The sequence below is a fragment of the Polyangium jinanense genome (genome assembly GCF_028435365.1).
This window is the reverse complement of the sequence record NZ_JAGTJJ010000001.1, coordinates 745,559-858,866: the sequence shown is the minus strand read 5'-3', so window position 1 is coordinate 858,866 and position 113,308 is coordinate 745,559. Positions and strand designations below refer to the sequence as shown.

General features: G+C 68.2%; 101 protein-coding genes (2 of these 101 cut by a window edge). 45 read left to right on the top strand and 56 right to left on the bottom strand.

All coding sequences use genetic code 11. From position 1 onward, the window contains the following. The 3 genes in view from KEG57_RS03560 to KEG57_RS03550 are tightly spaced (at most 60 nt apart) and all read right to left on the bottom strand, a layout consistent with a single transcriptional unit that may run on beyond the window. Positions 1 to 1,702: the 5' portion of an acyltransferase family protein gene (locus KEG57_RS03560; RefSeq protein WP_272418007.1), read on the bottom strand. Its footprint begins 176 nt before the window's first position; 1,702 of the gene's 1,878 nt are visible here — the first part of the coding sequence; its start codon is at positions 1,700 to 1,702; its stop codon lies beyond the left edge, outside the window. A 60-nt stretch (positions 1,703 to 1,762) separates the two neighbouring features. After that, positions 1,763 to 2,815, bottom strand: a complete 1,053-nt coding sequence (locus tag KEG57_RS55435) for a Rieske 2Fe-2S domain-containing protein (RefSeq protein WP_272418008.1) — start codon at positions 2,813 to 2,815, stop codon at positions 1,763 to 1,765. A 17-nt stretch (positions 2,816 to 2,832) separates the two neighbouring features. Further along, a complete protein-coding gene (locus KEG57_RS03550; protein WP_272458122.1) occupies positions 2,833 to 3,558 on the bottom strand; it encodes a Rieske (2Fe-2S) protein in 726 nt (241 codons plus the stop codon). A gap of 81 nt (positions 3,559 to 3,639) precedes the next feature. Here KEG57_RS03550 and KEG57_RS03545 point away from each other — a divergent pair, with 81 nt between their 5' ends. Beyond that, positions 3,640 to 4,350 carry a TetR/AcrR family transcriptional regulator gene (locus KEG57_RS03545; protein ID WP_272458121.1) on the top strand — a complete coding sequence of 237 codons (711 nt, stop codon included), beginning with the start codon at positions 3,640 to 3,642 and terminating at the stop codon, positions 4,348 to 4,350. Positions 4,351 to 4,354: 4 nt separating this feature from the next. Here KEG57_RS03545 and KEG57_RS03540 read toward each other — a convergent pair whose 3' ends face one another. From KEG57_RS03540 to KEG57_RS03530, 3 genes are read right to left on the bottom strand one after another with little or no spacing between them, the layout of a single operon-like run. Continuing rightward, the gene (locus KEG57_RS03540) at positions 4,355 to 7,837 is read right to left on the bottom strand and encodes a WD40 repeat domain-containing serine/threonine protein kinase (RefSeq protein WP_272458120.1); all 3,483 of its coding nucleotides are present in this window, start codon (positions 7,835 to 7,837) and stop codon (positions 4,355 to 4,357) included. After that, positions 7,834 to 8,202 (bottom strand): hypothetical protein, encoded by a 369-nt coding sequence (locus KEG57_RS03535; protein WP_272418012.1) that lies wholly within the window; start codon positions 8,200 to 8,202, stop codon positions 7,834 to 7,836. The genes KEG57_RS03540 and KEG57_RS03535 overlap by 4 nt, the downstream gene beginning before the upstream one ends. Before the next feature lie 3 nt (positions 8,203 to 8,205). Next, positions 8,206 to 8,679: a hypothetical protein gene (locus KEG57_RS03530; RefSeq protein ID WP_272418013.1), complete on the bottom strand. Its 474-nt coding sequence runs from the start codon at positions 8,677 to 8,679 to the stop codon at positions 8,206 to 8,208. A 150-nt stretch (positions 8,680 to 8,829) separates the two neighbouring features. Here KEG57_RS03530 and KEG57_RS03525 point away from each other — a divergent pair, with 150 nt between their 5' ends. The 3 genes from KEG57_RS03525 to KEG57_RS03515 all read left to right on the top strand — a co-directional run bounded on the left by KEG57_RS03525 (position 8,830) and on the right by KEG57_RS03515 (position 10,960). Continuing rightward, on the top strand, positions 8,830 to 9,141 hold the full coding sequence (locus tag KEG57_RS03525) for a hypothetical protein (RefSeq protein WP_272418014.1): 312 nt from the start codon (positions 8,830 to 8,832) through the stop codon (positions 9,139 to 9,141). A gap of 6 nt (positions 9,142 to 9,147) precedes the next feature. Continuing rightward, a complete protein-coding gene (locus KEG57_RS03520) occupies positions 9,148 to 9,642 on the top strand; it encodes an MmcQ/YjbR family DNA-binding protein (RefSeq protein WP_272418015.1) in 495 nt (164 codons plus the stop codon). Between the two features lie 148 nt (positions 9,643 to 9,790). Continuing rightward, the gene (locus KEG57_RS03515) at positions 9,791 to 10,960 is read left to right on the top strand and encodes an STAS domain-containing protein (protein WP_272418016.1); all 1,170 of its coding nucleotides are present in this window, start codon (positions 9,791 to 9,793) and stop codon (positions 10,958 to 10,960) included. On the opposite strand, the gene KEG57_RS03510 is transcribed toward KEG57_RS03515, so the two are convergent. The 5 genes from KEG57_RS03510 to KEG57_RS03490 are packed head-to-tail and all read right to left on the bottom strand — an operon-like array spanning position 10,954 to position 16,129. Next, entirely contained in the window at positions 10,954 to 11,973 is a 1,020-nt protein-coding gene (locus KEG57_RS03510; protein ID WP_272418017.1) for a DUF1152 domain-containing protein, read from the bottom strand. The genes KEG57_RS03515 and KEG57_RS03510 overlap by 7 nt on opposite strands. 53 nt (positions 11,974 to 12,026) lie before the next feature. Beyond that, positions 12,027 to 12,824: a succinate dehydrogenase/fumarate reductase iron-sulfur subunit gene (locus KEG57_RS03505; RefSeq protein WP_272418018.1), complete on the bottom strand. Its 798-nt coding sequence runs from the start codon at positions 12,822 to 12,824 to the stop codon at positions 12,027 to 12,029. After that, positions 12,824 to 14,737 (bottom strand): fumarate reductase/succinate dehydrogenase flavoprotein subunit, encoded by a 1,914-nt coding sequence (locus tag KEG57_RS03500; protein ID WP_272458119.1) that lies wholly within the window; start codon positions 14,735 to 14,737, stop codon positions 12,824 to 12,826. Before KEG57_RS03500 ends, KEG57_RS03505 begins: the two co-directional genes overlap by 1 nt. Before the next feature lie 9 nt (positions 14,738 to 14,746). Next, positions 14,747 to 15,415, bottom strand: a complete 669-nt coding sequence (locus KEG57_RS03495; protein WP_272458117.1) for a succinate dehydrogenase cytochrome b subunit — start codon at positions 15,413 to 15,415, stop codon at positions 14,747 to 14,749. 36 nt (positions 15,416 to 15,451) lie between these two features. Beyond that, entirely contained in the window at positions 15,452 to 16,129 is a 678-nt protein-coding gene (locus tag KEG57_RS03490; protein WP_272418021.1) for a hypothetical protein, read from the bottom strand. Positions 16,130 to 16,317: 188 nt separating this feature from the next. Between KEG57_RS03490 and KEG57_RS56430 the strand changes: the two genes are divergently transcribed. The 4 genes from KEG57_RS56430 (at position 16,318) to KEG57_RS03470 (ending at position 19,584) form a co-directional block, all read left to right on the top strand. After that, positions 16,318 to 17,079, top strand: coding sequence for an Hsp20/alpha crystallin family protein (locus KEG57_RS56430; RefSeq protein ID WP_272458115.1), 762 nt, complete (start codon positions 16,318 to 16,320; stop codon positions 17,077 to 17,079). 45 nt (positions 17,080 to 17,124) lie between these two features. Then, the gene (locus KEG57_RS03480; protein WP_272418023.1) at positions 17,125 to 18,027 is read left to right on the top strand and encodes an undecaprenyl-diphosphate phosphatase; all 903 of its coding nucleotides are present in this window, start codon (positions 17,125 to 17,127) and stop codon (positions 18,025 to 18,027) included. Further along, positions 17,997 to 19,094 (top strand): mannose-1-phosphate guanylyltransferase, encoded by a 1,098-nt coding sequence (locus KEG57_RS03475; RefSeq protein WP_272458114.1) that lies wholly within the window; start codon positions 17,997 to 17,999, stop codon positions 19,092 to 19,094. Before KEG57_RS03480 ends, KEG57_RS03475 begins: the two co-directional genes overlap by 31 nt. Positions 19,095 to 19,179: 85 nt before the next feature. Further along, positions 19,180 to 19,584 (top strand): CBS domain-containing protein, encoded by a 405-nt coding sequence (locus KEG57_RS03470; protein ID WP_272418025.1) that lies wholly within the window; start codon positions 19,180 to 19,182, stop codon positions 19,582 to 19,584. Positions 19,585 to 19,681: 97 nt separating this feature from the next. Here KEG57_RS03470 and KEG57_RS03465 read toward each other — a convergent pair whose 3' ends face one another. Genes KEG57_RS03465 through gshB form a run of 4 tightly spaced genes read right to left on the bottom strand, consistent with a single transcriptional unit; the run spans position 19,682 to position 22,212 of the window. Beyond that, positions 19,682 to 20,326 (bottom strand): hypothetical protein, encoded by a 645-nt coding sequence (locus KEG57_RS03465; protein WP_272418026.1) that lies wholly within the window; start codon positions 20,324 to 20,326, stop codon positions 19,682 to 19,684. A 56-nt stretch (positions 20,327 to 20,382) separates the two neighbouring features. Then, complete coding sequence (gene folK / locus KEG57_RS03460; RefSeq protein ID WP_272418028.1) at positions 20,383 to 20,901, bottom strand: 2-amino-4-hydroxy-6-hydroxymethyldihydropteridine diphosphokinase; 519 nt, start codon at positions 20,899 to 20,901, stop codon at positions 20,383 to 20,385. Next, positions 20,894 to 21,208: a hypothetical protein gene (locus tag KEG57_RS03455; protein WP_272418029.1), complete on the bottom strand. Its 315-nt coding sequence runs from the start codon at positions 21,206 to 21,208 to the stop codon at positions 20,894 to 20,896. Before KEG57_RS03455 ends, folK begins: the two co-directional genes overlap by 8 nt. 53 nt (positions 21,209 to 21,261) lie before the next feature. Beyond that, positions 21,262 to 22,212 (bottom strand): glutathione synthase, encoded by a 951-nt coding sequence (gene gshB / locus KEG57_RS03450; protein ID WP_272418030.1) that lies wholly within the window; start codon positions 22,210 to 22,212, stop codon positions 21,262 to 21,264. A gap of 113 nt (positions 22,213 to 22,325) precedes the next feature. Here gshB and ggt point away from each other — a divergent pair, with 113 nt between their 5' ends. Next, the gene (gene ggt / locus KEG57_RS03445; protein WP_272418031.1) at positions 22,326 to 24,119 is read left to right on the top strand and encodes a gamma-glutamyltransferase; all 1,794 of its coding nucleotides are present in this window, start codon (positions 22,326 to 22,328) and stop codon (positions 24,117 to 24,119) included. A gap of 107 nt (positions 24,120 to 24,226) precedes the next feature. Here ggt and KEG57_RS03440 read toward each other — a convergent pair whose 3' ends face one another. The 3 genes from KEG57_RS03440 to KEG57_RS03430 are packed head-to-tail and all read right to left on the bottom strand — an operon-like array spanning position 24,227 to position 26,535. Then, positions 24,227 to 25,093 carry an anti-sigma factor family protein gene (locus KEG57_RS03440; RefSeq protein WP_272418032.1) on the bottom strand — a complete coding sequence of 289 codons (867 nt, stop codon included), beginning with the start codon at positions 25,091 to 25,093 and terminating at the stop codon, positions 24,227 to 24,229. Further along, positions 25,090 to 25,794, bottom strand: coding sequence for a sigma-70 family RNA polymerase sigma factor (locus tag KEG57_RS03435; RefSeq protein ID WP_272418033.1), 705 nt, complete (start codon positions 25,792 to 25,794; stop codon positions 25,090 to 25,092). The genes KEG57_RS03440 and KEG57_RS03435 overlap by 4 nt, the downstream gene beginning before the upstream one ends. A gap of 30 nt (positions 25,795 to 25,824) precedes the next feature. Beyond that, positions 25,825 to 26,535 (bottom strand): polyhydroxyalkanoate synthesis regulator DNA-binding domain-containing protein, encoded by a 711-nt coding sequence (locus tag KEG57_RS03430; protein WP_272418034.1) that lies wholly within the window; start codon positions 26,533 to 26,535, stop codon positions 25,825 to 25,827. A gap of 102 nt (positions 26,536 to 26,637) precedes the next feature. On the opposite strand from KEG57_RS03430, the gene KEG57_RS03425 reads away from it, so the two are divergent. The 4 genes from KEG57_RS03425 to KEG57_RS03410 all read left to right on the top strand — a co-directional run bounded on the left by KEG57_RS03425 (position 26,638) and on the right by KEG57_RS03410 (position 32,410). Further along, a complete protein-coding gene (locus KEG57_RS03425; protein WP_272418035.1) occupies positions 26,638 to 27,450 on the top strand; it encodes an ABC transporter ATP-binding protein in 813 nt (270 codons plus the stop codon). Between the two features lie 8 nt (positions 27,451 to 27,458). Beyond that, positions 27,459 to 29,417 carry an NADH-quinone oxidoreductase subunit H gene (locus KEG57_RS03420; protein ID WP_272458113.1) on the top strand — a complete coding sequence of 653 codons (1,959 nt, stop codon included), beginning with the start codon at positions 27,459 to 27,461 and terminating at the stop codon, positions 29,415 to 29,417. 207 nt (positions 29,418 to 29,624) lie between these two features. After that, positions 29,625 to 31,238, top strand: a complete 1,614-nt coding sequence (locus KEG57_RS03415; protein WP_272418037.1) for a hypothetical protein — start codon at positions 29,625 to 29,627, stop codon at positions 31,236 to 31,238. Continuing rightward, positions 31,235 to 32,410 carry a serine protease gene (locus KEG57_RS03410; RefSeq protein WP_272418039.1) on the top strand — a complete coding sequence of 392 codons (1,176 nt, stop codon included), beginning with the start codon at positions 31,235 to 31,237 and terminating at the stop codon, positions 32,408 to 32,410. Before KEG57_RS03415 ends, KEG57_RS03410 begins: the two co-directional genes overlap by 4 nt. A 79-nt stretch (positions 32,411 to 32,489) precedes the next feature. Here KEG57_RS03410 and KEG57_RS03405 read toward each other — a convergent pair whose 3' ends face one another. Beyond that, the gene (locus KEG57_RS03405; protein WP_272418040.1) at positions 32,490 to 33,434 is read right to left on the bottom strand and encodes a hypothetical protein; all 945 of its coding nucleotides are present in this window, start codon (positions 33,432 to 33,434) and stop codon (positions 32,490 to 32,492) included. 412 nt (positions 33,435 to 33,846) lie between these two features. Continuing rightward, positions 33,847 to 34,017: a hypothetical protein gene (locus KEG57_RS03400; RefSeq protein ID WP_272418041.1), complete on the bottom strand. Its 171-nt coding sequence runs from the start codon at positions 34,015 to 34,017 to the stop codon at positions 33,847 to 33,849. A gap of 74 nt (positions 34,018 to 34,091) precedes the next feature. Between KEG57_RS03400 and KEG57_RS03395 the strand changes: the two genes are divergently transcribed. Beyond that, positions 34,092 to 34,967 (top strand): alpha/beta fold hydrolase, encoded by an 876-nt coding sequence (locus KEG57_RS03395; RefSeq protein WP_272418042.1) that lies wholly within the window; start codon positions 34,092 to 34,094, stop codon positions 34,965 to 34,967. A gap of 132 nt (positions 34,968 to 35,099) precedes the next feature. Here KEG57_RS03395 and KEG57_RS03390 read toward each other — a convergent pair whose 3' ends face one another. Further along, entirely contained in the window at positions 35,100 to 35,816 is a 717-nt protein-coding gene (locus KEG57_RS03390) for a hypothetical protein (RefSeq protein ID WP_272418043.1), read from the bottom strand. A gap of 139 nt (positions 35,817 to 35,955) precedes the next feature. On the opposite strand from KEG57_RS03390, the gene KEG57_RS03385 reads away from it, so the two are divergent. The 4 genes from KEG57_RS03385 (at position 35,956) to KEG57_RS03370 (ending at position 39,481) form a co-directional block, all read left to right on the top strand. Further along, a complete protein-coding gene (locus KEG57_RS03385) occupies positions 35,956 to 36,498 on the top strand; it encodes a hypothetical protein (RefSeq protein ID WP_272418044.1) in 543 nt (180 codons plus the stop codon). After that, the gene (locus tag KEG57_RS03380; protein ID WP_272418045.1) at positions 36,495 to 36,908 is read left to right on the top strand and encodes a hypothetical protein; all 414 of its coding nucleotides are present in this window, start codon (positions 36,495 to 36,497) and stop codon (positions 36,906 to 36,908) included. The genes KEG57_RS03385 and KEG57_RS03380 overlap by 4 nt, the downstream gene beginning before the upstream one ends. 82 nt (positions 36,909 to 36,990) lie before the next feature. After that, complete coding sequence (gene ffh, locus KEG57_RS03375) at positions 36,991 to 38,646, top strand: signal recognition particle protein (protein WP_272418046.1); 1,656 nt, start codon at positions 36,991 to 36,993, stop codon at positions 38,644 to 38,646. A gap of 13 nt (positions 38,647 to 38,659) precedes the next feature. Then, positions 38,660 to 39,481 (top strand): carbohydrate-binding family 9-like protein, encoded by an 822-nt coding sequence (locus KEG57_RS03370; RefSeq protein ID WP_272458111.1) that lies wholly within the window; start codon positions 38,660 to 38,662, stop codon positions 39,479 to 39,481. 7 nt (positions 39,482 to 39,488) lie between these two features. On the opposite strand, the gene KEG57_RS03365 is transcribed toward KEG57_RS03370, so the two are convergent. Beyond that, on the bottom strand, positions 39,489 to 40,766 hold the full coding sequence (locus tag KEG57_RS03365; protein WP_272458110.1) for an agmatine deiminase family protein: 1,278 nt from the start codon (positions 40,764 to 40,766) through the stop codon (positions 39,489 to 39,491). A gap of 622 nt (positions 40,767 to 41,388) precedes the next feature. Here KEG57_RS03365 and KEG57_RS03360 point away from each other — a divergent pair. Continuing rightward, positions 41,389 to 42,009, top strand: a complete 621-nt coding sequence (locus tag KEG57_RS03360; RefSeq protein ID WP_272418049.1) for a hypothetical protein — start codon at positions 41,389 to 41,391, stop codon at positions 42,007 to 42,009. Between the two features lie 67 nt (positions 42,010 to 42,076). On the opposite strand, the gene KEG57_RS55430 is transcribed toward KEG57_RS03360, so the two are convergent. The 3 genes from KEG57_RS55430 to KEG57_RS03345 form a co-directional block, all read right to left on the bottom strand. Next, complete coding sequence (locus tag KEG57_RS55430) at positions 42,077 to 43,630, bottom strand: protein kinase domain-containing protein (protein ID WP_272458105.1); 1,554 nt, start codon at positions 43,628 to 43,630, stop codon at positions 42,077 to 42,079. 134 nt (positions 43,631 to 43,764) lie between these two features. Beyond that, on the bottom strand, positions 43,765 to 44,250 hold the full coding sequence (locus tag KEG57_RS03350) for a hypothetical protein (protein ID WP_272458104.1): 486 nt from the start codon (positions 44,248 to 44,250) through the stop codon (positions 43,765 to 43,767). A gap of 27 nt (positions 44,251 to 44,277) precedes the next feature. Further along, positions 44,278 to 44,613 (bottom strand): hypothetical protein, encoded by a 336-nt coding sequence (locus KEG57_RS03345; RefSeq protein WP_272458103.1) that lies wholly within the window; start codon positions 44,611 to 44,613, stop codon positions 44,278 to 44,280. Positions 44,614 to 44,811: 198 nt separating this feature from the next. Between KEG57_RS03345 and argC the strand changes: the two genes are divergently transcribed. From argC to KEG57_RS03330, 3 genes are all read left to right on the top strand, one after another. Beyond that, on the top strand, positions 44,812 to 45,858 hold the full coding sequence (argC, locus tag KEG57_RS03340) for an N-acetyl-gamma-glutamyl-phosphate reductase (protein ID WP_272418055.1): 1,047 nt from the start codon (positions 44,812 to 44,814) through the stop codon (positions 45,856 to 45,858). Positions 45,859 to 45,925: 67 nt separating this feature from the next. Beyond that, a complete protein-coding gene (argJ, locus tag KEG57_RS03335; RefSeq protein ID WP_272418056.1) occupies positions 45,926 to 48,052 on the top strand; it encodes a bifunctional glutamate N-acetyltransferase/amino-acid acetyltransferase ArgJ in 2,127 nt (708 codons plus the stop codon). Between the two features lie 14 nt (positions 48,053 to 48,066). Continuing rightward, entirely contained in the window at positions 48,067 to 49,305 is a 1,239-nt protein-coding gene (locus KEG57_RS03330) for an NAD(P)/FAD-dependent oxidoreductase (RefSeq protein ID WP_272418057.1), read from the top strand. Here the strand turns inward: KEG57_RS03330 and KEG57_RS03325 are convergent. Continuing rightward, entirely contained in the window at positions 49,271 to 50,005 is a 735-nt protein-coding gene (locus KEG57_RS03325; protein ID WP_272418059.1) for a hypothetical protein, read from the bottom strand. The two genes, KEG57_RS03330 and KEG57_RS03325, sit on opposite strands and share 35 nt — an antisense overlap. A 101-nt stretch (positions 50,006 to 50,106) precedes the next feature. Between KEG57_RS03325 and KEG57_RS03320 the strand changes: the two genes are divergently transcribed. From KEG57_RS03320 to KEG57_RS55425, 3 genes are all read left to right on the top strand, one after another. Beyond that, positions 50,107 to 52,101: a hypothetical protein gene (locus tag KEG57_RS03320; RefSeq protein WP_272418062.1), complete on the top strand. Its 1,995-nt coding sequence runs from the start codon at positions 50,107 to 50,109 to the stop codon at positions 52,099 to 52,101. Positions 52,102 to 52,209: 108 nt separating this feature from the next. Then, positions 52,210 to 52,689 (top strand): TraR/DksA family transcriptional regulator, encoded by a 480-nt coding sequence (locus KEG57_RS03315; RefSeq protein ID WP_272418063.1) that lies wholly within the window; start codon positions 52,210 to 52,212, stop codon positions 52,687 to 52,689. An 84-nt stretch (positions 52,690 to 52,773) separates the two neighbouring features. Further along, positions 52,774 to 53,643 (top strand): thioredoxin-like domain-containing protein, encoded by an 870-nt coding sequence (locus KEG57_RS55425; protein ID WP_272418064.1) that lies wholly within the window; start codon positions 52,774 to 52,776, stop codon positions 53,641 to 53,643. 12 nt (positions 53,644 to 53,655) lie between these two features. Here the strand turns inward: KEG57_RS55425 and KEG57_RS03305 are convergent, their stop codons facing one another. From KEG57_RS03305 to KEG57_RS03280, 6 genes are all read right to left on the bottom strand, one after another. After that, the gene (locus KEG57_RS03305; protein ID WP_272418066.1) at positions 53,656 to 55,116 is read right to left on the bottom strand and encodes a DUF1552 domain-containing protein; all 1,461 of its coding nucleotides are present in this window, start codon (positions 55,114 to 55,116) and stop codon (positions 53,656 to 53,658) included. 7 nt (positions 55,117 to 55,123) lie between these two features. After that, positions 55,124 to 56,830, bottom strand: a complete 1,707-nt coding sequence (locus tag KEG57_RS03300; RefSeq protein WP_272418067.1) for a DUF1592 domain-containing protein — start codon at positions 56,828 to 56,830, stop codon at positions 55,124 to 55,126. Between the two features lie 301 nt (positions 56,831 to 57,131). Further along, positions 57,132 to 57,743 (bottom strand): TetR/AcrR family transcriptional regulator, encoded by a 612-nt coding sequence (locus tag KEG57_RS03295; protein WP_272418068.1) that lies wholly within the window; start codon positions 57,741 to 57,743, stop codon positions 57,132 to 57,134. Between the two features lie 171 nt (positions 57,744 to 57,914). Continuing rightward, positions 57,915 to 59,090 carry a hypothetical protein gene (locus KEG57_RS03290; protein WP_272418069.1) on the bottom strand — a complete coding sequence of 392 codons (1,176 nt, stop codon included), beginning with the start codon at positions 59,088 to 59,090 and terminating at the stop codon, positions 57,915 to 57,917. 48 nt (positions 59,091 to 59,138) lie between these two features. Further along, the gene (locus tag KEG57_RS03285) at positions 59,139 to 59,852 is read right to left on the bottom strand and encodes a hypothetical protein (protein WP_272418070.1); all 714 of its coding nucleotides are present in this window, start codon (positions 59,850 to 59,852) and stop codon (positions 59,139 to 59,141) included. Continuing rightward, a complete protein-coding gene (locus KEG57_RS03280; protein ID WP_272418071.1) occupies positions 59,849 to 60,370 on the bottom strand; it encodes a hypothetical protein in 522 nt (173 codons plus the stop codon). The genes KEG57_RS03285 and KEG57_RS03280 overlap by 4 nt, the downstream gene beginning before the upstream one ends. Positions 60,371 to 60,654: 284 nt before the next feature. Between KEG57_RS03280 and KEG57_RS03275 the strand changes: the two genes are divergently transcribed. Together KEG57_RS03275 and KEG57_RS03270 are read left to right on the top strand one after the other, a co-directional pair. After that, the gene (locus tag KEG57_RS03275) at positions 60,655 to 60,879 is read left to right on the top strand and encodes a hypothetical protein (RefSeq protein ID WP_272418073.1); all 225 of its coding nucleotides are present in this window, start codon (positions 60,655 to 60,657) and stop codon (positions 60,877 to 60,879) included. A 50-nt stretch (positions 60,880 to 60,929) separates the two neighbouring features. Further along, positions 60,930 to 62,201, top strand: coding sequence for a vWA domain-containing protein (locus KEG57_RS03270; RefSeq protein ID WP_272418075.1), 1,272 nt, complete (start codon positions 60,930 to 60,932; stop codon positions 62,199 to 62,201). A 28-nt stretch (positions 62,202 to 62,229) separates the two neighbouring features. Here KEG57_RS03270 and def read toward each other — a convergent pair whose 3' ends face one another. Next, positions 62,230 to 62,805, bottom strand: coding sequence for a peptide deformylase (def, locus tag KEG57_RS03265; RefSeq protein WP_272418077.1), 576 nt, complete (start codon positions 62,803 to 62,805; stop codon positions 62,230 to 62,232). A gap of 76 nt (positions 62,806 to 62,881) precedes the next feature. Here def and KEG57_RS03260 point away from each other — a divergent pair, with 76 nt between their 5' ends. Then, positions 62,882 to 63,628 carry a DUF2383 domain-containing protein gene (locus KEG57_RS03260; protein WP_272418078.1) on the top strand — a complete coding sequence of 249 codons (747 nt, stop codon included), beginning with the start codon at positions 62,882 to 62,884 and terminating at the stop codon, positions 63,626 to 63,628. Positions 63,629 to 63,661: 33 nt separating this feature from the next. Here the strand turns inward: KEG57_RS03260 and KEG57_RS03255 are convergent, their stop codons facing one another. The 7 genes from KEG57_RS03255 to KEG57_RS03225 all read right to left on the bottom strand — a co-directional run bounded on the left by KEG57_RS03255 (position 63,662) and on the right by KEG57_RS03225 (position 71,178). Continuing rightward, positions 63,662 to 64,759: a serine/threonine-protein kinase gene (locus KEG57_RS03255; RefSeq protein ID WP_272418079.1), complete on the bottom strand. Its 1,098-nt coding sequence runs from the start codon at positions 64,757 to 64,759 to the stop codon at positions 63,662 to 63,664. 8 nt (positions 64,760 to 64,767) lie between these two features. Further along, positions 64,768 to 65,412 carry a PE-PGRS family protein gene (locus tag KEG57_RS03250; protein ID WP_272458102.1) on the bottom strand — a complete coding sequence of 215 codons (645 nt, stop codon included), beginning with the start codon at positions 65,410 to 65,412 and terminating at the stop codon, positions 64,768 to 64,770. A 45-nt stretch (positions 65,413 to 65,457) separates the two neighbouring features. Then, positions 65,458 to 66,135, bottom strand: a complete 678-nt coding sequence (locus KEG57_RS03245) for a dienelactone hydrolase family protein (protein WP_272418083.1) — start codon at positions 66,133 to 66,135, stop codon at positions 65,458 to 65,460. A 125-nt stretch (positions 66,136 to 66,260) separates the two neighbouring features. After that, complete coding sequence (locus tag KEG57_RS03240; protein ID WP_272458101.1) at positions 66,261 to 68,921, bottom strand: serine/threonine-protein kinase; 2,661 nt, start codon at positions 68,919 to 68,921, stop codon at positions 66,261 to 66,263. A 16-nt stretch (positions 68,922 to 68,937) separates the two neighbouring features. Beyond that, a complete protein-coding gene (locus KEG57_RS03235; RefSeq protein WP_272418086.1) occupies positions 68,938 to 69,567 on the bottom strand; it encodes a hypothetical protein in 630 nt (209 codons plus the stop codon). A gap of 98 nt (positions 69,568 to 69,665) precedes the next feature. Then, positions 69,666 to 70,598, bottom strand: coding sequence for a sigma factor-like helix-turn-helix DNA-binding protein (locus KEG57_RS03230; RefSeq protein ID WP_272418087.1), 933 nt, complete (start codon positions 70,596 to 70,598; stop codon positions 69,666 to 69,668). A 10-nt stretch (positions 70,599 to 70,608) separates the two neighbouring features. Further along, complete coding sequence (locus tag KEG57_RS03225; protein WP_272418088.1) at positions 70,609 to 71,178, bottom strand: O-acetyl-ADP-ribose deacetylase; 570 nt, start codon at positions 71,176 to 71,178, stop codon at positions 70,609 to 70,611. A 118-nt stretch (positions 71,179 to 71,296) separates the two neighbouring features. On the opposite strand from KEG57_RS03225, the gene KEG57_RS03220 reads away from it, so the two are divergent. The 3 genes from KEG57_RS03220 (at position 71,297) to KEG57_RS03210 (ending at position 77,282) form a co-directional block, all read left to right on the top strand. Next, a complete protein-coding gene (locus tag KEG57_RS03220; RefSeq protein ID WP_272418090.1) occupies positions 71,297 to 72,127 on the top strand; it encodes a formylglycine-generating enzyme family protein in 831 nt (276 codons plus the stop codon). A 311-nt stretch (positions 72,128 to 72,438) separates the two neighbouring features. Further along, positions 72,439 to 75,279: a hypothetical protein gene (locus tag KEG57_RS03215; RefSeq protein WP_272458099.1), complete on the top strand. Its 2,841-nt coding sequence runs from the start codon at positions 72,439 to 72,441 to the stop codon at positions 75,277 to 75,279. Positions 75,280 to 75,374: 95 nt separating this feature from the next. After that, positions 75,375 to 77,282: a bifunctional homocysteine S-methyltransferase/methylenetetrahydrofolate reductase gene (locus tag KEG57_RS03210; protein WP_272418092.1), complete on the top strand. Its 1,908-nt coding sequence runs from the start codon at positions 75,375 to 75,377 to the stop codon at positions 77,280 to 77,282. Between the two features lie 114 nt (positions 77,283 to 77,396). Here KEG57_RS03210 and KEG57_RS03205 read toward each other — a convergent pair whose 3' ends face one another. Next, on the bottom strand, positions 77,397 to 78,251 hold the full coding sequence (locus KEG57_RS03205; RefSeq protein WP_272458097.1) for a hypothetical protein: 855 nt from the start codon (positions 78,249 to 78,251) through the stop codon (positions 77,397 to 77,399). A gap of 617 nt (positions 78,252 to 78,868) precedes the next feature. On the opposite strand from KEG57_RS03205, the gene KEG57_RS03200 reads away from it, so the two are divergent. The 3 genes from KEG57_RS03200 to KEG57_RS03190 all read left to right on the top strand — a co-directional run bounded on the left by KEG57_RS03200 (position 78,869) and on the right by KEG57_RS03190 (position 83,893). After that, positions 78,869 to 80,380 (top strand): hypothetical protein, encoded by a 1,512-nt coding sequence (locus KEG57_RS03200; RefSeq protein WP_272458096.1) that lies wholly within the window; start codon positions 78,869 to 78,871, stop codon positions 80,378 to 80,380. 73 nt (positions 80,381 to 80,453) lie between these two features. After that, positions 80,454 to 81,266, top strand: a complete 813-nt coding sequence (locus KEG57_RS03195) for a hypothetical protein (protein ID WP_272458095.1) — start codon at positions 80,454 to 80,456, stop codon at positions 81,264 to 81,266. A 38-nt stretch (positions 81,267 to 81,304) separates the two neighbouring features. Continuing rightward, positions 81,305 to 83,893: a DUF2169 family type VI secretion system accessory protein gene (locus KEG57_RS03190; RefSeq protein WP_272458094.1), complete on the top strand. Its 2,589-nt coding sequence runs from the start codon at positions 81,305 to 81,307 to the stop codon at positions 83,891 to 83,893. 16 nt (positions 83,894 to 83,909) lie between these two features. On the opposite strand, the gene KEG57_RS03185 is transcribed toward KEG57_RS03190, so the two are convergent. From KEG57_RS03185 to KEG57_RS03130, 12 genes are all read right to left on the bottom strand, one after another. Continuing rightward, positions 83,910 to 84,338: an META domain-containing protein gene (locus KEG57_RS03185; protein ID WP_272418098.1), complete on the bottom strand. Its 429-nt coding sequence runs from the start codon at positions 84,336 to 84,338 to the stop codon at positions 83,910 to 83,912. 108 nt (positions 84,339 to 84,446) lie between these two features. Continuing rightward, a complete protein-coding gene (locus KEG57_RS03180) occupies positions 84,447 to 85,133 on the bottom strand; it encodes a penicillin-insensitive murein endopeptidase (RefSeq protein WP_272418099.1) in 687 nt (228 codons plus the stop codon). An 18-nt stretch (positions 85,134 to 85,151) separates the two neighbouring features. Then, a complete protein-coding gene (locus KEG57_RS03175; RefSeq protein ID WP_272418100.1) occupies positions 85,152 to 85,766 on the bottom strand; it encodes a HEAT repeat domain-containing protein in 615 nt (204 codons plus the stop codon). Continuing rightward, on the bottom strand, positions 85,763 to 88,591 hold the full coding sequence (tssI, locus tag KEG57_RS03170; protein ID WP_272458092.1) for a type VI secretion system tip protein TssI/VgrG: 2,829 nt from the start codon (positions 88,589 to 88,591) through the stop codon (positions 85,763 to 85,765). The genes KEG57_RS03175 and tssI overlap by 4 nt, the downstream gene beginning before the upstream one ends. Positions 88,592 to 88,603: 12 nt before the next feature. Beyond that, positions 88,604 to 90,247: a T6SS phospholipase effector Tle1-like catalytic domain-containing protein gene (locus tag KEG57_RS03165; RefSeq protein ID WP_272418102.1), complete on the bottom strand. Its 1,644-nt coding sequence runs from the start codon at positions 90,245 to 90,247 to the stop codon at positions 88,604 to 88,606. Beyond that, complete coding sequence (locus tag KEG57_RS03160; RefSeq protein WP_272418103.1) at positions 90,244 to 90,663, bottom strand: hypothetical protein; 420 nt, start codon at positions 90,661 to 90,663, stop codon at positions 90,244 to 90,246. The genes KEG57_RS03165 and KEG57_RS03160 overlap by 4 nt, the downstream gene beginning before the upstream one ends. After that, positions 90,663 to 91,580, bottom strand: a complete 918-nt coding sequence (locus tag KEG57_RS03155; protein ID WP_272418104.1) for a DUF4123 domain-containing protein — start codon at positions 91,578 to 91,580, stop codon at positions 90,663 to 90,665. Before KEG57_RS03155 ends, KEG57_RS03160 begins: the two co-directional genes overlap by 1 nt. A 3-nt stretch (positions 91,581 to 91,583) precedes the next feature. After that, complete coding sequence (locus KEG57_RS03150) at positions 91,584 to 91,985, bottom strand: PAAR domain-containing protein (RefSeq protein WP_272418105.1); 402 nt, start codon at positions 91,983 to 91,985, stop codon at positions 91,584 to 91,586. Positions 91,986 to 92,002: 17 nt separating this feature from the next. After that, positions 92,003 to 94,225 carry a type VI secretion system Vgr family protein gene (locus tag KEG57_RS03145; RefSeq protein WP_272418106.1) on the bottom strand — a complete coding sequence of 741 codons (2,223 nt, stop codon included), beginning with the start codon at positions 94,223 to 94,225 and terminating at the stop codon, positions 92,003 to 92,005. A gap of 123 nt (positions 94,226 to 94,348) precedes the next feature. After that, positions 94,349 to 94,714, bottom strand: a complete 366-nt coding sequence (locus tag KEG57_RS03140; protein WP_272418107.1) for a DUF2752 domain-containing protein — start codon at positions 94,712 to 94,714, stop codon at positions 94,349 to 94,351. A gap of 13 nt (positions 94,715 to 94,727) precedes the next feature. Beyond that, the gene (locus KEG57_RS03135; protein ID WP_272418108.1) at positions 94,728 to 95,756 is read right to left on the bottom strand and encodes a DUF898 family protein; all 1,029 of its coding nucleotides are present in this window, start codon (positions 95,754 to 95,756) and stop codon (positions 94,728 to 94,730) included. Between the two features lie 245 nt (positions 95,757 to 96,001). Further along, on the bottom strand, positions 96,002 to 98,257 hold the full coding sequence (locus KEG57_RS03130) for a DUF4139 domain-containing protein (RefSeq protein ID WP_272418109.1): 2,256 nt from the start codon (positions 98,255 to 98,257) through the stop codon (positions 96,002 to 96,004). 233 nt (positions 98,258 to 98,490) lie between these two features. Here KEG57_RS03130 and KEG57_RS03125 point away from each other — a divergent pair, with 233 nt between their 5' ends. Next, positions 98,491 to 98,937: a Fur family transcriptional regulator gene (locus KEG57_RS03125; RefSeq protein WP_272418110.1), complete on the top strand. Its 447-nt coding sequence runs from the start codon at positions 98,491 to 98,493 to the stop codon at positions 98,935 to 98,937. A 19-nt stretch (positions 98,938 to 98,956) separates the two neighbouring features. On the opposite strand, the gene KEG57_RS03120 is transcribed toward KEG57_RS03125, so the two are convergent. Continuing rightward, the gene (locus KEG57_RS03120) at positions 98,957 to 99,343 is read right to left on the bottom strand and encodes a hypothetical protein (RefSeq protein WP_272418111.1); all 387 of its coding nucleotides are present in this window, start codon (positions 99,341 to 99,343) and stop codon (positions 98,957 to 98,959) included. A 409-nt stretch (positions 99,344 to 99,752) separates the two neighbouring features. Here KEG57_RS03120 and KEG57_RS03115 point away from each other — a divergent pair, with 409 nt between their 5' ends. From KEG57_RS03115 to KEG57_RS03085, 7 genes are all read left to right on the top strand, one after another. Further along, complete coding sequence (locus KEG57_RS03115; protein ID WP_272418112.1) at positions 99,753 to 100,058, top strand: hypothetical protein; 306 nt, start codon at positions 99,753 to 99,755, stop codon at positions 100,056 to 100,058. A 471-nt stretch (positions 100,059 to 100,529) separates the two neighbouring features. Next, the gene (locus KEG57_RS03110) at positions 100,530 to 101,165 is read left to right on the top strand and encodes a hypothetical protein (RefSeq protein WP_272418113.1); all 636 of its coding nucleotides are present in this window, start codon (positions 100,530 to 100,532) and stop codon (positions 101,163 to 101,165) included. Positions 101,166 to 101,271: 106 nt separating this feature from the next. Further along, positions 101,272 to 102,438, top strand: coding sequence for an AAA family ATPase (locus KEG57_RS03105; RefSeq protein WP_272418114.1), 1,167 nt, complete (start codon positions 101,272 to 101,274; stop codon positions 102,436 to 102,438). Then, positions 102,435 to 102,935, top strand: a complete 501-nt coding sequence (locus KEG57_RS03100) for a hypothetical protein (RefSeq protein ID WP_272418115.1) — start codon at positions 102,435 to 102,437, stop codon at positions 102,933 to 102,935. Before KEG57_RS03105 ends, KEG57_RS03100 begins: the two co-directional genes overlap by 4 nt. 239 nt (positions 102,936 to 103,174) lie before the next feature. Beyond that, positions 103,175 to 103,750, top strand: coding sequence for a DUF2760 domain-containing protein (locus KEG57_RS03095; RefSeq protein WP_272418116.1), 576 nt, complete (start codon positions 103,175 to 103,177; stop codon positions 103,748 to 103,750). After that, positions 103,747 to 105,594 (top strand): Hsp70 family protein, encoded by a 1,848-nt coding sequence (locus KEG57_RS03090; RefSeq protein ID WP_272418117.1) that lies wholly within the window; start codon positions 103,747 to 103,749, stop codon positions 105,592 to 105,594. The genes KEG57_RS03095 and KEG57_RS03090 overlap by 4 nt, the downstream gene beginning before the upstream one ends. A gap of 9 nt (positions 105,595 to 105,603) precedes the next feature. Then, positions 105,604 to 108,363 (top strand): hsp70 family protein, encoded by a 2,760-nt coding sequence (locus KEG57_RS03085; RefSeq protein WP_272418118.1) that lies wholly within the window; start codon positions 105,604 to 105,606, stop codon positions 108,361 to 108,363. 6 nt (positions 108,364 to 108,369) lie between these two features. On the opposite strand, the gene KEG57_RS03080 is transcribed toward KEG57_RS03085, so the two are convergent. Next, the gene (locus tag KEG57_RS03080) at positions 108,370 to 109,368 is read right to left on the bottom strand and encodes an RNA ligase (ATP) (protein WP_272418119.1); all 999 of its coding nucleotides are present in this window, start codon (positions 109,366 to 109,368) and stop codon (positions 108,370 to 108,372) included. Between the two features lie 166 nt (positions 109,369 to 109,534). Here KEG57_RS03080 and KEG57_RS03075 point away from each other — a divergent pair, with 166 nt between their 5' ends. Then, on the top strand, positions 109,535 to 111,553 hold the full coding sequence (locus tag KEG57_RS03075; RefSeq protein ID WP_272418120.1) for a hypothetical protein: 2,019 nt from the start codon (positions 109,535 to 109,537) through the stop codon (positions 111,551 to 111,553). A 14-nt stretch (positions 111,554 to 111,567) separates the two neighbouring features. Here KEG57_RS03075 and KEG57_RS03070 read toward each other — a convergent pair whose 3' ends face one another. Then, a complete protein-coding gene (locus KEG57_RS03070) occupies positions 111,568 to 112,104 on the bottom strand; it encodes a pyridoxamine 5'-phosphate oxidase family protein (protein ID WP_272418121.1) in 537 nt (178 codons plus the stop codon). A 140-nt stretch (positions 112,105 to 112,244) separates the two neighbouring features. Here KEG57_RS03070 and KEG57_RS03065 point away from each other — a divergent pair, with 140 nt between their 5' ends. Both KEG57_RS03065 and KEG57_RS03060 read left to right on the top strand, forming a co-directional pair. After that, complete coding sequence (locus KEG57_RS03065; protein WP_272418122.1) at positions 112,245 to 113,087, top strand: nuclear transport factor 2 family protein; 843 nt, start codon at positions 112,245 to 112,247, stop codon at positions 113,085 to 113,087. Between the two features lie 90 nt (positions 113,088 to 113,177). After that, positions 113,178 to 113,308, top strand: the start of a protein-coding gene (locus KEG57_RS03060; protein WP_272418123.1) for a hypothetical protein. 427 nt of this gene lie beyond the right edge of the window; only the first 131 of its 558 coding nucleotides appear in the window; its start codon is at positions 113,178 to 113,180; the stop codon falls past the right edge of the window.

Below are 113,308 nucleotides of genomic sequence, written 5' to 3'. Positions count from 1 at the left end.
TCGCCGTCCGCTCCAGCAGCGTATTGTAGCAATCGACCTGCGCGTTCAGCCCCGGCCTCTGCCACCCGCCCACCGGATACGGCACGCGCGCCAGATACACCCGCCCGCTCTTGTCCGCGAGGATCTTCAGCTTGCGCTCGAGCTCGTCCGCGTACGCATCGTCCCATTCCGCCTCGCACACGTGCTGCCAGCGCCCGTCGATCTCCACCGGCGCGAAATAGCCCCCGCCGAGCACCACGAGCGTCACGTCGGGGCGTAGCTCCTCCACGTCGCTCGCCCAGCGCTTGCCGCAATCGCCGCCGGCGTGCGGCTCGTTCGTCAGCGAGCGCGTCGGCAGCTTTCCCTCCATGATGCTGCAATTCGGCGTGCCTCGCTGGCTCACGATCGTCCCCGTGCCCGCCTGCACCGATTGCATGCGCTCGCCGAGCGACTCCGCCACCGAATCGCCGATGATCAGAATCTTCACCGCGTTCGGAGCCGCCGGCCACGGCAAGAGCTGCAGCCCCACCCGCATCACCGCCCGATGCTGCGTGCCGACGAGCAGCGCGCCGAGGCAGAGCGCCACCGACGACGAGAGCATGACCGCCGGACGCCCGAACGGCGCGCCGCGCTTGCGGATCGGCTGCTCCAGGAAATGATAGGAGATCAGCGCCACCCCGAACGTCGTCGCGTACCTCAGCGCCGAGAGCCCGAGCCCGGACAAACCAATTCGTTCCGGCCGCAGCACCACGTAGATCGGCCAGTGCCAGAGGTAGAGCCCGTAACTCACGAGCCCCACCCACGCCACCGGGCGGAACGCGAGCGCGCGCGCCACGAGGCTCTGCTCGCCGTGCGCCGCGCACATGATGAGCACGAGCACGCAGAGCTCCGTCCCGAAAAATCCTCCGCGGTAGAGCAGCGGGTTCTGCCCGTCGAGCTTCACCCACGCCACCCCGAGCCCGATCGCCGCGACGAGCCCGAGCCCATCGAGCGCCCGCACCACCGACTTGTTCTTCGACGTCCCGCGCTCGGCCATCAAACACGCGAGCGAGGCGCCGAGGAGGATCGCCACGCCGCGCGTATCCGTGCCCATGTAGGCCCGCGACGTATCCACCCGATTGCCCAGCCAAACCATCACCGCGCCCGACACCACGGCGAGCGCGAGCGACACGCCGAGCATCACCCGCCGCGAGCCCCGCGAGAGGTAGAGCACGCCGAACGCGAGCAGCGGCCAGACAACGTAAAATTGCTCCTCGATCGCGAGGCTCCAGGTGTGCTCGAGCGGCGAGGGCACCTGGAACATGTCCCAGTAGCTCCGCCCCGAGAAAATCGCGCGCCAGTTCGCCACGTACGCCAGCGTGGCGAGCCCGTCCTTGCGGATCCGAGCGAGCTCTTCGGGTTTCGCGAGGTGATGCGCATACGCCGCGACCACCGGCAGGAGCGCGAGGAGCGCCGGGAAGAGGCGGCGCGCGCGGCGAATCCAGAAAGCCTTGAGATCGATCGTCCCGGCCTTGTTCCACTCCGCGAGCAAGAGCGAGTGGATGAGGTATCCGGACAGCACGAAGAACAGGTCGACGCCGAGATACCCGCCGTCGAGCCTTCCATCGTGGAACAAGAGCACGCCGAGCACGGCGAGGCCCCGCAACCCATCGAGCGCGGGCAAATGCGGGATGGTGGCGCGGCGGAGGGGATTGTGCGGTTGGTCGAGGGCAGGCGGGCTCACGGGCAGCCCGGGAGATAGCGCATTCCGGGCGCCCGGGACATGAAGAATGTGCGGCCGATGTCAGTGGACGATGGCGGCGCCGTCGGGCATGCCCGCTTCTTCGGCTTCCGGCTGGGCGGCGCCAGGCCTGCGGACGAGCCGACCCGTGGGCACGAGCGACGAGGTGGAGCCGCGCAGCTCACGGAAGTAATACTTTCGGAAAAACAGCGTCGGCGCGTCGGTCGCGACGGACGGCTCCTCGCCCGGCGGCGGCACCTCGGGCGGGTTCGACGTTTCGAGCACCTCCCGATCCTCGGCGAGGATGTTGTTGAACTTCGTGGCGATCCACGTGAGCACCTCCGAGCCGAAGAACGTCCGCGCCGAGGCGAGCATCATCTTCGTGTGACCCTCGTCGACCGGAATGCAATAGACGGCCAGGGACATCCGGCGCTTCGGATCGTCCATGATCTGGAGCTCCATCGCGTTCGGCTTGCGCCACTTCAAGAACTGCTTTTCGGCCTCCTCGTAGTCCCATTTCGAGTAAATGAGGCCGCCGAAGGGAGCGGGCTCGATGCGCATCTCGAGCGTCGTGTCCGGCCGGAGCTTTTTCCGGGCCTCGCGGCCGATGCTCTTGCGATGGATGAAAGGCAGGTGGGGCGTGTCGAGCATGTTTTCCATGGCCCGCGTCCAGTGCGTCTTCCAGATCTCCTGGGTGAAGCCGACGTGCCACCCCTTCTCGACCAGCACGGGTGGCGGCTCGGGCTCCGTGCCGGCGGGATCGGGGCCTGTGAAGATCCAGATAAGCCTCCCGACCTCGCGCACCGGCACGGCCGTCGCGCCATAACGAGCGCGTTTCTCCGGCGGGACTTGGTTCAGCGGGATCTTCGCGCAGGCGCCGTCCTTCTGGAACGCCCAGCCGTGAAAAGGACACGCGAGACAGCCGTCCTCGTCGATCTGGCCGAGCGAGAGCGCGACGCCGCGGTGCGGACATCGATCGAGGAGCGCGCCGACGCCGCCTTTTCCATCCCGGAAGAGGGCGATCGTCTCGCCGGCGACCTTCACCGAAAGCGGCTTCTTCCCGAGCTCTTTGGCCAGGATGACCGGGGTCCAGACGTTCGCGAAGCTCTCGAACACGTTTGCCTCCCGTTTTGTTACACCATGTGTTCTAATAAATCGCGGGTCGTTGTCAAGCCCTCGTCCGCGCCGATCGCGGCGGCCTTGGAGGCGCGCTCTCGGGCGAGGTCCGTGGCCGCGAAATACTCGGTGATCCAGGAGGTCATGTCGTCCTCGCCCGGCGCGCGCGTGGCGCAGAAGAGGACACGCGTCGTCGCTCCGGTTTCGGGGAAGCAGTAGAGCAGCGTGCGCTTTTCGGGGACGTTCGTCGGCAAAAAAAGCTCGACGCAGCCGGGCGCGCGAAACGCGAGCATGGGCTCTTCGGGCGCGCCTTGGGCCCACGTGAAGGGCAGGTTCGCCGGATCGAGCAGCGCCTCGAGCACGCGCGCAAACGGCGCGGACCAGGTCTCTCCGTGGACCACGAGAGGCCGCACCGGATCGATCGCAGGCAACGCCGGACCCTCGGCCGGGGTCTCGCGGCCCGTGAAGATCCAGATGAGCCCGAGGGCCTCGCGCGCGGGCAGGCGAGCCTCCAGCGTGATCACCTCGGGCGGCGAAGACGACGAACGATCGAGACACGCGCCGGGATCTCCGCGCCCGTCGCGGAAGAGCAAGATCGGCTCCCCGGCGACCCGCACCCGCCGCGCCTCGTCCCGCAGATCCCGCGCAGACAAGACCGGCGTCCAGACGTTCGCGAAGCCATCGAACATGGAAGCCTCCGTTTTATAGAACGCTAGAGTTACGAAAAAATCGAGCGTCGTCAAGGTGGCCGAGCCTGGCCCGCGAAGAGGCCGCGCCCGACGCTTGAACTGGAGGACGGATGATCTAGAGTACCGACCGAAGAGATGGGCAGGCCCGCAGGTTCACGCAATCCGGACTTCGAGGCGACGCGCGCGTCGCTCGTCGCGGCCGTGCAAAAGCGGCTCTCGGAGCCCGACGGGCCACGAGCGAGCTTCCGCGAAATGGCGGCGGCCGCGGGGGTCAGCGTGGCGACGCTCCGGCATTATTTCGGCTCGCGCGAGGGCGTGGTCTCGGCGGTGCTCTCGCTGTGGCACGAGCGCGGGCAGCGGTACTTGCTGGAGGTCGCCACGGGCCCGCTCCTGCCCGTGCGCGCGTCGCTGCGGGGGTTTTTGTTTTATCTGGAGCTCGGCTTCCGGAACGGCGTCGGGGAGGTGCACGCGATTGGCCTCGCCTGCGGCCTGCGCGAGCCCACGCTCGGCCCGAAATACCTCTGCGAGGTGCTCGATCCGACGCTCGAATGCGTGGAGGCGCGCCTCGCGCGGCACATGGCGCGGGGCGAGATCCGCACGGGGGACGTGCGGCAGATGGCCCTCGCGCTGGTCGCGCCGCCCTTCGTCGTCCTCCTGCATCAAGGCTCGCTGGGCGGGGCGAAGACTCGCCCGCTCGAATGGGACAAATTCGCCGACGAGCACATCGACGCATTCCTGCGCGCGTACGGCACGGGCCACGAGGCGCCGCCCGAGCCGGGCGCCGAAGCCTCGTTCGGCGGCGGGCCGCCGCGAAAACGGCCACGCGGCGGGCAAAACGAGGCCTGAACGATCAGCGTTTGTCCGGGTGAAGGCCGAGCGACGTGACCGTCTCCGGCGTCGCGGCCTCGACGAAGGCGCGGATGCTCGTCGCTTCCATGGGCAGATCGTCCATCCAGCGCCGCACGGTCCGGTCTTTTCCGGCCGTGACGAGGGATCGGCCTCCCTCGGCGAACGCGACGGCGAAGACGTTGCCCTCGTGCCCTTCGAGCAGCCGGCTCTCGCCCGCTTCGAGGTCCCATGACCGCACGACGCCGTCCGCGCCCGCCGCCGCGAGCCGGCTGCCCTCGGGCGAGACGTCGAGCCCCGCGACGACGCCTCGATATCCTCGCAGGACATCGAGCAATCGGCCGTCGGCCGTGCTCCACAGTTTTACGTTGGCCTCGCCGCCGAGCGTCGCGAATCGTTTGCCGTCCGGGAAAAACACGAGCCGCGTGAGCCCTGTCCCTGCCGCGTCGAGGACGTGGCGCGGGGCGCCTGTGGTCACGTCCCAGAGCCGCACGGAATGGTCCATGCCGCCCGACGCGAGCAGGCCGCCGTCCGGGGAAAACACGAGCACGTGCACCGCGTCGTGGTGGCCGGCGAGAATCGTTTCTCGGCCCGTGACGACCTCACGCAAGACGACCCGCCCATCGGCGAACGAATACGCGATGCGCGTGCCGTCCGGGGAAAACGCAAGCGCGGTCGCGGCCGCCGAATGCCGCGCGAGGATCTGCCCCTCGCCGCCCTTCGCGGGAAACATTCGAATGGCCCCGTCCTCGCCCGCGGAGACGATGCGCGCGCCGTCCGGCGAAAACAGGACGACATTCGCGGCGCCGGCGTGGGCCTCGAACGAGAGCGCCGCGCCCTGCGTGCTGAAGACACGCACGCGTCCGTCCGCGCCCGCGGAGGCGATCGCCGCGCCATCGCCGGAAAACGCGACGCCCCGCACCTCGCCCGCGTGCTGGCCCAGCGTCCGTGTCGTCCCGTCCGCGAGGTTCGTCCAGACGACCGCCCCGTCGGCGCTGCCCGAGGCGACACACGTCCCGTCGGGCGAGACGGCGATCACGCCCGCCTCGCGCTCGTGCACGGCCACGACGCGGTCGCGGAGGGCTTCGAGCGAATAGACGCGCAGGCTGTTGTCGTAACTCGCGACGAGCGCGCGCTTGCCGTCGCGGGAAAAGTCGACATCCGACAAGGAATCGTTCGGGCCGCGGAACACCCGCGATGTCCCGGAGGCCACGTCCCAAAGGCGCGCGGTCTGGTCCGCGGAGCCGGTCAACAAGTGCTTGCCGTCCGGCGACAGGGCGAGCGTGTAAATCGTCCCCTCGTGCCCCTTCAGCACGCGCGCTTCCCCCGTGCGGACGTCCCAGATGCGCACGGCGCGGTCGTTGCCCGCGGAGACGAAGCGCGAGCCGTCCGGAAGAAACACGATCGCGCGCACCATTGCGGTGTGGCCTTCGAGCCGCTTCGATTCACCCGTCGAGACGTCCCACAATCGAACGTCTCCTTTCCGGTCGCCCGTGGCCACGAGGGATCCATCGGGCGAGAATGCAATGGCCTGCGTCTCCTGCGCCTCGCCCTCGAAGCGGCGCTCGGACCCGGTGTCGGCGTCGTAAAGAACGAGCGAACCTGCCCCCACGAACGCGAGGGTGCGCCCGTCCGGCGAAATGACGAGCTGTCGCTCCGTGCCGGTTTTCGACCAGGCACGCTTGCACTCCCTCGCAGCGAGGTCCCACACGCATACGGATCCATCACGACCCCGGGAGGCGAGGCGCCGCCCGTCTGGGAAGAATTGAATCGCGCCGAGCGGCGCCGCGTGTCCCGCGAGGACCGTGGTTTCGCTCGTCTGCATGCTCCAGAGCCGGACCGTGGTGTCCTTGCTGCGGCTGGCGAGCCAGGAGCCATCGGGAGAGAAGGCCGCGTCCCAGACCTCGTCGGTATGTCCTTCGAGCACGCGTGCCTTTGCCGTCGTCACGTCCCAGAGTCGGAGCGTCCGGTCGTCGCTCGCCGTGGCCACGAACCGGCCATCCGGCGAAAAGGCCCCGCGATTGATGCCCGCCATATGGCCCCGGAGGAGCAGCGGGACGCCTCTCGAAATTGCATCCGCCGCCACGAGCCGCTCGCGCCGATGCCCGCGGAACGACGCCGAGAGGGTCTTGAGCCAGGCGAGCGCTGCGAGCGGATCCCGCGAGGCCGCCGCGCGCGCCTCGACGAGCGTGAGCGTATCGGCGCGCTCCGATTCCCGCCGCTCGGCCTCCGCGGCCCTGTCGCGCTCGCGCCGCGCCTCGTCGCGTGCGTCGAGGACGCGTCCGACCGCGAGCGCGCCCGTGACCGCGAGCGCGAGGGCCGCGGCAAATGCCATGAGCAACGTCGCGCGATGGCGCCGGCCGAACCGCAGGAGCCGCTCGCGGGCCGAATAATGGTGTGCCTGGACAATCTGCCCCGTCTGGAAGCAGCGCAAGTCCGCGGCGAGCTCACCGGCCGTCCGGTATCGGTCGGCCTTGGACCGTGCCATGGCCTTTTGCACGATCGTCACGAGATCACGCGGCACGCCTGGCTGGAGCTTTTCGATGGGCGCCGGCGGCTCGCGCAGCACGCGCCGGACGATATCCATCGGGTAGTTGCCCTCGTAGGAGGGTTTGCCCGCGAGCAGGTGGTACAGAATCGCGCCGATCGCATACACGTCGGCGCGCTCGTCCACGCTGCGCCCCGCGGCCTGCTCGGGCGGCATGTACGCGGGCGTGCCCATGACCACGCCGAGCACGGTGAGCGCCATCGATCCCGACGAGGACGGCGAAGACAATCTCTTCGACGGCAGCTTCGACGAAGGTGGCGGCTCGGAGGATTCCTCGTCGAGATCCTTCGCGAGGCCCCAATCGATGACCACGGTCTCGCCGAACGGACCGAGCAAGATGTTTTGCGGCTTGAGGTCGCGATGAATGACGCGCTCGTTATGCGCATACGCCATCGCCTCGGCGACCGCGAGCACGTGGGGGAGCAGGGCGAGGCGTTGATCGAGCGTGCTCGCCTCCGCGATGAAGTGGTCGAGCGAGCGGCCGGAGACGAGCTTCATCGCGAAAAACGGCTCGCCCGAGGGCCAGACGCCTGCCTCGTAGAGCGGCACGATCGAGGGGTGCTGCAGGCGCGCCGTGATCCGCGCCTCGCGGATGAACCGCTCCTCGGCCTGCGGGTCGCGCGTGATGAGCTCCTTCAGCGCGACGGGGCGATCGAGGTGCGTGTCGTGCGCCCGCAGGATCCGACCGATGCCGCCCTTCGCGACCTCCGATTCCACCGCATACGTCTCCGGATCGACCACGCGCATGCGCCGCATGGCCGCGCTCTCCTCGGCATTCTCGTCCTCGCCGTCGTCCTTGCCGGTGCGGGCGATGAGCGTGTTCATCGGGGGCGCGGGCAGCGTCGCCTCGCCGAGCGTGCCGGGCCGAACGCCTCTCCCCTCCGCGGGATCGAGCGTCGCGGCCTCGAGCGGGGAGGGGAGCGTGCGTCCGGCGGTCACGGCCAATCGAAGAGCGCGCGGCTCGCAAAACCCAGGGTGACGCTCGCCATGTTCGCGGCGAACGCCCACCCGAGTGTTTTTTTCTTACCGATGAAACGAAAATACCCCGCCTCGGCGGTCACGGCGAACGTCTCGGCGATGACCACCATGATCCAGTATCGCGGGACAGCCGAGATCCATAACGAGGGATGAGGCGCGAACACGGCGAGGTAGATGCGCTCCCAGAGGTTCGGAATGACGAACCAGACGATCGGGTGCGTCAGCGCGCTCGCGCCAAATGCCTCGTACACGCGGACGCGGAGCCCATAGACGTAGATGGGGATCTCGACGACCTGCGTGAAGACGAATGCCCAGAACCAGTCCACCCCTCACCCCGCGGGCTGCGCGCGGCGTTTCACTCGGTAGAGGGCGAGCGCGGCCAGGGCGACGGTGATCACGAGCGGCGCCCCTTCGTTCGAGCTCCCGACGGCCGACACGGAGCAGCCCTTTTTCTCGGCCACGGACACGGTCGCGGCGGACGGCGTCGGGCTCGGGGTCTTTGCCTCGGTCGGCTGCGGGGTCTGGGTCTTCGTGTCGGCCGGCTGCGTGGCCGGAGCTTTGGCGCCCGCCAAGCAGCGGAGTAGCTCGCGACCTCGCAAGTCTTTCACGCCGGTGCACGTGCCGGCGGCGCCCGCGGGATCGGCGCATGCATCGCCGGACTTCTTGTTGTAACAGCTCTCTTCGAGCGGCCCGACCTCGTCCGCGGCCGCTGAGGCGGGGCCGACGAGCGCGGCGATCGCGAGGAGGACGCCGGAAAGCCGACGCGAGAAGGAGGGTTTGTCGTGGGAAATGGGGGCGCGCATCAAGCACACCTCGCTCCTTCGCCCGGCGAAGTCAAGGGCGACGGGCGCGTCAAGGTGCGGCGGGGGCGGGGTGGCGGCGTCCGGGGCCGGATCGAGCGCGTGATTCTACCCCTCGACATCCGGCGGGAGGGGGCGGCAGAATGGCGGTCCATGTCTCGATGGGTCGCTTGCGCCGCGCTCGTCCTCGGCCTTGCTTCGGGTCCGCTCGCGCGCGCTGGCGAGCCGGAGAACGTCGCCGTCGTGACGGGCGCGGCGACCGAGGAGGTGAAGGCGACGGTTGACGGCAAACCGCTCGCGCTCGGGACCGGCATGGCCACGCGCCCCGTACGCGACGGGAAGGAGGACGCCCGCCGTTCGGTCTCGGCCTTGGCCGCGCGCGGGCCTCTGCCCGCGACCGACGCGAAGACCGCCAAACCATTGCCTTCCACGACGACGAAAAAGATGCGTGACCTCGGGTACTGAGGGACCATGGCGAGCACGAAAGCCAGCACGACGAAATTGACGAAAACCACCAAAAAGGCGGCCGCGAAGACGGCCAAAACGACGGCGAAGAAGGCCGCTCCCCCGGCGAAAAAGGCGGTCCGTGGGGCGAGCAAGATGGAGGGACCCGGCGGGATACTCGATCGGTTCCGCGCCATTTGCATGAGTTTTCCCGAGGCGACCGAGGTCGAGGCCTGGGGACATCCGACGTTCCGGGTGCGCGATAAAATCTTCGCGGGGATCGGCGGGGAGAACGGCGTGTGGTCGTTCGGGGTGAAGACCACGTTCGAGATGCAAGCCGGGCTCGTGGCCACCGATCCGCGATTCACGATCGCGAAATACGTGGGCAAGCACGGGTGGGTCGACGTGCGACTCGATGAGCAGGACGATGATCCGCTCGACTGGAACGAGGTGCGGGCCCTCGTCGCGGGGAGCTACAAAATGATCGCCCCGAAAGCCCTCGCCGCACGCGTGGACGACTGAGCCGCGCCGCCTCCCCACGTCACATCGTTGACGTATCCGCGGGAAATTCCTTCCGAGGTGTAATCGATTTTGCAGATTTCCCGCTCGACGCTGCCACGAGCGACGTGATAGTCCATTCGTTGGACTGCATAGGTTCGTGGAGAGTGTAATGGATTCGGCTTGGTTCCAGCATTGCCCTGGTATCCTCGTGGCCACGAGCCAGGAGGGCGCGATTTCCGGCTTCAATCCTGAGGCCGAGCGTGTCCTTGGAGCTGAGCGCGTGCGAGGCGGATCCTTGTTCGAGTCCCTTCACCCCGATTACAGGGACACGGTCGCGTCGGCGTGGGCGACGATGAGCGAGGGCGAAGACTGGAATGCCCTCTGCCAAATGCGTGACGCCGAGGGGCTCTATCGCTCGTTCTCCTTGCACGCGCGGCGTGCGCCGGGTCGCTCCGAGATCTACGTCACCATTGTCCCGACGCCGCGCGTCTCCTCGGGTCGGCTCGCCGTGCCGCCTGCCGAAGACCTCGCATTGCTGCCCCCGACCGCGCCCGAGCGTGTCCTTCGCGCGATCCTCGATAGCCTGGATCTATCGGCATACGTGATCGATCAAGAGGGCACGTACCTGCTGCATGACGGCAAAGGATGCAGGACCGGTGGCAACGAGCCCGGGACGCTCATCGGACAGAACCTCTTCGAGCTTTACAAGGACGTGACCGATGGAGTGGCCGCCATCCGTCGCGCGCTCGAGGGAGAGTTCATCAATTCAACGAATGATGCCCTCGACATCCTGTGGGAGAGCTGGTTCGTCCCGATACGCAACAAGGAGGGCGAGACCACGCACATGCTGGGCCTGACGCTCGCCAAGAGGGACATGCGAAAAGCAATGCTCGAGCTCCGGGCGAAGATGGAGCTCATCGAGCGGCAAGAGGAGGTCATCCGGAACCTGGAGACACCCGTGATTCAGGTCTGGGAGAACGTGGTCACGCTCCCGATGATGGGCGTCGTCGATAGCCGGCGCGTGGCGCGCGTGATGGATGACCTGCTTTCGGCCGTGGTGCGCACGTCGGCGCGGTTCGCGATCCTCGATCTGACCGGCGTCGATATGGTCGACACGATGACGGCGAGCCACCTCTTCAGCCTCATTCGCGCGATCCGGCTGCTCGGCGCGGAGGGCATCGTCACGGGGATCCGGCCAACGGTGGCGCAGACGATGGTGACGCTCGGGCTCGATCTGTCGAGCCTGACGACCTGCGCGAACCTGCGGGAGGGGCTAAGGCTCTGCATTCGGCGGATGGCAGACGAGACGCGTGTTCGTCGGGCCGAACCGGCTCAATAACCGACCATGTCCTCCTGCCGCGGCAGGTTCTCCACCTCGCGCGGGCCCTCCGCGAGCAAGGTGCGGCCGCGGCGGAGCGCGAGGTGGCAATCCCGCACTGTGGTGCAATCGCGGATCCAGCCGACGATTTTCGACCGGCCCGCCACGACCTCGACGTCGAACGCCCAGACCATGGCCATGAGCGGCCAGACGAAGAAGCGGCCGGGGCTCACCCGGCTGCGCAGGGCCGGCGGGACTTCTTCGCCGCCGAAATGGCCCTCGGCCGCAGAGAGAATGAATCCGGTGAGCGCCGAGCGGAACGTCTGGTTCGCATAGACGTGCTCGATGCAGCGTTTGTAAAAGCGATACCCGGGGCTCGTCGGTTCGAGGCTCACGGCGCCGAGGAACCCGCCCGCCTCGGTGAGCTCGGCGATGGCGCGCAAGCTGGCGGCGTCCGAGACGCCATTGAAGCGGTCAGCGCCGAGGCCGATCGAGCAGAGCAGCTTGAGCTTCACGCCTTCGAGCGAGGCGACTGCGCCGACGGAAACCGCGTCCTCGATCGGATCGCCGAGCCCCTCTTCGTCGCCGCGCATCAGCGAATCCGAGCCGCCGTCGACGAGGACCACCGCGTCGACGGCGTGCCGGCGGACGAGCTCGGCATAAAAAGCGCGGAGGGCGGGCACGGTGAAGGCCCGTGCATAATAAGCGTAGACGAAATGCGGCGCGCCCTCGGGGCGCTCTTGATCGAGGAAGCTCGCGAGGTGCACCTCGGGGCCGTAATCGGGCGGGGGGCTCGAATGCCCGAGGACCCGCTTGACGACGGCGCCGGTCTCGGCCGTGTACACGACGGGCGCGTCGTCGATGCGCTCGGGCTCCCCGAACGAATAACTACCGAGGATCACGCGCTTGCCGAGGCGCTCGAGCTCGGGCAGGAGCGTCGCGCCTTGCAAGAAATCGAAGCCTCCCCCGCAGCCGCAGAGGAGGACGGTCTCGATGGCGGGGTCGGCGAGGCGCGCGAGGAAGGTCGGGAGCATGGCGCGGTGCCGAGGTTACCACGGCGGCGGTCGAGGCGCGTAGCGCGAGCGCGTCAGCGGCGTCGTTTCGGCGTGCCGGGCTCGATGTGCCTTGGTTGCGCGCGTCCCTCGCCGCGGAGCCGGGCCGCGAGGTAGTCGTGGTTCATTTGCGTGATGACCTGGAGGGGGATGCTTTTCGGGCATGCGGTCTCGCATTCACCCGCGAATGTGCAATGGCCGAATCCCTCGACCGCCGCGGCCCGGACCATGCGCAGCGCGCGCCGCCCTCGCTCGGGCTGGCCCTCCGGGAGTTTTCCGAGGTGCGTGATCTTGGCGCCCGTGAAGAGCGCGGCCGAGGTATTCGGGCAAGCCGCGATGCAGGCGCCGCACGCGATGCACGCCGCGGCATCCATGGCTTGCTCGGCAAGGTCCTTGGGGATCGTCGAGGTGTTCGCCTCCGGCGCATTGCCCGTGTTCACCGTAACGTAACCACCCGCGGCGATGATTCGATCGAGCGCGCTGCGGTTGATGACGAGGTCCTTGATGAGAGGAAATGCTTTCGCCCGGAAAGGCTCGATCCAGAGCGTCTCTCCATCGCGGAAGTTGCGGAGATAGACCTGGCACGCGGCCGCGCCCTGGAGCGGGCCGTGCGCGAGGCCGTTGACCATGAATCCGCAGGTGCCGCAAATGCCTTCGCGGCAATCGCTGTCGAATGCGATCGGTTCCTCGCCGTTTTGCACGAGGCCCTCGTTGACGACGTCGAGCAGCTCGAGCAGCGACATGTCGGGCGAGGCCTCCGCGGTCTCGTACCGGACGAACCGGCCGGGCTCCTCGGGGCTTCGCTGACGCCAGACCTCGAGCGCGATCCGCATCACTTGTAGCTCCTTTGCATGGGCGGGGCCGCCTCGAAGACGAGCGGCTCCTTGTGCAGGACGTGGGGTTCACCCTCGCCGCGCCATTCCCATGCGGCGACGTAGCCGAAATGCTCGTCGTCGCGCAGGGCCTCGCCGTCCGGCGTCTGGTACTCCTCTCGGAAATGGCCGCCGCAGGACTCCTCGCGGCGGAGGGCGTCGCGGCAGATGAGCTCGGCGAGCTCGAAATAATCGGCGACACGGCCGGCGGTTTCGAGCTCCCGGTTCAAGGATTCGCCCTGGCCGGGGATGAGGATTTCCCGGTAAAACCTCTCGCGCATCTCGGGGATCTGGGCGAGTGCGCTTTCGAGGCCTGCGCGGTTCCGCGACATGCCGCATTGGTCCCAGAGCAGCTTGCCGAGCTCGCGGTGGAACGAGGCGGCGGTGCGCTTGCCGTGCACCGAGAGCAGCCGCTCGATGCGGGATGCCGTATCCTTGCGCGCCTCTCCGAACGCGGGGTGAGAATCGTCGATGGACGGCGGCTTCGCGCGCGCGAGGTAGCTGCCGACGGCGAGCGGCGCGATGAAATAGCCGTCCGCGAGGCCCTGCATGAGCGCGCTCGCGCCGAGCCGGTTTGCCCCGTGGTCGGAGAAGTTCGCCTCGCCGATGACGAAGAGGCCGTCGATCGTGCTCATGAGATCATAATCGACCCAGAGGCCGCCCATCGTGTAATGAATGGCCGGGTAGATGCGCATCGGGGTGCGGTAGGGGTCCTCGCCGGTGATTTCGGCGTACATGGCGAAGAGGTTTCCATACCGCTCGCCGATGACGCTCGCGCCGAGGCGGCGAATGGCGTCCGCGAAATCGAGGTAGACGCCAAGGCCACTCTTGCCGACGCCGCGGCCCTCGTCGCAAACAGCCTTGGCCGCGCGGGAGGCGACGTCGCGCGGCGTGAGGTTTCCATAACTCGGGTAGCGGCGCTCGAGGTAATAGTCGCGCTCGGCCTCGGGGATCTGCTCGGGCGTTCGTTCGTCCCCGGCGCGGAGCGGGACCCAGATGCGGCCGTCGTTGCGGAGCGATTCGCTCATGAGCGTGAGCTTCGATTGGTGCTCGCCGCTGACGGGGATGCACGTGGGGTGGATCTGCGTGAAGCAGGGGTTCGCGAAGTACGCGCCGCGGCGATGGGCGCGCCAGATCGCGGTCGCATTCGAGTTGCGCGCGTACGTCGAGAGGTAATAGGCATTGCCGTACCCGCCCGTGGCGAGGACGACGGCGTCGGCGACGAACGTGCGGATCTCGCCGGTCACGAGGTCACGCGCGACGATGCCGCGGGCTTTGCCGTTGGCGACGACGAGGTCGAGCATCTCCGTGCGCGGCGAGATGCGCACCGTGCCCGCCTGGACCTGGCGGAGCAGGGCCTGGTAGGCGCCGAGGAGGAGCTGCTGGCCCGTCTGGCCGCGCGCATAAAACGTGCGGGAGACCTGGGCGCCGCCGAAGGAGCGGTTCGCGAGTTTTCCGCCGTATTCACGGGCGAACGGGACGCCCTGCGCGACGCATTGATCGATGATGCGCAGGCTCACCTCGGCGAGTCGGTAGACGTTGCCCTCGCGGGCCCGGTAATCGCCGCCCTTGATCGTGTCCTGGAAGAGGCGCTGCACGCTGTCGCCGTCGTTCTGGTAGTTCTTCGCGGCATTGATACCGCCTTGGGCCGCGATGCTGTGCGCGCGGCGGGGGCTGTCGTGGAAGAAGACGCATTCGACGCGGTAGCCGAGCTCGCCGAGCGTGGCGGCGCACGAGGCGCCCGCGAGGCCCGTGCCGACGACGAGCACACGGTATTTGCGGCGGTTCGCCGGGCTCACGAGCGCGTATTCGAGCTTGCGGCGCTCCCATTTCTGCGGAAGAGGACCGCCGGGGATCTTGCCGTCGAGGTGCATGAATTTCCCCTACCGCCCCCTCGTGAAAGAGAGCGCGAGCGCGGTGATCGGAATGGCGGCGAGGCCCAGGGCGACGATCAGCGCGAGGACGACGGACAGCCGCCGGAGCGCGCGCAGCCGGTCACGATGCAGGGTGAGCCCCAGCGATTGCGTCATCGCGAGCACGCCGTGCGAGACGTGCAAGCCGAGCGCGATCATGCTGACCACGTAAATCACCGTGGGCACGACCGAGGCGAACGCGACCGAGACATTGGAATACACGCGCCCTGGGGCGTACGCGGGGTGCGCGAGACCGAGGGTCAAATGGAGGACGTGATAGACGACGAAGCCGAGGAGGACGAGGCCGGTCCAGAGCATCGAGCGCGCGCCGAGGCTGCTCGCCGCGCGTTCGTAGCGGCCATACGAGATCGGACGCGCGACCTGCTTGCGCATGTAGAGGTCGAGCGCGACGACCACGTGTACGCCGAACGACGCGAAGAGGACGGCGCGGGCCGACCAGAGCAGGGCGGCATTTTGGTGGAGGAGAGCGCCATACGCGTCGAGCGCCTCGGGGCCGGCGAAATAAAGCAGGTTGCCCGCGAGGTGCAGGACGACGTACACCGTGAGCACGATCCCGCTCACCGCCATGAGCGCCTTCTTGGCGACGCTCGTCGTTCCGAATTCCACGCTCGTCGCCATCGCGGGCCCTCCTCCCTGTACGACGATCCGGAGTTCTCAGCGGGGATATCCGTAGTAATAAACGCGCGGCTGCGCAGGGCCTCGCTGGATGACCACCGAGCGTGGATAAAAGAACGGATCGTACCACCAGTACGGATACGCCCCGCCGCCCCAGCCATAACCATACCCGTACGTCACCGTGGACGGAGGAGGCTCGATGGTGCGCCGCTCGAACGGGGTCCGCTGCGTGACGACACGATCGTCGGTGTGCACGCGCCAGACGATGTCGAATTGCGGCAGGTCGCGGGCGCCCCGGAGCGACTCCGGGAGCGGGAAGTAGGCGTCGATCGTCGTCGATTCGCCGCGCGGGACCACGACGACGGGCATCCCCTCGTGGGTCGCATTCGCGAGCGCAGGCGCGGTCTCGCCCGCCATGTCGGCGAACTGCACGCGGAGCTCGCGTGTATCGACGGTCCACGGTTCGGTGCCGTCCTCGTTCGCCACGACGAAGCGGACGTGCAGCGCGCGGACCGGTTTCTCGTCCTCGGAGAGACGCACGTCCGTCACGCCAAACGAGCTCACCCGCACGTCCCCTTTGCCAGAGCCCGGCGGGATGTCGTACCGCGCCGCGGGATATCCTGATACCGACGCGTTGGCTTGTTCGGCGGGCTGATAATAATACGAGCTGCCGCATCCGGTCACGGCGAGCGCGAGGGCGAGGAGCAAACGGCGCATGTCCTCCGATCCGTGCAACCTTCATGCGCAGGGGGAGCGCGACCGTCTTTCCAGGACGCCCGTTCGCGGGCCCTCCGAGGCGGACTCCTCCGTGGCACTGTGCAATCGTCACCGTGCCCGCCTTGCGCACGGAACGTGCATGAAGTGCAAAGTCAATCGAATAGGAGGGGGTCATCATGGCTGGATTCATGCGCAGACGAGAAGGCCGAGAAGGACAGGGGCAATCGCGCGAGATGACGCAGGCAGGCGCCCGGGAGCCGGGTCGGGAGCAGCGGCTCGCGACCGTGGATCCGTTCCGCGCGCTCGGTTACGGAGATCCATTCCGGCGCATGCGCGAGATGCTCTCCTGGGATCCGTTCGCCGAAATGGAGTCCTTCCTGCCGCAAGGCCGGGCCTTCATGCCCGACATGGAGGTGCGCGAGACGAAGGATGGATACATGATCCGCGCGGATCTGCCGGGGCTGAAGGAGGACGACGTCTCGATCGACGTCTCCGGCCGGCGGCTCACGATCAGCGGCAGGCGCGAGGAGGAGCAGCGCGACGAGGGCGACCGATACTGGGCCTACGAGCGCTCGTACGGGAGTTTTACCCGGTCGTTCACGCTGCCCGAGGGGATCGATCCGGAGCGGATCGAAGCAAACCTGAACAGCGGCGTGCTGGAGGTGGTCATCCCGAAATCGAAGGCAGAAGAGCCGAAGCGCATCAGCGTGAAGCGGGGTGAAGGCCGCGCAGAGGAGCAAGCCGTGCAATCGGGCGTGCGTCCGCAAACCTCGGCGAGCGGCGCGTCGGGCACGGGCGCGAGCACGACCGCGGGACAAACATCCGCGACAGGCACGACAGGCGCGACGAGCACGGCTGGCGGGACGCACGGGACCTCGCAAGCCACGACGGGCGCGGGAAGCAGTGAACAGGGCATGACGCAGGGCGGCTCACGGGAGAAGGCGGCCTAGCAGCCCGATTTACAAGGGCGCCGCGGCGCTGCTATCACTGCCCGCGTGCTGCCGCTCGCGGAGGTCGTGCTGCTCGCCGGGATTCAGGGCCTCGCCGAGGCGCTGCCGATCTCGCGTTCGGGGCACGACGCAGTCGCTCGTCTCTGGCTCGATCCGGGGCGAAGCGCCGCGGCGCTCGAGTCGATCCTGCACGTCGCGACGGCCTCCGCGTTGCTCGTCGGCGCCCGGCGGAGCCTCGTCGCCGCGGTCTCCGAGGGCCTCAGGGCTGTCGCGCGTCCTTCGCTCGTGCGTTCGTCGCCGGGCGCGCACGACGCGGCCGTGCTCGTGGTCGCCGCGGGCACGAGCTTGCTCGCGCGCGCGCTCGCGGCGCCCTACGTCGAGCTCTGGAGCGGCGCGCCGATCGCGGTGGGCTTCGGCCTCGTCTGGACGGGGCTCGTCGTGGCCACGATGAGCCTCGCCCCGGCCGGGCGCGAGGAGGCGCCGCCGCTCTCGCTCGCCGCGCTGCTCGGCCTCGTGCACGGGACGGGCGCACTGCCCGGCGGCTCGGACGTGGGCGCGGCGCTCGTGATCACGATGTGGATGGGCACGAAGCCCGAGCGCGCGCTCGATCTTGCGTTCGCGCTCACGGGCATCACGCTGCTTGCGTCGTTCGTCTCGGGCCTGTTCGGGATGCCGGAGGTCCCGGAGATGGGCGCGCCGGCGATCGGCTTCGGCCTTTTGACGGCTTTCCTCGGCGCGACGGTCGCGATCGGCCTCGCGCGCAGCTTGCTCGAAAAACACGCCCTTGCGCGGCTTGCGTTCTGGATCCTCCCCTTGGGCTTCGCCACGGTCTCGTACGGCCGTTCGTTCGGCGAGGTTTCGGCAGGGGAGGCACCGGCGTCGCCCGTGATGGCCGTTATGTCCATGGATGACAAACCATGCAATCCGCTCCTTCCGTCTACGCCCTGATCCTCGCCGGCGGCGCCGGCACGCGTTTCTGGCCGGCCTCGCGCGCCGCGCGGCCGAAGCAGCTCTTGCCCCTCGTCGGGAAGTCCCCGCTCATCCGGCAGACGGCGGAGCGGATCACGCCGCTCGTCGGCTGGGATCGGCTCTTCGTGGCGACGGGCAAGCACCTCGTGGAGCAGACGGCCGAGGCATTGCCGGAATTGCTCGCCGAGAACACGCTCGTCGAGCCCGCCGCGCGGAACACGGCGCCTTGCATTGGTTGGGCGGTCTTTCACATTGCCCGGACGGACCCGGACGCCGTGTTGATGGTCCTGCCGAGTGATCACCACGTGCGCGACGTCCCGGGTTTTCGGCGCGCGCTCGAGCGCGCGGTGGCGTCGGCCGCGAGCGGGACGATCACGACGATCGGAATCAAGCCCACGCACCCGGAGACGGGGTATGGGTACATCGAGCTCGAAGGAGAAGCGCGCGGCGTCGAGGCGCTTCTGGCGAAGCGGTTCGTGGAGAAGCCGGACGCGGCGCGCGCGGAAAGCTTCGTGGCCGGCGGCAAGCATCTCTGGAATGCGGGGATGTTCTTTTTCCGGGTACGCGACATGGTGGAGGCGATCCGCGCGCACATGCCCGCCCTCGCCGAGGGGCTCGACGCGATCGACCGCGCCGCCGAGGAGGGCGAGGAGCAAGCCGCGCTCGAACGAATCTTCCCGACATTGCCGTCGATCAGCATCGATCACGGCGTGATGGACCACGTCGACCATTTCGCCGTCGTCCCCGGCGATTTCGGCTGGAGCGACGTGGGGAGTTTTCAGACGGCATTCGATCTCGCCGAGAAGGACGCGCAGCAGAATGCGGCGCCCCCGAGCGCGCTGTTCGTCGACGCGCGGCGGAACCTGGTGCTCGATCTGCGCGCAGGGGCCGAGGAGGGAAAACGCGTGATTGCGCTCGTCGGCGTGGAGGATCTCGTGGTGGTGGAGACCGACGACGCTTTGCTCGTGGTGCCGCGGGCGCGGGCGCAGGACGTGAAAGAGGTGGTCGCGGCGCTCAAGGCGCGCGGACGAACCCGCCTCGTTTGATACGGAAGTCCGTTCCGCTCATGTGGGGACGGACGCTCGCGAGGGGTGGACAGGCCGGTCGCGAGGCTCCATTCTTCCCCCGGCCATGAAGGGACACGCGCGCCACATCATGACGCATCACGCCGACGCCGTCTCGCTCGGGACGCCGCTCGAGGAGATCGCACGGCTGCTCGTGGACGCGCGGATCGGCGGCGTCCCGGTCGTCGACGAGCACGAGCGCGTGGTCGGATTCGTGAGCGAGACGGATCTGATGGCGACGCTCTTGCAAGGGCAGACGCCCGGAGCCGCGGCGCGCGACGTGATGAGCCACCCGCCGATCGTCGTGGACGAGTTCGCCACGACGGACGAGGTGATGACCATTCTCCGCACGGGCCAGATTCACCATTTGCCGGTGGTGCGGAGCGGACGGCTCGTCGGGATCATCACCCCGCTCGACGTGCTCAGGTATTTCGTGGAAAAAGTGATGCCGCCCGAGCCCGAAGTGGGCTGACGGTCAGCAGGTTGTCGAGAAACGCCGCGAGCGCCCTGGAGCTAGGGAGGACGACGACCGACGATCCAGGGCGTGCAGCAAGTTTATCGACAATCTGCTAGAGATTGAAGAATTGCGCGCAGCAGCTCGTGTCGACGCCGCAGCCCTGGGCGTCGGTGTTCGTGCAGGTGCCGACGACCATGTCGCCCTGCGTGCACGTACACGTCGTCATTCCGCCGCCGGCGGGGGTATCGCAGACCGTCGAATAAACAACGCCCTTGCAGGTGGTGTCGCAGCCGCAGCTCGTCGCGCCATCCGGCCCGCCGCTCTCGAAGCATCCGCTGTCGACGCAACCGTTCGCCTCCTGGCAGGCCTCCACGGCTTCCGCCTCGTCGTTGCACTCGGGCGGCGGGTCGTCCGGACAGTCCTTCGCGGCGGGGATGTAACACGCGAAGAGCGTGCCCACTTCGTCCTCGCATTCGGCGCCGGCGTCGGCGAAAACCTTATCGCAGAACTCGCTGCAATTGTCGATCTCCATGCCGCAGTTGTTGACCTCGCCGATGTGGCAGAAATCCATGCAAGCCTGCTTGGCGTCGCCCGGCGATGCGCCGCCGCTACCGCCCGCGCCGCCGCTGCCGCCCGCGCCGCCGCTGCCGGCCGAGCCGCCCTGCCCGTTATTCGTGACGTCGCCGCCACACGCCGCGAGGGTTTGCGCGGCACCCAAAAGGAAAAGCCCAACCAAGGAAAGACGAAGCATTCGCATGCCGCGACGATACCCGGTCCGCGTGGCTATGTCGAGGACGCTTCCGTGCGCGTGCCTTATGCGCGCGTGATCGGGAGGTGCGCCGCAGGTAACTCATCGTAACGTTTGCCTGTGCGCGGATGCGCCGCGTCCGGGGCGACGTCGAGCAGCGGGCGGAGCGCAAAGACGCGGCCTTCGAGGCGCGGATGCGGGACTTCGAGGCCGGGCTCGTCGATGCATTCACCCTCGATCCAGAGGATGTCGATGTCGATCGTGCGCGGCCCCCAGCGGACGGGATCCGGCCTTACGCGGCCGAGCGCGCGCTCGATCGCCTGCGTCCGTGCGAGGACGTCACGCGCCGGCAAAGCCGTGGAGACGAGGACGGCGCCATTCAAATAATCCCCCTGGGGCGGCCCGCCGGCCGGCGGCGTGACGTAGAGCGGCGAGCAGTCGACCACGACAAACCCCGGCGTGGCGCCGAGCTCGGCGATGGCGCGCTCGATCGTGGCGGCACGGTCGCCGAGGTTCGAGCCGAGGGCGAGGGCGATGCGCCGGGCTTGCTGCATGCGTGTCGTGTAGGGCGCGGGCTCAGTCATGAGGATCGGTGGAGCGGCGGCCGTTCGCGACGCGGCGGCCTTCGGGGCGGGGCGGGAAGGCGCGTCGATCCTCGCCCCAGCGGCGCGGAATGGGCGACCTGCGTTCGACGCCGCTGCCCGTGCGTACGGTGACGCCGACGAAGAGCGCGCGGAGCTCTTCGAACGTCTCCGGGCGCGCGGCGACGACGGTGGCCGCGTGGTTGCGGCAGAGGTGGAGTGTGCGTCCCTCGACGTAAACGCGGACGAGCGAGGTCGTCGCCGAGGCCTCGGCGGCGCAGACGGCGCAAGCGTGGGCGGGCGGGGCCATGCGCGAACCCTCGTCGAGAGGGGCCGCGCGGGCCAAGTTTTTGCGGGTCGAAATCAACGCGAGCGGGCGGTCTTTTCGGCCCACTCGATGACGCTGGCCGCCTGGTCCTTGCCGGTGAAGCGGCTGAGCTCCTGGATGCCGGTCGGGCTCGTGACGTTCACCTCGGTGAGGTGCTCGCCGATGACGTCGAGGCCAACGAAGTAGAGGCCGTCAGCCTTGAGGCGCGCGCCGACGGAGCGGACGAGCTCGCGCTCGCGCGGCGTGAGGTCGGTCGGGACGACGCGGCCGCCGACGTGGATGTTCGAGCGGATCTCGTCGCCGCGCGGCACGCGCAGGATCGCGCCGAGGGGTTCGCCGTCGAGCAGGAGGATGCGTTTGTCGCCCTCGGACACAGCCGGGAGAAACTCCTGCACCATCGCGAGCCGCTGTCCTTCGCCGGTGAGCATGTCGGCGATGGCGCGGGCGTTCTTGTCGTCCGAGCGGAGCATCATGACGCCCCAGCCGCCGGCGCCGTCGAGCGGCTTGATGACGGCGCTTCCGCCGACGTCGCGGACGAAGTCGTGGATCATGTCGCGATCGGCCGTGACGAGGGTCTTCGGCGTCCACTCGGAGAAGCCGAGTGCGTAGAGTTTTTCGTTCGCGTCGCGAAGGCCCCGCGGGTCGTTGACGATGAGCGTTTTGCCGCGCGCGGGTTCGAGCATGAGCGTCGCGTAGAGGTAGGCCTGGTCGAAGGGCGGGTCCTTGCGGATGAAGACGGCCTCGACGTCGTGCAGCGGCAGGCGCTGCGCGCCTTCGTCCCGACGGAGCGTGATGTACGGCGGATCGGAGAGGATCTCGACACGGTGCGCCGTGGCAAACGGAAATCCCTGCGAGACGTAGAGGTCCTGCGGCAAGCAGTGGAAGCTCTGATGACCTCGCGCCTGCGCCGCGCGGATGAACGCGAAGGTGGTGTCCTTGTCGTGCGTCACGCGGGTCAGGGGGTCCATCACGAACACGAAGCGCATGGTTTGGCTCTCCCGTCGGGGATCGAATGCTCTCTCCGGCCACGGTTGATCCCCGCGGCACGGCCGGGGCATCCTAGCGCACGCGCGGGGCGCCCGCGCAGAGGAGCTACTTCATGCGAACTCTCCGTGCCCTCTCGACGGCATCGTTTGCCGCCGCCCTCGCGCTGCTCGTCGCCCTGCCCGGTTCGGGCTGCAGCGCACCGGCCGCACGCTCGCCGGACGAGGCCACGGCGAAGGCCCCGCCGCCCGCGCCCACGCCCGCCGCGCCCGCCGCGAACCTGATCCCCCAAGGCTCCGCGCAAGCGCCCGCGCCGGCCGCGCCCGCGGCGAAGGCGAAGCACAAGTACGCCGTGGCGACGGAGAACGCGACGGCGTCGGCGATCGCGATGGACGTGCTCGCCCGCGGCGGGAGCGCGGTCGACGCGGCGATCGCGGGGGCTTTCGCGATCGGCGTGGTGCATCCGGTGTCGAGCGGGATCGGGGGCGGCGGGTTCGCGACGGTGTACGACGCGAAAACGAAGGAGATCCGGATCCTCGATTTCCGGGAGACCGCGCCGCAGGACCTCGTGCCGACGGAGCTCGCGAAGCGGCCGGTGCCCGAGGACAAACGCGGCGTGATGACGGGCGTGCCGGGGGAAGTCGCGGGCATCGCGGAGCTGCATGCGCGCTGGGGCAAGCTCGCGATGACGGATCTCGTGCGCGGCGCGGCGGACGCGGCGGAGAAGGGTTTTCCCGTGAGCGCGCACATGGTGCGGGCGCTCAAGTGGAACGAGAAGTGGCTGCTTTCGACGCCGCGGTACGGGCTCTTCGCGAAGGCCGGCGCGATCGTGCCGGTGGGCGAGATGGTGAAGAACCCGGCGCTCGCCGCGACGCTGCGGAAGATCGCGGCCGAGGGGAAGAAGGCGTTTTACGAAGGGTCGATCGCGGCCGACATCCTTTCGACGGCGCGCGCCGGCAAGTGCCGCATGACGAAGAAGGATCTCGAGGAGTACAAGGTGCTCGAGCGAGAGCCGCTGCGCACGCAGTGGGAAGGCTACGAGGTCGTCACGATGCCGCCGCCCTCGGCGGGTGGGGTGATGATGCTCGAGACGCTCCACATGCACTCGAAGGCGGATCTCGCGGCGCTCGGGCACAACACGGGCGCGTACACGCACCTGCTCGCCGAGACGATGCGCGGCGCGGTGGCGGATCGCGTGCGGCTGCTCGGCGATCCGAAATTCGTGAAGATGGATCTGGCGAAGATCGTGAGCCCCGAGCGGATGAAGGCGCGGCGCGCGAAGATCTCGATGACGTCGACGACGAAGGCCGAGAACTTCCCCGTGAACGACGCGGGCACGACGCACATCGTGACGGTGGACGCGGAGGGGAACGTCGCGTCGATCACGACGACGGTGAACAACATGTTCGGCGCGCAGCTCGCGACGGAAGCCGGGTTCTTGCTGAACGACGAGCTCGGGGACTTCACGGCCGAGCGCGTGGAGAAGCTGTTCGGCATGTCGAACGGGCCGAACTATCCACGCGGCGGCGCGCGGCCGGCCTCGAGCATGACGCCGACGATCGTGCTGAAGGATGGAAAGCCCGTGCTCGCGCTCGGCGGGTCGGGCGGGACGCGCATCGCGACGGGGACGACGCAGGTGCTCCTGTCGCACCTCGTGTTCGGGATGCCGGTGGACAAGGCCGTGGCCGCGCCGCGCTTCGAGACGCCGCCGACGGGCGGGCTGTTCATCGACGCGGCGATCGGGACCGAGGTGCTGCAAGACCTGGAGAAGCGCGGCGAGGTCGTGGACACGAGCAAGCCGAACTTCTCTGCGGTGCAGGCCGTGTCGATCGCGGAGGGCCCGGACGGCGCGCGGGCGCTTCTGGTCGGCGCCGATCCGCGCAAGGGCGGCGCCGGGCTCGTGCAGTAGGGAAGGTTTGTCGGGGAGGAAGAGGGGTTTGCCGGGTTTGTCCCCGCGAACCCCTCGTGGGGGTTTGGGGGCGTAGCTCGGCTTGTCCGAGCGTAGCCCCCAAGCGGTTATTGCTGCGTGGCGGCGAGGACGAGCTGCGCGCTGCGTTCGTCGTCGAAGTCCGTCGCGAGCGCGTAACCGACGCCGCTCTTCTCGACCGCAGCGACCGAGTAGCCGCGGAGTTTGCCCACGTAGACGGGACGCTCGCGCACGACGCGCGGCTCGAGCCGCGTCACGCGCATCATCGGCACGGCGCGCGGATCGAAGACGTACACCGTGACGCGGTGTTTGCCCTCGACGGTGTATTGCAGGAGCGCGGCGCGTTGATCACGCATCGCGTGCACGCGCGCGCCGTTGAAGCTCGCCACGAACGGCTGGAACGCAGGCCGACGAACGGGCACGCCGACGAGCGGATCAAAACGGACGAGCTCCTCGGGGTTCGTCGTCTCGGGCGGCAAGGGATGCGCGTGAAGCGCGACGAGATCGTCGAGCAGCGAGTCCATGCCAGCCGCAGCCATCTCCGTCGTCGCGCCGCTTCGCGCGAGCTCCGGCGTGACCGCCACGTCCTTCTGGTTCTTCGCGGCCGCCACCGTGAGCGCGACACCGGCCGCAGCCGCGAGCGTCGCAGCGTATTTCCAGCTCACGAGCTTCGCGGAATGGACCTCGCGATCGGCGTCCTTCACGCGGCGCTTCTCGGCGAGCATCGCGGCGTGGAGGCGCGCGCGCATCGCGTCGGGGACACGCTTTTCAGCCGTGCGCTTCATGCTCGCGCGCATCGCGCGAAGGAACGTGACGCGCTCGGAGCACGTGCCGCAATGAAGGACGTGCGCCTCCATGTCGACCGCGTGTCCTGGATCGAGTTCTCCGTCCACGTACGCCGACATGCAACGCGCGAACAACGAGCACTCGTCGGTCATCACCTTGAGCCCATTCATACCGCAGCACTCCGCTTCCGCTTCCGGTACGCCGCGAGGTCCGTCGGAGCCTGGTCGGCCTTGTTCGAGGACCCCTCGCTCACGATGCCCATGGCGACCGCATGGTCGCGCAACGTCTTCTGCAAGAGCTTCCGGCCGCGATGCAGCCGCGACATCACCGTTCCGATCGGCGTGCCCATCGCCTCGGCGATCTCCTTGTAGGAGAGCTCTTCGATGTCGGAGAGCACGACAGCGACGCGGAACTCCGGCGGCAGATCGTCGAGCGCGCGCTGGACCTCGGCCTCGACGAGCGGTGCGAGGGCCGCCGTCTCGGGATCCCGCATGCCACGCATCGTCGTCGCGCCGATCCATCCGTCGGTCAGCGACTCGACGTCCGGACCTTCGAGGATGTCGCGCTCGAGTCCGCCGCGGCGGTAGCGGTTGATGAAGGTGTTCGTGAGGATGCGAAGGAGCCAGGCCTTGAGGTTCGTGCCCGGCTCGAACTGGTCGCGGGCGCGCATGGCCTTCACGACCGTGTCCTGGACGAGATCCTCGGCCTCGGTCGTGCTTCGCGTCATGCGGCAGCTCACCGCATAAAGCGTGTCGAGGTGGCCAAGCAGCTCCACCTCGAACGTGTCGAGCCCCGACGTACCGTCCCCAGCGCCGGAGATGCTCAGGTCCTGGGCGACCGAAGCTGGCTTTTTACTGAAGAAAAACGCCATCGCGGTCTCCCAACAGGAGCACCCCTCGGACTATTCCTCGGCCGAGGTCTCAGGTTGCGCAGGCGTCTCGGACGTGTTGCCTGGATCACCGCCGAGCTTGCGGACGAGGGCTTCGAGCTCCTCGACGCGCTGCGAAAGGCGCTGGACGTCGGTCTGGAGGTCGCGGAAGAGGCCAACGCCGGGCAGGATGTGGCGGATCCGCTCGTCCACGGCGTGTTGCCACTGGTCGAGGGTCTGCTTCGAGCTCTCGACGATCTCGGACAAACGCCCCTTCGCGCCCTGGGCGGCGGCGGGTTTGTCCGCCTCGGCCGGAGCGGCCGCGACAGGCGCGGGCGGCGGCTGCGTGGGCGGTTTCTCCGCGGGGGCGGCCGGCGCCGCTTCCGCGGGGGCGTCTTCTTGTCCGCCGCCCGGGATGAGCCGACCGATCGGGCCTTCGCGGAGCGTGTTGAGCAGGCGCTCGCCGCGCTCCTGGATCAGATCACGCAGCGTCCCGAGAGGCACGCTGCGCGGCTGGGACTTGAGGTCCTCCGAGATGATGAGCGCCAGCGTGACCTCGGTTTTATCCTCCTTGGTCGCGTTGTCGATGATCTGGACCTCTTCGCCGGCACGGACCATCTCCCCGATCTGCTGGAGGGTCACGTAGCGGCTGTCCTTCGTATCGTACAACTTACGGTTGGAGTACCGCTTGATGACGCGTCGCGGCGTCGCACTGGCCCCCGAGGTCTCCTTCACCGTATCCATGATCTCCCCTTCGCGCTGCGATCGAATTGGACCACCTGTAACGCATATGTGCAAGGTGATGACAGCGTGAATCGTCCGAGGGCCTGAAATGTCGCGGTTGCCATGAATGCCATCGAACTATCCGGGGTCTCGGTTCGCTACGCGGCAGGAGGCGTGGCGCTCGAGAACATCGACCTTTCCGTGCGGAAAGGCGAGATTTGCGCGGTCCTCGGGCCGAACGGCGCCGGAAAGTCGACGCTCGTGAAGGTGATCTCGGGCGCGCTCCCGCCCCAGCGTGGCGAGGTACAGGTGCTCGGCGAGTCCCTCGCGCGCATGGAGCGTAGGGAGATCGCGAAGAGGATCGCGCTCGTGCCGCAGTCGTCGGAGCCGGTGGTGGGCTTTTCGGTGCGCGAGATCGTGATGATGGGGCGCGCGCCGTACCAGGGCGCATGGATGCGCGCGTCGAAGCACGATGAAGAGGCGGTGGAGAGGGCGATCGCCGCGTGCGAGCTCGAAACGCTCGCGGATCGGCGCGTGTCAGAGCTGTCGGGCGGCGAGCAGCAGAGGGTCGCGATCGCGCGGGCGCTCGCGCAGGAGGCGCCGGTGCTCTTGCTCGACGAGGCGACGGCGCACCTCGATGTGCGGCACTTCCTCGCGTTGTCGGAGCTCGTGTGGCGCGAGGTGCGGGAGCGTGGGCTCGCGTGCCTGATGGTGCTGCACGATCTGAACGCGGCGGCGCAGTACGCGGATCGGATCGCGCTCTTGAAGGCGGGGAGGCTCGTGGCGCACGGGTCGATCGAGGAGGTGATGACGTACCGGCGCCTCAAAGAGGTGTTCGAGGTGGAGCTCTTCGTGGGGGTGAACGAGCTCGACCACGCCCGGTATTTCCTGCCGGTTCGCCCTCAACTTGGCCCTTTGCCGCGGCGCGATGGATAAGCCGGGCCATGCCCGGTCATGGAAGGATCACGCTCGCCCTCGCCTGTCTCCTGGCGAGCGGCTGTAACGTGAACGACAGCGCGCCCGATCTCCTGCGGGTGGTCGACGTGGCGCCGCGCGAGCTCGAGTCGGGCGATCGGCTGGAGGTGCTCGGGACGAACCTGCCGACCGGAGAGGCGCGCGAGGCGACGATCACGTTCCGCGGGACGCTGAAGCGGCCCGGAGAAGCGCCGATCGAAGGGCAAACGATCGTCGTCGACAAGGCGAGGATCTCGACCGACAAGGTGAGCGCCGCAGTGAGCGAGGCGCTCGTGGCGCGGTTCTGCGGGCAAGGCGATGAGTCGGCGCACACGACGTTCCACGGCGACGTGACGGTCACGCTGGAGACGAAGGCCGAGGGCGCGCTGCCCGTGACGGGATCGGTCAAGGAGGTGACGATCGACGTGCGGCCGAAGGCGCCGCGGCGCGCGATCGCGCTGGCACGGGAGCGCGACGGGCAGCGGGCGCTCGACTTCCTGGGGATCACGGTTTCACCGGACGCACCCACGTCGAACGGGCTCGTGGTGGCGGCGGTTCGTCCGGACAGCCCCGCAGCCGCGGCGCGGATCGAGGGCGGCGACGTGATCACGAGCTTCGAGGGCGTGAAGGTGACGAGCGTGGCCGACGTGATTCCGAGCGGCGAGGAGCGCGCGCCACTCGTGGCCGTGCAGCGCGGCGCGGAGGAGCCGCGGATCGTCCCGATCTCGATCGAGGGGTTCCACGCGAGCGCGCCTTCGGACCTGCTCGGCGCGGCGATCGTGCTGGGTTTGTCCGCGGCGACGCTGCTCGTGTTCGCGACGCCGCTCGGCGCGCTCGTGGCGTGGCTCGTGCGGCGCGTGGCGTCGCGACTCGCAGGGCAGCGGAGCGGGAAGAAGACGCTCGTGCGCTCGCCGGTCGCGCGGCTCGCCGCGGAGGTGCATCGCGAGGTGGCCTCGGCGATCGCGCCGCCGGACGCGGATCCGATCCTGTCGAAGCTCGCGCCGGTGCTCGCGTTCGCGGCGATCTCGGCGACGTTCGTGGTGATGCCGTTCTCGCAAAGGTTCGTGGGCGCGGACCTCGATGTCGGGATGCTGTTTCTGCTCGCGCTCGTGGCGCTGCTCGGGCTCGGGTTCGTGACGGGTGGGTCGCTCGCGGGGGAGCGCTGGTCCGTGCTGCGAGGTCTGCGCGGCGCAGGGCGGGTGCTTCTGCAGGAGCTACCGGCCGTGGTGGCGATCGTGTGCGTCGTGTCGAGCACGGGGTCGCTCCGGCTCGAGGACATCGTGGCGGCGCAAGGTGGGCAGGGGGGATCGCCGCTCGACGCGGGCGGGTGGCCCTGGCACTGGTTCGTGTTCCGGAACCCGGCGACGTTCGTGCTGTTCCTCGCGTACGTGACGTCGATGATCACGGCCGACGGGCGTGCGCCGGGCGCGCTGCGGGAGGCGGAAGCGAGCGGGGAGGAGCTCGCGCCACCCGCAAAGGTCGGCGCGCGGCAGCTTCTGTTCTACTTCGGGGAGTGGGCGCACGTGTTCGTGGCCTGCGGGATCGCGAGCGCGATCTTCCTCGGCGGCTGGCAGCTCCCGGGCGTGGCAGGCGCGACGCAGGAGAGCGCGGGCGCGCTGAAGATCGTGGGCGCGCTGCTCTTCTTGCTGAAGAGCTGGGGCCTCGTGCTGACGGTGGTGTGGCTGCGCTGGGCGCTGCCGCGGCTCTGCGCGGAGGAGCGGTCGCGGATCGCGCTGCGATGGTTCTTGCCGCTCGCGATCGTGGCCTCGGCGTTCGTTCTGCTCGGCGCCCTTGCGACGACGGTGATCAGCTTCGGCCGGAACGCCGGGCTCGTGAGCGGAGTGGTCACGTTCGTGACCTGGGCCGCCTTCGCCGCCCATTTCGTGCGCCGGATCCAGGTGGACCTGCGAGAAACGCGAACCCCGCTGCACCTGAACCCCCTGATCTGATCGGGGCGAACGGGCCGGAAAAGGCGGCGCGGATCACGGCGCACGCACATTGTGCCCGCGGCGGGCCGTGTTCGCTTTATCCTCTGCGCGGTGGGAGCCGCGAGCCGAACGGCCCGGGAGTTCTGCACGGTGTGCGGATGGCCCGTCCACGGGCCACGCTGCGACGCCTGCGGGGAATACCGCGCGCCGCTGGCGCTTGAAGATTCGATGCGGAGGTTCGTGCCGCGCGGGCACGCGTCGCTCGATCCTTCCGGGCTGGAGAGGGCGACGGAAGCGTTCCGGCGTGGCGAGTATGCGCGCGCGCTCGGCATCGTCGCCTCTGCCGAGTCGAACCTGACGGCGCGCGCGGTGAACCTGCCCGAGGGGCCGGGCTGGGCGCTCATCGGCAAGGAGTCGAGCGTGTTCCTGTCGCTCGACATGCAGTCGATGCACCTCATCGTGGAGTCGCCGGTGGCGCGCCTGCCGCGCAGCCAGCGCGTCCCCGCGATGCGGCTGTCGCTCGAGCTCTGCGACGAGGAGGCGATCACGTCACGCGTGTGCCTGCGGGACGATCTGCTCCTTCTGCGCTTCGTCACGCAGCTCGGCGCCGCGTCGCCGCCGCTCGTGCGGCACGTGATCCGCGAGATGATGGCGACGTCGGAGCGGTACGCGGAGATCTTCGTGGCGTCGTTTGATGCGCGCACCGCGGCACACGGAGATGCGCGCGGAGGCGGTGGATGGGAGTCGCTCGGGAGGAAGCGGACGCTCTCGACGTTGCAGCCGGCGCCGCAGCGACGATCAGTCGTGCCGCCGCCGCCCTCGACGCTCAGGCCCGCGGACAACGCGACGCCGCCGGATGACGATCTGCCGCCGATCCTCGCGCCGGCCTTCGCGAACGATGCGTCGCGGCCTCCCGTCGCGGAGGAGGAGCTGCCGCCGGTGCTCGCGCCGTTCCGCCTCTCGGATACGTGGCGCGGCGAGGACGGCGTGCCGCCGGTGCTCGCGCCTCCCGAGAACGTGCCGCAGACGGCGCGGCTCGGTGTTCCGCAGACGTCCGCGTTCGCTGCGCCGCCTGGGCCCGACCGCGAGCCGCCGCCGGAGACCGCGCGCCTCGGGGCGATCCCGTCGCTCACGACGCCGATGCCGTTCGCCGCGCCCGGCGCGCGTCGACGCACGGTGCCCGGGATGCCCGCGGTCGAAGGCGCGACGCGCCCCGGCTCGCCAGACCTCGACGATGCTGCGGCGCGCCGCGCGCTCACGCCCGCGGACAAACTCTGCGAGCTCTTGCATCAGGCGCAGGCGCTCGCGACGGCGCTGAGCTACGAGGAGCGGCCCGCGACGATGCTCCTGCTCGTGCGCGCCGCGGTGTATCGCGCGATCTACGAGTTCGGCGAGCACGTGCCCGACGCGGTCTCGTACCTCTACCGGAACGCGTCGGGCGTGACGCGTGCGATCTGGCCGAGCGCGTCGCCCGGCGGCAAGCGTCCGTCGTCGCCGATCCCGATGGCCGAGCCGGCGCTGCTCGCGATGGAGCGGATCGTCGCGGCGCGCGCGCTTCTCCCGAAGGAGAGGGCGTTCATCGTCGAGCCGCTCGCGACGGCGGCGCAGGCGCGTGAGCACCTGGCGAAGTACGTCGAGGAGATCGAGCTCGCGCCGCAGGACGCGACGCTCCGCCACTTCCTCGCGCTCGGCGCGCTGACGGAGTTGCTCACACGGACGCGTTTGCCACAGCAGACGTCGCAACGCTTGAAGGACATCGTGGCGCACGCGCATCGCGACGTGCCCAAGCAGGCGGCGCTCGATCTGATGATGACGGCGCTGAAGAGGATCGCGTCCGGATGAGCTCGCGTATCGCCTCGTCGCTCGCGGATTTCATGCAACACGGCAACCCGGGAGAGAGCGTGCTCGGCGTCGCGCGGCGATCGGTCGTGACGGTGACGTCGGGGACGTCGAGCGGCACGGGCTGGGTCGCGCTCGGCAACGGCGTGGTCGTGACGAGCTGGCGCACCGTGGGCTTCCAGTCCGAGGTGGTGCTCTCGACCGAGGAAGGCAGGCGCGCGGCGGGTCGCGTCGTCGCCGTGGACGCGGAACGGGATCTCGCGTTCGTGCTCCCACTCGAAGCGATCGGCGCAGCGCCGCTGCCCTTGCGCGCGGATCCGTTGCCGCGGCTCGGCGAGCCCGTCACCACGCTGATCGCGGCGCCAGGCGATACCTTCGTGACGGCGATGGCCGTGGTGTGCGCCGAGGGGCGCGGCGGCGAGCTCGCGGCGCTCGATCCGGATCTCGGCGCGCGCGCCGGGCGCGGCGGCTCTCCCGTGATCGATGCGGCCGGGCGTGTGATCGGTGTGATCACCACGGCGCGGCGCATCGGCCGGGATGCGCTCGATCGCGCTCGGTGCATCCTGCCCGTCGGTCTCCTCGCGCGGGACCTCCGCGCGCTCGACGTGCCTGCGTCGGAGCTCGGCGAGCGCACCCTCATTCACCGCTGCCCTGGCTGCACGGAGGCGTTCTCCGCGGACAACGATCGTTGCGAGTCGTGCGGGATCCTCTTGCCGCATGCGTTCGAGACCGAGTCGGCCGGGGCCGAGCGCGTGGTGCGCGACGCGCTCACCGCGCTCGGGATCGTCGCGAACAAGGCACGCACCGGGCCGCGATCGTGGCGCATTCATCATCGCGCGCTCGGCGGAGACGCGACACCTTCCGAGGTGACGATCCGCCTCGACAGCGCGGGCTTGCAGGTGATCTTGCGCGTGCCGCTCGTGCGTGTGCCTTCGGCGAACCACGAACCGTTCTACCGGCTCCTGCTCACGGCGAACGATCAGACCTCGGGCGTGTGTCGCCTCTCGCTCGCGGGGGATGTCGTCGTGCTCTCCTTCTCCGAGCCCGTCTCCGCGTTCGCGAGCGAGCACGACATCGCCGCGGTCTTCCACGACCTCGTGCGGCTCGCCGATCAGTACCGCAAGGTGCTTGCCGAGCTCTTCGGCGCCGAGCCGCTCCGCGACGGCTCGTGGTGATCACGGGTTCGGAAAGAAAAAACCGATCCCGGGCGAACCGAAGCCCGGGATCGGGAGGAGGAGTCGACGACCGCGACGCTCAGTAGGCCTTGTTGATGTCGCCCTTGCCGCCGCTGTACTGAACGTCGCCCTTGCTCGGGGCGTACTGGCTGTCGCCGCCGCTGTACTGGATGTCGCCCTTGCTGGGGCCGTACTGGACATCGCCCTTGCTAGGGCCGTACTGGACATCGCCCTTGCCGGGGCCGTACTGCACGTCGCCCTTGCCGGGGCCGTACTGCACGTCGCCCTTGCCGGGGCCGTACTGCACGTCGCCCTTGCCGGGGCCGTACTGCACGTCGCCGCCGTACTGCGTGTCGCCCGGGCCGATGTCGAACTGATCGTCGGCGCCGCCGTACTGGCCCTCGTCGCCGTAGTACTCGTCGCCCTTGCCGGGGCCGTACTGGATGTCGCCCTTGCCGGGGCCGTACTGGATGTCGCCCTTGCCCGGGCCGTACTGCGTGTCGTCGTAGCCGTAGGCGCCGCGCGCGTCGCACGTGATGCGCTCGCGCGCGTACGGCAGGTTGTGTGTCTCGTCGAGCAGGCGCACGTTCACGATCGTGACCCGCATGAGCACCGGCTGTTGGTAGCTGCCACGGCAAGCGCCCGCGCCGCGGAACCGATCCCGCGGCATGAGAAACTCGCCGTAGACGCGGCCCTGCCGGGACGCTTGGAAGCTCTTCGCGTCGTTCCACGAATCGCGGAGGACGATCGGCTCGCCGGCGAAGTTTCCGCGCTGATCCTGGCAACGGTACGTCGCCTGGAGGTCGGCGTTGATCGAGTACCGGGCGAACTGCCGGCGGATGTTCATCTGCTCGAAGCCGAACCGCAGGTCGCCGTTGTCGAGGAAGCGGGCGTCGACCTGACCGAAGCGCGGGTTGTAGTCGTAGCCGCCGTAGCCGCCGTCCGCCGACGCGTCGCCGATGCTCAGGAAGGGTGCGCTCGTGGCGATCGCCGCCGCCATGAGGAGTTGGATCGACTTCTTCATCGAGATACCTCTCCTTGTCTCGCGTGGTGCCCTGCGCGTGGCGTGCGCCGCGTGCAGGGGACGACGCCTTGCGACCAGCAGCGGGTGCTCGTCGTCGAGGCGCGCGCTCACCTCGCAATGCAAGGCGGCGGCCGTCGGCCGATCCGGCCCCGTGCATCCAGCCTGCGTGAACGCGCGGCGGCGCATGCGGGGAATTCGCGGACCACGTGGCGCTCGTTCTCCACGGATCGCCGCGCTTTTTTGCCACGTCTGCCCCGAGGCGATCGGCGCCGTCTGCGGCGGTTCGCAGCGCGTTCGTCCGGCGCGTTCGGACGTGCGTCGATTTTGCCCCCGTCTATTCGCCCACGACCCGAGCGTGCGCACACGCGCCGGACACGTCGACACGAGCCGATCGGGACGTACGCGTCCGTCGTCAGTCCTTCTGCGACTTCTTCGAAACGACAGCCGCGAAGACGAGGCCAATCGGGCCGAGCACCGCGCACGTGAGGAACCAGAAGCAGCCGCCGCGGCCCTTCGTCGTGGCGATCCAGGCGCCGAGGATGCCGCAGAGCAACCAGACCGGAATCCCGAGCTCGAGCTTCATCACCGCTGACGCTAGCACGCGGACGCACGTCGCGCGGGTCGCCGGCTCTCACGCGCCTCGTGTAGCCTCGCGGCATGGCTGAGACGAAGACGCTCGAGACGAAGACGCTCGACCTCGGCGATGTCGAGCTCTCCTGCACCGTGCACGGCGACGGTCCCCTCGTCCTCTGCGCGCACGGCTTCCCCGACGACGCGCGCTCGTTCCGCGCCCAGATCGATCCCCTCGTCGCGCGAGGCTTCCGCGTCGCGTGCCCGACGATGCGCGGCTACGCGCCGAGCGGCATCCCGAAGAGCCGTCGTTACGACGCCGAAGCACTCGGCCGTGACCTCGTCGCGCTCGCGGATCGACTCTCGCCCGGCTCGCCCGTGCGCCTCGTCGGTCACGACTGGGGCGCCATCGCGGCGTATGCGGCGACCGCGCTCGCGCCCGCGCGCTTCTCCCACCTCGTCACGATCGCCGTGCCGCACCTCCGCGCCACGCTCCCGAAGCTCGCGCTTCCCGCGCAGCTCCGCCGCTCCTGGTACACCGCGTACTTCCAGCTCCGCGGCATCGCCGAGCGTGGCCTCGCGAAGAACGACTTCGCGCTCATCGATCGTCTCTGGCGCGACTGGTCCCCCGGCTACACGGCATCCCGCGAGGACCTCGATCGCATCAAGGCCGGCATCGCCCCGCGCGTGACCGAGGTCATCGCCTACTACCGCGCGTTCTTCACGCCGAGCGCGCTCTTCGGGGAGGCGCGGCGTCTGCTCCTCGAGAAGACGACCGTCCCTGCGATTCACATCCACGGCGAGGACGACGGCTGCGTCGGCGTCGAGCTCACGCGCGACATCGAGCGACATTTCCTCGCGGGCATCCGCGTGCACACCATCCCGCGCGCGGGCCACTTCGTGCACCTCGAGCGGCCCGAGATCGTGAACCCGATCCTGCTCGATTTTCTCGGCGCGCCCTGAGAGGGTGCTCCACAGGCTGCTGCGCGGCTCGATGCGTCGGTCGGCCTCGCTCGACGTACGGTGTACGCCTCGCTCGGCCTCCCTAGCCTCGAGCCGCTCGCGACGCCTGTGGCAGCACCCTCTGATGCGCGACTAGCGCGCTTCGCCGTCTCGTACGCGCGCGAGCACGCGCACGATGCCCGCGAAGTTCCACGCCGCGAAGCCGAGGAAGAGCGCCACCAGCGCGACGGCCCATCGCGACGCGCGCGGCGAGCTCCCGTCGATCAGCACCCATGCGTCGTCGGGCACGACCTTGCTCGTCTGCGCGTGCACCGCTTCGGGCAGGCGCGCGTGGCGCAGACCTGCTTTGCGGAACGGAACGAGCCGGCCGGCGAAGCTCGTCGGCGGCACGAAGCGTGGACCCTCGAAGCCCTCGGGCACGCGGATCTCCACCCAGATCTTCTCGTTGCCCGCGACGGGCGCGAGCCGGAACGAATCTCCCTCCGCCGCGCGTCCGTACCGGATCGCCCCCGTCGTGCCGAGCAGGCCCGACGTGCGCACGTAGCGGTTCTCCACATCCGCGCTGGGCGTGAGCGTCGCGAGATCCGGCACCTCCACGAGCTGGCCCTGCGTGAGCGCGTAACGCGCTTCTCCGGAGAGCACGAAGGCCATCCAGGCGGCCGCGAGCGCCGTGATCCCCATCAGCACCACCGTCGCCGTGCGCTCGCGTTTCGGCGGCGCGGGCAGCGCGACGAGCTCGGGATCCGACCCCGCGGCGTCGAGGGACGGCGGGCGGGGCGCGGTCAGGGTGGGCGACGGATCGCGGGGCACGAGCAGGGCGGTGGGGGTCGGGTAGCGGTTTCCGGTCACGAGTATAACCGACGGACATCGCCGGGCGGGCCCGGTTCCTTCGGCCTCGCGTCGGATTTCCGCCGCCTGCCCGTCCGGTTCCTCGGGGCCGGGCGGGGGATCTCTTGCCCTCGTGGCCTCGCTTTTCTAGCCTACGCGCGTGGCAACGTCCGCGAAGAAGGTTTCCTCCGTCGCCTGCCCCTCCTGCGGCGTGACGAACTCGCCCGTCCCGCCGAGCGGCCGGTGCGTCTCGTGCGGCGCGTCGATGGAGCTCGGCCGGAGCCGCGACGAAGGCGAAGGGCGGCGCGGCCCTGACGGCTTCAGCGTTGCCTGGGCCGGCATCGCGCTGCTCGTGCAGGCCGTGCTCACGGCGGCGATCGTCGTCGGCTTGCCGATGGTCGTCAGCGCCTTCGACTTCGAGGGCCGCTACGGCATGATGATCGCGGTGCCCGTGTGGTTCGTCGGGGGCATCCTGCTCGGCATGATCTCGCCTGGAAAGACGGTGGCTGAGCCCGTCGTCGCCACGATGCTCGTCGCGATCCCCACGGTCTTTCAGCTCATGAAGTCGCAGACCGTGCGGACACTGCCGCTCTTCATGTACGTCATCCTCGCGGTGATCGGCGTGCTCTTCACGATGGTCGGCTCCTACATCGGCGAGCGCATCCAGATGGGCCCGGCGCCGAAGCGCGCGGGCGCGGATTGACCTTCCGAACCACGCTCCTCCTCGCGTTGGGCCTCGGCTCTGCCCTCGGCTGCACGTCGGCCGAGGCTGAGGAGGAGCGCGCGCTCCTCGCGGCGATCGAGGCGCTCCGCAACGCGCCCGCGGAGGACCTCGGCGGGCGGAAGAACCTCCTTTCGGCGCTCGAAAAGAAGCCGGCCCGAAGCCCCGAGGCCCAGCGCGCCCGGGACGGTTGCGCCGAGGCGTACCGGCTCCTCCTCGAAGGCAAGGAGGGCACCGAGGGCGTCAAGCGCGCGCTCGGTGGCGGGGGGCCCGTGCCGACAACCCTGCTCGCCGACCTCGCCGCGGCCGAGGAGAAGATCAAGAAAAGCAGCGAGCAGGCCATGCCGGCCTGTGAGAAGGCGGCGGCCGAGCTGCGCCTTCGCCGCCGCTGACGGAGTATTCGGAACCAGGCAAGGGAAAACGCGCCCTGGGGGGTACGGGACGCGCGCGCCTCGTGCTAAAGAGCGCCCCCGTATGTTCGACACGCTCGCCCGAGGTTTTCGTCAGGCCCGCAACCGCCTCGCGGGGCTCACGGAGCTCACCGAGTCCAATATCGAGCCCGCGCTCCGCGAGGTGAGGCTCAGCTTGCTCGAAGCCGACGTCGAGATCGGCGTCGTGAAGGCCTTCTTGAGCCGCGTGAAGGCGAAGGCCGTCGGCCGCACGCTCGAAGCGAAGGTCAAGCACGAGGGCGAGACGATGCAGGTCTCGGCGAGTGATCACTTCGTCAAGATCTGCCACGACGAGCTCGAGGCCATGATGTCGCACGAGGGCGAGCCCATCGTGTGGGCGTCGGGTCGCCCGACCGGCCTCATGATGGTTGGTCTCCAGGGCTCCGGTAAGACCACGACGTGTGCCAAGCTCGCTCGGTACATCTCGAAGCAGGGCAAGAAGCCCATGCTCGTCGCGGCCGACATGCAGCGCCCGGCGGCCGTCGAGCAGCTCAAGGTGCTCGGCAACCAGATCAAGATCCCGGTCTTCAACATCGCGGGCAAGTCGCCCGTCGAGATCTGCGCGGCCGCTGAGGCCGAGGCGAAGAAGCTCGGCCGCGACGTCATCATCTACGACACCGCGGGCCGCCTCGCGATCGACGAGAAGCTCATGCAGGAGCTCGCGGAGATCAAATCGCGCGTCGCGCCGGACAACATCTTCCTCGTGGTCGACGCGATGATCGGCCAGGACTCGGTGAAGACGGCGCGCTCCTTCCACGAGCGTCTCGGCATCAGCGGCGTCGTGCTCACGAAGCTCGACGGTGACGCGCGCGGCGGCGCGGCGATCAGCATCAAGGAGGTCACGGGCGCGCCCGTCCTCTTCAGCGGCATCGGCGAGACGACGGACAAGTTCGAGGAGTTCCGCGCCGACGGCATGGCGAGCCGCATCCTCGGCATGGGCGACGTCGTCGGCCTCATGCAGGACTTCGAGCAGGTCGTCGATCAGAAGAAGGCAGAGAAGGACGCCGAGCGTTTGCTCCAGGGCGACTTCTCGCTCGACGACTTCCTCGAGCAGGTCCGCATGATCCAGAAGATGGGGTCGCTCAAGGACCTCGTCGACAAGCTCCCGCTCGGCGGCATGTTCCCCGGGGGTTTGCCGAAGGACGTGAACCTCGATGACCGCGAGCTCGTGCGGATCGAGGCGATCATCCAGTCGATGACGAAGTTCGAGAAGCGCGACCCGTACGCGCTCATCCGCGAGCCGAAGCGGGCCGAGCGTATCGCGAAGGGCTCGGGCTCGAACCCCGAGGCCGTCGCGGAGCTCGTGCAGAAGTTCCTGTTCATGAAGCAGATGATGTCGGGGCTCGGCCAGAACCTCGGCATGATGGGCAAGATCCCCGGCCTGAAGCAGATGGCCCAGATGCGGAACATGCAGAAGGCCATGGCCGGCGGCGGCGGCATGCCTGGTTTCCCGGGCATGGGCATGCCGGGCATGGGCATGCCGGGCATGGGGATGCCGGGCTTCCCGGGCATGGGCATGCCAGGCTTCCCCGGGATGGGCATGCCGGGCATGGGCATGCCGGGCGGCGGCGCCGAGGGGCCGAGCATGACGAAGATGCGCACGCTCAGTCAGGCCGAGAAGAACGCGAAAAAGGCGCAACGCAAGCGCGAGCGCGACGCGCGGAAGAAGGGCCGGAAGTAGGAGGCACGCGCGCATGCGTCGAGCTCTCTTCGTCGCGTGCGCGCTTGCCATCGCCGCGTGCTCGCGGGATTCGGTCGCGCCGCCGGAAAAACAGGTTGGCGGGACGAACACGCAGGGGGCGTCGACCGAGGATCCGCGGCGCGTGATCAAGGAGATCGCCGTGAAGGCGCTGGCGCCCGGCGACGCGATCACGATCGACGGCAAGCTCGACGAGCCGGCGTGGGCGAAGGCCGCGGACACGGGTCCGTTCGTCGACGTTTCGTCTGGCGCGCCAAACCCGCGGATCCCGGTGCAGGGCAGCGCGCGGCTCCTCTGGGACGACCAGTTCCTTTACGTCGGCTTCGACGTCAAAGACACCACGATCCGCGGCGGTTTTCCCACGGACGCGCCCGATCCGCACCTCTGGGAGCGCGACACCGTCGAGTTGATGATCGATCCCGACGGCGACGGCGACAACAAGGACTATTACGAGATCCAGATCAATCCGCAGAACCTCGTCTTCGACTCGCAGTTCGACGATTACAATCGTCCTCGAGGCGGAAACGCCGGGCCGTTCGGGCACCAGGAATGGAGTGCGGGGTTCGAAAGTGCGGTCGTTCTGCGCGGCACGATCGACGACGACAAGGACAAAGACGAGGGATACACCGTCGAGGCGAAGATTCCCTGGAAATCATTCGCAAAAGCGAAAGCGTCGCCCCCCGCGCCCGGGGACACCTGGCGGATGAATTTGTATGCGATGCAGAACAACGGCGGCGTCGCCTGGTCGCCGATCCTCGGGATGGGGAATTTTCACAAGGCGGCGCGGTTCGGCCGGGTGAAGTGGGTGCGCGAGTAGGCGGCCCTCAGAGCGGTTCCTGCTGCGTGATGCAATGAACGCCGCCGCCGCCGAGGTTCACGGCCTCGGCGTCGATCGGGACGACTCTCCGCCCCGGAAACACCTCGCCGAGGATCCGCAGCGCGGCATCGTCCTTTTCTTTCACGCGCGGCGGTCGCCCCTCCTTGAAATAGACCTGCGCGAGGACCACGCCGTTCGTGACCAGGAAATTCAGGTAACTCGTCGACACGATGATCCGCACCGGCTTGCCCTTCGGAAAAGGCACGCCGCTCGTATATCGCATCCCCTTCATCGAGGCGTAGACGCCGTCTCCGGGCCTGAGCGTGTCGTAGAGCGGCTCGGGCATCGGGACCCGCACGATCCGGAAAGGACGCCCGTCCTGATCGCCCGCCGCTTCGATCGCCGCGCGCGCCTTTTCGAGCCGCTCGCGCGTCATCGCCCGGATCGGGTCTTCTTGCGCCTCGGCCTCCGTCACCTCGCCGAGCAGGATCGTGTGGGCATCGGCGAACCGCGCATACTCGTCGATGTGTCCTCCCGGCGTGAGCGGCGTATAAATGCCGCCCGGGAGCGGCCCTTCCCAGGTCGCATCGTCCTCCGCGATTCCTTGCGGCAGCCACACGAAATGCGTTGCGCCGAGCGTCCGCCGGAACTCCGCCTCGATCTGCTCGCGCGAGAGCCCCGGGTTTCGTTGCCGCTCCACCTGCTCGGTGAGCATCAACGTCCCCGCGCCGTTCGACTCCCGATTGCCGCCTTCGCTCGACAGGCTCGATCGCACGACGGGCAGGCCTCGTAGCGCCGCCACCTTTCGATCGACGGCATCCTCGATCAACCCCGTCCGGCTCGAACGATCGAAGCCGGGATATCCCCAGGCATTGAACGCGTAATCGACGACCGCGCGCCCGCCGCCGCTCGTCTTCACGAAGATCGGCCCCATGTCCCGCAGCCAGATGTCTGCGTGCGGAACGGCGTGGATTCGTACGTGATCCGACGGCACGGCGTCGCGGGCGAGCCGCTCCCGGATCATGCCCGCCTCCGCCTCGTCCTGGGCGAGCAGGTCGACCGACACGTGGCCGTGGAGCGCGCGGAGGATGTCCTCCAGGACGGGCTCCGTCGGGTGCCCCGCCTTGTTTTCGTACGTCGGCCAGGCGACCCAGATCGACGCGTGCGGCTCGAACTCCGCCGGGAACGAATACGCCTCTCGGGCGTCGGCCTTCCGTACGGGCGCTTCCGGTGCCTTCGTGCACGCGGCGAGAAAGAGGCCGAGGAAGGCGAAGGCAATACGCATCGAAGCGCGACTCGTATCACGAATCGCAGAGCAAGGGTTCTTCGTCCCGTCGACGTCGAGACGCCGCGGTCCTCTGCGCGGGAGGGCTCGGACGCGTCGGCGACGGCTTGCCGGGGCGTTCGAGGTGGCTGAAGTGGCATTGCAACGCGTTGCGGGGGCGCTCGGGGCGCCGGAAGTGGGGTTGCAACGTCGACGGGCGGGACGTGGCAGGACGCGCAGGGGCGTGCGCGGTTGCGCCGGGAGGAGCGGCGCCCGAGGCGCGCGGTGCGAACGTCGGCCCCGTCGGCGGAGGACGCTCGAACCTGCATGCCAACGCGTCGACGGAGCGGTTTGGGCGAAGCGCGCGGGGTGGCGACGCGTCGACGTTCGGCTTTCGGCCCCCGAGAGGACCTGCGGAACTCTCCCTGTGCAGAAGGGCGGGCGGAGGCGGGGGCGGCGCTCCGTGGCGAACGCGGTTCGAACGTTTCAAGTGGAATGTCGAGCCGTTGCGGAACGACTTTCCGCGTCAGGCCCACGTGTGAAACTGGCGAGTTCGTTTTCCTGAGCGCTCGCCCTAGGCGATGAGCGCAGCGCACGCGTCTCGAGCGATCACATTGCGCGAAGTTGAGCTATCGTCGCAAGCATGCGAATGTTTTCGGCACTCTTGGGGATGGTCCTTCTGGGCGCGGCGAGCTTGCTCTCCGCGTGCGAAGGCGACTCGACGAACAACGATTCGGGGGGCGCGGGCGGCACCGGTCCGACAGGAAGGCAGGCCTGTTACGATTACTGTCACGCGCTCGAGGTGAACAGCTGCCCGAAGGCGTCGGACACGTGCACGAAGCAGTGCGACGGTCTCATCGACTTGTACACCACCGAATGCGAGGACGAATTGGGTGCGGCCTACGCCTGCCGTCTGCCATTCACGTCGACTTGCGCGGACGAGGAGGGCGCGTGCAAGGACGAGTGGGACACGTTCGAGATGTGCGGGGGGATGCACGGGTGTCTCATCTTGGGCTCGGACTCGTGCCCGGGAGGCGCGGACATGAACGGCGACGTGAGCTGCGGCTGCGGCGACCTCTGCTTTGGCAAGACCTACCAGACCGACTGCTCGACGCCTGCCGGCGGCACGATGACCTGCAAATGCCTCATCGACGGCGTCGAGGTGGGCACGTGTGACGATGGAGACCAGCTGTATTGCAAGTCTGCTACAAGGGGCTGCTGCCAGGCCGAATATTTCAAGATTCCCCCGCCGTGGGGGCTCTGATTCCGAAGGCCAACCTGGTTGCGGTTCTCCCAGCGAAAAGCGAGCGACAAGATGAAGGGCTTATCTGTCAGGCGTCGCTTTGCAATGCCGCCCGCGTCGCCCGCTCGATCAAATCGATCGCCGACTTCTCCAGCGGATCGACCCGCTCTGCGCCCACGCGTAGCCGCACCGTGAGCCGCCGCGTCTCCTTGCGCTTGCCGAACTCCTCGCGGAGCTTCTCGCTGAGCGCCTTCGCGAGCGCGCGCGAGAAGTTGCTGCCCGCGTCCGGCACGATCAGCACGAGGCTCGACGGACCATACCGGCCGAGGAAACTCTTTCGACCGTAGAGCCCGTGCAGCGTGGTCACGAGCTCGCGCAGGTCGGCCTCGATCGTTGCCTTGTCCCGCGTCGGATCGAGGCCCCGGAGCGGCAGCTCGAAGACGACGATCGAGAACTTCGTGCCCTTCATCTTCGCCTTCGCGATCGCCTCGTCGAGCGTCAGGCGCAGGTAACGCTCGCTGTAGGCGCCCGTCGCCGGATCCCGGAACAGCGGGACGTTGTCCTCCCACGACTCGTGGACCGGCTTCGCCTTGCTCTTCGGCGGCTTCGACGGGACCGAGGCCGGAGCATGTGCGTCGGCGTAGAGGAGAGGTTTGTCCGCGTAGAAGAGCGGTTTTTCAGGGGCCGGCGCCGGCCGCGCGGGCATGGGCGAGCTGAGACGCGGGGTCGACGGCGGGGGCAGGGCGACCGCGATCGTGGCGTTCGAGGTCACGACGCCGAGGGCCTCGCAGAGCTCGGCGATCGCGTGCGTCGCGCGCTCGGGGCGCCTCTGCGGTTCGATGTTCGTGGTGCGCGAGAACCAGGCGTCGAACGGGGGCGTGATCCGCACACCACGCCGCGCCGCGCGGGTCGTCGCCGGTTCGGGCGGGCCCGCCATGATCCGCTTGAAGAGCACGAACAACGAGAGCGAGCTCTTCGCCTCGCTCATCCAGTACGCCTCGCCGGAGAGCAGTGTGTAGGCGAGGTGGCCGAGCGCGTAGACGTCGGCGCGCGGGCCGATCGCGCCGTCGCCCTGCACCTGCTCGGGCGCCATGTAGAGCGGCGTGCCGACGATCGCCGTGCGCCTTTGGAACGTCGTCTCCACCATCACCTTGGCGACGCCGTAATCCAGGATCTTCAAGCACGGGCTTCCGTCGTCGCGCGTCGTGATGAACAGGTTCTCGGGCTTGAGATCCCTGTGCACGATGTTCGCCGCGTGTGTCTTGTCGAGCGCGATCGCCGCCTGTCCCAGATAGAGCACGACCTCGGCCGGCGGCAGCGCGCCGCGCCGCGCGATCATGCTGCCGAGCTCTTCGCCCGAGAGCAGGTCCATCACGAGGAACGGCATGCTCGTGCTCTCGTCGATGCCCGCGTCGGAGACCTGGACGATGTGGTCGCTCTCGATGCCGCCCGTGATCGTGGCCTCCTGCGCGAACCGCTCGCGCAGGATCGGGTCCTCGATGGTGCCCGGCAGCATCACCTTGAGCGCGCGCCTTCGCCGCGTCGCCTCGTCGGCGACCTCGTACACGGCGCCCATGCCGCCCGCCTTGATGCAGCGGATGACGCGATATCGGCCGTGAAAAAGCGCGTCGGGTACGAGCACGTGGGGCGCGGCGCCGCCTTGCCGGAACGAAGGAGGCGAGCGCGGAGAGCATGGATGAAGATGGGGACGTAGATCAAGGCCGACGCGTCGGCCTCCGCACGCGTCTCACGTCCCCCGGTCGTGTGTCCCCTGGATCAGGGAGCTTCGTCGTCGACCTCCGCGCTCGCGGCGACCGCGTCCACCGAGAGCACCGTCAGCATCGACGACGTCGGGAAGTCGGTGTCGACGGGCGTATCGGTGTTCGAGAGGATGCGGAACGGCAGCAGCTCGAGCGTGGTGCTCACCTCCGAGCCGTCGCGGGCGATGAGCGTCGCGTCGCCCTTGTACGTCCCTTCGGGCAGCTTCACGCTCATCTGCATCTCCCTGCAGGGCTGATATGCGCGCGCCACGGTGCGGTCGGACATGTCGCGGATGACGAGCTCCATGCGATCGGCGCCGTAGGTCCGGCAGAGGCTCGGGTCGAAGCGGCCTCCGATGGACCAGGTTTGCGTCACCGTCCCCGTATCGCGGCCGATGGGCACGTACACGACGGACCCCTCGGCCAGGCACCCCATCGCGGTGGGGGCGAGCGAAAGCACAAAGGCCGCGGAGCCTGCCCATTTCATGATCGAATCGCGCATGGAAAACCTCCCCCTGTCTGTCATCGGTCAACGAGGCCGGTACTCGCGATGGATCTCGCGTGGTTTCGTGGGACGAACCGGCGGGTAGCCGTACTCGACCGCGGGCGGCGGCACGGCGCGCGGCGCGGTCTGGACGTTCGTGCGGTAACGCGCGAGCTCAGGCGGCTCCTCGAGGAACACGACCCAGCCATTGTCCGTCGGCCAGTACCAGCGTCCCTCGACGAGGTAAGCGAGCCGGCCCCGATAGGCGACGGCCGGGTACGTATTCACATCGATGGGAACCGCCTCCGCATACGCCACGTCGTACCCGCCCACGTTCGGGGTCCCGGCCGACAGCGTCGCGGTACAGCCCGCGGCCAGCATCGACAATGCGATGACGGGCGCGAATATCCACGCGCCGCGATTCGTTCGACGATATCGTCCGTCCGGGGCGCCAACGTTGCTTCTGATCCGCACAGGTCACCTCGCTTTCGACTCGGACGAGCAACCGAGGTGCCATCACGCAGCGAGCATGCACAACCGTTTGACAAGGGCGTCATCGCTCAGTAGGGAAGCGCGCCCGTGAGCGCCTCCAAAGTCCCCGTCTCGATCCTCGGCGTCAGTGGCTTCGCCGGCAGCGAGCTCGCGCGGCTCGTCGCCGAACATGCGTCCCTCTCGCTCGCGGGTGTCGCCGCGGATCGATGGCAGGGATCGAAGCTCGGTGATCGCGTGCGTGTGCCCGCGAGCGTCGGAAAGCTCCCTGTCGCGCCGATGAGCGACGCCGTCGCCGTGGCCCGGCAGAGCGAGGTCGCGCTGCTCGCGACGCCCGCCGAGGTCTCGGCCAAGCTCGCGCCGGAGCTCCTTTCGCACGGCGTGCGCGTCGTTGATCTCTCGGGCGCGTTTCGCCTGGAGGATCCGGCCGCGTATCCGCGCTGGTACGGCTTCGAGCATCCCGCGCCCGAGCTCCTCGCCGAGGCGCACTACGGTTTGCCCGAGGTCGCCTCCGCCTCGACGCGCACGGGCGGCGCGAAGGACGCGCGCCTCATCGCGAACCCCGGTTGTTATGCGACGGCCGCGATCCTCGCGCTCGCGCCGCTCGTCGAGGCGGGCGCGATCGACCCGGCTTCGATGTACGTCGACGGCAAGAGCGGCGTATCGGGCGCGGGTCGCAAAGTTGAAGAGCGCCTCCTGTTCATGGAGGTCGACGAGAACCTCTCGGCGTACCGCGTGGGCAACCACCAGCACACGCCCGAGATCGAGCAAGCGCTCTCCCGCGCGGGCCGCGTGCGCGCCTCCGTGACGTTCGTCCCGCATCTCCTGCCCGTTCGTCGAGGCCTGCTCGTCACGGCCTTCGCGCGCCTCTCCGGCGCGGTCCCGCACGACCAGATCGAAGCGCTCTTCCGGCGCGCGTACGCCCCTGCCGACCTCGTCGAGGTGCGCGCGCCGGAGGACGTCACGCTCGCGCAGGTCGCGTACACCCCGTACGCGCGCCTCGGCGTTCGTGCCGACGCCGAGCGAGGCTCGGTCGTCGTCACGTCGGCGCTCGACAACCTGCTGAAGGGAGCCGCCTCCCAGGCGCTCCAGAACCTCTGCGCCATGATCGGCGCGCCGCCGCTTTCGCCGCATTGACAGACAAAAAGAAGGGCTCCCCCGCGTCGTGATTCGCGCCGCGGCTCCCCCTACCCCGAGGTGGCCCGTGAAGATACCGCTTGGATTCTCGTTCGCCGGGGCCTCTGCCGGCATCAAGGTCAAACGCCCCGATCTCGCGCTCGTGCTCTCGGAGGTTCCCGCCGTCGCGGCCGGATGCTTCACGCGCTCGAAGTCGCGCGCGGCGTGTGTCGACTGGAACGTCGCGCGGCTGCCTCGCAAGGACGCGCGCGCGATCGTGGCGAACAGCGGCAACGCGAACTGCCTCGCGGGCGACGAGGGCGTCCAGGCGAACCAGCGCATGGCCGCGTCCGTCGCCGACGCGCTCGGCGTCCCCGTCGACGCGGTCCTCACGTGCTCGACCGGCGTCATCGGCGTGCCTCTGCCGCATGGAAAAGTCTCCGCTGCGGTCCCCGGCCTCATCGCCAAGCTCAGCCAGGATCCCACGCCTGCGGCCGAGGCGATCCTCACGACGGACACGTGCACGAAGCTCGCCTCGCGCGAGATCTTCCTCGGCGGTGATCGCGTGCGTATCGCGGGCATCGCCAAGGGCTCGGGCATGATTCACCCGAACATGGCCACGATGCTCGCGTTCCTCGTGACCGACGTGGCCATCGACGTCTCCGTGCTCGACGCGATCCTGCATGCGGCCGTCGACGAGACGTTCAACATGGTCAGCGTCGATCGCGACACGTCGACGAACGATCAGGTCCTCGTGCTCGCGAACGGCATGGCGGAGAACGATCCGATCACGCGCCGCGACTCGCCCGAAGCGCAGAGCTTCGCCGCTGCGCTCATCGACATCTGCCGCGAGCTCGCGCGCACGATCGCCGCCGACGGCGAGGGCGCGCAGCACCTCATCACGGTCACCGTGCGTGGCGCCGAGGACCTCACGTCCGCGCGCGCGCTCGCTCGCGCCGTCACGGAATCGAACCTCGCGAAGGCGGCGTTTTTCGGGACGGACCCGAACTGGGGCCGTGTCCTCGCGGCGGTCGGCTCGCGCGCGGCCGAGCAGCACATTCGTTTCGATCCGACCGTGGCGAGCGTGCGCCTGCAGAACGTCCTCGTCTACGCGCAGGGCAAACCGCAGGCCTTCGACGCCGACGCGCTCCGCGCGCTTCTTCGCGGTGAAGAGGTCTTCGTCGACATCGAGGTCGGCACGGGCGTGGGTGAGGCGACGGCCTGGGGCTGCGACCTTTCCTACGATTACGTACGAATCAACGCCGACTACGCGGCCGTCCTCGTCGACCCCGCGGGCGGCCCGGTGCGCCGTGATCCGAGCCTCGACCACAAGACGCCGGAGCTCAAGGCCGACACGCTCGTGCAGGCGCTCCGCTACATCGAGCGCTTCGCCGGCACGCGCGCGGTCATCAAGTACGGCGGCGCCGCGATGGTGCGCGCCGACCTCAAGGATCGCTTCGCCGAGGACGTGCGCCTGCTCCAGGCCGTGGGTTTGCGCCCGATCATCGTGCACGGCGGTGGCCCCGAGATCTCGCGCACGCTCGAGCAGATGGGGCAGGCGACCGAGTTCGTCGACGGCCTGCGCGTCACGGACGCCGCGAGCTTGCGTATCGTCGAGATGGTCCTCACGGGCCAGATCAACAAGGAGGTCGTCGCCTCGCTCGCGCGCGCGGGCACGAAGGCCGTGGGGTTGTCCGGAAAGGACGGCGGCTTGATCGAGGCGCGCAAGATGAACATGCCGCCGGGCAAGGACCTCGGCTACGTCGGCGAGGTTGCGCGGATCGATCCCGACGTGCTCGAGCTTTTGCTCGGCAAGGGGTACATCCCCGTCATCTCGCCCATCGGCCTCGGCAAGGATGGGAACACGTACAACATCAACGCCGACACCGTCGCCGCGGAGGTCGCGGTCGCGTGCGGCGCGCGCAAGCTCATCTACCTGACCGACGTCGCGGGCATCCTCTCGAATGGCCTGCTCGTGTCGGAGATGAGCGCGGAGGAGCTCGACGCGCGCATGCGTGACGGCACGGTCACGGGCGGCATGCTCCCGAAGGCGGCGTCGATCCTGCGCGCGCTCGAGGGCGGCGTGGAGACGGTGCACATCATCGACGGCCGCGTCCCGCACAACGTGGTGGCGGAGCTCTTCACCTCGCGTGGCGTCGGCACGATGATCCGCGCAGGCGCGCCCAAAGAGGGCGAAGAATTCCCCATGGGCTGAGCCCCCTCGACACCATGCTCGACGCGGAGATCGTGATCGTCGGCGGAGGCCCCGCCGGCATCTCGACGGCGCTCTTCTTCGCGCACGCCGCACCTCGACTCGCCGAGCGGATCGTCGTGCTCGAACGAGCGACGTATCCGCGCGAAAAGATCTGCGCGGGTGCGATCGGCGCGCGCGCGGATCGGCTGCTCGCGTCCATCGGCGTGCGTGTCTTCGTCCCGTCGGTCCCGATCCACGGTTTGTCTGTGGATGCTTCGGGCCGAAGGCTCGCCGCGCGCGCCGAGGGACCGCCGATCGGCCGTGTCGTCCGCCGCTTCGAGTTCGATCACGCCTTCGCGCGCGAGGCCATGGCGCGTGGCATACGCGTGCGCGACGGCGTGAAGGTCACGGGCCTCGTGATCGGCGAACACGACGCGCGGATCGAGAGCTCGATCGGCGAGATTCGCGCACGCGCCGTCATCGGCGCCGACGGCGTCGGCAGCGTCGTGCGGCGCGCGCTCGGCTTGCCACGCGGCGCGTTCATGGCCCAGGCCGTGGAAGTCGACACCCCCGAAGCTCGCGGCGACGGCCCGCGCGACGTCCTCCATTTCGACATGGCCGCACGGGGTTTGCCCGGGTACGCGTGGGACTTTCCGACGCTCGTCCACGGACGGCCCATGGTTTGTCGTGGCATCTACGAGCTCCGCGCCGAGGGCGTACCCGAGCGCGCCGCGACCGAGCCTGCGCCGGCCGAGCGGCTCCTCGCTCGTGCGAACGACCAGGGCGTGGCCGTGCCCGCGTCCTCGCTGCGACGCTTCGCCGAGCGAGGCCTCTCCTTGCATGAGCCCTTCGCCCAGCCACGTGTGCTCCTCGTGGGGGAGGCGGCGGGCATCGATCCGGCGCTTGGCGAGGGCATCGCGCAGGCGATCCAGTACGGCTCCGTCGCGGGCCCGTTCCTCGCGCGCGCGCTCGAAGCGGGCGACCTCTCGTTCGCCTCGTTTCCTTCGGTGCTCCGCGAGAGCCGCCTCGGTTTGGATCTCCGCCTGCGCGCGCGCGCGGCGCGCTTCGTGTACGGCGGCGCGCGCCCCGTGATCGAGCGATGGGTCACGCGCTCGCACGCGCTCGCGCGGGCGGGGATGGATTATTTCGCGGGTGAACGAGTTGATCGGCGCGCGCTCGGCAGGAGTGCGCTCGATCTCGGAGGGGCGTTGTTCGGCTGGGCGCTCGATCAGGCGCGTTTCACTTGGGCGCCTCGGTCGGGGCCTTCGCCGTGACGTGCATGAAGTAGTTTCCGATCGCCTTGATCTTGAAGAACGCCGTCCCCGTCGCGTCGTCGATCTTCTCGGGCGCGACCACCGTCCACGTGATCTTCTCGCGGCCCTTGTCGTCGACCTTCAGCTCGCCGATCGCGAGGTTCGCGTCCTTCTTGTTGCCCGCGGGGAAGCTGAACTCGAAGGGTTTGTCCAGGGACTCGAGCGTGGGCAGATCCGGCGAGTTCTCGATCTGCACGAGCAGCCGGTAGATCTTCCCGATCGGCACGCCCGTCGACTTGCCCTTCGGATCGAGCTTGAACGTGATGATGTGCGGCGAGCCCAGCGAGCCTTCGCGAATGCGGAAGACGGCGCGGCCCGAATCGTCGCCGAGCTCGAGCTTCGCGCCCGGGCTCGTGGTGAAGATCGATTGCAGCTCCTTGTCGGAGCTCATCAGCACCGGCGGCCGCTCCTCCGCGGCGGACTTCGGCGGCGGCGGCGCTTCGGCGGACGCCGACGCCGTAGGCTTGGGCGGAGGCGTCTCGGGCGCGGCCGTTGGAGTCTCCGTCGGCGTGGGCGCAGGTGTCGCCGCGGGGGGCGGCTCGGGATTGGCCGGGGGCGGGGTCGGCTCGCCGCCGCACGCCACGGCAAAGGCGGCGATGAGCGCCGGCAATCCGAGGATCGAGGTGCGGAGCAGCTTGTCGAAGCGGGTCCGTAGACGCATGAAGCTCGGCGTAGGACGAGGTCGCGCGGAAGGCAAGTCCGAGCCCGCGCGTGAATCTGGCTCTCTCGACGTCCGCTTCCGCCCGCCGTATAAGGCGGCCCATGCGTACGTCGCTCCTCCCGGCCTTTGCCCTCCTCGCACTCGCGTGTGGCCCGTCGCCCGCGACCGTCGAACCCACGAAGACGCCGGCCGATGCTTCGAAGGAAAAAGGCGCCGCGCAAGTCGCCGCCCCTCAGCCGACCGAGACGGCCTACGACCTCTCGCCGGTGCCGGAGCCCGAGGACGTCGTCGCATTCTTCGGCTGGAAGAGCCCCGCGGCCACGCTGACGAGCTTCGGGACCTGCGCGGCCATCCCGCCCGAACCGCTCATGGGCGGCGTCGAAGGCCAGCTCCGTGCGCTCCTCCGCGACGTCGTGTCGAGCAACGTCGACGTGCGTAGTCTCGCGGCCGCCGTCTCCCTCGACGCGCCCGTCTTCGCCGTGGCCTCACTCGAAACGCAATCGAAGCGCGCTGGCGCCTTCGTCGCGTTCTCGCTCGGCCTCACGTCCCTCGAAAAGGCGAAGATGGCCGTCGAGGGCGCGGGTCCCGTCACGGAGCTCGGCCCGGGCATGTTCCGCATCGGCGGCAGGTCGGGCTCGACGTGCGTGATCGCGGCGTCCGCGGGCGCGACGCCCGCGCGGCTCGTGTGCGGGCCGAAGGAGAAGGACGTCACCACGCTCGCGCCGTACCTCACGCGCACCTTGCCGACGAAGGCCGGCGCGGCCTCGGACATGCACCTCGAGGTGCGCTTCGCCCCGGCCGAGGCCCGGTATGGCTCGCTTTTGCGCACGCAGGTGCAGGGTTTGCCCGTGATCGCGCAGGCCGAGCTCGCCATTGGCGAGCCCAAGTTCGACCGTGCGATCGTCGACGCGGCCACGGGCCTCGCGGACGAGATCGTCGCCTTCGCGCAGGACGCGGACAAACTCACGCTCGACGTCTCCATGGATCCGGCCACGTGCCTGCGCGCGAGCGCCTCGCTCGCGATGCGCGGGAAAAACTCCTGGGTGAGCGGCCTCATGGGCGAGCGCCCGGAGCGAGCCGGCCCGCCGCCCGCGATCTTCTGGCGCGCGCCCAAGGACAGCGCGTCCGTCTTCTACGGCCGCGGCTCCGACCCGAAGCGCTTCCAGCCGATCCTGCGCACGGCGCGCCTCCTCGTCGAAGGCATCCTCGCGAAGGTGAACGTCGGCTCCGAGGCCGATCATCGCGCGGTCGGCGAGCTCTTCGACTGGCCCATGGGCAAGGACGTCGAGACGGTCACGGCGAGCGGCCGCGTGGAGGTCGCGGAGGTCAAGGGCACGCGCACCCCGCAGCAAGAGGCCGAGGCCCTCGTGAACGGCTGGATCGGCTGGGGCCTCGCCGGTTACGAGGAGGGCTCGGCGAACCTCGCAAAGCAGCTCCGCAAGATCGCGGACGTCTACAACCGCAAGGGTTTTCAGGATCCGCTGCGCAAGGAGCTCGGGCCGGAGCTCTCGAAGGCGCTCCCCAAGGTGAAGGTCGGCCCGGGCCCCGCGGCCCTCGGGCCCGACTCGCTGGATCTGTCGATCAAGATCGAGAACGTCCCGGCGGCGTTGCTCGACAAGAGCGCCCCGCAGAAGGCTCTCGTCAGCGTCGAGGTGCACGTCCTGCTCATGACCGACGGCAAGTCGCGCACGTGGCTCGCCGTCGGGGGCGGTAAGCCCGACGGGCTCGTCAAGCGCCTGCTCGCGGTGAAAACCGGCGCGCCCGACGCGGGGACGATCGCGTCGCGCACGGATCTCGAGCCGCTCCGTCGCGGCACCCACATGGGCTCCGGCTTCCTCTCGATGGGCCCGCTGGTCAAGAGCCTGGACCGCATGAAGGACGTGTTCGGCCCGCGCGAGGATGCTCGCGTCCAGCAGCTGATTCGCGCCGTCTCGACGATGCCGCACCAGGGCGAAACGCCCATCTTCGTCACGTCGAGCTCGACGGGCACCGTGGACGCACCGCGCGGTGAGCTTGCTGTCACGGCTTCGAAGGCGGCCTTCGAGGACATCGGCTGGCTCATCAAGACGCTCGGTGTGAGCGGCGCGCGCCGCTGAGCCTGCTAGGCTCTCGGTCTTCGGCGTGACGTGCGATTCGTGCGCAGGGCGAGGGGCATGTCCCTTGCCGTTCGTCCGGAAAACATTCGCCGAACGACAAAGGGGACCATGGACGCTCGAAAGGGAGTAGGGATCGGGAGCATCGCGCCGCGGGGACCCGCTGCGAGGCCTGCGACGCGCGCGGGCGCGCTGAACCCCGAGTCGATCGACGAAGAGCCGGAGCTCACGCCCGAGCAGCGCGACGAGCTGCGCACCTTGCTCGAGACGAAGCGCGCGGAGATCCTGGCGAGCATCGAGACGCGCCAGGAGCAAGAACGCGACACCGGGCGCGAGGTCGGCGACGAGATGGACGAGGCGAACATCGAGGGCGCGACGGCGATGGCCTCGCGCCTGCTCGAACGCGACGTGCAGCTCCTCTCGGAGATCGATCGCGCGCTCGCGAAGTTCAGGGACGGCACGTACGGCCTGTGCGAGGGCACGGGCGAGCCGATTGGCTTCCCGCGGCTGCGCTCGCGGCCATGGGCGCGCTTCAGCGTGGAGTACCAGGAGCAGCTCGAGCGCGAGGCGCGTACGCGCGGCGGCGTCTGAAAACCGGCCCGACGGGGGCGCCTGCCTGATAAAGTCTCGGCGGTGATTCGCCGCCGAGACCGCTCATTTTTGTGGAGCGCGGGGGTGCTTTTTGCGCTCGCGCTCCCGGCCCTTGGGTTCGCGTGCTCGCCGGTCGAGACGGTGTCGCCTGCGCCGGTGGACGCCGGTGCGGATGGGTCGTTTGTCTCGTCGTCGTCGTCGTCCTCTGCCTCGTCCAGCGGCGCGGGAGGGCAGGGGGGCGTTGGCGGAAGCGGCGGCGTCGGAAGCGGTGGCGTTGGCGGCACCGGCGGCGGAAGCGGCGGCGCTGGCGGAGGCGGTGGCGCAGGCGGCAGCGGCGGCGCAGGCGGAAGCGGAGGCGGCGGCGGCGGCGCGGGTGGCGCAGGCGGCAACGAGCCCGACGCCGGGCCGAGTGATGCCGGCGCCTGCCCCGTCACCACGATGGCCGTGCCCATCCTTCCTTCCCCGCACGTCGCGATGTGCTCCCCTGTCGTGTACCCGACAAACCCTCCGACCTCGGGCCCGCACTATCCCTCGTGGGCCGCATTCAAATGGTACGACGCGCCCGTCCCGCGAGGCTTCCTCGTCCATTCGATGGAGCACGGCGCGGTCGTCATCTCGTACCATTGCGATGGCGGCTGCGAATCCGAGCTCGCGACCCTCGCGGCATTCCTCGACGCGCGCCCGGCCGATCCGCTCTGCGTCGCGCCATTGAAGGCGCGCATCATCGTCGTGCCCGATCCCGAGCTCGACGTCCGTTTCGCCGCGGCCGCGTGGGGCGGGCTCCTCCGCGCCGATTGCCTCGACACCGCCGCGCTCGGCGCTTTCCTCGACACGTATTATGCGAAGGGGCCGGAAAACTTCTGCTACGACGGCATCGACGTCCTCGCGCCGGGCAGCGGCGTTCCGGCTGATTGCGGCGCCCCGACGATGGATGCGGGCGTCGATGCCCCGTGACCTGACGAGCGCTCAGCCCATCGCTTCGCCGGTGTACAGGAAGGGCACCGGCGACCGGCGACCGGCCGTGGTGTCCCAGAAGGCGCCATTCGGCTTTTTCGCGAGGGCGTTCGGAGGATAGCTCCCATAGCCCTTCCCGGGCGTCGCCTCGTAGTCCGACGACGACAGGCCCATGCAGTTCATGAACGTCACGAGGAGGTTGTTCATCGGGATCCCGCGCCGGCTGTCATCATGGAGCGTCTCGCTCGCCGGCTCCCGAAAGTCGATGTAATGGCCTTGCTTCAGCTTGCCGCCTGCGCCGCCGGCGACCATCACAGGCATACCATTGGCGCTGTGCTCGCCTCCGATCACGACGCAGCCGTATTGCATGGACCAGTAGACGAGCGAATTGTCGAGCAATGTGCCCGAAGGCTCCACCACCGCGTCGAGGATGCCGAGCAGCTTCGCCACGCGGGCTCCGGTGAGCTTCAGGTCGACGGCCAGCTCCGACGCGGTCGCACCCGACAAGGTTTTCCCATAGATCTTGTGATGCTGTTCGTGACGTGGGTAGGTGCCCATGGACATGCCGAGCGTGATGCTGGCGACGCGCGTCAAGTCACAGACCATGGCCGCTGCGAGGATGCGGAACTGATTGGCGATCACGGCCTCGATGTCGACCTCGTCCTCCTGCATGGCAGGGGAGCACGTGCCGGCTCCCTTCTGGATGTCGGCGACGAGCGACATGTACGATTCGAGCTTCTGCTTGTCGGCAGCCGAGATGCGGCTACTGTCACGCACCTTCTTGTAGTCGGCGTGCACGGCCTGCAAGAGGGCCGTTTCGCGCGGGTCGCCATCGCCCACCGCACCGAAGCCCGAAGCGAATGCATCGAAGAAGGCCTGGGTCTGCTTCACGGGCCTTACCATCTCGAGCTTCGCGTTCGTCGAACGCCACGAGAACGAGCGATTCTTGCTGTAGTCGTCGGTAATGACCGGGTTGAGGACCACCGAGCGCCGCACCGCAGGCACCTCGGGCCCGTACATCTTGGCCGAATTCGACAGCAGCACATCAATCGACTCCTGGCCGCTGGTCGGTGGCGCCTCGTCATTGTCGAGGCCCGCCGCGTACGAGGAGGCGCAGGTGGGGAAGCAGTACTGATGGTTCCAGTTCTCGGCCAGCACGTCAATCCCGCGCAGGACCGAGAGCTTGTTCGTGAACGGCGTGAACGCGTCCCCGAGGATGGGCGACATGGCGCCCTCGAGCTCGCTCAGGGCCTTCACGTTGACGTACGGCTCGATATTCTGGTTTGCCTTCAGTGCGCCATAGTAGAGCGAGGCGCTCGGACCGTAGGGGTTCAAGACCTGGATGTACCGAGGCGGCGTGGTCTCGGGCCCCGCGTACGCCTCCCTCGGCATCAACGAACGCAGCGCAGGCAGCACCAGGGCCGCCCCCGCGCCGCACAGGAACAATCGTCGGCTCTTCGGGTTGTATTTCATGGCGTCCTCAGGGCTCCTGCTTCCAGAAAATGTCTTCGTTGGCGATGGTGGCGAGCAGCACGGATTGGAGCGTGCCGCTTTGACTTCGAGCCTCTCCCTCGCTGAGGATGCAGCTGTCGCTTTCGATGTCGACGGTGCTCGCGTGGTAGTACTCGAAGAGTCGACGCGAGATGCAGGCCCGGGCTTTGTAGCTCTCGGACATGGCGAGCGCGAGCTCCACCGAGTCGCTCAAGTTCTCCGGCCCCCCGGGCTCGAGCTCCGGGTCCTGTGCCGTGGTATCGATGGGCCAGGTGGCTCCGGGCTCGCCCTGTTCATTGAACACGAGCTCCACGCTCCGCTTCGCGCCGAGCTGATCGAACCCCTCGAAGGCGAACCCGATCCCGTTGACTCTCGCGTGGCAGGCAATGCAAGCGGGGGCGTCGGTGAGCTTCGTCGTTTTGTCGCGGTTGCTCATGTTTTCGATGTCGCCGACCTCATTCTTGCGCTCCGCGACCGCCGCCGGGTCCGGCATTCCCATCTCGTCGCAAAGGAACGCTTTACGCAAGCGCGCGCCGCGCACGATGGGGCTCGTGCGCCCGCCAGCGTTCGTCAGCAGCGCGGGGCGGTGCAGCAGCCCTGGGTGCGACGATGCGCTGGCGACCGGCTCCTCGCTCGACACCACCTCCGTATCGAAGATTCGGGCCATCGCCTCGGACCGCGGGAAGGCCGCGCTCGAGGTCATCAGCTCGTTGAACGTGCCCTCTTCCGACCAGAAGACGTGCTCGAAGAAGTCGAACGCCTCCTGCCTCATCTCGTCCCCGAGCCCCGAGGTATCGGGGATGCCGATCTGCGCGCCCACCGCGGGCATCGGATCGGGCACCGTGCCCAGGCGCGCGTAATAGCGGAAGAAGTCGCGCACCTTGATGTGCGCCTTCTCCCCGGCGAGCAGCCGCTCCACGTGAGCTTGCACGCCCTCGAGGGACTGAAGCTCTCCGCTGCGCGCCGCTTTCATGAGCGCGTCGTCGGGCATGGTGTTCTGCGTGAGGTACGAGATGCGCGAGGCCACCTCGAAATCGGTGAGGCGAATTCGGCCGTTCTTGATCTCGGCGCCTTCCTCGATGTGGAACACCAGAGAGGGCGACTGCAGCAGTCGACGCAAGAGGTACGAGAGCCCCCCCATATCCGCGCCGGCTTCGTGATAGTAACTCAGGTACGACTGCACCTCGTCGGGGCTGAGATCGCGGCGCCAGACCTGGCCGCCGAATTGCTCCACGACCTCCTCCACACAAGCGTCGGTGAGCGGGCTCGTGCCGGCGCAGCTCGGCAGGTGATCGGTTTTCCACGTGGGGCTCGCCATCGCGAGCTCGACGGCGCGCTTCGACACCTGGGAAAGCGCGAGCGCCGTGCCCACCGGTGGGTTGTCCGTGAAGTCACCGGCGATCACCATCTCGTCGACCGGCAACCCGGACAATTTCGTCTGAATCTCGGCGTCTCCGATGATGGACTCGCCCAGCAGCGCACCCAGCGTATGGACCAGCTCGGCGTGCGACAGTCGACGCATGTGGTCGAAGGTGACGCCGCGCGAGAGCTTCCGCTGCTCGGTGCAGGCATACGTGAGCCGAGTCCTTTCGTTTTCCGAAGGATCGGGGCCACCAATTGTACCCACGCAGCTCACAGCCGTGCAGGCGAGGACGGCGAGCCATCCGCCGGCATGAGCTTTCGCCAGCTTTTTCATGCGCATCTCCTCGGCGGTTGCAACGGATGGCGCTGCTCCGCCCGTCCCCAATGAAAAGCCATGCTCCGCCATCTCGGCGCGACGACACGCTGCCAAGCTTCCATGCGCGAAGGGCAACCTCGACGGCGAGACGACTGCGCACTCAAATACGGGACGAAGCCCGCACCTGTCAATGCACGTGCTCTCCGGCGCGGGTCGCGTTCGACTTCGCGCGCACGACGAATCCGCTGTGATTTTCGGATGTTTCAGCGTGCCACGTGGATCGGGTGTTCGATTTCGATCGGGGCATGCCGGAGGGCCGTCATCGCTCGTCGATGTCGGCGAGGAGGTACCGCAGGATCATATCGCTCAGCTCGCGCTGGAATTCACCGCTCTTCACGCGATCGTGATGCCGATGCGCCGCGGCCCACGACATGAGCGCGAGGGTCTCCGTTGCCATGAGCAGGCTCGCCCGGAGGTCCGGTCTGCGAAAGCGCGGGGCGATCACGGCCAGCGTTTGAGCCAGAAAATCTGCGGTCTTTTCATACCTCTCGTACATCACGGTGCGCATGTCGGCGTCGTCCATCGAGATGCCGTGCCGGTCGACGCGCTGGAGGACTCTCTCGACGGTGAATCCGATCAGCTGCGACGCGACCATCTCGACCGTGGCCGGGTCGATCGTGGTCGGGTCGATCTCGGTCAAGCGCCCGAGGAGCACCGCGTACTCCGCCTCCCACGCGCGCCGCTCCGCCTCGCGCAGGAGTGCCACGCGATCGGCGAAGTGGTGGTAGACGGTCCCGACGCCGACGCCGGCCTCGCGAGCGACGCGCTTGGTCGTCACGGCAGAGGGCCCCTCGCGCGCGAGAATCCGATCCGTCGCCTCGAGGATGAAGCGGACCGTATCCTCGCTTCGCTTCTGACGCGCAGCTTTCATGAGTCGACGCAGGATCCTACGCGAAACGACCGCATGCGCGAGGGGCATGTTCGGCGACCTGATACGCCGTTGTAGCTTTGCGGTAGGATTGCTGCGGGGGCGTCGCCCCGGGGAGAGTTCCGGCCGATGGCGGCGCCCAGCCGAGGGACGCGGGCACGGATTCGCGCGAATTCAGCGATATCGATCGGAGCAGACGCCGAGCCCCACCCCCGTCGTCTGCAAGCACTTGCCGAGCTCGGCGCACGAGGCCAGCGGTTCTCGGTAGCTGCATTGCCGCGCCACGTCGTAGCAGCGTATGCAGGCCGCCTCGTTGAACTTTTCGGCGGAGAGCTTGCGCTCGTAGACCACGAACTCCGAGGTGCCTCGCCCGGGCTCGAATTTGGGCGGGTTTTTCAGCATGGTGCCGTCGAAGGTCGTGAACGAGAGCTGCGCTGGCTGGGTCCGATAGACGGGGCAGGCGATCTCCCCGGCTCCCGTGCGAGACCAGATCCCGTCGAGGTGGTGCAACGAGCGAAACATGCTCTTATCCCCGTCGCGCCGCTCGCTGAAGCCGCCGGCAGCGGCGTTGTTGTGCGGGATGCCGGGGAATACCTCCGGATTGGGGACCTTGTACGTGAAATTGATCGAGGTGACCTTTCCGCGCGGTCGATCGATGGGCTCGGGGTGGAAGGCGATGGCCAGCGTGTAGCAATGGCCGCGCTTGAGCTGGATGGTCTCGGGCGCCCGGTCGGGGAGCTCCTCGAGCTTCGCGGTGAACCGTTTGACCTCGTGGTAGCCGTCCTTTTTGAGCTCCAGCCGCCCGAGGAGCGTCTCGACGTCGGGATACCGAGGTGGGTCGGGCGAGAGGTAGACGGCCAGATAGGTGCGCTTCCGCTCGGGCATTCGAGCGAAGCGATCGGTCGAACTGAAAATCAAATAGAGGGCGTTCGCGCCATGGCGCGCCGCCTCCGCGGCGAGCAGTTTTTCCCGGCGCGCGCGCAGGGCCTCGTTTTTCCACGCGGCCGTGAGCTTCTCTTCGTTGTACCCCGAGACATCGACGCGCTCCTTCAGCCTGATCGTGCCGAGGACACGATGGGGCCGCTCCTCGCTCGGATACCCCGGCGCGACCGTGAACCTCTTCTCCGGCGTCCCGGCATACTCGTCGTAGTAGAAGGCGTCCGGCAGCTCGCTGCGCGAATCGTGGATCTCGACGCGCGACGCTTCGGCGGAGGGTGCGTCCTCGGCGAGGGGCTCGTAGGCGAGGTCGTGGTGGTGCTCGAAGTTGATCCCGTCCGCCCCGTGCCTGCGGCAACCCGAGGCCGAGGCGATGGACAGGACGAGCGCGAGGAGGAGGGAGGTGCGCTTCACGGATGAGCTCGCTCGTGGGAGAGGCGGCCCGTATACCCCGTCAAGCCCTCAGGTCGCGAGCCAGAAATCCTTGCCGAGCAAGCTCTTTGCCGTCTCGATCGTGCTGAACGCGCGCTTCAGGTCCGTCTTCGCCTGGTGCTCGGAGAGCTGCACGATGTACGGGATCCACAGCGGCCGGCACACGAGCAGCGCCGCGTAGTACCCCTCGACCTCCTCGTTCCAGCCCTGCGCCGCGGCGATCCGGGCGAGCAGGTAGTTCACCGGCACGGGCGATCCGACCTGCCCGATCTCCGACGCGCGCGCCATCACGTCGCGAGCGAGCTCCGCACGCGCGGCCTCGTCCGTCACGTTCTTCGTGCCGCGGAACTTCTGGAAGGCGATCTCCAGCCGTTGCTCGTTGTCGACCTGCTCCTGCAGCCGATCCCGCACGATCACGCTCCAGGCCTCCACGAACGGCCGCCCGTCGAGGTCCGGCGCCGCCTCGCAGTGCGCGAGGAGCAGCTCCGCTTCCTTCCAGTCGCCCGCGTCGCGCGCGAGCTCGAGGCCCGACAGCACGCGCTCTTCCCCGCAGCGGCCCGGGTCCTTCTCGAGCAGCCAGCGCTCCCAGTAGAGCGCGCCGCGCGACAGCGTCCGGAAGACCATCGCCGGCTGCGTGAGCCGTGCGTACATCGCCTGCTGGATCAGGAGGCTCTTGTGGCGCTCGACGTCCGACACCGTGAGGCTCTTCGGCCAGGCCTCGGCCCCGAAGGCGAAGGTGATCATGACAGGACCCGGATCGCGGCCTTTCCTCCGCCGAAGGCCACGGCGCCGGCGATCTTTCGCCCACCCGGCGCGCCGTGCACGTGTTTCACCACGTCCGCGAGCACGGAGTCCGTATCCGCGCCCTGGGTCCCGAACGCGACGAGCACGCGGTCATCGCGGCCGTCGAGCTTCTGGAGATGCAGATCCAGCCACGGACCCCGCTTCGACACGCGCACCACGCGCAGTTCGTCCCGCGCCCGCAGGATTGCCGTGATCACGCCGGCCGCGGCCACGTGCAGCACGTCTTCGCGTCCGGCCGAGCGCAGCGCCTCGACGTCGGCCGTGGAGATGTCGGTCGCGTGCACGAGCGAGAAACGTTCGATCGTCGGATCCTCCGAGCCCGGCTTGAAGTAGGCGAGCTCGAAGGGGCTCGTCGTCCCGGGCGCGGCCTCGCAGGCGAGCAGACACGCAGGCAGCACGAGCGGCGGCCACAGGTTCGGCTGATCCGCCCTCAGTTTCGCGAGGTTATAAGTCTGCATCGACGAGATCCGCGAGCAGGGTACCACGCCACGAACGGGCTCAAAAGACCCATGGCGCGCCTTCGTCCCGGATCGTCACGGCCGCGCCGCGGTGGGCTGCTCCACGCTGGAAAGGACAAACATGGTCGCTCGCGCAGGGCCGTCCGCCGTCACGGTGATCACCAGCCGCCCCCGTTTTTCGATGTATGATGGGCGGGCGTCCGCCCATGCGTCCCGAACCGGCACCGATCGAACCATGCCCGCTCTGTGAACGGCCGAATCTGAACCCTTCGGACCATCACCTCGTGCCGCGGAGCCGCGGGGGCAAGGAGACGCTCGCGATTTGCCGCGATTGCCATCACGCCGTCCACGCGGTGCTCACGAACAAGGAGCTCGAGGCCCGGTATCACACCGTCGCCGAGCTACTCGCGCATCCCGAGCTCGCGAAGATGATCGCGTTCATCGCGCGGCAAGATCCCGGCGGGCGCGTGCGCGTGCGGAGGACGAACACACGCCCGAAGCGGCCTTGAACAGCGTGCCGCGCTACACTTCGAGAACCTACGAACACAGGAGCTTACGCATGCATTTTGCCCGTTCTCCACGTCCTCGAAAGCCCTCGTGGTTCCGCCGTCTCTTGGCGCCCGCGCTCGCGATGGGGCTCGCGTCCATGGTCACGGCGCTCGCTTCGAGCTGCGGTTCGACGAGCACCGGCACGCCTCCGTGCGACTCGGTCTACGCCGGCAAGTGCGGCGGCTTCTGCGCCAACGACTTCGCGTGCGCGGACGGCCTGTATTGCGGCAACAGCGCCACCTGCACGGCGGACTGCGCCCCCGGCGCGGCCGGTTGCCCCACGGGGCAAACCTGCAACGTCAAGGGCCGGTGTATCCCCACGGGCGGCGAGGGCGGGTCCGGCGGCGGCGGCGGCATCGATTTTGTGACGTCGAACACCGGCACCGGCAGCGGCGCCGACGCCTGCGCCGACGTGAACGTCAATTTCGAGAAGCAGATCCCGACCGTGATGCTGCTCATCGATCAATCGGGCAGCATGACCGCGAGCTTCGGAAATGGCGATCGCTGGAACGTCCTTTACGACACGCTCATGGATCCCAATGACGGGATCGTGAAGAAGCTCGAAAAGGACGTGCGGTTCGGGCTCGCGCTCTACACGAGCAACGGCGGCAATGCGGGCGGCACGTGCCCCATGCTCGCGAAGGTGCCGCTCGCATTGAACAACCATGCGGCCATCGACGCGGTTTATGCCCCGCAGGACCCCGCGGGCGACACGCCGACGGGCGAGAGCATCACGGCCGTGACCGCGGATCTCGTCGCCTACCAGGAGCCGGGGCCGAAGATCATCGTGCTCGCGACCGACGGCGAGCCCGATACCTGCGCCGAGCCGAATCCACAAAATGGCCAGGACGAGTCGATCGCCGCCGCGCAGGCCTCGTTTGGCAAGGACGTCCGCACGTTCGTGATCAGCGTCGGCGCCGAGGTGAGCCTCGGCCATTTGCAGGACCTGGCGAACGCGGGCGCGGGCCTGCCCATCGGCGGCGCCGAGAAGGCCACGTACTACCAGGCGCTCAATCCGCAAACGCTGATCGACGCCTTCGACAAGATCATCAACGGCGTCCGCTCCTGCGTGCTCAAATTGAACGGCATCGTCGACGAGACCGCGGCCGCCGAGGGCCAGGTCTCCCTCGACGGCAAGGCGCTGCCCTACAACGACATGAACGGCTGGCGGCTCAACGGCCCCGACGAGATCGAGCTGCTCGGTACCGCGTGCGATACGATCAAGCAGGGCGACCACTCCATTTCGGTCCAGTTCCCCTGCGGGATCGTCATTCCGAAGTGATCCGCTGAGCGCCGAACGGTTCGGCGCTCTAGCCCCCCATTCGCTTCACGAACGGCACGATCCGCTCCACGAACGCCTGCTTGTGGAACCGATCGAACTCGGCCCACGTGCAGAGCGTCGAGGTATCGGTCACCCGATCCACGAAGAGCTTGCCGTCGAGGTGGTCCACCTCGTGCTGGAACGTCCCCGCCGTCAAGCCCCGCGCGACGCGCTCGAACGGCGCGCCATGCCGATCCCAGCCGGTCACGCGCACCTCGGCGAACCGCGACACCACGCCGCGCAGGTTCGGCACCGAGAGGCAGCCCTCGAAATTGTCGAATCGCTCCTCCGTGAGCGGCTCGATCACCGGATTGACCACGATCGTGAGCGGGATGTTCGGCTTGTACGGATAACGCGGGTTGTCCTTGACCTCGATCGCCACGATCCGCTTCGGCACGTGCACCTGCGTCGCGGCGAGCCCGGCGCCGTTCGCGTCGTGCATGGTCTCGACGAGGTCGTCGATGAACGTCTGCACCTCGGCCGTGGCAAGCTCGTCCCGCTCGACCTCGCGCGCCCGGTTTCGGAGCACAGGATGTCCAATATGAGCAATTTTCAGGAGCGTCACGGAGGCGAGCCTACCACGAGACGTCGGGGACGACGCGCGCTCGACGAAAGTGCGTGGGCGCCCCAGGGATCGGCGCATGAACCAGGACAAGCGCCAGCCCGACTTTTCCACGAACGTCCCCCAAGGCAGTGACACCGAGTCAAGCGGACGAACGGACGTCGAGCACGAGGTGCAGGGCGAGGAGGAGAACGCCCCGATCGAGCGCAGCAGCGTCGATCAGCGCGAAAGCGGCTCGATCGAGCGCGCCAAGGCCCACCTCGAGCACGCGGGCCGGGACCTCGCCGCCGCGGCGAGCGAGGTAGCCACCGTCGCGCGCGCAGCAGCCGAGTCCGCCAAGGATGCGTTCAAGGACGAAGTTCCCTCGACCCGGCGGACGGGCGAGCCCTCGAAGGAGAGCACGCTCGACCGGCTGAACGACCTCCTGCGCGGCGAGCTCGCCAGCGTCGAGACGTACGAGCTCGCCCTGCGCAGCGTGCGCGACGCGGACCTCACGAGCTCGCTACGTCAGCTCTTGGAGAGCCACGAGCGGCGCGTCGACAAGCTCCGCAACAAGGTCAGCGAGTTCGGCGGCGAGCCCGCGCAGAGCTCGGGCGTGTGGGGCGCGTTCGCGCGGATCGTGCAACGCGGCGCGGATCTGCTCGGCCACCGCGCCGCGCTCGCCGCATTGGAAGAGGGCGAGGATCAAGGCAAGAAGCGGTACGCCCGGGATCTCGACGAGCTCGAGCCGCCCGTGCGTGATTTCGTCCTCCAGGAGCTCGCACCCGAGCAACAACGCACGCACGACCTCGCGCAATCGCTGCAGAAGTTCGTGAAGGCGGCGTGACGCGGAAAAACGACCCCGGGGCGCCGCCCGCCTTCACTTCCAAGCAGGCGGCGTCATCCCGAGCTTGTTGTAAAAAAACTTCGCCGCCGTCCGCGAGAGCTGATCCTTCGGCTCGTACACGTCCGGCCCGCGCGGCAAGAGCCCCGCCGACAGCGACCCGAGCCGCTTGCCCATGAGCCGCTCGAGGTCGTCGCAGAACGCCTCCATCGTCGAATACCGATCCTCGGGCTTCTTGCGCAATGCCTTCAGGATCACGCCTTCCGTGGCCCGATCGATCCCCGGCTGCGCTTCCGACGGCTCGCGCGGCGGCGCGATGAGCTGCCTCGCCAGGAGGACCGCATAATCGTCTGCGCGGAACGGCAGCTCTCCGACGAGCATGCGATACATCATCACCCCGAGCGCATACACGTCCGACCGCGAATCCGACTTGTCCCCCACCACCTGCTCGGGCGGCATGTATTCGGGCGTCCCCACGGCCACCCCGGCCTGCGTGACCGCCTTGGCCGCCTCGAGCTTGGACAAACCAAAATCCAGCACCTTCGTGTTGTAAGGCTCGCCCGGCTCGCCGACCAGGAACAGATTGTCCGGCTTCACGTCCCGATGCACGATCCCCGCGCGGTGCGCCGCTCCGAGCGCCGAGGCCGTCTGCGAGAGCACCGGGAGCGCGAGGTGGAGTGGCATCGTCGTCTCGCGACGTAGCCAGTCTCCGAGCGTCTCGCCGAAGAGATATTCCATCACGAGGAAAGGCACGCCGTCCGGCCGCTCCCCCGTATCGAGCACCTTGACGATGTTTGGATGCGCGAGCGCGTTTGCTGCCTTCGCCTCGCGGTCGAAGCGAGCGCGTGCGCCGGGCGCGCGGAGGTGCAGCGAGTCGAGCATCTTGATGGCGACCGGCTCGCTCGTGTTCCGATCCAGCGCCAGGTAAATGCGGGCCATGCCCCCCCGACCGATGAGCCCCCGCACCTCGTAGCGTCCGCCGAGCACCACGCCCGTCTCGGGTGTGGGTTTGGCGCGGAGCGACGAGACATCCGGCGTCGCGACGAGCTTCGTGCCGTCGTACGGACAGAAGCGGTGCTCTTCATCCTCGAAACGCCTGAGACAACGCGAGCAATACATCGGTCCCCGTCCCATTCAATCCATCACGGCATCGCGCCGCCGCAGATCCAGTCCGAGATCGTCTGAATCTTGTCCTCCGAGAGCGCGATCGCCGGCGGCATCTTGTTTCCGGAGCACTTGTCGACGTTCATGATCTTGTCGATGAGGTAGCTCTCCGAAGGATCGCCCGCCTTGACGCGCATCCGCGTCCCGCCCGCGCATTGCTCCGCCGGAACGTCCACGAGCTCGGCGTGCGCGTTCGCGTTCGTCAGATCGAGCCCTTGCTTCGCTCCCGCGCCCGAATGGCAGCCGCCGATCGCGCAGCTCGCCGACAGGATCGCCTGCACGTCCGCGAACGCGACGCTCGCCGATCCGCAGGTGCAAACGCCGCCCGCGCACGTCTGCCCCGGCGCGCATTGGTTGTCGCAGGCGCCGCAGTTCAGCGGGTCCGTCATGGTATCGCCGCAGCCGCCGCCCGCGCCGCCTTGTCCGCCCGCGCCGCCTTGTCCGCCCGTGCCGCCGGTCCCGGAGCTCGAGCTCGAGCTGCTCGCCGGCGATCCACCCGCGCCACCTTCGCCGCCCGCGCCGCCCGAGCCGTCCGAGCCGTCCGAGCAGCCCGTGCCCGCGAAGCCGAGCACGGCCGCGCAAGGCACGGCAAAAAGCCAAACCCTCATCCAACGATTCGACATCGACCGACCTCCAACCAAGTCATCCTGAAAAAGCGGCCTCCCGGATCAGCCGAGGTGCCGGTGCAAGAAAGCAATGGTGCGGCTCCAGGCGAGCGCGGCCGCCTCCGGGACGTACACGTCCTTGCGCGACTCGTGCGCGAACGCGTGCCCGGCCTCGTACACGTGGAGCTCCATGGATTGTCCACGCGAATGCATCTGTTCCATGACCGCCCGCGCGTTATCCGCCCGGGCCCAATCGTCCTGGCTCGCGAAATGCGCGAGGACAGGCGCCTTCACCTTCGAGAAATCGAACTTGTCCGCGGGGGGGAGACCGTAAAACGGCACGACGGCCTCGAACTCGGGCACGAGGGTGGCCGAGGCAAACGAGAGCGCGCCGCCGAGGCAGAAGCCGACCACGCCGACGTGCCCGTTGCTCCGCGGATGCTTCTTCAGGAAGGCTGCCGCGCTGCCGATCTCGTCGAGCGCGCGGGGCCACTCGAGGCCTTCCATCAGCTTCTGGGCCTCGGCGGGATCGACGGTCCAGCGCCCGTGATAGAGGTCGGGGATCGCCACGAGGAACCCTTCCCGCGCGAGGCGGGCGGCGACGTGACGGATCTGCCCGTTGAGCCCCCACCACTCCTGGATCAGCACCACCGCGGGCGCCCGCTCCACACCCTCCGGCGCCACGAGCTCCCCCTGTGCCTCCGCCCCACTTTTCGTCGGAAATTTGATCGGTTCGTACATGGTGCTCGCCTCCGTGCATCCTCGCGCAGCCGCGCGGGCGGGCGGAGCATAGCCTAGTTCGTCGTGGCGGGGGCGGCTGTCGAGGCGGGGGTTCGATACGACGGCGAAGCAACCTCGCACTCACTTCACCGGAGCCACGCTTCGATCTCTGCGATCTCCTCCTCGGTGCCGGGGCCGAGGGAGCGGAAGAGCTCGACAGCACGGCGGGCGTGCGGGAGGGCCTGGGCCTTCGCGTGGCCTGCGCAGACCCACGCCTTCGCGTGCAGGAACGCGAGGGCCGCTGCGTTGTTGGGCTCGCACGCGGACTTCGCGCAGATGTCGAGCGCCCGCTGCGTCTCGCCGAGGCCCTCGGCGCACGCGCCCTCCGCGACGTACACCTGACCGAGGCCCGTGAGCGCGAGCGCGCGGTCCGGCGTGTCGGCCCCGAGGGCCCGCTCGAAGGCCGCCGCAGATTCGAGGTAACGAGCGCGCGCGTCTGGATATCGCTTCAAGCGGTAGAGCGCCTCGGCGAGGTTCGAGGCCGCACGGCCAATCCGTGGATGGTTCGCGCCGAGCGTGCGCTTGTACCCGGCGAGCGCCGCCTCGAACACCGGGACCGCCTCCGTGAAGCGGCCGGCGTTGCCGAGCGCCGCGCCGTAGGCATTGAGCGCCTGGAACGCGTCGGGGTGATCGGCGCCGAGCGCCGCGACGAAGAGGTCGTACGACTCCTTCAGCAGCGGAAGCGCGTCGTCGAAGCGACCCTGGTGCAAGATCGTGCTCGCCAGATTGGTGAGCACGCGGGCGCGGCTCGGGTGCGCCGCGCCGAGCCGCTTGCGGACGCGCTCCTCCACGCGGCGAAAATGCTCCTCGGCCAGCCGAAGGTTGCCGCGGCGCGTCTCGATGACCCCGCGCACCATGGCGACGCGATCGAGGATCGGCGCATCGTCGGGGCCGAGCAGCGCGTCCGCTTGGAGCGCCCATCGTTCGCCGTCGTCGGGACGCGCGCGCAGGTACCCGACGACGTAGGCGAGCTCCGCGAACGCCTCGGCGGCGAGGGCGCGGCTTCCCACCCGGTGCGCGGCCAGCGCCGCGTCGAATATCTCGCGCTCGGCCTCGTCGAGGCGGCCGAGCGGTTCGAGCGTGCGCGCGTGCTCGACGAGGAGCGCGGCCCGCGCGGCGGCGGCGTTTGGTGGAGCCTCGCGTGCGAGCGCGTCCTTGGTCACACGCTCGGCCTCGGCGAACTTTCCGAGCTGCTGCAGCGTCCTCCCGCGCTGCACATCGGCGCGGATCACCACGCACGCCTCGCAGGGTTCTGCGTCGGCAGGTCGGACGTCGACCGCCACGCAGGCCTCGAGCGGCGCCATCTTCTCGACGACGGACGTCGCGCGGTTGACCGCGTCGTTCCCGCCGAGCGAAAGCACCTCGACGGCGGCATCGAGCTCTGCCAGGCGCTCGTCCAGGCAGGCGACACGCGCGCGGAAGAGGGGATCGGGCTGCGCCGCTTCGACGAGCGCCTCGCACGCCTCGACGCGCTCGGCCCGCCAGGCGGACGCGCGCGCCGAGACCGCGCCGTCGACGGCACCAAAGGCCTTCGCGGCATACGAGAGGCCCGTGCGGTCGAAGGCTTCACGCACCACGGCGCGGCGCGCCTCGTCCCACCCGGCCCGGTGCCGCTCCTCGGCGAGCACGCACGTCGGGTGACGGCGAACGGTCTCGGTCGGCCGCGCGACGAGGACGACGCCGAGGGCCAGCGCGGCCGCGCCGATCAGCATGGGAATGCCGAAGCGACGAGGCTTCTCCGTCGCGCGCTCGAGCGCGTCGACGAGCGCGGCAACCGAAGGATAGCGCTCGCGTGGATCGGGATGGAGCCCGCGTTGCAGCAGGCGGCGCACGGCTTGTGGCACCGGCGACGATGCCGGCGCGCGTGGTGTTTCCTCCCGCGCGGCGCGCGCGAGCTCGGCGACCGTGCGACCGACGAAGGGACGCTCGCCATGCAGCGCTTCCCATAACGACACGCAGAACGCGAACTGATCGGAGGCCTCGGTGGCCGGCGCGCCTTCGAGCTGATCCGGCGCCATGTAGACCGGCGTCCCGAGGAGCGCGCCCGTCTCCGTGAGGGCCATCTCGGTCGGAGCGGCTGCCACGTCGCGGGGCCGTGTATCGGCGGCCAGACCAAAATCGGTCACCTGCGCGCGGCCATCGGCGCGCACGAGGACGTTGTCGGGCTTCAGGTCCCGGTGCACGACCCCGGCTGCGTGCGCGGCGGCGAGACCACGCCCGACCTGCATCCATAGCTGCACGATCTCGCGCCACGCGCGCGGCTCTCGCGTGGCCCATGCGCGGGCCGACCCTCCGGGGACGAACTCGAGCGCCACGAAAAACTGCGTCTCCCACGTCCCCACGTCGAACACGGTCACGACGTTCGGGTGCGATAGCCGCGCCAGCGTCTGCGCCTCGCGCGCGAGCCGCGCGCGCCTCTGCTCCTCTTCCGCGCGAGGCCGCGACGAGAAGCGCAAAAGCTTCAGCGCCACCTTGCGGTCGAGCTCGGGATCGTAGGCGGCGAACACCTGCCCCATGGCGCCGACGCCCACGCGCTCCACGACGAGGTACCGGCCGATCGCCGTGCCACGTGTCACGAGCGTCAGGGGCGGCGGCGGCGCGGCGGCCCCGCTCGCGCGCAGCGTCGCGGCCACCACGCGCCGGCAGCGGGGGCAGGTGTCGAGGTGCTCTTCGGCCTTGGCCAAGGCGGCCCCGTCGAGCTGCCCGACGGACAGCTCGAACAAGAGGTTCTCGTCGAGGCAGGCCATCAGCGAGTCTCGCGCCTCAGTTCAAGACGCACTGCCCGAGCGCGTCGTTGCACGTGAATGCGCTCGGGCAATCGGCGCTGTATTTGCACGGCAGCCCGCCGCACTTGGCGCTCGTCTGCACGCAATGCTTCGTGGCGTCGTTGCAGACCCCATCGCCCGAGCAATCGGCGCTGTACATGCACGCGGCTCCGTAACAGTCCGGAGTGGCGACGGCGATGCGGCAATACGAGCCGAACCCGTACTCGTCGCGACAGACCGTGCCGACGATCTCCGGCTCGCCGAAACCGTTGCAGGTCCAGTCCCCGGCCTGCGTCTTGCCGAGGCAATCGGTCTCCGCGACCCATTTGTCCTGGCATAGATCGCTCTGCGTCTTGCTCATGATGTCGACGCACTGGGCCGCGGAGGTGAACCAGGCGGCGCAGCCGGCGAGCATCGTCTTCTCGCAGAAGACCTGGAGGCGATCCATTTCGGTGAGGCCACTCGGCCCGGACGACGTGGACGACGAGCTGGAAGAAGACGACGAACCAGGGCCGCTCCCGCCCTCGCCCCCGCTCCCGCCCTCGCCATTGTCGGAGCCGGAGCTTCCGGTGCCGGCGCTGCAGGCGAGGAGGAAAGCGAGAGGGAGCGACCACACGAGTTGTTTCACGACGAGACTCCTTGGTGACGTGGATGAACACCGCGGCCGGTGCACATGCACCCCGCACCAAGGGACAGGTCGTGTCGGGTCGAGGTCGCACGAAATCGTCAGGTCGCATCGGGAGGGGCGCCTTCGCCGTGGGATTCGCGCATCAGGCGCGACAGGCTGAGGTCGAAGCGGCTGAGCACGCCGCCGAGCAGGCTCTCGAGGTCGTCGGGACGCAGGTGCAGGCGGCTGGCGAGCGCCTGCCGGGTCCGGGTGGCCAGAAGATCACGCGCGGCGCCGAGCCAGCGGGCCACGGTCGCGCGATGGGCGCCGTACATCGGCGCGATGTCGTCGATCGAGAGCCCATCGAGCAAGCTGAGACGCAAAAGCGCCCGGTCGCGCGACGAGAGCGTGGCGAGCGCCTCCCGAAAGGCCGCGCGGAAGTGCTGCTGCTGGTCCAGCCGGCAGAGCCCCGCCTCCACGTCGGCGGCTTCGGGGAGCGCGGCCAGCGCGTCGTCGTCGTCCTCGACCGGCTTCGCGGCGGCCTCGTCGTTCGCCAAGAGGTGGACCGCGACGGTGCGCACGAACCCGCCGAGGGGCCCGCGCCCGGCGTACAGCGCGAGCTTGGGCGAACCGTGGAGCTCGGTGAGCAGGCGCGTGCGTGTCCGTTGCAGCACCTCGTCGACGCGCGCTTCGTCGGCGCGCATGGACAGGGCGCGTCGCGCCGACGGAAGCACCTCCCGCTCGAACGCTTCGAGCGCCGCATGCACGCCGCGCAAGCAAGCTGCGGCGAGGTAAAGGCCGCCCGCGTCGATGGCCTCGAGCTGCGCGGCGAGCGGCTCGCCCTCTCGGAGACGGCTCGCGAGGTGACCCAACCACACCTCGTCCTCGATCCGGACCGAGGGCCACGCCTCTCGGCCGCGCGCCGCCGCCCGCTCGAGCGCGCCCTCGGCCTGCGTATCGAGCTCACCGCGCAGCGGCTCAGGCAGGCCCGCCTCGAACGCGTCTCGTGCAATCCTCTTTTTCCCGATCACGGCGCCATCGTTCGTGGCCAAGGCCTGCTCGTCAAGGCTCGGCCGCGGGGAAAACCTCCTCGGCCGCGCGCAGGAATGCCGAAAGCGCGCTCTGCCCGAACAGCACCATCTTCACGACGGACGGCGTTCCGTGGGCGCGCAGATCGTCACGCACCGCCGTGAGCGACACCCGCGCGGCTGCGTCGAGCGGATAGCCGTACACACCCGTGCTGATCGCGGGGAATGCGATGGACGACAGCCCGTGCTCGCGGCAAAGGCGCAGCGCCTCGGTGTAGCAGCTCGCGAGGAGCTTCGGCGCGTCTGCTCCCTCGCGCTCGTAGACCGGGCCGACGCAGTGAATCACGTGCCTGGCGCGCAGGCGGAAGCCGGGCGTGATCACGGCCCCGCCGGTCTGCAAAAGGCCTCCGGGGAGGGATTTCTTCACCTCGCGACAAGCCGCGACGAGCTCCGGCCCCGCGGCCCGATGAATGGCGCCGTCCACGCCGCCGCCGCCGAGCAGCCCGGCATTCGCGGCATTGGCAATGGCGTCGACGTCCTCGGTCGTGATGTCACCTTCCACCAGGGAGACTTTGCAAGGACCCACGGCGAACTCGCGCGGCATACGTCACTCCTCGTTTCGGGGCGCGTACGATACGGCAGGATGGTTCCCTTTGCACCTGCGTCGCGAGGCGACGCGGCGGACGTGCAGGCAGGTCGAGGGGGCGCTATCGTCGCGCGTGATGGATCGCCTCCGTGCGTCATGGCTTTGGGTGGGACTCGGGTTTGCGGGCCTGTTCGGATGCGGGACGCCCGGTGTGCGTCCCGCGGATCCCGTCGTCGCCGAGCCCACGCTGCCGGCCCGGACCACGAAGACCACGGAGCCGGTGCAGCCGGCGTCCGACGACGGAGGGTGTCCCGACGGAATGGTCGAGGTCCCCGGCGGCAAGCTCAGGTTGCGCGCCAGCAGGGACGAGGTGACCCTCGCTCGTTTCTGCATGGATCGCACCGAGGTGACCATGGGCCGTTATGCCGCCTGCGTGAAGGCGGGCAAGTGCTCGGACCAGCACCTCGACGAGTTCTCGGCCGAGGGCACCTTCTATAGCCTGGACGACGCGTGCAATTACGGGGAGCCTGGCAAGGAAGACCATCCCATGAATTGCGTCGACTGGAACCAGGCGGCGACGTTCTGCAAGACGTACGGCCACCGCCTGCCCAGCGAGGAAGAATGGGTGTGGGCCGCGCGTGGGGGGCCGCGTGGTACGACGTATTCGTGGGGCGAAGCCGAGCCGAGCACCCAGCTCTGCTGGTCGGGCATCTCGAAGCGGGATGGAACATGCCCCGTGGGCAGCTTCCCGGCCGATGATTCTCCCGAGGGCATTCACGACCTCGCCGGCAATGTCTGCGAGTGGACCGCGTCCGTATTCGAGTACGAGCCCAAGGAGCGCATGCTTTGCGGCGGTGCCTGGTCCGACAACCACTGGCTCGGCGTGCGGTCCGCGTCGCACGAAGGCGAGCCGCCCGCGAGCCGCGGCAGCAGCCGGGGGTTTCGGTGTGTGCATGATCTCCCCTGATCCCGGGGGACCGACGGCGAAATCGCATTGCATGGGAGGCTCCTCGCTCCGGGCCGGGTTTGCTCGGAACACATTCGGCCCGCAGGGCAGGTGCAAAAAGAACGTGCGCCATGACCCTGACGCCGACGGAATGAATTGAAAGTTCGAAACCGATAAATCGGAAAAATCATCCCAATCCTCGAACTATCAGGAGCGGCTCCGTCCTCGGGTGCGCCCGCGGACGGATGCGCCGCTCCTGCGTCGATGCTGGAGGGGATGACATGTCACGATGGCCAAGACTGAATTCGACCGTTGGGGGAGGAAAGCGCTGGATGGACGGGCTCGTCGTCCTGCTCGTCGCCGCTGCCGCGTGCAGCTCGGATGAGCCGTTCGATTCGAGCCCCGAGCGCGCTCCCGGCGACGAGGAGCAAGCCACGGCTCCAGCACGATTGCGAGCTGCGTACATCGCGACGATGCAGGCGGATGCGCCGAGACATTACGATGTCCTGGAAGCGGAACGGGGGCTCCAGGCGACGAATCCAGCCCATCGATGGAACTCGGTTTTTACCAGCGAAGGCGTCCGCGTTCGGCCCGACGGCGACGAGGCGTGGAGCTTCCATATTTCAGCTGCGCGATACGGATGTGACGGCGATCTGCGGCCTCTCGAGCCGAGTGAGCCCAGGGCGTCGGCAAACCGTGTCGAGTACCTGCGCGCGCAGGCGGCGGGGACGGCGCTCGGGGAGTGGTACGTCAACGGACCGCTCGGGCTCGAACAGGGGTTTACGCTCCCGTCCATGCCGCCCTGCGAAGACGGGCGGAAGGGGGAGGTCATCGTCGAGCTCTCGGTCGAGGGCGACCTTCATGCCGTGGCGAGGGGGGATGACGAGGCCGTGTTGCAAGACGGCGAGGGCCATGCGGTGCTGCATTACACGGATTTGTACGCGCAAGACGCACGGGGGCGCGTGCTCCCCGCGCGGCTCTCGGTGGGGGCAGATCGGTTATCGATTCACGTCGACGTGGCAGGTGCCGTCTATCCCATCGAGATCGATCCGCTCATCTCGACGCAGCAAGCCAAGCTCACGGCAGCGGATGCATCACCTTTCCGCTTGTTCGGCTCCTCGGTGTCCGTATCGGACGACGGGAACACGGCCGTCGTCGGCAGCTCCGCGGGCCAGGGCTCGGCGTACGTATTCGTACGCACCGGGACGAGCTGGACCCAGCAGGCCACGCTGACGGCGGCGGACGCCGCCCCCGACGACCAGTTCGGCATTTCGGTGGCGATGTCGGGGGACGGGAACACCGTGCTGGTCGGGGCCTTCGCGGACGATATCGGCATCAATGGGAACCAGGGCTCGGCGTACGTATTCGTGCGTAGCGGTACGACCTGGCCGCAGCAGGCCAAGCTGACGGCCTCGGACGGTCAGAGGCTCGCTCTTTTTGGCAACTCGGTCGGGGTATCGAACGACGGGAACACGGCGGTCGTCGGCGCCCCTCAGCACCTCGGCGACAACATCAACCCGGGCCAGGCCTACGTGTTCGTGCGCAGCGGCGCGAGCTGGACCGAGCAGATCAAATTGACGGCCGGGGACGGCTTGCTCGCGGATGCCTTCGGCATTTCGGCGACCGTATCGGGAGACGGGAACACGGTCGTCGTCGGAGCCTCCCAGGACGATATCGGCATCAACGGGGACCAGGGCTCGGCGTACGTATTCGTGCGCAGCGGCTCGAGCTGGGCCCAGGAGGCCAAGCTGACGGTCGCGGACGGCCGGACGGCCGATATTTTCGGCATCTCGGTGGCGGCATCCGGGGATGGGAACACGGTGGTCATCGGAGCCTCCCAGGATGACGTCCTCACCGCCTCCAATTTGAACCACGGCTCGGCGTACGTATTCGTGCGCAGCAGTTCGACGTGGAGCCAGCAGGCGCAACTCGTGGCCCCGGACCGTTTACCTGCCGATCTGCTCGGTGAATCGGTGGCCGTGTCGGCGGACGGGAACACGGCGATCGTCGGCGCCTTCTTTGCCGACGTCAGCGGCTTCGTCAACGCAGGCGCGGCGTACGTGTTCGCGCGCAGTGGCGCGGCCTGGCCCCTCCAGGTCAAGCTGACGGAGGGGGTGGGGGACGTTGCGGCTGGCGACCAGTTCGGTCAATCGGTGGCGTTGTCGGCGGACGGGCGTACGCGGCTCGTCGGGGCCGACAGGGATGATGTCGGCTTCGCGGACCAGGGCGCGGCGTACGTGTTCCTCTTCGCGAACACGAACGGGGAGCCGTGCGGCGCGGCGTCGGAGTGCGTGAGTGGCCATTGCGTCGACGGCGTCTGCTGCGACTCCGCCTGCGGCGGCGGCGTTTCCACGGATTGCCAGGCGTGCAGCGTCACCGCGGGTGCTCCGGTCAATGGCATATGCGCGCCCGTTCTCCCGGGCATCTTGTGCCGTGCATCGGCGGGCGTATGTGATCTGGTGGAGACGTGCGACGGAGCGTCGTCTGCATGCCCAGCGGATGTCTTCTCAACGGCCGAATGCCGCGCGAAAGCGGGCGATTGCGACATTGCCGAGACGTGCACCGGCAGCTCTGCGGACTGCCCGACGGACGTCCTCACCACGGCGGGAACCGAATGCCGAGCCGCAGCGGGCGATTGCGACGTAGCCGAGACGTGCACCGGCAGCTCTGCGGACTGCCCGGCCGACGTCATCACCCCCATGGGAACCGAATGCCGAGCCGCAGCGGGCGTATGTGACCTGGCGGAGACGTGCGACGGCGCGTCGTCTGCATGCCCAGGGGATGTCTTCTCCACGGCCGAATGCCGAGCCGCCATGGGCGTTTGCGACGTTGCCGAGACGTGCACCGGCAGCTCAGCGGATTGCCCGACCGACGTCTTCACCCCGGAGGGAACCGAATGCGGCCCCCTTCCGGGCGATTGCGAGGTGGTCGCGGTTTGCTCCGGCAGCTCGGCGGCTTGCCCGGACAATGGCATCGCACCGAACAACACACCCTGCAATGACGGGAACGTCTGTCGCGTGGGTGACACGTGCCAGGCCGGGATCTGCACCGCTGGAGCGACCGTCGTGCAGGGCGCGGCATGCGACGACGACAACCCATGCACGGCGGACGACCGCTGCGGAGGCAACGGTCAGTGCAAAGGGAAAAAGATCAAGGGCTGTACCCCTCCATGACAGGTCGTGAGCCGAGGCGGTGAAACGCCCGCCAGCGGGGGTTCGGGGCCGCTCGTCCGTCTGCTACCGACATCTCCTGTGCTAGGGTGCGCGCGATGTCGAGCGCCCCGTCCTCTCTGACCCCGAAACCCACGCGTTTCCTCGACGCCGTTCGTCGCGGCGTGCTCGTCGTCGACGGGGGCATGGGCACCCAGATCTACGAGCGCGGCGTCCTCTTCAACGTCAACTACGAAGAGCTCGTCGTCTCGCGCCCGGAGCTCGTCCTCCGCATCCACGAAGACTACGTGCGCGCCGGCGCCCAGGTCGTGGAGACCAACACCTTCGGCGCCAACCGCGTCCGGCTCGCCCGCCACGGCTACGCCGACCGCGTCCGTGAGTTCAACCTCGCCGCCACCCAGCTCGCCCGCAAAGCCATGGGCGACCGCGGCTACGTCGCCGGCGCCATCGGCCCGAGCGGCCTCGTGCTCGCCGCCTTTGGCGAGGACGACCGCGCCCGCGTGCGCGACGCCTTCCGCGAGCAGGCCGAAGCCCTCGCCGAGGGCGGCGCCGACCTCCTCCTCATCGAGACCATGCGCCAGCCCGAGGAGCTCCTCCTCGCGATCGACGGCGTCCGCAGGGCCGTCGGCGACGCCCTCCCCATCGTCGCCGGTGTCTCCGTCGACGCCGACCTCACCCTCTCCGACGGCACGCCTGTCGCCGACATCGGCGCGCGCCTGCGTGACCTCGGCTGCAACGTCATCGGCGTCAATTGCTCCGACGGCCCGCAGGTCGTCCTCGCCGCGGTCGAAAAACTCCTGCCGCTCGGCATTCCGCTCGCGGCCATTCCCAACGCCGGCATTCCTCGCCGCGTCGACGACCGCTTCATTTACGTCTCCACGCCCGAATACTTCGGCGTCTTCGCGCGCCGCCTCTGCAAGCTCGGCGTCCGGCTCATCGGCGGCTGTTGTGGCACGACGCCCGAGCACATTCGCCGCATGGCCGCCGCCGCGCGCATGGAGGCGAGCGCCGCCGCGGGCGCGTGCGAGGACGCGGGCCCACTATGGGTCGGGGTCTCCGATAGCAGCGTTCCTCCCGAGCCGCCCGTCATGGTGATCGGCCAGCGGCCCGTCGCCACGGCGGAAAAGAGCAAACTCGCGTCCAAGATTGGCAAGAAGTTCGTCGTCTCCGTCGAGGTGAACCCGCCTGTCGGCGTCGATCCGACCTCCGCCATCCAGGCCGCGAAGATGCTCGTCACGGGCGGGGTCGACGTCATCAACATCGCGGACGGCGCGCGCGCCCAGGCGCGCATGTCGAACCTCGCGCTCGCCGTGCGTATGCAGGAGGAGCTCGGCGTCGAGACGCTCCTGCACGTCTGCGGCCGCGATCGGAACCTGCTCGGGCAGGTCGCGCACCTCCTCGGCGCCCACGCGCTCGGCATTCGAAACCTCGTCGTCATCACCGGCGATCCCCCGAAGATGGGCGATTTCCCCGACGCGACGGCCGTCTACGACCTCGACTCGATCGGCATCCTCCGCCTCGCCTCGCGCCTCAATGCCGGCATCGACCCCGGCGGCAAACCGCTCGGCGGCGTGACCTCGTTCTTCTGCGCCACCGGCGCCGAGCCCGCGGCTTTGAACTACGAGCGCGAATTCGAGCGCCTCAAGCTGAAGAAACGCGCCGGCGCCGAATTGATCATGACGCAGCCGGTCTACGATCCGGTCGTGCTCGATCGATTCTTGAAAGACGCCGAGCCCCTGGGCCTGCCCGTCCTCGTCGGCATCTTGCCGCTCGCGAGCCACAAGAATGCCGAGTTCCTGCACAACGAGGTCCCCGGCATGCAGATCCCGAAGGACGTGCGCGACCGCATGCAACGCGCCGGCAGCGGCCCCGCCGCGCGCAAGGAGGGCGTCGCCATTGCCCGGGAGATGCTCGCGGCGGTGCGCAATCGCGTCGCGGGCGCGTACATCATGCCGCCGCTCGGGCGGTATGAGCTTGCGCTCGAGGTGATGGACGGGATCGTTTAGGGGCAATCTTCACGAGGAAGCCGCTCCCCGGATACTCGGCCGGCCCTTGCATCTGGGACATGCCGTTGAAATCGAGCGTCGACTCGAGCCTCGCGTGGAGGGCTGGCCCACGCGTCAGTACCGCGACGGAATCCAGCGTCCACGCGCGATGGGAAGGTGCCACCCGGGGTCTTTCTCGGTTCCCCGGTATACCATGAATCGTTCACACTCGTATTCGCCGGCGATGTTCCTGCAAAAGACGGCCACCTGCTTCCGACGATCCCCGGTCAAATCGACGACGGTGAACGGCCTCCACATGGATTCGCTGCCGTCCTGCTTTGGCGCGACATTCTCCGCGATCCAATTCTTTTCGAGTCGGACAGCGTTCGTTGCGTCCGACGCGCGAACCGCAACGAGCCCGAACGGGATGGGCCATTCACGCGCGCAGTCTTCCACGTCCCATACGGTATCGGCGACCTCGTCGCCGACCGTCGCGCGGCACACCACGCCTTGTGGGTCGACGATCAGCATAGCCTCGCCGCGCGAGGGGGCTCGGGCGCTAAAGGCTGTCCTCGATCCGATCCGGAGCGTCCCTGGCGAAACGGGCGAAACGAGGAACACTTCGACGCCCTCCAGCTCCACGCCGTGCTTCTCGGAGACACGATACAACTGATACGAGCCACACCCTTCCGCGCCATAGACGAAGTCGTCGTTTGCAGGAATCTCTCGGACGTACACTTGCTGTGCGGAGCAGTGCAGGTCCGTCGCCGCGACCTTCCGTATCCGGGACTCGATATCGTCGCCGACACGGGACGCATCGGGCTCCGAGGCCACGGCCGGGTCTGGGGCCGTCGGGACTCTCCTGCATTCGGTGCCGTTGCCCGACAGCGCTTTCCCTCCCGTGTCGCCGACGGCGAGGGACGGTTCTCTCGCGTGGCTGCAACCAAGGGCGAACGCCACGGTGAGGGCGGGGAGCAGCAGCGACTTCATTCGACCCTGCACGTTCTCGAATGCCAGAGAACACGCAGACGAGCTTGCGCTTTGCTCGAAACGCTCGGCGCCGTTCCCTGAAGCCGCAGGCGACATCCCTGAAGCCGCAGGCGACATCCCTGTAGCCGTGGACGACATCCCTGAAGCCGTGCGCGGCATGACTGAACCCCGCGGGCGGCATCCCTGTAGCCGCGGGCGGCGTCCCTGAAGCCGCGGGCGACATCCCTGAAGCCGTGCGCGGCATGACTGAACCCCGCGGGCGGCGTCCCTGAAGCCGCGGGCGACATCAAGGTAGCCGCGGGCAGCGTCCCTGTAGCCGTGGACGACATCCCTGAAGCCGTGCGCGGCATGACTGAACCCCGTGGGCGGCGTCCCTGAAGCCGCAGGCGGCATCAAGGTAGCCGCGGGCGGCATCAAGGCAGCCGTGCGCGGCATGACTGAACCCCCGCGGGCGACATCCCCCGACATCTTCTTCGAGAATGACGGGCCCCCACGGCATACGAGCAACCGCTACGGCGAGAGCGCGACCGGAAAGCCCAGCCTGTCGGCTCGAGCAAGCGGGACGTCGGTCCCCCGTGGCACGGCCCCTGCGGAGGGCCGCACCCGGGAGGATACTGATGATCCGACGTACCCACGTAGCACACGCCGCGACCCTTCTTGCTCTCGCTTCCTTCCCTGCTTGCGGCGGCAAGGACGAAGGCACAGGCGGCCCGCCATCGACGAGCCCTCCGGGCCCCTCGGAGGGCGGCGGCGAGGCCGGCGCCGTGTCCGTCCGTTCGCTCGACGTCTGGATCGGAGAAAAGGCCACCGTCGAGGCCCCCCAAGACCTCAGCAAGACCCCCATCGAGGCCCTCGTCCCCATGGGCGGCGGGCAGTGGCAGACATTCGAAGGCAAGGGCAAGGCGGATGGCTCGGTCGTCATCCCCGGCGTCCCCGAGGGCCCCTATGTCCTCCACGTAGGCGAGTTCGATTATATCTACACCTCGGCCAGGGACATCGACCTCGGCGGCGCAATCGCCGGGCGCAAGGATGCCCCGCGCGCGACGGTCAATCCGACCAAGGTTACCCTGGACATCACGAACCTCGACCCTTGGAAGGCCGGTGATGACATCCAATTGTTCGTCCCCAACAGCGGTGCAGGGCAGAGGCTGTACGGCTCGGCCGCCGAGGACTGGCCTGCGGTCGGCGACACCACGCTCGACAGGTTCACCGTGAACTGGTCGGGCTTCGCCTGGAGCAGCCTCATCGACGCGAGCAAGGGGGATGTCCTCACGGTCTCCCAGCTCTCGCAGCAGACGGGCGCTTCCGGCGTGTCTTACGCCATCATCACGCGATTCGCGAGCTTCGACGATATCACGCAGACCGACGGGAGTACCGTCTCGAAGAGCGGCGCGTTCACCAGCGTCCCGTCGAACGTGAGCGCCTCGCTCGATGTCCGTACGACGAAATTCACGAGCCACCTCGCCGCGGTGAACCCAAAGGCCGTCGATCAAGGTACCTTCGTCGAGATCCACACGCGGCCCGGCAACAAGTACGCCCCCGTCGGCTCTTCCGCGACGCTTCTTTCCCTCAGCCTCGCGGCCGGTTCCGCCGACGTCAATCTGGGCGCAATCCCGTATGGAAACCCGTATCCCGCGGACTGGGGAAGCTCCGCGTTCGTCTACCACTATGGCATGGTGACCTATACCGCGCCTGGCGTGGCGACCCCGTGGAACGACTTCGGTGCCATCATGTTCGGACGTGATGTCGCGAGCGTCAGCGGGCAGCCCATCGAGCCGCCTTTGAGCCCGGTCCAGGACCTCGAAATCAACGGAAAAAGCGCGTTCAGCGATCAGACGGGCGTCACGCGTACACCACGCTTGAGCTGGAAGGCGCCGGCCGTCGGGACGCCGACGCACTACACGATCGAGATCTTGAAGCCCAGCGAGTTCTCGTACGGGATGGTTGTCGCGAGGCTGCACACGAAGGACACGAAGGTCGATCTCCCGCCGCGCATCCTCGAGGACGTGAGCGCCTTCTATGTCCGTGTCCAGGCCCATGTGTCGCCTGTCGACATCACGACCCACCCGTATCGCTCCGCCGCGGAATTCGCGCGGGCAGACGCCTTGTCGAACATCCTCGTCCCCTGACGCGGCACGGGGGAGCAAAGCGGGCCGGGCGGCGCCGCCGCCCCCCGTTCCCTGCTACCCTCCCTCCTTCCCCTTGAACCCCGCTCCCCCCACCTCCGGCGACCCCTCCGTCCTCGCCGCGCGCCTTTGCAAGGTCGTCCCCGCGCTCTCCGACCTCGCGATGCGCACCGCCCTCGTCCGGAGAACCCTCGAAGCCGCCGGCCCGCCCACCGCCGCCCGCGCCCTCGACGACATTGCCTCCCGCGCCGAACAGACCGACCCGGCCGCCCGCGAAGTCATCGCCGCCCTCCTCCCGCTCCTCGGCGACCCGGCCCACGCCCCCTTCATCAGCGCCCTCCGCGCCGTCGCCAAGGACGCCTCCCTCCTCGCCCTCTCCCGCCTCCTTCGCCGCAAAGCCAGCCGCGCCGAACCCCGCCCCACCTCGCCCATCGAACACCGCGGCATCGCCCTCGAACCCGGCGGCCGGCCCCTCTCCCTCGGCGAACGCCGCGCCCTCGCGCGCAAACCCTCGCGCGTGATCCTCGACAAACTCCTCGCCGACCCGCATCCCCGCGTCATCGAAAACCTCCTCGGCAATCCGCGCCTCACCGAGGACGACGTCGTCCGTATCGCCGCCAAGCGCCCGCAAAAGCCCGAAATCGCCTCCGAGGTCGCTCGCTCCGCCCGCTGGATGGCCCGCGCCCGCGTGCGCATGGCGTTCGTCTTGAACCCCGGCACGCCCCCCGAGCTCTCCGTCCCCGTCCTCTCGCAGCTCCTCCGGCACGAGCTCGCCGAGGTCGCCGACGCCACCCAGGTCCCCGCGGTCCTTCGCTCCGCCGCCCTCGAGCTCCTCGCCCGCCGTCCACCGCTCCCGCCCGATCCGAACGGCGGCGCCTCGATGCAATGACCTGGTAAGCCGCGTGCCCGTTGGTTTACCCTCTCCGAATGGAGGTCGTTTCCCTCTCCCCGCTGCCGGTCGCCTCGATGATCTGGCAGTCCGGACCCGGCGCCTGGACCCTCACGTTCGTCGCCAAGGCGACGTGCCAGATCCAGCCCGGAAAATCGCCCCTCGCCACGGCCCAGGAGCCCGTGCACGAGGAGGACTCCCACTGGGACGACGACGACGCCCGTAGCCTCTTCGCCGCCAGCGACCTCGCCCCCCTCAAGCCGCGCGTCGACGTGACGCTCGTCGGCTCCGCGTTCGCGCCGCAAGGACAACCCGTCCGCTCCCTCTTCGCGCGCCTCATCGTCGGCGACCTCGACAAATCGATCGAGGTCCACCAGGACCGCTCCTTCACCGCCGACGGCGCCCTCGTCGAGGGCCCGCGTTTTTCCCGCATGTCCCTCGCGTACGAGCGCGCCGCGGGCGGGGCCGACTCCACGAACCCCGTCGGCGTCCGGACCGACGTCCGCGACTCCTTCGGCCGCACGAAACTTCCGAACCTCCAGCCCCCCGGCCTGCTCGTCAGCTCCCCCAGCACCGCCATTGCCCCCGTCGGCTTCGGCCCTGTCGCGCCGGGCTGGCCGCTCCGCCGCGGAAAGCTCGGCCGATATGCCGCGACCTTCACCCCGCATTCCCTCATCGCGGCTCCCTTGCCCGAGGACCTCGATCTCTCCTTTTTTAATGTCGCGCCCGGCGACCAGCAGCTCGGCGAGCTCGCCGAGGACGCGCGTATCGTCCTCGAAAACATGCACCCGCAGATTCCCCGCCTCGTGACGAACCTGCCGGGCCTCCGCCCGCGCGCCGTGCTCGAAGGCCGGGGTGGCTCGCACGCCCTTTCCTTGCTTTGCGATACGCTGTGGATCGATACCGATCGCCAGCTCGCGACGCTCACGTTCCGCGGGCGTATTCAGCTCGAACGCCTCGAAGAGCCCGGTCGGATCGTGATCACGCTCGAAGAGGCCACGACCGTCGTCGCCATCGCGCCGCCCGTCCCCGGGAGGCCGGTCCATCCGGATCCGGCGATTCCTCCGCCGCCCAAGCCGCGCGCCACCACGATGACGATGATCACGCCCGACGACGAGGGCATCGACACCGTCATTCCCACGGATGTGTCGCGCGCGAAAGGCGCGCTCCCGTTCGTCAAGGCCGCGACCGGGCACAACATCGTCGACGAGCGCACGACACAATCGGGCGGGCTTCCGTTTGCCACCCCGAATGCGCAGCCGGCGCAGGCCCGGGCGATCTGGGACGAGCGGACCACGACATCGGGCGGGCTCCCGTTCGCCAAGCCAACCCAAAAAGCGAATCCCTGGCCCGCGGCGACGCCCGCGCCCGCCGCGCCGCAGCCTCCGGCCCCGCAGCCGCCGCAGCCGCCGCCGGTGCCTCCGGCGCGTAGCTCGTCGCCGTCCTGGAAAGCGGCGTCCATGCCGGGCCAGCCTCCCGCGGCGCCGCCGTCGCCCGTGGCTCCGCCGCCGCCGCCCGTGCAGCCTCCGCCGCCCGTCGCGCGCTCCTCGCAGCCGGGCGGCGCCCCGAGGCCTGCCGCCGACGACAGCGTGTGGGGCGCGGGCATCAGCCGCGGCGACGCCCCGGCCGGGCAATCGATTGGCCAGGTCGTCGTCGCCGCCACCGCCGCCGCGCAGGCCGCCCCGCAGGACGCGACCGCCGGCGTCCTCGGCGCCTCCAATGCCGCCGCGGGCCCCTCGAATGCGGGCGTCGCGGGCAAACGCGACGACGTCCGCATCTCTCCCACCGCCTTTGGCGCGGGCGTCCGCCCCTCGGGCCGGCTCGACACGCGCGACGTCCTGCATTTGATCTGGTACAACCCCGAGAGCGTCGCGCGCATTTGCCGCGTCCCCGTCTGGCGCGCCATCCTCGACGAAATGGAGGACAAACCCGCCGACGAAACGCTGAACGATCCGGCCCCCACGAAGGACCCGATCGAGATCGAGGACACGCGCGACATCTTCGAGATCATGTCCCGCGGCGTCTCCCAGGACGTCGACCAGCTCGAAGCCGAGCTCGGCGCGGCCGTTCGACCGGGCAACAAGTTCGTCCCGTCCTTGCTCCTGCTCGCCGGCGAGCTCTCGTTCCCCTTCGACGAACGCAAGACGCTCGAAGCCGCCGTGGCCGTGGCGACGCCGATCGCGGGCGCCGACGAGGGGCTCAAGACGGCGCTACGCGAGGCCCGCGACTTCCTCGCGACGCCCGATCAGCTCTGCCCCGCGCCGATCATCGAGGGATACACGGCGCGCCTTCGCGAGGCGTATCAGCGCGGCCGCCGCGCCCTCGGCCCCGACGCGCTGGAGCTGCAAATGGAGCGCGCGCTCATCGAGGGCCGCCATTACCAGAAGCGCCAGGTCCTCGGCATGAACGCGATCCGCGCGCACCTGCATACGAGCACCGGCACCGGCGCGCGCCCCGCGCCTGTCTACCTGCCCGAGGACATCGCGAAAAAGCTCCCCCTCTTCCAGAAGTTCCGCGCGCGCCTGCTCGTCGAGCTTTATTTCCAGGAAGACCAGTACGAGCCGCACCCGGCCGCGCTCAAGGCGCTCGCCATCGGCCGGGTGCAATCGTCGCTCGATCGGCGCTGACGCGGGTTGGCCTCCCTCAGTCGTCGTCTTCTTCTCTCTCGAAGATGAGCGTGCCCTGCCCATTGGCGAACACGATTCTCAGTTCATCTCCCACGAGCTGGAAGGAGTCGGCCTGCTCCAGCGCGCGGAGGTACCGCCCCTCCTCTTCCATCACGCCCGCGCAAAACATTCTCGTGCTCGCCACGGAGGACATCGAGAGCGTGTTTCCCTCGACCGTGTAGGAGGTGAAGTAGTAGTTGCAGGGGGCTCTGCCAGTCGCTTTCCCGTCCGCCTGGAACTCCAGCGTGACCTCGGTCCTCCCGGAGGGCTCCCACACCGTCCTTCCCTGGACGAGCGATTCGAGCTCCCATTGCGTATTCGCCAGGATATTCGCCTCCGCCGTTGCAGGGGCGACCATCGACAGGACCGGCAACATCGCGAACAGGGATCGCAGAACGTACCCCATGGTGTACCTCCCAGGACCCGAAGCCAGAGCAATGCTTGCGCCCCGCGCGTGCCTTGGGCGGATGTGCAATCGCTGCCCTTGCGCGAACGAGCGAGCCGACGCGGCTCCTCACTCCTCGAAGCGCACGTGCAGGTGATTGTGGTGCCCTTCCCAGGGGCGCACGCCGGGCATCTTCGAATCGTTGAACAGAATCAGCTTCAGGTTCGGCTCCGCGCGCAGCGCCTCCACGAGCAGCTTCGTCCGCGCGTGGCTGTAATTCGGATCCGTGATCGTCACCGGCGCCCTGCGACCGTCCTCGCGCACCGGCCGAATGTCCACGTCCGTGCCGCGCCGGTGCGAGCCGTGCGGCGCCATCTTGCCGCCTTGCTGGAAGCTGATGTCCCCGATTGCGATCTCGAACCCGTGCGGCCGCAGCACCGCGGCGACGTTCCGGATCGATTGAATCGTCGCCGGTGTCCCCCAGACCCGGTCCTGCGGCTCGTACAGATAAAAATTGCCGTTTTCCCCCGAGAGCTGCACGAACGCCACGTTCGTCGCCTGGGGCTGATCGCCGAGCAGCATGCGCCAGGTTCGTCCGTGCGGATCGACGCGCCCGTCGGGTGATCCGAGCCGCACGACCGACCGCTGGAACGAGAGGATCGCGCGCAGCGTCGCCTCGTCCATGATGCCGGTCTCGGGCAACGTGCCGATGGCCGACGCGATGTGCGCGTTCTTGTTGAGCTGCTTCTGGACGAGAACGACGTCGTCGTGCGCGTTGCGCCCGCCCTGGCCGACCGAACCCGTGAGACGATACATGCTCGCTTCTCCGCTATCTCAAGAATCAGCCATCTCGGGAGGGAATTGCGCGATCTTGCAGATCTCCCGGAACGCATTCCGGCGAACCGCCATGTCGTCCGAGCCGAGCGGCAAATAAAGCGGCCGTAGCTTCCAGGCGAGCGGGTCGTCCGTGGCCCCGGAGTGATAAATCAGGATCGAGCCCGCGCTCCTTCGCACGTTCGGATCCGGGTGATGCAACGCCGCCCAGGCGAGCGCGTCCGCGATCTCCGGCTTGTTCATCCCGCGCGCCGCGGAGACGGCGGGGACGCCTCCGTCGAGATCACCCGAGCGAATGACCTCGGCGATCAGGGGCTCGGCCGGGCTCACCTCGAGGTCGCGGAGCGCGAGCGCGATGGCCACCTTCATGCGGCCCTTCACATTCGGATAAGCCCGCTGCATGGGGACGACGGCGCCTCGGCATTGCACCTCGGCGAGCGTCCGCGGAGCGCGCGTATCGTTGTCCTCGAGGCGCCTCATCAAGAGCTCCTCCGCCTCGCGCCGCTCGTCCTTGTCGAGCGCGCGGAACGCCTCCATGTCGACGTCCTCTCGCCATTTCGGATCGACGCCCTCGACGCTCTCGACGAAGCGCTGGAACATGGGTGAATACGTCACGCCGCGACCTCCTCGTCGTCCTCGTCGTCGGGTTCGGGCGCCGGTGGCGGCGGTGGTTTCAGCCCGAGCGCCTCTTGCATCGTGATCGGCACGAGGTCGTACGCCGTCCCGCCCGCGTCCTTGTATTTTCCGGTCGCGCTCACCTGCATCTGGAGCACCGTGATCGATGTCACGTTGGGGTTGTTCGAGAGCATTTCGATTTCATGGCGCACGATCCGGCCCTCCGGAATGGGCACGATCCCGAGCACGATGTGCACGTCGCCCGCGGCTTGCGTCGCGAGCTTTTTCGAGACGATCGTCCACGCCTCGTCCTTTTGCTCGCTCGGATCCCGCGACGACAGGTGACCGAGCTCGATCCCGCCCGGCGTCTGCTCGAGTGTCGTCGACGGGAGCCCCAGGGCCGAACGCTGGTTGGCGAAGTCCTGCGCGACCGTGCCCGCGATCGGCGGCCCCTTGCCCGACCAGAGCACGAGCCCGTTCAAAGGCGTCTCCACGTCCGCATTCGCCGCGATCTTGTTGAGCTCCTCGATTCGCTTGAGCGCCGCGTACTTCACATCGGCGGGCTTGACCGCGAGGTCGGCCACGAGCTGATCCCAGAGCGCCTTCATCGTGGCGAACGCCGGCGAATCGGGCTGCACGTGGACGTCACCGATGATCGGCACCGCCTCCTTCGCCTTCGCGATCTCCTTCGGCCGCGAGCCGTGCCCGTGCCCCGGGCTGCCGCCGACGTTGATGTCGACCTTCGTCCCTGAAATGACGATGCCGCTCCCGTCGATCCGGATGAACCCACCGGGCCCCTTCAGCGTGATGTCGGGCGCCTGGCCGACCGCGTTCTCACCGGCCGTGTAATGGATCTCCTTGCCCGCCTCCCGGGCATAATCGCCGCCCACCTTCTCGTGTTTTTCCTGGTACACGAAGAGCGAGTGATCCTTGCCCGTCCGGTCCTTGCGGTTCTCCTTCGTGTACAGGTGGAGATCCCACTCCGTGCGCTCGCGCTTCTCGCCCTTGACCACCGCGTCGACGTTCTTCTTGACGAGCAGGCGCCGGCGCAAGAAGTTGACCTCGATCTCGTCCTTGCGCACGAGCTGCCGGCGGTCGCCCTTGATCAGCGTGTGGTGCAGGCGCCCCGTCATCTCGTCCCGCTCTTTTTCGGTGTGCTGGATGCGGTTGCCGCCGACGGTCTCGAACTCCCAGGCCTGCACCAGTTTGTCACGTACGTGGCCGACGGTATCGATCTCGTCGTTCTTGACCAGCTTGCGGAGGTTCTTCTCCGCCTGCATGTAAAAGAGCTCCTCGCCCTTCTGGTCCTCGAACTTGATCTCGTTGTACCCATTCAGAGCCGGCATCGACTGGCTCTTCCACGTGCTGACGGTCTTGTGCTCCGGCAGCTTGTACGGGACAGGTTTCTCCGCATTGTAGAGGCGGCCCGCGAGCACGGGCCGGTCGGGATCCCCGTCGAGGAACGTCACGAGAAGCTCGTGTCCGACGCGCGGCAGGTTCAGCCAGCCATAGCCTGCGCCGCCCCAGCCTTCGACGACGCGGATCCAGCACGAGCTGTCGTCGTCGAGGTTGCCCTCGCGATCCCAGGGGAATTGCACGCGCACGCGCCCGAACTCGTCGACGTGGACCGCCTGATCCAGGTCGATCCCGTTTCGCGGCGCCACGACCCGCACCGATTGCACGCCGAGCACCTCGGGGCGTGGCGTCACGAGCGGCGGCCGATAAGGGACGTCCGCGAACGTCGCGTGCCCCGACACCATCCATTCGCCCTCGGCCGACCCTTCGAGGATGGTATCCGTCGTGAGAAACGGCCGCGCGAGATCCGGGTGCGGGTGGTGATCGACCTTGAACACCACGCCCGGCGTGAGATCGTTCAAATTGCTCTCGAACGAAATTCCCCCGCGATCGGCCCGCGCCGCCTCGAGCGCGCGCGTCGCCCGCTTCTCGCCGGTCGGCTGATCGTGCCGCGCGATGCCCTTGTCGTCCGCGAACGGCGTATCACCTCCGCGCCCCGCCTCGACGAACATGCCGCCGGGGATGTAATGGTACTGCTCGAAGCGCGCCTCATCGCCCGCCTTCGGCGCCTCCGTGAAGAGCGGATACTCGGGCCTTCGAAAATCGTAATCGCGGAGGACGAGCGCGCCCGGCCTCACGTCGCGCACGAGCGAAACCTTCGAGACGAACTCCCGCTCGGCCTCCATCGTCGGGTTGTGCTCGTACGGCACGGGCGGCCCGGGACGTGGCGGGTTCTTGTGGAGCTCTGCGCTGAACGTGAGCAGCGAGCCATTGTCGTCCACGTCCGGGAACGTATAAGCGATGCCCGCCTCCTCGAGCAGACGGCTCACGAAGGTAAAATCGCTCTCGCCGTACTGCACCCGGAACTCGTGCTTCGGGTATTGCCCGCGATCGATCTTCCACGCGCGCCGGACGTTCCACTCGGTGAGGATCTTGTCGACGATGTCGGGGATCGAGAGGTGCTGGAAGATGCGGTGATTGCGGCGCTGATCGAGGAGCCACAGGTGCGGGACGATCCGGAAATGGTACGTCGAGAGCACCTTGTTTTGCCGGTGCTCCGCGTGCGTCTGCTCCATGTAGCTCACGTACCCGCTCCAGACGCGCAGGCCGCCGCCCGTGAGGTTCAGGTAGCCGGAGCGCACCTTGAAGATTGCCGGCTGCCCGACGATCGCGCCGATGTCGACGGCCGGGTTCTCGCTGCGCACCCAGAGCGAGACCGTGAACGGCGTCGACACCGCCTCGTGAATCGAGAAGCGGCGGACGACGAGCGAGGTCTCTCCGCAATCGAAGCTCAATTCGAAGAAAGGCATGATAACCTCGCGTCAGTACGTCGACCGCGGTGGGCGGTGCTCGTTCCGGACCGGGATCTGGGGCGTATACTGCGGCTGCGCGCCCGCTGGTTTGACCTTCCTTTGCAGCCGCTGCCGCCCGCGGCGATCCGTCGCCTCGCCGAGGATCGTGGAGCCCGGCGACTCCGTCGCGGAGTCGTGGATGTAGTGCCGGAGCAAGAGCTGGTACGCCGGGTTCGAGTCGCGCGCCGTGAGGGCGAGCAAACGCGCGGGCCACTGCGGCCGGCGGGGAACCGGCGGGGGTATGTATGCGCCGTGCGCGCCGGCCCCCGCCTGCGAGAAACCCACGACGACGGGGCTTACGCCGCGGTACGGATCATCCGCGTGCGGGTCTGGCCCGTAAAACCGCGCCATGTATTCGTCCGTCTCGAACCAGTGGACGTACTGGCTCTTCGGCGCGCCGGGTTGCTCGGGGTGGAGCGCCCAGTCCTTGTCTTGCCGGAACCCGCAATACTCTTCGTACAAGCGCAGGATGATCCCGTCGAAGGGAAGCTCGACCGGCCCGATCGGGACCTTCGCCTTCACCATGGCCTTGTGCATGTCCCGCAGCGTGATGAACTGCAGGTGCCACTTCTTGTTCGTGCGCGGCTGGTAGGAGCCGCCGACGTCGCTGTGGCAGCCTGGGTACCAGACCTCGAGCATCCATCGTTTGTAATCGCGCGGCTCCTGATACCGCTGATCGGCCTGCGGGCGCGGCGGCCGGTGCGCCTCCAGCGGCGGAAACGCCCGGCCCGGCTCCGTGTTCGGATCCATGAAGATGGAAGTGAGCGGGAAGAGCGTGCGGAACTCGTCCTCGGCGACGAGGTGGACACAATGCTCCACGTAGGTGTGATCGACATCCGGCAGGAACGTCCCGGTGCTCGGGCCCCACATCTCCACCGTGTCGAAGATCGCCATGAACTTCGGATAGATCGTCGCCGGATCGATCGGCTCGTAGAACTCGCGGATGCCAATGTCCTGGAACTCGGTCTCGATCGACGGGATCGCGTCCGGGTTTCGCCGGAAAAAACCGGGCGAAGTGGTCTTCGTCAGGTTCGCGACGCGCTGAGCCCGGACCTGGTTCACGAAATCACGCGCGAGGGCCGCGCCGCGGCTGAAGCCGCAGACGTCGAAGTATTTCTCCTTGGCGCGCCATTTGTTGTTGTTGCTGAAGAACTCGGCCAGCATGCGCAGGCCCCACTCGATACGGGCCTTGCCGCCGGCGCCCACCGTCATGCCCGAGAGGTTCCGGTGCACCAGGGGCGTCGAGGGTTTGGCCGCCGGATCGTCCATGTTCGGCTGGGCCCGCGTGAACCAGCCGGTGTAGTCCGTGCCGACGCCGTGGTGGTAGGCCTTGTCGAGCACGATCCCCTGCTTGCGGTACGCCCGGAAGAGCCGCGCGACGTTCGTCGGGCCATTGGGCCCTCCATCCTCGCCGTACGTATCGTTCGCGTGGGCCTCGTCGACCCAGAGGTTGTTGCCGGTGCCGTCGAAGAAGATACCGATCCGGATGCGGGCTTTCGGGCATTCCGCCTCTCCGGTCGGGGGCTCCAGCGGCAAGCCCTGGCCATTCTCCATGGCCTCCAGCGCCTTGAGGAACGAGTCGACCCCACCGCCGCCTTGACCATTGCCGCTCATGGCTCACTCCTCGTCGCTGGATCGGCCATCGTTCGATCCACGCTCCACCAGTATTCCTTCGCGTCGCACATCGCCCCGGCCTCGGCCCAGGCAGCGGGCGAGATCTCCTTCACGAGCCCCTCGAGCCGCTCCTGCTCGGGCCGGTCCGCGGAGGCGAGCAGCGCCGCGATATTCTTCTGCTCGTGAAACCTCGGATCGATGCGCATCATGTTCGCGGTGAAGATCGCGAGGCTCCGCTCGTAGGTAAACCCCCGCTCGCGCCCCTTCTCGATGCAATGGGAAACCCGCCGCCACAGGACCTCGGGCGGCAGGTGCCCCACGTCGGCCCAGTAATGGAGCTTCATGTGCCGCACGACGCGATCCACGAACGCCGAATACCCGGCGTCTCGCCTCTGGGCTTTCGTGACGAGCAGCATCAGGAGACCTCCGCCGCGAAGCGCGCGACATACGCGAACGGATCCTCGACGAGGAAGGCGCGAATCTCCCCGAAAAGCTCCGCCTTCTGCTTCGTCGTGCACGTCGGCAAGAACTCGCGCAAGACGACCGGATCGTAGAATCGAAAATAGAATTTCTTCCGCGTCTCGGCGTCCGCGACCATCAGAAACCGCCGGAGGTGCCGCCGCAGCTCCTTGAAGCTGCGCGGATAGTCGATGAAGATCCCCCAGCGATTCCCCCAGCCCTCCTCGATGATCCGCGGGAGCAACGAGGAGGAAGGGTCGAGCTCGACGAGGTACGGCGCCACGTCCTCGAGCGCCTCGCCGTCGATCCCTTCGTACAGCGACTTGTACCGATCCACCGATTCCCGCACGACCGTGAGGATCCGGTCCGTCCGCGCCGCGTCGAGCACCACGTACAGCGGGCCGTCCACCTTCCGCAGCCGATCGAGTGCCTCCACGCGCCGCGCTTCCAGTTTCCGTTTGTCCCGTAGAATCCGCTCGCGGTGCTCTTCGAGCCACTGCGCCGCCATGGGGTCGAGGTCGTCCGACTCCGCTTCGAGCATGCGATCGAGCTCGTCCTCCTCGGGCGGCGTCGCGGCCTCGAAGTACACCATGAAATCGGTCTCGCCCGCGCGGATCCAGCCCCCGTTCGCGAGCTCTTCGGCCGCCGTGATCTTCTGCCCCCCGACGAGCGTCCCGCTTGCGCTCGCGAGGTCCCGCACCTCGAAGCGCCTCCCGTCGTAAGCGACCTCGAAATGCACGCCCGACATGTGTTTGTCGGGGACGACCCATTGCGCCTTCGGCTTCCTCCCGACGCGCAGGCGCTCGCCGGGCGCGAGCACCTTCTTCGTGCCGCCCTCCGGACCCCAGCGCAGCTCCAGGATTGCGCGCTGCATCGCTCAGCCCGTCCCGTCGTCGCCGCGATTCTTCCGCGCCGCCTCGCGCTCCTGCTTCGCCCGCTCGCACTCCTCGCAGAATGGCTCGTCCGTTCGGAGCGCGTCCGCCTGCGGCGACGAGCCGATGTTCACCGTCGGGCAGCCGAGCACGATCTTCCCGCCGTGCTCCGTCGGATCGCCGCGCCGCGCCGCGTCCTTCCTCCCGATCTTCACCGTCGGCTCGCCTTGAGACACCGCGTCGGGCGGCCCGATGCAAATGAGTTTGTCCCCGACCCGCGCCGCCGGCATGTAACCGATGAGCACCGTCGGCTCGCCCGAGATCACCGGTCCGCCGACGTGTGGCTTCGGCCCCGGATCCACCTTGGGGCAGACGTGCATGTCCGTGATGCGTGCAGCAGGAGGCATGACCCCTCGTCCCCTTTCTATTGCCCGATCCCCTCGACCCGCAGATCGATCGGCTTCGGCCTCTCCGGCTCGTCCACCACCGCGAGCTTCGCCTCGTCCGGCACAATCGGCTTCGCGCCCGACCCCGATCCGGCGCTGCCGCCGCTGTTGATCCGCACGAGGTTGCCCTTGATCGTCACGCCCTTCGAATCGATGCGAATGAACCCGCCGGGCCCCTTCAGCGTGAGATCCTTCGCCGCCTCGATGACGATCGACGAGCCTGCCTTGAGGTGGATCTCCTTCGACACTTCGAGCGCCGCGTTCTTCGCGATCTTCTCGTAGTGGTTCTTGTCGACCGTGACCGAGAGCGTCCCGTCGACGCGCTCGTTGCGATTGCCGACCACGTACAGGCTCGAATCCTTCTCGACCCGCTCGCGGCGCATCTGCCGCACCACGATGTCCTGATCCTTCTGGACGAGCAGCTGCATGTTGCCGTCCGTGATCTCGTGCTCGTCGCCGTTCACGAGCTTCAGGCTCCCACCGCCGACGAACAGCGTCCGATCCTTGTCGGTGATCTCGATGCGGTTCACGCTCGTCACCTCGACGCGCGTGCCGCTCGTCGACTCGATCTCGTTGCGCACGACGTACTTCTGCCGGTCGTGCCCGATCGTGATGATCTCGTCGTTCTTGACGTACTTGCGCAGGTTCTTCTCGGCCTGCATCCACACGAGCTCGCGCGTCTTCAGATCCTCGAACATGATCTCGTTGAAGCCGTTTCCGCCGAGCGACGAGTTGCTCTTCCACGTGCTCCTCGTCTTGTACTTGGGCAGCTCGTACGGCACGACCTGCGTCGCGTTGAACACGCGGCCCGTGATGATGGGCATGTCGGGATCGCCGTCGAGGAAGCCGACGAGCACCTCCTGACCGATGCGCGGAATCACGATCATGCCGTAACCCGTGCCCGCCCAGCCCTGGCTCACGCGGATCCAGCAGGAGCTATTGTCGTCGAACGTGCCCTCGCGATCCCACGGGAACTGCACGCGCACGCGGCCGAACTCGTCGACGTGGATCTCCTGCCCGGGCGGGCCGACCACCGTCGCGCTCTGCACGTTGTTGAGCTTCGGCTTCGGCGTCCGCATCGGCGGCCGGTACACGACATCCGTGTAGACGCTGCGCGCCGAGATGCTCCACTCGTCTTGCGGGCTGCCCTCGATCCGTAGATCGATCACGAGCAGATCCGATCCCTCGCCGATCTCGGGGTGCGGGTGATGTCCGATGTTGAAGATCATGCCCGGCGCGAGATCGGGGCAATTCGTATCGATCGCGACCTGCCTCCGGCCCATGCGCCGCCCGAGCATCGCCCGCTCCGCGCGCCCCTTGCCGTATTTCTCTTCGTGCCGCGCCACGCCCTTGTCGTCGGCGACCGGCGTGTTCCCGTCGGCCTTGCCCGTCTCGGAGAGGAACGAGCCCGGCTGGTAGACGTATTGCTCGTATTTGTCCTCGGGCGCGGCCGCGCGCGGCGACTGCTGGGCGAGCTCGTACGAGGGCCTGCGGAAGTCGTAGTCGCGCTGCGTGTGCAGACCCGGCCGCACCTCGTGCGACAGCCGCACGTTCGTCACGAACTCCTTCTCCGACTCCTGGTTCGGCTCCTCGATGTACGGGATGGGCAAACCCCCGCGCTTCGGACCCTTCTCCAGTTTGTCGTGGAACGTGATGTTCGTGCCCGCCTCGTCGGGGAACGTGAACGCGATGCCTGCCTCCTCCACGAGGCGGCTCATGAACGCGTAGTCGCTCTCGCCGTACTGCACCTTGTATTCGAGCTTCGGGTACGTGCCGCGATCGATCTTCCAGACGGGCGTGATCGCCCACTCGCCGAGGAGTTTGTCGACGATGTCCGGGATCGAGAGGTGCTGGTAGATGCGGTGACCACGGCGCTGCGTGAGCAGCCAGGCCTTCGGTGCGATCCGCAAGAAGTACGTCGATTCGGCCTTCTGCCCCGGCAGCGGCGCGACGCCGTGGACCTGTTCGACGTGCGTCACCACGCCCTTCCACGTCCGCGATCCGAGCCCGGCGACGAACCGCACGCCGTGCACGATCCGAAGCGATGCGTCCTTGCCGATGATGCCCTCGAGATCGACGTCCGGCTCTTCGCAGCGTGCCCACACGGCGATCGTGGACAGGGTCGAAACGCTCTCCTCCACCGTGAAGCGTCGAACGGAGAGATCCGCGCCTGAAGCTACCTTGAGCTCGAGGATGGGCATGTTTGTAATCCTACCACGCGTGTCAGACCCGAAAACAAGGGCTTTTTCCCTCGTTTTCGCGTCTACGCGCCGCGCGCCGTGGCGGATTTTTCTGGTGGAATCACGTTGCCGCGCCGCGTGAAGTCAGGGCACGGGCCCCCCGAAGAGGCCGAGGAACCGAAGCGCCCAGACGATCACGATCGCGACCCCGCTGCCGCCGGAGACATCCCTGCCAAACCTTTTCCACGCGGCGTCGTCGAGGAAACGCGCGGCGAAGACCGTGGCGATCGCCACGAACGCGAGCGGCAGCGCGAGCGGATGGAAAGCGGTCGCGGTCGCGAGATCGAGGCGCAGGAGCGCGAGCGCGGCGCGCGTGAGGCCACACGCGGGGCAGGGGAGCCCGAGCGTCAGGCGGAGGATGCAGGTGGTTTGGGGGACGAGGGCGAGGAGGAAAGCTATCGAGAGCGCCGGCAGGGCGAAGCGGAGCCGCTTTGCGGCGCTCTCGCGCATGGGCCGGAACGCGTCAGGTGACGCGCTCCGCCTCCCACTTGAGGATGTTGCAGATGCCCCAGGGGTAATAAATACCGCAGGTGAGGTACGTGAAGAGCAACGTGAGCAGGTATGTCCCGAAGAACCCACCCGGATCCTTGCGGAACTGGTAGCCCCGGCCGTCGAGCTTCGTGTTCTCCCACATGAAGGCGAAGAGGTTGTTCGCGAACCAGGGGCCGTAGATCCCGAGCGTGCAGTACATGAGGAGCAGGCCGAGGATGTACGTGCCGAGCAGCGACGCCGGATCGCCGTGGAACGTGAGCCGCCCCGGCTGCCCGTTCACGAGCACCTTGCTGTCCACGTACTGCTTCGTCTTCACGATCGCCCACGGCGTGTAGATGCCGCAGGTGACCGCCGTGAGCAGCGTGTTGACGACCATCACCTTCGCGAGCTCTTGCGGCGTGCCCGTGTACTGGCATTGCTGCCCGTCGAGCTGGAGCGCCTCGTAATAGAACTCGTAGAACTTGTTCGAGAAGAGCACGATGGCCGTGAGAATGGCAGCCAGGTAGATCAGGCCGCCGACCATGGAGGAGAGGATGGCGATGATGTCGCCCACCCCCCCGCGCCCGATCGCGCCGCCGATGGCGCCGCCGATCCCGCTTATGATCGCGAAGACGATCCCGCCGGCGGCGACAGGCACCACGTTGAACAGCAGGTACGTGCCGAAGAGCTTGCCGCCGTCACCATTGAACACGACGCGTTGCCCGATGCCGGGAAAGCCCGCGCCCATCATGCCCATCGGCGGTCCGGGCGGCGCTCCATAACCACCCTGCGGCGGCGCATAGGCCCCCATGCCCGGGGCGCCGGCCGGAGGTTGTCCCCAGCCACCTCCACCACCCGCAGGCGGCGCGCCGCCCGGAGGCGGTCCCCAGCCACCACCTCCACCAGAAGGCGGCATTCCACCGCCGGGCGGATAACCACCGCCGGGCGGATAACCACCACCGGGAGGATAACCACCGCCGGGCGGGTATCCCCCGCCGCCACCGTAACCGCCTGGGTTCATCCGTGCACCGTCCCTGGTTGCGAGTCAGGGCGGAGCGTACAGCCCTCGGGGAGAGGGTGTAAAGATGGCTTCGCGCCTGGCGCTCTAGAACATCGATCGGTTTGACAACCGATCGATGTTCTAGGCTTCTTTCGTCCCGAGGGAGACGCCTCGCGTCCCCCTCTCGTCCGGGCAAAGCCCGGCCGATTCACCCCCCGAGGCGAGCTCGCTTTGCGATCTCGCAGAGCGCCGAACAGTTCGGCGCTCTAGATCTTCGTGGTCGAACCGTCTTTCGCGTCCGCACCCGCCGTCTCCTTTTCCAGCGACAGCTCGGAGACGCCGTCCTGGAAGCGGATACGCGCGAGCATCAGCTTCTCCTGCAGCGCGACGAGATCGATCGTGGCCTTCGAGATCCGATCGCTCACCTCTTGCATCTTCTTTTCGAGGCTCTGCATCAGCGGCCCGCCGCTCTTCACGACCTTCAGCGTGACGATCTGCGCGTGCAGCTCGTCGAGGCGCTGCCGGTATTCGGACATCTGCTCGCGTGACGTGGTGATCCTCTGCTCGAGGTTTGCCATCTCCTTCTGCAGCTCGAGCAGCTTCGTCACCGACTCCTTCAGCGGGCCCGCGGCCGCGGCGCTCGACAGATGCACGCGCACCATCTCCATCCCCACCGTGCTGCGGATGTCGGTGCTCTTGAAGAGCGGCGTCGCCTCCTCGATGTCCACCTCGACCTGCTTGCCTGCCGGGATCTCGATCTTGAAGAGGTACGACTCGCCGATCCGCTCCTGCGACGGCGGCGCCTTCGCCAGCTTGTATCCGGGCGAGACCGTATGCCGCACGTACACCGTCGCCGTGTCTTGCAGGCGGTTCGTCATGACGAGCGTCTTCTTCTTCGTGTGGCGGACCTCGGTGGAGAACACGCCGCGCTGCACGCTGAGGATGCGGGCGATCTCGTCGCGTGTATCGTCCTTGCGCTCCACCACGATTTGCCGATCGAGCGCGAACGGCACGAACGCGAACGAGTGCGCCGGGATCGGATCACTCATGCCCTCGCCGATGAACCGGCCCTCGCCGAACACGGTCACGGGCCCGCTCTCCAGCACCGACCCGGTGGGGTTCTTGAGGCGCACCGCGCGGAACGGAAACGTCGTGTTTCCGCGCGCGCTCTCGGGATCGTAGAAATACACGAAGCCGCCCTCGGTCTCCTCGCTCAGGATCGACACCATCGCGCTCGTCAGGCGCGGCACCGTCATCGGCGTGGGCGACTCGAAGTGCGACGTCCCGATCGGCTCGGCGCTCGCCGGCGCCGCCGCGTTCGGATCGAGGGTCGCGGTGTTTTGCATCTGCCCTTGCTGCTGGGCCTCTTCCGGCGCCTCGACGATCCGGACGCCGCCCGCGCGGCCCGCTTGCATGCCGTTGCCCACGGCGACGACCTGCGAAGGATCGAGCCCGCTGCGGATGAGCTGCTCGCGCGCCCGGTTCGCTCGTTCGAGCGACGCGCCGTACTTGTCGCCGTCGCGCCCGTCGGCATACCCCTCGACGACCACCTGCCGCCGCGAATTCTTGTACTGCGCGGCCAGCCGATCGAGCCCGGAGGTGTCCTTCGGTTTGTTGTCCACCCACGGCTCGCGCGCCGGCTCCCTCTTCGCGGGCGCGCTGTTGGTCGCGCGCCTGCCTCCGCCTCCGCCGAAGCCCCCGAGCCCGCTCGTCGGGCCGCCGTTGCTCTTCTTGTCGGCCGACTGCGTCCGCGCCTCCGTGCGCTCTGTCTCCGCGTCACGCGCGACGGTCGCGTCCGCGAGCCGCGCGTCGTCGAGCTCCGCGACCACGCGTTTGCCCGGGGCAAGGCCTCCGCCCGGAAGCGCTGGCTGCCCCGCGTACGTCGATCCGCCCATGGGGGGCGCCTGCGCGAAGAGATCGTTCGACTGCAAAGTTTCTCGCTGGACCATGCGGACCGAGCGCAGATCGAAGCGGAAGGAGAGCGCCGAGCTCGAGCCGACGCCGAGCTTCACCTTGTTCCAGTCCTCGCCCGAGGTGTTGTCCACGATGGCCCACGCCTCGACCTTCATCTTGCCGTCCTTGCCGACGGAGACGCGGTAGCTCGGCTTCCACGACGGGGCCTCGGTCACGTACGAGAGCAGGAGCTTGTGCGGCTTCGGCCCCTGGAGCTGGATCTCCATGTTGACGAGGGGCGAACCGCCGTACTGCTGGTTGTTCTGGTAGTTCTGCTGGTTGTTCTCTTGTCCGACGAACGCCGAACCGGAGGTCGGGTACGCGACGGGCGCGGGTTTGCCCGTGGTCGCGTCGATCACGGTGAGCGACTTCAAGAAATCGTCGATCTTGTCCCCCGGCACGCTGAGCCGGAGCGAGTCGCCGTCGATCTCGGCGTAGCGCTCGAAGTAGGCGATGCCGTTGCGGTAGACGACCACGCGGCCGAGCGTGGTGTCGCTCTTGACGAAGGTCGTCGTCTTGGCGCAACCGGCGAGCCAGAGGAGCGCGATCGGAGCCAGAATCTTTCTCATCGGGAAGACCTCTACGTGCGAGCCAGCAGAAGGCGCGGTGCGCCGAAGGCCCTTCGACGAACGACCCGCCCCAACGATCTGAGGATGGTAAACCGAGTCCCGCGGCTTCGAGACAGAAAGAACGGCGACGGGGCCAGCTCCTTACACACGGTGGACATCTGCAACAGCATCCGCGTTGCTCCTTCTCCTCTGTCCCCATTGCGACCCGACCGTGGTCGGGGTAGGGAACATGCATGGCGCGCTCGACCGACCCTCCCAACATTGACGAGCTGCGATCGCTCGTCCGGACCAAGGGCCTGCGCGCGACGGCTCCCCGCCTGGCCGTGCTCCGCCGGCTGCTCGCGCAGAAGACGCCCGTGAGCCACGGCGATCTGTGCGCCGAGCTCGCGCCCGAGGGCTGGGACCGCGCGACGATCTACCGCAACCTGATCGACCTGACGGAGGTCGGTCTCGTGCGACGCACCGACGTGGGCGACCACGTCTGGCGTTTCGAGCTGGTGCGCGAAGGGGGCGAGCACGACAGCGGGACGCACCCGCACTTCGTCTGCAACAGCTGCGGCGAGGTGGCATGCCTGCCCGACGAGATCGTCGAGGTGAAGCCAGCACGCGGCATCCCGCGGGCGCTACGCAAGAAGGGGCTGGAGATTCAGTTCCGCGGGACGTGTGATCGGTGCGCGTGAGGGGCGTGCCCTCCTCCCGCTACCGGATCAGCTCCAGGTGTTGCTCGGCCTTCCGCGGCTTCTTGTACGTCGCCTTGAACGACGCCTTGTCCTCCTCGATCGCCTCCACGCAATAATAAGCCGTGTCGAGCGGGAGGCAGTCGCCCACGTTCATCGAGAAACCCAAGGGCTGGGGTTTGTCGCCCCACCAGCTCTTCTCGTTCAGGGCTGACGCGGGCACGTCACACACGTACGCGAGCGCCGCATAACGGACGTCATCTCGGAGGACCGTATGGTCCACCCGGAGGTGACAACTTTCCACGCGCGCGACCTTTCCGGCTTCGAGCGTGAATCGATTGGATTCCGAACGCCCGCAGGCGGAGACGGCGACGGCGGCGATGAGAAGGAACCATCGTCGACGTTGCATGCACTCCGCCCCCAAACCTCCCCGCCACGCTACCGCCCCCCACGTCCCCGGTCAACGTCGAGGCAGGGAAGGGGAGCAGGAGGAAGAAGGGGTGAGCGGGGGAAAGGCAGAGAAGTGGCGTGCGGGGGGAAGGGGGATAAGGGGACCGTAGAGGCGGGTGCGATGCGGAAGCTTTGCGCGCTGGTGCTTTGGGTGTGGGTCGTGATGGTGGCGGGTTGGGGGTGCTCCGATGCGGATGACCCTCCGCTCACGGCCTGCGAGAGAAAGGCGCGCGCTTGCCAGAACAGTTGCTTCAAGGCTGGCGCTGGCTCGGCGTGTTTCTCCTGCTGCAACCAGAACGCCGTTGCTTGCAGCTCGGACTCCGGCTCGTATAGCTTTTACAGTTGCCCGGACAAGGAAGATTAGCGTCATGAACAGGCATCGAGCCATGCTCGTAATCACATGGTTCCTGGCGCTGCTCGTCGGCTGCAAAGAGTCCCCAAGCAAGGCGTCGAGGCCCGAGAACGATGCCGGGAAGGTCGTCCTGCGCGAGGAGTGCGACCTCCCGACCACGAATTGCTACAAGGGCTGCTTCGAGCGAAAAGAGGAGCTCTATTGCCCTGCCTGCTGCTTCGACAACTTGATCTTCTGCAACGAGGGCAACCCGTACGACTTCGAGCGGTGCAAGACTGCCGAAACGGACCCGAAGCCGACGCGTCCGCCGTTTGAGAAGTGAACGCGGCCCCCGCCCACCCCGCCTAGAAGCGCCCAGAGCTACACGACATCCCCCACGTCCCTCACGAAACCGCTCGCAACAAACCGACGCGCCCGCCCTTCGAACGCCCGTGCCGTTCGCTCACCGCCTCCGCGCGTTCCCTTCCCGCGCGTCGAGTAAAGCTAGCTACATCACACGCCTGCCCTCCTACGGGTTTGCGTTTCGCTCCTACAGGTTTGCGTTTCGCTCCTGCGGGTTTGCGTTCTGCTCCTCGACCGCGAGCCTTTTTCTCCCACGGACGAGCGTTTTGCTCGCGCGCGACCGCGTTTCGCTCGTGCGCGCCCCGCCGCGCTCCCTGCACGTCCGCCCCGTCCTCGGGGGCGTCTCCACGCCGATCGCGTACAGCCGTACGGTTCTGCTACTCGGCTCACAGGTCTTCTGGTACCGTCCATACCGAACCAGCGTACGCCGCTTGGTCGGGAGGATGGGTTGATGGGTGCGATTGACTACAAGCGTTTTCACCGGATTCTCACGCGATGCCAGGAGCTCGGCACGGACCCGAATGCGCGGCCGGTGGTGGCGCGGGTGTATACGGATGTCTTGAAGGGGTCGGCGGAGGCGTTTCTCACCGCGCACAAGTCCGTCATCGCCGGGGAGAGCGCGGCGGGCAAGGAGGGGGCGGAGGCGAATGCCGCGCTCGTGTCGATCGACCAACCTTATCGCGAGGCGCGCGCCGTTGCATTGGCCTACGTGCCCACGTTGGAGGTGCCCGATACCCTCAAGCGGCAGCCGACCGACACGGACAAGGTGACCGCGCTCGAGGACCTGCTCGACGCCGTCGACGATCACCTGGGGACGCCGTGGGCCGACGACATCGTGAACGGCGTTTTCGGCCAGCGCGCGCCCCAGGTGATCAAAGAAATCCGCGAATCGGTCGATGCGAACACGGCGCTCGCCAATGCCAAAAACGCGCGCGCGACGGCTTACGGGCCCGCCTACGAGAAGTACATCTCGTTCAAGCGCGTGGTGCGCGAGGTGCACGGGCCGTCGTCGAAAGAATACAAGCGAATCCACCTGCGCGCGGCGAGCGGGGGGGACGACGGCGGAGACGACGGCCCGAAGGAGTGAGGGGACGGACGGGGCGGGGCGGGTTCGAGATGGGACGGCTCGCCCCGTGCTCCCGTGGGATCGTTGACCGATCCGCGGACATGTGGTTGCCTGCGCACAGGCGACCATGAAGCGGCTGCAAGTCCGGGGCTTCGGCCCCATCCAGAAAGGTGATGTCGAGTTCGGGGACCTCACGGTCCTCGTCGGGCCGCAGGCCACCGGCAAGAGCCTTTTTGTTCAGCTCTTCAAGGCGATCCAGGATGCGGGGGCGATCGAGTATGAGCTGGGTGAGTACGGCTTCGACTGGTCGGATGGGGACGATCCCGTTAGCGACTACTGTGGCCTCTACTTCGGTGGTGGTCTGGAGACCGTGATTCAAACGGATACCGTAGTTCTTCGCAACGGTAAGCCCTTTGACTTCAGAAAGGTCGCGGTTCCTCTCCGCGGAACTTCCTTGAAGGAGACTGTATGTCTGATCCCGGCGCAACGAGTGCTCGTGCTTCAGGACGGCTGGCCTAAGCCGTTTATGGCTTATGCAGCCGGTGATCCCTATGCAATTCGCAAGTTTAGCGAGTCACTCCGAAAGTTTATGGAGGACGCCTTTCGGCGCCCAAGATCGCTTTCCCGTTTTCCACAGCCGATGGGTCTCGACGCAGGTTTACATGCCGTCGTCGATGCATCCGTTTACGTCGGTTCGAAGATTGTTTTGGAAAAAGAAGGAATGCGCAAAAGAATTGCGCTGAAGCCTCCCGGTGCCGACTTTGCGTTGCCTTATAACGCATGGTCTGCAGGGCAGCGAGAGTTCACTCCCCTGTTGCTCGGTCTCTACTCGCTCATGCCATGGAGGTCACGGGCGGGGGACATTGATACCGTCATTATCGAAGAGCCAGAGATGGGGCTTCACCCCCAGGCTATCGTCAGCTTCGGGTTACTAGTGCTGGAACTCTTAGTTCGGGATTATCGGGTGATCTTGTCAACTCATTCACCCGTGGTATTGGATCTCGTGTGGGCCATACGTGAGCTTTCCAGCACGGCCCCTGACAACGGCGTCAAAGCTCTCTGTGATATCTTCAATATCGATCAGCTTACAGTGTCCATGCCCGCACTCTTAAAGAGTGCTTTGCAAAAGAAGTATCGCACCTACTACTTTCACCCCACCAACTCCGGCGTGATCACGGAAGACATCTCTACCCTGGACCCCGGCTCCTCGGACCCGAGCGTCGCCGGCTGGGGCGGGCTCAGTGGCTTCTCGGGGCGTATCGCGCAGATTGTCGGCGAGGCCGTGTCGCGATGACGGCGGGCAAGAAGAAAGCCCGGCCGCCGAAAGAGACGTTCCGCGACGCCGTGAACCCGTGCAAGCCCCTGCAACACCGCGACGGTCTCCAGGCCATCAAGCGGGGTGAAGGCAAGGGGCAGATCTCTGGAGAGGACGCCGGCAAGATCCTCGGCAGCGTGGACATCGACGGCGACTGCCGGGCGACCCATCCGGAGTCCAACCGCTGGGACTACGTCGTCGGGTACGACCGCTCGGGGCAGGTGATCGCCCACTTCATCGAGGTTCATTCCGCCGAGACGAGCGAGGTCTCGGTCGTCGAGAAGAAGCTCGATTGGCTGGAATCCTTCCTCCAGCACGACGCGGCGCGACAACTCGCAGCACTCCCGCGCGAGCTCCACTGGCTGGCCTCCGGCCGTATCAACATCCTCACGCACACCCCCCAGTACAGAAAGCTCCAGACCACCCTCCGCAAGCGTGGCCTCCTCTTCGCCGGCAAGACCCTCCTCCTCACCTGAGCCCGTCTCCCTGACCTGCATCGAGGCGCGCGGGAGGCGTGGCACGCGCGGGGGTGGTGGGTCCTGTTGTTTGAGGGGTCGCTCCGCGACCCCGAGTTCGGGGGGACCACCCCCGCGCGTGCCACGCCTCCCGCGCGCCGGTCGTCCCGTCCGAGCTCACGCCGCCCTTTCCACCCGTCCGAACAAAACCCGCTCGCCGGAAACTCCCACCTTCGCGCAGCACGCGTTACCCTTCCCGCGTGTCCGAAGAAGCCCCGCTCCCTCTCGCCACACGGCTCTGGTTTGCCTGGGCCTGCCTGGTTCGGATCCTGTTCGACGGCCAATTCGCGGCTCGCGTGTTCAAGGCCGCCGTTCCGGCCCTCCCGCCCCCCGAACCCGAGCCGGCCAAGCTGCCCGAAAAGGCCAAGAAACCCGAGCCGAAAAAGCCCGCGGAACCCGACCTCTCCCCGGCGCTCTCGCTCCTCGCCCTCCTCCAGCGGGAGGGCAGGCTCGTCGATTTCCTTGAGCAGGACATCGCCACCTTCCCCGACGCCGAGATCGGCGCCGCCGTCCGCGTCGTCCACGAGGGATGCCGCAAGGCGCTCCACGACCACGTGACGATCGTTCCTGTGCGGAGCGAGGACGAGGGGCAAAAGGTGACGCTGGAGGCGGGCTTCTCTCCGGCCGAGGTGAAGCTCACGGGCAACGTGCAGGGCAAACCTCCTTATCGAGGGACGATCCAGCATCGGGGCTGGAAGGTGGCGGAGCTCCACCTGCCCACGCCCACGGAAGGGCACGACCCGAAGATCCTCGCGCCCGCGGAGGTGGAGCTGTGACCGCTCGTTTCGTCGTTGGTATCGATCTCGGCACCACCCATTCGGCCCTCGCGTTCGCCGAGAGCGCGGCTGAAAAACCGCGCGCCGAGGTATTGCCCGTCCTCCAGCTCGTCGCCCGCGGCACGCTGGAAGAGCGGGTGCTCTTGCCTTCGTTTTATTATGCCGCGCACGAGAGCGAGGGCGCGCAGAGTCTGCCCTGGGACGCGGAGCGCACGTTCGTGGTGGGTGAATATGCCCGCACGCGTGGCATCGACGCGCCGATCCGGCTCGTGTCGAGCGCGAAGAGCTGGCTCTCGCATGCGGGCGTGGACCGGCGATCGGCGCTCTTGCCGCTCGGCGCGCCCGAGGACGTCGAGAAGATTTCGCCCGTCGAGGCCTCGTGGCGATACCTGGAGCACCTCGCCGAGGCGTGGGTGCATCGGCAAGGAAAGGAGCAATCGCTCTCGGCGCAGGAGATCGTGCTCACGGTGCCGGCCTCGTTCGACGCGGCGGCGCGGGATCTCACCGTGGAGGCCGCGGGCCTCGCCGGGTTCGAGGATCTCACGTTGCTCGAAGAGCCGCAGGCCGCGCTGTATGCCTGGATCGACGCCGCGGGTGAGGACTGGCGCAAATACATTCACCCGGGCGACGTGATCCTCGTGGTCGACGTCGGCGGCGGCACGACCGATTTTTCGGCCATCGCTGCGACCGAGGTGAATGGCTCGCTCGCGCTCGAGCGCGTGGCCGTGGGGGATCACATCCTGCTCGGCGGCGACAACATGGACCTCGCGCTCGCGCACGTGGCGCGGCAGAAGTTCGTCGCCGAGGGCAAGGAGCTCGATCGATGGCAAATGATCGCGCTCACGCACGGGGCGCGCGGGGCCAAGGAGCGGCTGCTTTCGGACGCCTCGATCGAGAGCTTGCCCGTCGTCGTCCCGAGCCGCGGGGCAAAGCTCCTCGGCTCGTCCTTGCGCACCGAGCTCTCGCAATCCGAGGTCGGAAAAATTCTCGTCGACGGGTTTTTTCCGGTCGTCGGGGCAAACGCCCGACCCGCGCAACGCGCCCGCGGCGGCCTCACGCAGCTCGGCTTGCCGTATGCGCAGGACCCGGCCGTCACGCGCCACCTCGCGGCGTTCCTCGGCCGCCATGCGCGCGCGCTCGATCGGATCGAAGGGTTTCCGAAGCACGAGGGACGCACGCTCCTGCACCCGACGGTCCTGCTCTTCAATGGCGGCGTCATGAAGGGCAAGGTCCTCGCCGATCGGATCGTCTCGACCCTCAATGCATGGCTCGAGGCCGACGGCGGAAAGCCGGTGCGCGTCTTGCCCGCGGCCGATCTCGACCTCGCGGTCGCGCGTGGCGCGGCCACGTACGGGCTCGTGCGCAAGGGCCGGGGCCTGCGCATTCGCGGCGGGACGGCGCGCGCGTATTACGTGGGCATCGAGAGCGCGGTGCCGGCCGTGCCTGGAATCGAACCGCCGATCACCGCGCTTTGCGTCGCGCCGTTCGGCATGGAAGAGGGCACGGAGGCGGCCTTGCCGCCGCAGGAGCTCGGCGTCGTGGTCGGCGAGCCCGTGCGATTCCGGTTCTTCGGCTCGTCGGTTCGTCGGGACGACCCGGCCGGCGTCGAGCTCGAATCGTGGGGCGAGGGCGAGCTCGACGAGCTCGCGCCCATGGAAGTGACCTTGCCGGCCGACGGGCGGCGCGAGGGAGACGTCGTGCCCGTGCGGCTGCGATCGAGCATCACGGAGGTCGGGACCTTGCTCGTCGAGGCCGTGCCGATCGAGCCGCAAAAGCCGGGTGAAAAGTGGAAAGTGGAGCTCGGCGTACGCGCGCACGGCGGCGAGGTCGCCGTGGAAGGCTAGGGGTCGTTCATGAGCGCGCGGCGCATCGTCGGGATTGATCTCGGCACGACGCATACCGTGGTCGCGTGGGCCGATCCGCAGGCGAACCGGCCGCCGGAGGTCTTTCCGATCCCCCAGCTCGTGAGCGCGGGCGAGATCGAGCCGCAGCCGCTTTTCCCCTCGTTTCTTTATGCGCCCATTCCGGGCGAGGCCCTGCCCGATCCGTTCGGCGACGCGCCCTGGGTGCTCGGCGTGCATGCGCGGCGCCGCGGGGGCGAGGTCGCGGGAAGGCTCGTCGCCTCGTCGAAGAGCTGGCTCGCGCACGCGGGCGTCGATCGCACCGCGCCCATTCTGCCGTGGGGCGCGGGCGAGGAGGCCGAGGACCTGCCGCGCATTTCGCCGGTCGACGCCGCAGCGCGATTGCTCCTGCACGTGAGGCGCGCGTGGAACGAGGCGTTCCTCGCGTATCCGCTCGAAAAGCAGGACGTTGTCTTGACCGTGCCCGCGTCGTTCGACGAGGACGCGCGTGAGCTCACGGTCGAGGCCGCGCGGCGCGCGGGGATCGAGGTGCGGCTGCTCGAAGAGCCGCAAGCGGCCTTTTACGATTACATGGCCCGCGCCGGCGAGGGCGATCTCGCCGCGCTTTGCCAGCGGAGTGGCGGCGAGGCGCTCGTCCTCGTTTGCGACGTCGGCGGCGGGACCACGGATCTGTCGTTGATCCGGGTTCGCCCAGGCGAACAGCGCGGATCCACCGAGGTCGAGCGTGTCGCCGTGGGAAAACATCTTCTCCTGGGCGGCGACAACATGGATCTTGCGCTCGCGCATCTCTGCGAGAGCCGCCTGATCGAACCTCCCGATCGATTGCCCCCCGCGCGCTTCGGCCAGCTCGTGCTCGCTTGCCGCGCCGCCAAGGAGCGGCTCCTCGGGGACGAGCCGCCGAGCGATGTCGCGGTCACGGTGCTCGGAAAGGGCGCGCGCCTCATTGGCTCCGCGCTTTCCACGCGCCTTTCCCGCGAGGAGGCCGAGCGCGTCGTGCTCGACGGCTTTTTGCCGCCCGCCTCCCTCGCCGATCGCCCGCGCCGCGGCGGCAGCGCGCTCGTCGCATTCGGCCTCCCCTACGAGCGCGACGTCGCCATCACCCGTCACGTCGCCCATTTCTTCGCCCGCCATGCCCCCGGCGCGCCCGCACCGCATGCCTTGCTCCTGAATGGCGGGGTCTTTCGCGCCAAACGTATCGTCGATCGGCTCGCGGACTCCATCGGAACGTGGAGCGCCATTCGCCCGGAGATTCTGCCGCATCCGGATCCCGACCTCGCCGTCGCGCGCGGCGCCGTCGCGTATGGGTTGTCCCTCCTCGGCCGTGGCGTCCGGATCGGAGGCGGCTCGGCGCGCGGGTATTACCTCGGCTTGTCGGCGGGGCCGTCCGGCCAGCGGCAGGCCGTCTGCGTCGTCCCGCGCGGCGCGCGCGAGGGCATTCGCTACGAGGTGCCCGGACGAACGTTTTCGCTCACGGTCGGCCGCCCGGTGCGATTCCCGATGTATACCTCCGACGAGGCGCTCGACCTGCCGGGCGCGGTCGTCACGCCGGACATCGAGCGTTTTTCTGCCTTGCCACCCGTCTCCTCGGCCTTCGAGCCGGGCGCGCGTCCCGGCGAGGTGACCGTTTCGCTCGCGGGCGAGCTCAGCGCGATCGGCACGCTTGAGCTCGCGTGTGTCGAGGTGGACGCCGAGGCCGGACGCCGCTTTCGATTGACCTGGGATCTGCGCGAGACGAGCCCCGACACCGCGGTCGAGACCGAGGGTGGTGTTTCCTCGGGCAAGACGATGCGGCCGGGCGTGACGGCCGGGGGCAAACGGCTGGAGGACGCGCGCGAGGCGATTGCGCGGATCTATGGCAAGGGGCGGGCGGACGTCACGCCGCGCGAGGTGAAGGACCTCGTGCGCGAGCTCGAACGGATCCTCGGCGAGCGGCCCACGTGGACGGCCGAGACGAACCGCGCGCTTTTCGACGTGCTCTGGCCTGGGCACAAGGGCCGGCGGCGCTCGGCCGATCACGAACGGGTCTTCTGGCAGCTCGCGGGGTATACGCTCCGGCCGGGTTTCGGTCACGCGCTCGACGAGGAGCGCGCGGCGAATCTGTTTTCGTTGTTCCACGAGCGTGTCGTGTTCGCGCAGGAGGCGCGCACCTGGCAGCACTTCTGGATCGCATGGCGGCGCATTGCGGGGGGACTCGAAGAGGCGGCGCAGGTGGCGATCCGGGACCTCGTCGATCCGTTCCTCGCACCTACCGAAAAACGATTGAAGAAGCCCAAGGGCATTCGGGCCGAGCCCGACGCGGACGTCGTGGACCTCGCCTCGTCGCTGGAGCGCGTGCCGCCGGCGCGGCGGACCGAGCTCGGCGGCTTTTTGCTCGAACGAACCTGGACCGATCGTGATCCGCGGATCTGGGCGGCGATCGGGCGCATCGGCGCGCGCGTGCCCGCGTATGCGAGCGCGCACCATGTCATCGCGCCAAACGTCGCCGAGCGCTGGCTCGATCATCTTTTGCGCGAAAAATGGGCCGAGATGCCCACGGCGACGCGGGCGGCGATGGAGATGGCGCGGCTCACGGGTGACCGAGCGCGCGATGTGTCGGAGCGGGTGCGGCGCGACGTCGAGCGGAGGCTCGTGGCTTCGGGCGCGCGCGAGGAATGGGTGCGGGCCGTGCGTGAGGTCGTCGCGGTGGAAGAGGCGGACCGGGCGGCGTTTTATGGCGAGGGCTTGCCCGTCGGTATCAGGCTCGTCTCCTGATGGGACTCAGTCCTCGTCCTTCAGCAAGAAGTCGTTGTTGATCACCTTGAACGAGAGCCGGCCGCCGAGCGTGGCCGAGCGCGACTCGACGAGGGGACGGATCACGATGCCCTCCTTGCGGTTTTTCGTCTTCGTATAAAGACCCCGCGCCGCTTCGAGCCAGCGATCGAGCGTGTGCTCGAAATGCTTCGCTTCCTCGCCGCGGACCTCGCGCTCGATGGGCACGGTGCGCAGGCCGTACTCCTTGCAGAACGCGATGAAGTCCGCGAAATCGAGGTAACGGCCCGCCCGCGCGTCGTACACGCCGAACATGAAGACGTCGACCTCGGAGAGCCCGAGCCGGTTCTTTTGAATGCCCGGGCCGCAAAGCTCGCCCTGCACCGCGATGCCCGGGGGCAAACGGTGCGCGAGCTCGTACCGCTCCGCCATCCGCCATACTGCGTTCGGGCCGGGCGCGAGGGCCCAGTTGCGCGAGCACGCGAAGAACTCGCCGTCGGGCGCGCGGAAAAACGTCGCCGACGAGCCGTCGAGCTTCGTCGAGACATAAAACTCCTGGCCGCGGATCTCGTCGAGCACCCCGAGCGCCGATTGCAGGCGAATCTCGTCCGTCTTCGGCACGAGCGCCGGAAAACCGCCCGCGACTTCACGCGCGTCCGGCAAGATGGCCTCGTATTTGGTGACGCCGAGCCGATCGCGCACGTCCGTCCCGACCTCGGGGATCTCGCCGTCGAGGATGGTGGCCGGCAAAGCGAGGCCTTGCGAGAGCACGCCACGGAGCTTGACCGTCCGCACGCGATACCCGCGTGACCGCATGAACTCCGCCCACGGCGCGCTCGAAGGGAGCACGCTGTCGATTTCGAAGAACACGCAGCGGTCGCCGGGGCGAAATTCCCCTTTCTTGACGACCACGGTCCAGCCCATCACCCGGGCCTGTTCGATTTGATCCGCGCCCTCGATGGGCGCGAGGCTCTCCACCACCTGAATCGAAACGAGTTTGCGTTCCACGACGTCCTCCGGACGCCACGCGCACGTATCCACCCACGCTCGAAATCGAGCCTGCGGACCGCCGCGAACGGCGCGATGAGGCGGACGAATAAGGAGGCCGAAGGAGCCCGAACGGCCCGCCAGGGTCCACGACTAGCGGATTTTCCATGGCGCGTCAAGCGAGAACATGATTGCCTTTCTCCCGGGATCCATGCGCGCGACCCATCACTACCGCTCCGCCGGCGCCGAGCCACGCGTCGTCCGCGTTCTCGATTTCGATCGGCTCCCGGACATCGTGCGGGAACGGCTCGTCCGCGGGCTCGCGGACGGCGGCATGCCCGGGCCGCTCCTGCGCGTCGAGGAGGACGCGGCGGGCACGATCCCGGGCTCTCGGCGCTTCTGGCTCGGCGCGGGGATCACCGCTGCGTTCGTTTGGCTCGTGCTCTGGTTCGTGCAGTTCGGCGACCTCGAAGGACGCTTCGCCGTGCAGCCGCGTGCGTTCATGCTCGGTCACGCGCTCGTGGTATCGGTGCTCGCGCTCGCGGTGATCGTGCATGTGTACTTTCGGCGATCGAAGGACGAGGGCGCGCCGTTCCCGTCGGGCCGGTATCTCTATTCGCTCGACCTCGTGGAGGTCCGCGGGCGGATTCTCACGGTCACCTCGCTCGCGACGCTCCGGCGTGTCGAGGGGCGCGCGGGCGGAAGGCGCGAGGAGGTGATCCTCGTCTTCGGCGACGGCGAGGCGGCGCCGCTACGCGTATTCGGGGATGCGACGGAGCTCGCGTGCGAGGCCCAGGCCGCGATCGAAGAGGCCACACGCCTGGTTTTACCAGACGACCAGCCCGCGATCGAACGGCTCGACCCCTTTTTCGAATTGCGCGTCGCCGACGACTGGGCGAGCGCGGAGTCGATCGCGAAGGACAACGGTAGCCGCGTTCCCGCATTTCGATGGCTCGTCCTCGCGTCGACCGCCGTGGGCGCGCTCCTCGGCCCGGCGTCGTGGTTCGCGCGCAATCACGCGAGCGACGCGTCCATGTTCGGCCAGGTCCTCGAGGCGGCCGAGAGTGCCTCGGACGCCGAGTTCGCCTGGAGGCAAATGCTCTATGGCGACGTGGGCCTGCGCCCTCGGAGCGCGTTCGACGACATTGCGTTCGAGCGGGCGAAGAAACGAGCGGTCTCGCTCGCAGAGTATTTGTCGATGTACCCCGACGGCAAACACGCGGCCGAGGCGGACGAGCTGCTCTTCGGCATGGTGAAACAGGCGGATAACCTCGCGACGTACGGCATCTACCTCGGCGACGCGCGGGGCCGGCGGCACACGGACGAGGTCGACGACGCGATGTTCGCGGCGGCGAAGCGGAACAATAACCTCTTCGCGTACCGGCAATACCTCGAATTCCTCGGTAAAAAACACGAGCACGAGATCCGCACGGAGCTCCTGCCCAGGTCCGAAATCGTGGACGCCCGGCAAAAGCAGGACGTGGCGGAGCTCCACGCGATCGAAGGTCGCTACGGGAACAAGTGGGCCGAGGAGGTGAGCGAGGCGATTCACCACGTGTATGCCGATCGGCTCGACCTGCTCCGGCTGCGAAAAGGGTCGGGCGGCGAGAGCGCGCGTGCGATCTTCCATCCGCTGCTCACGAGGCTCGATACGAAGGGGGATCCCCGGGTCGTGCTGGATGTGGATTTCGTCCTGCCGAACGCGTTCCTGGACGCGGAGACGGACCTGATACACAAGCACGGGAACCGATACCACCCGGTTGGCCAGGTCTTCTGGAAGTCCGAGAACGATGTCGAAGAGCGGGTCTTCAACACGATCGTCTCGCGCGCGAGGGGCACGCTCGGCCGCGCCGTTCAGTTCCAGCGTGCGACGGAGAACGCGGCGCCGGATGTTCCTCGGCTCGTGGTCTCGATGACCCTCGTCTCGGGCGACGAGCCGTTCGTATCCACGGAAGACAAACTCGTCTTCAACGACATTCGGATCCGGCTGGAGATGCACGCCGCGATCCCCGGGGAGGGCACGACGCCGTCGTTCGTCACGACGACCGGTCGCTCCACGGCGTTTTTCCCGAACGATTACGATTCGTCGTCGAAGAGATTGCAGCTCGTCCTCGGAATGCCGGAAAAGCTGCTCGAAAACGCGTATCCGACCCTGCTTCGCAAGGCCTCGGAGGAGCTCGGCGAGCTCCTCGCCCCGGTCCTTTGAGGAAACCGGCCTGATCAGGCCGCCCGCGGCTGCTCCTCCTCGTGCCGGAGCTCGATCCGGCCGTGCCGCGCCGGGAATCCCGGGGCGCCCGTCACGGCCGAGCGCACGCGGCTCACGATCGCGGAGAACAGGCCCGCCGAGGGATCCCAGTATTCCGCACGCTCGACCTCGACCCGCAAGAGGGCGATGTCCGGCTCGTCGAGCCCGCGCGGAAACCACAGGCGCAGCGTCGGGCTCCAGAGTTTTTGCATCTTCTCGCGGTCGCGGACGATCCGAGCCATGCCCGCGATGGAGACGTATCGATCATCGTTCGGATCGGAGTACGCGACGTTCACGTGGTGATCGGCGTTGATCTCCCGCACCTTCTCGGTCTCGCAGGACGTGAAGAACCAGAGCGCGCCGTCCTCGTCGAGCGCCTCGCACGTGGCCATCGGGCGGCTGTGCAAGGTGCCGTCCCCGTGGGTCGTGGTCATCATCGCCACGCGGATGCCCTTCACGAGCCGCCTCAGCTTTCGCATCGCCGCCGCTTGACCATTGCCGTCTTTCGCCATGCGCGTCCCCCCTCTCCAGCAAGAGGCATAAGGCCAGGACGGGCGCAGCGTGAGCCCCTCGCTCGCCGAGGAGAGATGCCGTGCGCGGCCGCGCGCCTTCCCGCTGCCCTTGCCCGGCCTGTTCGTGTTATACGCGGCGCATGGAATGGAGCCGAGACGATGTGCTCGCGGTCGTGAAGAGCTCACCCGACCGCGTCGCCGCGCACGACAAAGCAGGCTGGGTGGGGCTCTTCGCGCACGGCGCCGTCGTCGAGGACCCGGTGGGCGGGCCGCCCGCGCGGAAGGGCGCCGACCCGCGCGACGGCGACGACGAGCTCGGGCGCTTTTACGATGTGTACATCGCCCCGAACGACGTGCACTTCGAGGTGCTCGCGGACGTCGTGCAAGGGCTTGTGGTGGTGCGGGACGTGAACATCACGACGCGCACGCCGAACGATGCGCGCGTGGCGCTGCCGGCGTATCTGATTTACGAGCTCGGCGAGTTCGACGGGGCGCTGCGGGTTACGCGCATGCGGGCGTTCTGGGAGCTGCGGGGCGTGACCGCGGCGGCACTGAAGGGCGGCCCGAAGAGCCTGATTGCGATGACGGGGCTCACGGCGCGCATGCTCCGGATTCAGGGTTTTTCCAATGTGTCGACGTACCTCGAAGGCCTCTGGCGGGGCATTTTCGAGCGCGGGCACGCGACGGTCGAGGAGCTCGCCCGCACGATCGGGGAGCGGGATCTGGCGGGGTTGCGGGGGCTCTTCACGGACGACGAGCCGCGGATCGAGATCGATCCGGGGAAGCGGTATACGCCGCGGAGCCTCTTCGACGCGCTCGGGCCGGGCGCATCGCTGGAGGTCGAGGCGCCCATCTCCGCGGGGTTCTTCACGGGCTTCCGCTGCACGCTGATGGCCCACGGCGCGCGCCGGAGCGGCATCGGGCTGCTCGAATTCGATCCGCACACGCGGTCCTGCACCTCGGCGCGGCTTTATCTGGAATGAGCGGGGACAACTTTTGAACGGGAGTGGAAACCGGACGCGGGCGCCCCTATCGTCTCCTCGTGGCCGGCGCTCGCTGGCCGGGAGATCACGATGACCACGACGTTCGACGCGCTGCACGATGTCGCAGAGGCCCCGCTGTTCCCGCGTGATCGCCCGCTTCCTCCCACGCTGACCGTGCGCCAGGCGCGTGACGCGTACCTCGCGGAGAACGGCTTCACGAC

Bases quoted from the DNA above. Each gene is read 5' to 3' on its own strand.
- KEG57_RS03545 (WP_272458121.1), top strand. From the start codon at position 3,640: ATGGGCAGGCCCGCAGGTTCACGCAATCCGGACTTCGAGGCGACGCGC.
- KEG57_RS03530 (WP_272418013.1), bottom strand. From the start codon at position 8,679: ATGCGCGCCCCCATTTCCCACGACAAACCCTCCTTCTCGCGTCGGCTT.
- KEG57_RS03525 (WP_272418014.1), top strand. From the start codon at position 8,830: ATGTCTCGATGGGTCGCTTGCGCCGCGCTCGTCCTCGGCCTTGCTTCG.
- KEG57_RS03520 (WP_272418015.1), top strand. From the start codon at position 9,148: ATGGCGAGCACGAAAGCCAGCACGACGAAATTGACGAAAACCACCAAA.
- KEG57_RS03515 (WP_272418016.1), top strand. From the start codon at position 9,791: ATGGATTCGGCTTGGTTCCAGCATTGCCCTGGTATCCTCGTGGCCACG.
- KEG57_RS03510 (WP_272418017.1), bottom strand. From the start codon at position 11,973: ATGCTCCCGACCTTCCTCGCGCGCCTCGCCGACCCCGCCATCGAGACC.
- KEG57_RS03505 (WP_272418018.1), bottom strand. From the start codon at position 12,824: ATGCGGATCGCGCTCGAGGTCTGGCGTCAGCGAAGCCCCGAGGAGCCC.
- KEG57_RS03500 (WP_272458119.1), bottom strand. From the start codon at position 14,737: ATGCACCTCGACGGCAAGATCCCCGGCGGTCCTCTTCCGCAGAAATGG.
- KEG57_RS03495 (WP_272458117.1), bottom strand. From the start codon at position 15,415: ATGGCGACGAGCGTGGAATTCGGAACGACGAGCGTCGCCAAGAAGGCG.
- KEG57_RS03490 (WP_272418021.1), bottom strand. From the start codon at position 16,129: ATGCGCCGTTTGCTCCTCGCCCTCGCGCTCGCCGTGACCGGATGCGGC.
- KEG57_RS56430 (WP_272458115.1), top strand. From the start codon at position 16,318: ATGCGCAGACGAGAAGGCCGAGAAGGACAGGGGCAATCGCGCGAGATG.
- KEG57_RS03475 (WP_272458114.1), top strand. From the start codon at position 17,997: ATGCAATCCGCTCCTTCCGTCTACGCCCTGATCCTCGCCGGCGGCGCC.
- KEG57_RS03470 (WP_272418025.1), top strand. From the start codon at position 19,180: ATGAAGGGACACGCGCGCCACATCATGACGCATCACGCCGACGCCGTC.
- KEG57_RS03465 (WP_272418026.1), bottom strand. From the start codon at position 20,326: ATGCGAATGCTTCGTCTTTCCTTGGTTGGGCTTTTCCTTTTGGGTGCC.
- folK (WP_272418028.1), bottom strand. From the start codon at position 20,901: ATGACTGAGCCCGCGCCCTACACGACACGCATGCAGCAAGCCCGGCGC.
- KEG57_RS03455 (WP_272418029.1), bottom strand. From the start codon at position 21,208: ATGGCCCCGCCCGCCCACGCTTGCGCCGTCTGCGCCGCCGAGGCCTCG.
- gshB (WP_272418030.1), bottom strand. From the start codon at position 22,212: ATGCGCTTCGTGTTCGTGATGGACCCCCTGACCCGCGTGACGCACGAC.
- ggt (WP_272418031.1), top strand. From the start codon at position 22,326: ATGCGAACTCTCCGTGCCCTCTCGACGGCATCGTTTGCCGCCGCCCTC.
- KEG57_RS03440 (WP_272418032.1), bottom strand. From the start codon at position 25,093: ATGAATGGGCTCAAGGTGATGACCGACGAGTGCTCGTTGTTCGCGCGT.
- KEG57_RS03435 (WP_272418033.1), bottom strand. From the start codon at position 25,794: ATGGCGTTTTTCTTCAGTAAAAAGCCAGCTTCGGTCGCCCAGGACCTG.
- KEG57_RS03430 (WP_272418034.1), bottom strand. From the start codon at position 26,535: ATGGATACGGTGAAGGAGACCTCGGGGGCCAGTGCGACGCCGCGACGC.
- KEG57_RS03425 (WP_272418035.1), top strand. From the start codon at position 26,638: ATGAATGCCATCGAACTATCCGGGGTCTCGGTTCGCTACGCGGCAGGA.
- KEG57_RS03420 (WP_272458113.1), top strand. From the start codon at position 27,459: ATGCCCGGTCATGGAAGGATCACGCTCGCCCTCGCCTGTCTCCTGGCG.
- KEG57_RS03415 (WP_272418037.1), top strand. From the start codon at position 29,625: ATGCGGAGGTTCGTGCCGCGCGGGCACGCGTCGCTCGATCCTTCCGGG.
- KEG57_RS03410 (WP_272418039.1), top strand. From the start codon at position 31,235: ATGAGCTCGCGTATCGCCTCGTCGCTCGCGGATTTCATGCAACACGGC.
- KEG57_RS03405 (WP_272418040.1), bottom strand. From the start codon at position 33,434: ATGAAGAAGTCGATCCAACTCCTCATGGCGGCGGCGATCGCCACGAGC.
- KEG57_RS03400 (WP_272418041.1), bottom strand. From the start codon at position 34,017: ATGAAGCTCGAGCTCGGGATTCCGGTCTGGTTGCTCTGCGGCATCCTC.
- KEG57_RS03395 (WP_272418042.1), top strand. From the start codon at position 34,092: ATGGCTGAGACGAAGACGCTCGAGACGAAGACGCTCGACCTCGGCGAT.
- ffh (WP_272418046.1), top strand. From the start codon at position 36,991: ATGTTCGACACGCTCGCCCGAGGTTTTCGTCAGGCCCGCAACCGCCTC.
- KEG57_RS03370 (WP_272458111.1), top strand. From the start codon at position 38,660: ATGCGTCGAGCTCTCTTCGTCGCGTGCGCGCTTGCCATCGCCGCGTGC.
- KEG57_RS03365 (WP_272458110.1), bottom strand. From the start codon at position 40,766: ATGCGTATTGCCTTCGCCTTCCTCGGCCTCTTTCTCGCCGCGTGCACG.
- KEG57_RS03360 (WP_272418049.1), top strand. From the start codon at position 41,389: ATGCGAATGTTTTCGGCACTCTTGGGGATGGTCCTTCTGGGCGCGGCG.
- KEG57_RS03350 (WP_272458104.1), bottom strand. From the start codon at position 44,250: ATGCGCGATTCGATCATGAAATGGGCAGGCTCCGCGGCCTTTGTGCTT.
- KEG57_RS03345 (WP_272458103.1), bottom strand. From the start codon at position 44,613: ATGCTGGCCGCGGGCTGTACCGCGACGCTGTCGGCCGGGACCCCGAAC.
- KEG57_RS03330 (WP_272418057.1), top strand. From the start codon at position 48,067: ATGCTCGACGCGGAGATCGTGATCGTCGGCGGAGGCCCCGCCGGCATC.
- KEG57_RS03325 (WP_272418059.1), bottom strand. From the start codon at position 50,005: ATGCGTCTACGGACCCGCTTCGACAAGCTGCTCCGCACCTCGATCCTC.
- KEG57_RS03320 (WP_272418062.1), top strand. From the start codon at position 50,107: ATGCGTACGTCGCTCCTCCCGGCCTTTGCCCTCCTCGCACTCGCGTGT.
- KEG57_RS03315 (WP_272418063.1), top strand. From the start codon at position 52,210: ATGGACGCTCGAAAGGGAGTAGGGATCGGGAGCATCGCGCCGCGGGGA.
- KEG57_RS03305 (WP_272418066.1), bottom strand. From the start codon at position 55,116: ATGAAATACAACCCGAAGAGCCGACGATTGTTCCTGTGCGGCGCGGGG.
- KEG57_RS03300 (WP_272418067.1), bottom strand. From the start codon at position 56,830: ATGAAAAAGCTGGCGAAAGCTCATGCCGGCGGATGGCTCGCCGTCCTC.
- KEG57_RS03295 (WP_272418068.1), bottom strand. From the start codon at position 57,743: ATGAAAGCTGCGCGTCAGAAGCGAAGCGAGGATACGGTCCGCTTCATC.
- KEG57_RS03285 (WP_272418070.1), bottom strand. From the start codon at position 59,852: ATGATCACCTTCGCCTTCGGGGCCGAGGCCTGGCCGAAGAGCCTCACG.
- KEG57_RS03280 (WP_272418071.1), bottom strand. From the start codon at position 60,370: ATGCAGACTTATAACCTCGCGAAACTGAGGGCGGATCAGCCGAACCTG.
- KEG57_RS03270 (WP_272418075.1), top strand. From the start codon at position 60,930: ATGCATTTTGCCCGTTCTCCACGTCCTCGAAAGCCCTCGTGGTTCCGC.
- KEG57_RS03260 (WP_272418078.1), top strand. From the start codon at position 62,882: ATGAACCAGGACAAGCGCCAGCCCGACTTTTCCACGAACGTCCCCCAA.
- KEG57_RS03255 (WP_272418079.1), bottom strand. From the start codon at position 64,759: ATGGGACGGGGACCGATGTATTGCTCGCGTTGTCTCAGGCGTTTCGAG.
- KEG57_RS03250 (WP_272458102.1), bottom strand. From the start codon at position 65,412: ATGTCGAATCGTTGGATGAGGGTTTGGCTTTTTGCCGTGCCTTGCGCG.
- KEG57_RS03245 (WP_272418083.1), bottom strand. From the start codon at position 66,135: ATGTACGAACCGATCAAATTTCCGACGAAAAGTGGGGCGGAGGCACAG.
- KEG57_RS03240 (WP_272458101.1), bottom strand. From the start codon at position 68,921: ATGGCCTGCCTCGACGAGAACCTCTTGTTCGAGCTGTCCGTCGGGCAG.
- KEG57_RS03225 (WP_272418088.1), bottom strand. From the start codon at position 71,178: ATGCCGCGCGAGTTCGCCGTGGGTCCTTGCAAAGTCTCCCTGGTGGAA.
- KEG57_RS03220 (WP_272418090.1), top strand. From the start codon at position 71,297: ATGGATCGCCTCCGTGCGTCATGGCTTTGGGTGGGACTCGGGTTTGCG.
- KEG57_RS03215 (WP_272458099.1), top strand. From the start codon at position 72,439: ATGGACGGGCTCGTCGTCCTGCTCGTCGCCGCTGCCGCGTGCAGCTCG.
- KEG57_RS03210 (WP_272418092.1), top strand. From the start codon at position 75,375: ATGTCGAGCGCCCCGTCCTCTCTGACCCCGAAACCCACGCGTTTCCTC.
- KEG57_RS03205 (WP_272458097.1), bottom strand. From the start codon at position 78,251: ATGAAGTCGCTGCTGCTCCCCGCCCTCACCGTGGCGTTCGCCCTTGGT.
- KEG57_RS03200 (WP_272458096.1), top strand. From the start codon at position 78,869: ATGATCCGACGTACCCACGTAGCACACGCCGCGACCCTTCTTGCTCTC.
- KEG57_RS03190 (WP_272458094.1), top strand. From the start codon at position 81,305: ATGGAGGTCGTTTCCCTCTCCCCGCTGCCGGTCGCCTCGATGATCTGG.
- KEG57_RS03185 (WP_272418098.1), bottom strand. From the start codon at position 84,338: ATGGGGTACGTTCTGCGATCCCTGTTCGCGATGTTGCCGGTCCTGTCG.
- KEG57_RS03180 (WP_272418099.1), bottom strand. From the start codon at position 85,133: ATGTATCGTCTCACGGGTTCGGTCGGCCAGGGCGGGCGCAACGCGCAC.
- tssI (WP_272458092.1), bottom strand. From the start codon at position 88,591: ATGCCTTTCTTCGAATTGAGCTTCGATTGCGGAGAGACCTCGCTCGTC.
- KEG57_RS03165 (WP_272418102.1), bottom strand. From the start codon at position 90,247: ATGAGCGGCAATGGTCAAGGCGGCGGTGGGGTCGACTCGTTCCTCAAG.
- KEG57_RS03160 (WP_272418103.1), bottom strand. From the start codon at position 90,663: ATGCTGCTCGTCACGAAAGCCCAGAGGCGAGACGCCGGGTATTCGGCG.
- KEG57_RS03155 (WP_272418104.1), bottom strand. From the start codon at position 91,580: ATGCAGCGCGCAATCCTGGAGCTGCGCTGGGGTCCGGAGGGCGGCACG.
- KEG57_RS03150 (WP_272418105.1), bottom strand. From the start codon at position 91,985: ATGCCTCCTGCTGCACGCATCACGGACATGCACGTCTGCCCCAAGGTG.
- KEG57_RS03145 (WP_272418106.1), bottom strand. From the start codon at position 94,225: ATGCCCATCCTCGAGCTCAAGGTAGCTTCAGGCGCGGATCTCTCCGTT.
- KEG57_RS03140 (WP_272418107.1), bottom strand. From the start codon at position 94,714: ATGCGCGAGAGCGCCGCAAAGCGGCTCCGCTTCGCCCTGCCGGCGCTC.
- KEG57_RS03135 (WP_272418108.1), bottom strand. From the start codon at position 95,756: ATGAACCCAGGCGGTTACGGTGGCGGCGGGGGATACCCGCCCGGCGGT.
- KEG57_RS03130 (WP_272418109.1), bottom strand. From the start codon at position 98,257: ATGAGAAAGATTCTGGCTCCGATCGCGCTCCTCTGGCTCGCCGGTTGC.
- KEG57_RS03125 (WP_272418110.1), top strand. From the start codon at position 98,491: ATGGCGCGCTCGACCGACCCTCCCAACATTGACGAGCTGCGATCGCTC.
- KEG57_RS03120 (WP_272418111.1), bottom strand. From the start codon at position 99,343: ATGCAACGTCGACGATGGTTCCTTCTCATCGCCGCCGTCGCCGTCTCC.
- KEG57_RS03115 (WP_272418112.1), top strand. From the start codon at position 99,753: ATGAACAGGCATCGAGCCATGCTCGTAATCACATGGTTCCTGGCGCTG.
- KEG57_RS03110 (WP_272418113.1), top strand. From the start codon at position 100,530: ATGGGTGCGATTGACTACAAGCGTTTTCACCGGATTCTCACGCGATGC.
- KEG57_RS03105 (WP_272418114.1), top strand. From the start codon at position 101,272: ATGAAGCGGCTGCAAGTCCGGGGCTTCGGCCCCATCCAGAAAGGTGAT.
- KEG57_RS03100 (WP_272418115.1), top strand. From the start codon at position 102,435: ATGACGGCGGGCAAGAAGAAAGCCCGGCCGCCGAAAGAGACGTTCCGC.
- KEG57_RS03085 (WP_272418118.1), top strand. From the start codon at position 105,604: ATGAGCGCGCGGCGCATCGTCGGGATTGATCTCGGCACGACGCATACC.
- KEG57_RS03075 (WP_272418120.1), top strand. From the start codon at position 109,535: ATGATTGCCTTTCTCCCGGGATCCATGCGCGCGACCCATCACTACCGC.
- KEG57_RS03070 (WP_272418121.1), bottom strand. From the start codon at position 112,104: ATGGCGAAAGACGGCAATGGTCAAGCGGCGGCGATGCGAAAGCTGAGG.
- KEG57_RS03065 (WP_272418122.1), top strand. From the start codon at position 112,245: ATGGAATGGAGCCGAGACGATGTGCTCGCGGTCGTGAAGAGCTCACCC.